Source organism: Rhodococcus sp. DMU1 (assembly GCF_012272955.1).
Lineage (GTDB): Bacteria > Actinomycetota > Actinomycetes > Mycobacteriales > Mycobacteriaceae > Rhodococcus > Rhodococcus aetherivorans.
Window position 1 is genome coordinate 345,655 of record NZ_CP050953.1, and the last position, 115,343, is coordinate 460,997.

The 115,343-nt window shown below is 66.6% G+C and carries 95 protein-coding genes, 6 pseudogenes and 1 riboswitch (2 of these 102 only partly in view); of the genes and pseudogenes, 51 read left to right on the forward strand and 50 right to left on the reverse strand.

The genetic code is table 11. The annotated features are described in order from the left end of the window. Together HFP48_RS29620 and HFP48_RS29625 are read left to right on the forward strand one after the other, a co-directional pair. Positions 1-580, forward strand: the final stretch of a protein-coding gene (locus tag HFP48_RS29620) for a class I adenylate-forming enzyme family protein (RefSeq protein WP_168580905.1). 872 nt of this gene lie to the left of the window's left edge; the window shows 580 of its 1,452 coding nt (coding positions 873-1,452); its start codon lies off the left edge, out of view; it ends in the stop codon at positions 578-580. A gap of 101 nt (positions 581-681) precedes the next feature. Further along, the gene (locus HFP48_RS29625; RefSeq protein WP_168580906.1) at positions 682-1,275 is read left to right on the forward strand and encodes a TetR family transcriptional regulator; all 594 of its coding nucleotides are present in this window, start codon (positions 682-684) and stop codon (positions 1,273-1,275) included. Between the two features lie 21 nt (positions 1,276-1,296). Here HFP48_RS29625 and HFP48_RS29630 read toward each other — a convergent pair whose 3' ends face one another. Beyond that, positions 1,297-1,515 (reverse strand): hypothetical protein, encoded by a 219-nt coding sequence (locus HFP48_RS29630; RefSeq protein WP_168580907.1) that lies wholly within the window; start codon positions 1,513-1,515, stop codon positions 1,297-1,299. Positions 1,516-1,863: 348 nt separating this feature from the next. On the opposite strand from HFP48_RS29630, the gene HFP48_RS29635 reads away from it, so the two are divergent. From HFP48_RS29635 to HFP48_RS29655, 5 genes are all read left to right on the forward strand, one after another. Continuing rightward, positions 1,864-3,072, forward strand: a complete 1,209-nt coding sequence (locus HFP48_RS29635; RefSeq protein ID WP_168580908.1) for an amidohydrolase family protein — start codon at positions 1,864-1,866, stop codon at positions 3,070-3,072. An 85-nt stretch (positions 3,073-3,157) separates the two neighbouring features. Further along, entirely contained in the window at positions 3,158-4,312 is a 1,155-nt protein-coding gene (locus HFP48_RS29640) for an acyl-CoA dehydrogenase family protein (protein ID WP_168580909.1), read from the forward strand. Continuing rightward, on the forward strand, positions 4,309-5,364 hold the full coding sequence (locus HFP48_RS29645; protein ID WP_168580910.1) for an acyl-CoA dehydrogenase family protein: 1,056 nt from the start codon (positions 4,309-4,311) through the stop codon (positions 5,362-5,364). Before HFP48_RS29640 ends, HFP48_RS29645 begins: the two co-directional genes overlap by 4 nt. A 102-nt stretch (positions 5,365-5,466) precedes the next feature. Then, complete coding sequence (locus HFP48_RS29650; protein ID WP_168580911.1) at positions 5,467-6,615, forward strand: acyl-CoA dehydrogenase family protein; 1,149 nt, start codon at positions 5,467-5,469, stop codon at positions 6,613-6,615. 131 nt (positions 6,616-6,746) lie between these two features. Continuing rightward, the gene (locus HFP48_RS29655) at positions 6,747-7,610 is read left to right on the forward strand and encodes an acyl-CoA thioesterase domain-containing protein (RefSeq protein WP_168580912.1); all 864 of its coding nucleotides are present in this window, start codon (positions 6,747-6,749) and stop codon (positions 7,608-7,610) included. A 106-nt stretch (positions 7,611-7,716) separates the two neighbouring features. Here HFP48_RS29655 and HFP48_RS29660 read toward each other — a convergent pair whose 3' ends face one another. The 9 genes and pseudogenes from HFP48_RS29660 to folE form a co-directional block, all read right to left on the reverse strand. Then, positions 7,717-8,403 carry an SDR family oxidoreductase gene (locus HFP48_RS29660; protein WP_168580913.1) on the reverse strand — a complete coding sequence of 229 codons (687 nt, stop codon included), beginning with the start codon at positions 8,401-8,403 and terminating at the stop codon, positions 7,717-7,719. Positions 8,404-8,435: 32 nt separating this feature from the next. After that, a complete protein-coding gene (locus tag HFP48_RS29665; protein ID WP_168580914.1) occupies positions 8,436-8,894 on the reverse strand; it encodes a MaoC family dehydratase in 459 nt (152 codons plus the stop codon). A gap of 5 nt (positions 8,895-8,899) precedes the next feature. Then, complete coding sequence (locus HFP48_RS29670) at positions 8,900-10,036, reverse strand: acyl-CoA dehydrogenase family protein (RefSeq protein ID WP_168580915.1); 1,137 nt, start codon at positions 10,034-10,036, stop codon at positions 8,900-8,902. A 235-nt stretch (positions 10,037-10,271) separates the two neighbouring features. Next, the gene (locus tag HFP48_RS29675) at positions 10,272-11,417 is read right to left on the reverse strand and encodes a thiolase family protein (RefSeq protein ID WP_168580916.1); all 1,146 of its coding nucleotides are present in this window, start codon (positions 11,415-11,417) and stop codon (positions 10,272-10,274) included. Further along, on the reverse strand, positions 11,417-11,809 hold the full coding sequence (locus tag HFP48_RS29680) for an OB-fold domain-containing protein (protein ID WP_168580917.1): 393 nt from the start codon (positions 11,807-11,809) through the stop codon (positions 11,417-11,419). The genes HFP48_RS29675 and HFP48_RS29680 overlap by 1 nt, the downstream gene beginning before the upstream one ends. Before the next feature lie 877 nt (positions 11,810-12,686). After that, positions 12,687-13,488 (reverse strand): annotated as a pseudogene (locus HFP48_RS29685) (IS5 family transposase). A gap of 73 nt (positions 13,489-13,561) precedes the next feature. Then, a complete protein-coding gene (locus HFP48_RS29690) occupies positions 13,562-14,734 on the reverse strand; it encodes a thiolase family protein (RefSeq protein ID WP_168580918.1) in 1,173 nt (390 codons plus the stop codon). Between the two features lie 398 nt (positions 14,735-15,132). Continuing rightward, positions 15,133-15,279: pseudogene (locus tag HFP48_RS31355) on the reverse strand (IS5/IS1182 family transposase); the annotation flags it as partial. A 224-nt stretch (positions 15,280-15,503) separates the two neighbouring features. Then, on the reverse strand, positions 15,504-16,157 hold the full coding sequence (gene folE, locus HFP48_RS29695; protein WP_168580919.1) for a GTP cyclohydrolase I FolE: 654 nt from the start codon (positions 16,155-16,157) through the stop codon (positions 15,504-15,506). A gap of 256 nt (positions 16,158-16,413) precedes the next feature. Between folE and HFP48_RS29700 the strand changes: the two genes are divergently transcribed. Next, positions 16,414-17,598 (forward strand): thiolase family protein, encoded by a 1,185-nt coding sequence (locus HFP48_RS29700; protein WP_168580920.1) that lies wholly within the window; start codon positions 16,414-16,416, stop codon positions 17,596-17,598. Positions 17,599-18,934: 1,336 nt separating this feature from the next. On the opposite strand, the gene HFP48_RS29705 is transcribed toward HFP48_RS29700, so the two are convergent. Both HFP48_RS29705 and HFP48_RS32150 read right to left on the reverse strand, forming a co-directional pair. Next, complete coding sequence (locus HFP48_RS29705) at positions 18,935-19,696, reverse strand: GntR family transcriptional regulator (protein ID WP_168580921.1); 762 nt, start codon at positions 19,694-19,696, stop codon at positions 18,935-18,937. Positions 19,697-21,009: 1,313 nt separating this feature from the next. Further along, positions 21,010-21,453 carry a PaaI family thioesterase gene (locus HFP48_RS32150; protein ID WP_282597498.1) on the reverse strand — a complete coding sequence of 148 codons (444 nt, stop codon included), beginning with the start codon at positions 21,451-21,453 and terminating at the stop codon, positions 21,010-21,012. Between the two features lie 821 nt (positions 21,454-22,274). Between HFP48_RS32150 and HFP48_RS29715 the strand changes: the two genes are divergently transcribed. Together HFP48_RS29715 and HFP48_RS29720 are read left to right on the forward strand one after the other, a co-directional pair. Next, on the forward strand, positions 22,275-23,621 hold the full coding sequence (locus HFP48_RS29715) for an acyl-CoA dehydrogenase family protein (protein ID WP_168580922.1): 1,347 nt from the start codon (positions 22,275-22,277) through the stop codon (positions 23,619-23,621). Between the two features lie 666 nt (positions 23,622-24,287). Then, on the forward strand, positions 24,288-24,803 hold the full coding sequence (locus HFP48_RS29720; RefSeq protein ID WP_210432866.1) for a DoxX family protein: 516 nt from the start codon (positions 24,288-24,290) through the stop codon (positions 24,801-24,803). A gap of 625 nt (positions 24,804-25,428) precedes the next feature. Here HFP48_RS29720 and HFP48_RS29725 read toward each other — a convergent pair. From HFP48_RS29725 to HFP48_RS31890, 6 genes are all read right to left on the reverse strand, one after another. Then, a complete protein-coding gene (locus HFP48_RS29725) occupies positions 25,429-25,812 on the reverse strand; it encodes an OB-fold domain-containing protein (RefSeq protein WP_168580924.1) in 384 nt (127 codons plus the stop codon). Then, entirely contained in the window at positions 25,809-26,669 is an 861-nt protein-coding gene (locus tag HFP48_RS29730; protein ID WP_168580925.1) for an alpha/beta hydrolase, read from the reverse strand. The genes HFP48_RS29725 and HFP48_RS29730 overlap by 4 nt, the downstream gene beginning before the upstream one ends. Before the next feature lie 293 nt (positions 26,670-26,962). Beyond that, complete coding sequence (locus HFP48_RS29735; RefSeq protein ID WP_168580926.1) at positions 26,963-30,277, reverse strand: protein kinase; 3,315 nt, start codon at positions 30,275-30,277, stop codon at positions 26,963-26,965. Positions 30,278-30,815: 538 nt separating this feature from the next. Continuing rightward, on the reverse strand, positions 30,816-31,133 hold the full coding sequence (locus HFP48_RS29740; RefSeq protein ID WP_168580927.1) for an XRE family transcriptional regulator: 318 nt from the start codon (positions 31,131-31,133) through the stop codon (positions 30,816-30,818). 385 nt (positions 31,134-31,518) lie between these two features. Next, positions 31,519-31,923 carry a prolyl oligopeptidase family serine peptidase gene (locus HFP48_RS29745; RefSeq protein WP_168580928.1) on the reverse strand — a complete coding sequence of 135 codons (405 nt, stop codon included), beginning with the start codon at positions 31,921-31,923 and terminating at the stop codon, positions 31,519-31,521. 178 nt (positions 31,924-32,101) lie between these two features. Then, on the reverse strand, positions 32,102-32,860 hold the full coding sequence (locus HFP48_RS31890) for a hypothetical protein (protein WP_246872632.1): 759 nt from the start codon (positions 32,858-32,860) through the stop codon (positions 32,102-32,104). An 870-nt stretch (positions 32,861-33,730) separates the two neighbouring features. Between HFP48_RS31890 and HFP48_RS32155 the strand changes: the two genes are divergently transcribed. Further along, positions 33,731-33,865 (forward strand): hypothetical protein, encoded by a 135-nt coding sequence (locus HFP48_RS32155; RefSeq protein WP_282597488.1) that lies wholly within the window; start codon positions 33,731-33,733, stop codon positions 33,863-33,865. 340 nt (positions 33,866-34,205) lie between these two features. Here the strand turns inward: HFP48_RS32155 and HFP48_RS31895 are convergent. The 7 genes and pseudogenes from HFP48_RS31895 to HFP48_RS29780 form a co-directional block, all read right to left on the reverse strand. After that, positions 34,206-34,436, reverse strand: a pseudogene (locus HFP48_RS31895) (SAM-dependent methyltransferase); the annotation flags it as partial. Positions 34,437-34,931: 495 nt separating this feature from the next. After that, a complete protein-coding gene (locus HFP48_RS29755; protein ID WP_246872633.1) occupies positions 34,932-35,972 on the reverse strand; it encodes a hypothetical protein in 1,041 nt (346 codons plus the stop codon). A 4-nt stretch (positions 35,973-35,976) separates the two neighbouring features. Continuing rightward, on the reverse strand, positions 35,977-37,107 hold the full coding sequence (locus HFP48_RS29760; protein ID WP_168580930.1) for an integrase: 1,131 nt from the start codon (positions 37,105-37,107) through the stop codon (positions 35,977-35,979). A 348-nt stretch (positions 37,108-37,455) separates the two neighbouring features. Next, positions 37,456-39,459, reverse strand: coding sequence for a helix-turn-helix domain-containing protein (locus HFP48_RS29765; RefSeq protein ID WP_168580931.1), 2,004 nt, complete (start codon positions 39,457-39,459; stop codon positions 37,456-37,458). 407 nt (positions 39,460-39,866) lie between these two features. Continuing rightward, positions 39,867-40,382: a serine/threonine protein kinase gene (locus tag HFP48_RS29770; protein WP_246872634.1), complete on the reverse strand. Its 516-nt coding sequence runs from the start codon at positions 40,380-40,382 to the stop codon at positions 39,867-39,869. A 940-nt stretch (positions 40,383-41,322) separates the two neighbouring features. Then, complete coding sequence (locus HFP48_RS29775; RefSeq protein WP_168580932.1) at positions 41,323-42,021, reverse strand: hypothetical protein; 699 nt, start codon at positions 42,019-42,021, stop codon at positions 41,323-41,325. Then, a complete protein-coding gene (locus HFP48_RS29780; protein ID WP_006946761.1) occupies positions 42,018-42,938 on the reverse strand; it encodes a ParA family protein in 921 nt (306 codons plus the stop codon). The genes HFP48_RS29775 and HFP48_RS29780 overlap by 4 nt, the downstream gene beginning before the upstream one ends. 2,156 nt (positions 42,939-45,094) lie before the next feature. On the opposite strand from HFP48_RS29780, the gene HFP48_RS29785 reads away from it, so the two are divergent. The 4 genes from HFP48_RS29785 (at position 45,095) to HFP48_RS29800 (ending at position 49,409) form a co-directional block, all read left to right on the forward strand. Then, complete coding sequence (locus HFP48_RS29785; protein ID WP_168580933.1) at positions 45,095-45,487, forward strand: hypothetical protein; 393 nt, start codon at positions 45,095-45,097, stop codon at positions 45,485-45,487. Between the two features lie 61 nt (positions 45,488-45,548). Continuing rightward, a complete protein-coding gene (locus tag HFP48_RS29790) occupies positions 45,549-47,381 on the forward strand; it encodes a hypothetical protein (RefSeq protein ID WP_246872636.1) in 1,833 nt (610 codons plus the stop codon). 105 nt (positions 47,382-47,486) lie between these two features. Further along, positions 47,487-48,281 (forward strand): hypothetical protein, encoded by a 795-nt coding sequence (locus tag HFP48_RS29795; protein ID WP_168580934.1) that lies wholly within the window; start codon positions 47,487-47,489, stop codon positions 48,279-48,281. Positions 48,282-48,845: 564 nt separating this feature from the next. Beyond that, positions 48,846-49,409, forward strand: a complete 564-nt coding sequence (locus HFP48_RS29800) for a dihydrofolate reductase family protein (RefSeq protein WP_006946769.1) — start codon at positions 48,846-48,848, stop codon at positions 49,407-49,409. 1,090 nt (positions 49,410-50,499) lie between these two features. Here HFP48_RS29800 and HFP48_RS29805 read toward each other — a convergent pair. Both HFP48_RS29805 and HFP48_RS29810 read right to left on the reverse strand, forming a co-directional pair. After that, entirely contained in the window at positions 50,500-51,360 is an 861-nt protein-coding gene (locus HFP48_RS29805) for a ParB N-terminal domain-containing protein (protein ID WP_168580935.1), read from the reverse strand. A gap of 3 nt (positions 51,361-51,363) precedes the next feature. Continuing rightward, on the reverse strand, positions 51,364-52,077 hold the full coding sequence (locus tag HFP48_RS29810; protein WP_168580936.1) for a ParA family protein: 714 nt from the start codon (positions 52,075-52,077) through the stop codon (positions 51,364-51,366). 628 nt (positions 52,078-52,705) lie between these two features. Between HFP48_RS29810 and HFP48_RS29815 the strand changes: the two genes are divergently transcribed. Next, positions 52,706-52,945 carry a hypothetical protein gene (locus tag HFP48_RS29815; RefSeq protein WP_006946781.1) on the forward strand — a complete coding sequence of 80 codons (240 nt, stop codon included), beginning with the start codon at positions 52,706-52,708 and terminating at the stop codon, positions 52,943-52,945. Positions 52,946-53,228: 283 nt separating this feature from the next. Here HFP48_RS29815 and HFP48_RS29820 read toward each other — a convergent pair whose 3' ends face one another. The 3 genes from HFP48_RS29820 to HFP48_RS29830 form a co-directional block, all read right to left on the reverse strand. After that, the gene (locus tag HFP48_RS29820) at positions 53,229-54,326 is read right to left on the reverse strand and encodes a PDDEXK nuclease domain-containing protein (protein ID WP_168580937.1); all 1,098 of its coding nucleotides are present in this window, start codon (positions 54,324-54,326) and stop codon (positions 53,229-53,231) included. A gap of 849 nt (positions 54,327-55,175) precedes the next feature. Further along, entirely contained in the window at positions 55,176-56,501 is a 1,326-nt protein-coding gene (locus tag HFP48_RS29825) for an LLM class flavin-dependent oxidoreductase (RefSeq protein ID WP_168580938.1), read from the reverse strand. After that, a complete protein-coding gene (locus HFP48_RS29830; protein WP_168580939.1) occupies positions 56,501-57,265 on the reverse strand; it encodes a 3-oxoacyl-ACP reductase in 765 nt (254 codons plus the stop codon). Before HFP48_RS29830 ends, HFP48_RS29825 begins: the two co-directional genes overlap by 1 nt. A gap of 55 nt (positions 57,266-57,320) precedes the next feature. Beyond that, a riboswitch (TPP riboswitch) is annotated at positions 57,321-57,412 on the reverse strand. 1,436 nt (positions 57,413-58,848) lie between these two features. On the opposite strand from HFP48_RS29830, the gene HFP48_RS29835 reads away from it, so the two are divergent. Beyond that, positions 58,849-59,358 (forward strand): SRPBCC family protein, encoded by a 510-nt coding sequence (locus HFP48_RS29835; RefSeq protein ID WP_168580940.1) that lies wholly within the window; start codon positions 58,849-58,851, stop codon positions 59,356-59,358. A 153-nt stretch (positions 59,359-59,511) separates the two neighbouring features. Here the strand turns inward: HFP48_RS29835 and HFP48_RS29840 are convergent, their stop codons facing one another. Then, positions 59,512-59,880, reverse strand: coding sequence for a cupredoxin domain-containing protein (locus HFP48_RS29840; RefSeq protein ID WP_044476548.1), 369 nt, complete (start codon positions 59,878-59,880; stop codon positions 59,512-59,514). Positions 59,881-61,459: 1,579 nt separating this feature from the next. Here HFP48_RS29840 and HFP48_RS29845 point away from each other — a divergent pair. The 4 genes from HFP48_RS29845 (at position 61,460) to HFP48_RS29860 (ending at position 65,923) form a co-directional block, all read left to right on the forward strand. Then, on the forward strand, positions 61,460-62,476 hold the full coding sequence (locus HFP48_RS29845; RefSeq protein ID WP_210432854.1) for a LysR family transcriptional regulator: 1,017 nt from the start codon (positions 61,460-61,462) through the stop codon (positions 62,474-62,476). A gap of 111 nt (positions 62,477-62,587) precedes the next feature. After that, the gene (locus HFP48_RS29850; RefSeq protein WP_168580941.1) at positions 62,588-63,382 is read left to right on the forward strand and encodes an enoyl-CoA hydratase-related protein; all 795 of its coding nucleotides are present in this window, start codon (positions 62,588-62,590) and stop codon (positions 63,380-63,382) included. Between the two features lie 641 nt (positions 63,383-64,023). Next, positions 64,024-65,172, forward strand: a complete 1,149-nt coding sequence (locus HFP48_RS29855) for an acyl-CoA dehydrogenase family protein (RefSeq protein WP_006934021.1) — start codon at positions 64,024-64,026, stop codon at positions 65,170-65,172. Positions 65,173-65,323: 151 nt separating this feature from the next. Continuing rightward, positions 65,324-65,923: a methionine biosynthesis protein MetW gene (locus tag HFP48_RS29860; RefSeq protein WP_246872638.1), complete on the forward strand. Its 600-nt coding sequence runs from the start codon at positions 65,324-65,326 to the stop codon at positions 65,921-65,923. 4 nt (positions 65,924-65,927) lie between these two features. Here the strand turns inward: HFP48_RS29860 and rffA are convergent, their stop codons facing one another. Then, entirely contained in the window at positions 65,928-67,067 is a 1,140-nt protein-coding gene (gene rffA / locus HFP48_RS29865) for a dTDP-4-amino-4,6-dideoxygalactose transaminase (protein WP_168580943.1), read from the reverse strand. Next, positions 67,057-68,169 carry a glycosyltransferase gene (locus HFP48_RS29870; RefSeq protein ID WP_246872640.1) on the reverse strand — a complete coding sequence of 371 codons (1,113 nt, stop codon included), beginning with the start codon at positions 68,167-68,169 and terminating at the stop codon, positions 67,057-67,059. The genes rffA and HFP48_RS29870 overlap by 11 nt, the downstream gene beginning before the upstream one ends. A 235-nt stretch (positions 68,170-68,404) precedes the next feature. Between HFP48_RS29870 and HFP48_RS29875 the strand changes: the two genes are divergently transcribed. Together HFP48_RS29875 and HFP48_RS29880 are read left to right on the forward strand one after the other, a co-directional pair. After that, positions 68,405-70,573 carry a YfhO family protein gene (locus HFP48_RS29875; RefSeq protein ID WP_168581158.1) on the forward strand — a complete coding sequence of 723 codons (2,169 nt, stop codon included), beginning with the start codon at positions 68,405-68,407 and terminating at the stop codon, positions 70,571-70,573. Beyond that, positions 70,570-71,046 carry a GtrA family protein gene (locus HFP48_RS29880; protein ID WP_006934031.1) on the forward strand — a complete coding sequence of 159 codons (477 nt, stop codon included), beginning with the start codon at positions 70,570-70,572 and terminating at the stop codon, positions 71,044-71,046. The genes HFP48_RS29875 and HFP48_RS29880 overlap by 4 nt, the downstream gene beginning before the upstream one ends. A 191-nt stretch (positions 71,047-71,237) precedes the next feature. Here HFP48_RS29880 and HFP48_RS29885 read toward each other — a convergent pair whose 3' ends face one another. The 4 genes from HFP48_RS29885 to HFP48_RS29900 form a co-directional block, all read right to left on the reverse strand. Then, complete coding sequence (locus HFP48_RS29885) at positions 71,238-71,609, reverse strand: serine hydrolase domain-containing protein (RefSeq protein WP_168580944.1); 372 nt, start codon at positions 71,607-71,609, stop codon at positions 71,238-71,240. A gap of 122 nt (positions 71,610-71,731) precedes the next feature. Further along, positions 71,732-72,070: an Lsr2 family protein gene (locus HFP48_RS29890; protein WP_168580945.1), complete on the reverse strand. Its 339-nt coding sequence runs from the start codon at positions 72,068-72,070 to the stop codon at positions 71,732-71,734. A 1,584-nt stretch (positions 72,071-73,654) separates the two neighbouring features. Beyond that, entirely contained in the window at positions 73,655-74,995 is a 1,341-nt protein-coding gene (locus tag HFP48_RS29895) for a TIGR03118 family protein (RefSeq protein WP_168580946.1), read from the reverse strand. A 30-nt stretch (positions 74,996-75,025) separates the two neighbouring features. Then, positions 75,026-75,763 carry a hypothetical protein gene (locus HFP48_RS29900; protein WP_168580947.1) on the reverse strand — a complete coding sequence of 246 codons (738 nt, stop codon included), beginning with the start codon at positions 75,761-75,763 and terminating at the stop codon, positions 75,026-75,028. A gap of 984 nt (positions 75,764-76,747) precedes the next feature. On the opposite strand from HFP48_RS29900, the gene HFP48_RS29905 reads away from it, so the two are divergent. The 3 genes and pseudogenes from HFP48_RS29905 (at position 76,748) to HFP48_RS29915 (ending at position 79,800) form a co-directional block, all read left to right on the forward strand. Beyond that, positions 76,748-77,467 (forward strand): ANTAR domain-containing protein, encoded by a 720-nt coding sequence (locus HFP48_RS29905; protein WP_246872642.1) that lies wholly within the window; start codon positions 76,748-76,750, stop codon positions 77,465-77,467. A gap of 378 nt (positions 77,468-77,845) precedes the next feature. Next, positions 77,846-78,487: a GAF and ANTAR domain-containing protein gene (locus HFP48_RS29910; RefSeq protein WP_246872720.1), complete on the forward strand. Its 642-nt coding sequence runs from the start codon at positions 77,846-77,848 to the stop codon at positions 78,485-78,487. 494 nt (positions 78,488-78,981) lie between these two features. Next, positions 78,982-79,800: pseudogene (locus HFP48_RS29915) on the forward strand (IS5 family transposase). Between the two features lie 428 nt (positions 79,801-80,228). Here HFP48_RS29915 and HFP48_RS29920 read toward each other — a convergent pair. The 3 genes and pseudogenes from HFP48_RS29920 to HFP48_RS29930 form a co-directional block, all read right to left on the reverse strand. Continuing rightward, the gene (locus HFP48_RS29920; RefSeq protein WP_168580949.1) at positions 80,229-81,062 is read right to left on the reverse strand and encodes an alpha/beta hydrolase; all 834 of its coding nucleotides are present in this window, start codon (positions 81,060-81,062) and stop codon (positions 80,229-80,231) included. Beyond that, positions 81,059-82,034: pseudogene (locus HFP48_RS29925) on the reverse strand (extradiol ring-cleavage dioxygenase); the annotation flags it as partial. The gene HFP48_RS29920 and the pseudogene HFP48_RS29925, both read right to left, overlap by 4 nt. 349 nt (positions 82,035-82,383) lie before the next feature. Beyond that, positions 82,384-83,034, reverse strand: coding sequence for a DUF1016 N-terminal domain-containing protein (locus tag HFP48_RS29930; protein ID WP_348983370.1), 651 nt, complete (start codon positions 83,032-83,034; stop codon positions 82,384-82,386). Between HFP48_RS29930 and HFP48_RS29935 the strand changes: the two genes are divergently transcribed. Both HFP48_RS29935 and HFP48_RS29940 read left to right on the forward strand, forming a co-directional pair. Beyond that, positions 82,963-83,205 (forward strand): YlcI/YnfO family protein, encoded by a 243-nt coding sequence (locus HFP48_RS29935; RefSeq protein ID WP_044475886.1) that lies wholly within the window; start codon positions 82,963-82,965, stop codon positions 83,203-83,205. The two genes, HFP48_RS29930 and HFP48_RS29935, sit on opposite strands and share 72 nt — an antisense overlap. After that, positions 83,205-83,504, forward strand: coding sequence for a type II toxin-antitoxin system PemK/MazF family toxin (locus HFP48_RS29940; protein ID WP_044475885.1), 300 nt, complete (start codon positions 83,205-83,207; stop codon positions 83,502-83,504). The genes HFP48_RS29935 and HFP48_RS29940 overlap by 1 nt, the downstream gene beginning before the upstream one ends. A gap of 377 nt (positions 83,505-83,881) precedes the next feature. Here HFP48_RS29940 and HFP48_RS29945 read toward each other — a convergent pair whose 3' ends face one another. The 3 genes and pseudogenes from HFP48_RS29945 to HFP48_RS29955 all read right to left on the reverse strand — a co-directional run bounded on the left by HFP48_RS29945 (position 83,882) and on the right by HFP48_RS29955 (position 86,617). Next, positions 83,882-84,526 (reverse strand): dihydrofolate reductase family protein, encoded by a 645-nt coding sequence (locus HFP48_RS29945; RefSeq protein ID WP_168580950.1) that lies wholly within the window; start codon positions 84,524-84,526, stop codon positions 83,882-83,884. A gap of 584 nt (positions 84,527-85,110) precedes the next feature. Further along, positions 85,111-86,270, reverse strand: a pseudogene (locus HFP48_RS29950) (hypothetical protein). Then, positions 86,267-86,617, reverse strand: a complete 351-nt coding sequence (locus HFP48_RS29955) for a hypothetical protein (protein WP_168580951.1) — start codon at positions 86,615-86,617, stop codon at positions 86,267-86,269. Before HFP48_RS29955 ends, HFP48_RS29950 begins: the two are co-directional and overlap by 4 nt. Before the next feature lie 598 nt (positions 86,618-87,215). On the opposite strand from HFP48_RS29955, the gene HFP48_RS29960 reads away from it, so the two are divergent. Beyond that, complete coding sequence (locus HFP48_RS29960) at positions 87,216-88,112, forward strand: alpha/beta hydrolase (protein ID WP_168580952.1); 897 nt, start codon at positions 87,216-87,218, stop codon at positions 88,110-88,112. A 508-nt stretch (positions 88,113-88,620) separates the two neighbouring features. On the opposite strand, the gene HFP48_RS29965 is transcribed toward HFP48_RS29960, so the two are convergent. Continuing rightward, positions 88,621-89,247 (reverse strand): class I SAM-dependent methyltransferase, encoded by a 627-nt coding sequence (locus HFP48_RS29965; RefSeq protein ID WP_168580953.1) that lies wholly within the window; start codon positions 89,245-89,247, stop codon positions 88,621-88,623. Positions 89,248-90,165: 918 nt separating this feature from the next. Here HFP48_RS29965 and HFP48_RS29970 point away from each other — a divergent pair. Then, positions 90,166-90,576, forward strand: coding sequence for a hypothetical protein (locus tag HFP48_RS29970; protein ID WP_168580954.1), 411 nt, complete (start codon positions 90,166-90,168; stop codon positions 90,574-90,576). Between the two features lie 478 nt (positions 90,577-91,054). Here HFP48_RS29970 and HFP48_RS29980 read toward each other — a convergent pair whose 3' ends face one another. The 4 genes from HFP48_RS29980 to HFP48_RS29995 all read right to left on the reverse strand — a co-directional run bounded on the left by HFP48_RS29980 (position 91,055) and on the right by HFP48_RS29995 (position 93,283). Then, positions 91,055-91,387 carry a hypothetical protein gene (locus HFP48_RS29980; RefSeq protein WP_210432856.1) on the reverse strand — a complete coding sequence of 111 codons (333 nt, stop codon included), beginning with the start codon at positions 91,385-91,387 and terminating at the stop codon, positions 91,055-91,057. A 462-nt stretch (positions 91,388-91,849) separates the two neighbouring features. Next, positions 91,850-92,317 (reverse strand): hypothetical protein, encoded by a 468-nt coding sequence (locus HFP48_RS29985; RefSeq protein ID WP_246872646.1) that lies wholly within the window; start codon positions 92,315-92,317, stop codon positions 91,850-91,852. 367 nt (positions 92,318-92,684) lie between these two features. Next, entirely contained in the window at positions 92,685-93,038 is a 354-nt protein-coding gene (locus HFP48_RS29990; protein WP_168580955.1) for a YtxH domain-containing protein, read from the reverse strand. Further along, complete coding sequence (locus HFP48_RS29995; RefSeq protein ID WP_168580956.1) at positions 93,035-93,283, reverse strand: hypothetical protein; 249 nt, start codon at positions 93,281-93,283, stop codon at positions 93,035-93,037. The genes HFP48_RS29990 and HFP48_RS29995 overlap by 4 nt, the downstream gene beginning before the upstream one ends. An 844-nt stretch (positions 93,284-94,127) precedes the next feature. On the opposite strand from HFP48_RS29995, the gene HFP48_RS30000 reads away from it, so the two are divergent. The 3 genes from HFP48_RS30000 (at position 94,128) to HFP48_RS31900 (ending at position 95,980) form a co-directional block, all read left to right on the forward strand. Beyond that, positions 94,128-94,331: a cold-shock protein gene (locus HFP48_RS30000; RefSeq protein ID WP_168581160.1), complete on the forward strand. Its 204-nt coding sequence runs from the start codon at positions 94,128-94,130 to the stop codon at positions 94,329-94,331. 200 nt (positions 94,332-94,531) lie between these two features. Next, positions 94,532-94,903: a hypothetical protein gene (locus HFP48_RS30005; protein WP_168580957.1), complete on the forward strand. Its 372-nt coding sequence runs from the start codon at positions 94,532-94,534 to the stop codon at positions 94,901-94,903. Between the two features lie 618 nt (positions 94,904-95,521). Further along, a complete protein-coding gene (locus tag HFP48_RS31900) occupies positions 95,522-95,980 on the forward strand; it encodes a hypothetical protein (protein ID WP_246872647.1) in 459 nt (152 codons plus the stop codon). Here the strand turns inward: HFP48_RS31900 and HFP48_RS31905 are convergent. After that, complete coding sequence (locus HFP48_RS31905) at positions 95,967-96,257, reverse strand: hypothetical protein (protein WP_072636053.1); 291 nt, start codon at positions 96,255-96,257, stop codon at positions 95,967-95,969. The genes HFP48_RS31900 and HFP48_RS31905 overlap by 14 nt on opposite strands. A gap of 35 nt (positions 96,258-96,292) precedes the next feature. On the opposite strand from HFP48_RS31905, the gene HFP48_RS30015 reads away from it, so the two are divergent. Genes HFP48_RS30015 through HFP48_RS30035 form a run of 5 tightly spaced genes read left to right on the forward strand, consistent with a single transcriptional unit; the run spans position 96,293 to position 101,287 of the window. Continuing rightward, the gene (locus HFP48_RS30015) at positions 96,293-97,150 is read left to right on the forward strand and encodes a 3-hydroxybutyryl-CoA dehydrogenase (protein ID WP_168580958.1); all 858 of its coding nucleotides are present in this window, start codon (positions 96,293-96,295) and stop codon (positions 97,148-97,150) included. A 23-nt stretch (positions 97,151-97,173) separates the two neighbouring features. Further along, positions 97,174-98,793: an AMP-binding protein gene (locus tag HFP48_RS30020; protein ID WP_168580959.1), complete on the forward strand. Its 1,620-nt coding sequence runs from the start codon at positions 97,174-97,176 to the stop codon at positions 98,791-98,793. Continuing rightward, positions 98,790-99,563: an SDR family NAD(P)-dependent oxidoreductase gene (locus HFP48_RS30025; RefSeq protein WP_065922144.1), complete on the forward strand. Its 774-nt coding sequence runs from the start codon at positions 98,790-98,792 to the stop codon at positions 99,561-99,563. The genes HFP48_RS30020 and HFP48_RS30025 overlap by 4 nt, the downstream gene beginning before the upstream one ends. A gap of 40 nt (positions 99,564-99,603) precedes the next feature. After that, positions 99,604-100,653 (forward strand): LLM class flavin-dependent oxidoreductase, encoded by a 1,050-nt coding sequence (locus HFP48_RS30030; protein WP_168580960.1) that lies wholly within the window; start codon positions 99,604-99,606, stop codon positions 100,651-100,653. 37 nt (positions 100,654-100,690) lie between these two features. Further along, positions 100,691-101,287 (forward strand): TetR/AcrR family transcriptional regulator, encoded by a 597-nt coding sequence (locus tag HFP48_RS30035; RefSeq protein ID WP_065922146.1) that lies wholly within the window; start codon positions 100,691-100,693, stop codon positions 101,285-101,287. 56 nt (positions 101,288-101,343) lie between these two features. Here the strand turns inward: HFP48_RS30035 and HFP48_RS30040 are convergent, their stop codons facing one another. Next, a complete protein-coding gene (locus tag HFP48_RS30040; RefSeq protein ID WP_065922147.1) occupies positions 101,344-102,093 on the reverse strand; it encodes an SDR family NAD(P)-dependent oxidoreductase in 750 nt (249 codons plus the stop codon). A gap of 256 nt (positions 102,094-102,349) precedes the next feature. Here HFP48_RS30040 and HFP48_RS30045 point away from each other — a divergent pair, with 256 nt between their 5' ends. From HFP48_RS30045 to HFP48_RS30105, 13 genes are all read left to right on the forward strand, one after another. Beyond that, the gene (locus tag HFP48_RS30045; protein ID WP_210432857.1) at positions 102,350-103,531 is read left to right on the forward strand and encodes a Rieske 2Fe-2S domain-containing protein; all 1,182 of its coding nucleotides are present in this window, start codon (positions 102,350-102,352) and stop codon (positions 103,529-103,531) included. After that, complete coding sequence (locus HFP48_RS30050; RefSeq protein WP_100055324.1) at positions 103,524-103,958, forward strand: nuclear transport factor 2 family protein; 435 nt, start codon at positions 103,524-103,526, stop codon at positions 103,956-103,958. Before HFP48_RS30045 ends, HFP48_RS30050 begins: the two co-directional genes overlap by 8 nt. Then, the gene (locus tag HFP48_RS30055) at positions 103,955-105,619 is read left to right on the forward strand and encodes an FAD-dependent oxidoreductase (protein ID WP_168580962.1); all 1,665 of its coding nucleotides are present in this window, start codon (positions 103,955-103,957) and stop codon (positions 105,617-105,619) included. Before HFP48_RS30050 ends, HFP48_RS30055 begins: the two co-directional genes overlap by 4 nt. Further along, the gene (gene fdxA, locus HFP48_RS30060) at positions 105,616-105,966 is read left to right on the forward strand and encodes a ferredoxin (RefSeq protein WP_065922150.1); all 351 of its coding nucleotides are present in this window, start codon (positions 105,616-105,618) and stop codon (positions 105,964-105,966) included. Before HFP48_RS30055 ends, fdxA begins: the two co-directional genes overlap by 4 nt. A 41-nt stretch (positions 105,967-106,007) precedes the next feature. Beyond that, entirely contained in the window at positions 106,008-106,715 is a 708-nt protein-coding gene (locus tag HFP48_RS30065) for a PIG-L deacetylase family protein (RefSeq protein ID WP_065922151.1), read from the forward strand. Beyond that, positions 106,715-107,416 carry a 4-carboxy-4-hydroxy-2-oxoadipate aldolase/oxaloacetate decarboxylase gene (locus HFP48_RS30070; protein ID WP_168580963.1) on the forward strand — a complete coding sequence of 234 codons (702 nt, stop codon included), beginning with the start codon at positions 106,715-106,717 and terminating at the stop codon, positions 107,414-107,416. The genes HFP48_RS30065 and HFP48_RS30070 overlap by 1 nt, the downstream gene beginning before the upstream one ends. 26 nt (positions 107,417-107,442) lie before the next feature. Continuing rightward, complete coding sequence (locus tag HFP48_RS30075; protein ID WP_168580964.1) at positions 107,443-108,348, forward strand: fumarylacetoacetate hydrolase family protein; 906 nt, start codon at positions 107,443-107,445, stop codon at positions 108,346-108,348. A gap of 51 nt (positions 108,349-108,399) precedes the next feature. Then, a complete protein-coding gene (locus HFP48_RS30080; RefSeq protein WP_168580965.1) occupies positions 108,400-109,293 on the forward strand; it encodes a hypothetical protein in 894 nt (297 codons plus the stop codon). 295 nt (positions 109,294-109,588) lie between these two features. After that, a complete protein-coding gene (locus HFP48_RS30085; RefSeq protein WP_054373365.1) occupies positions 109,589-110,380 on the forward strand; it encodes an enoyl-CoA hydratase/isomerase family protein in 792 nt (263 codons plus the stop codon). A 927-nt stretch (positions 110,381-111,307) separates the two neighbouring features. Further along, positions 111,308-112,480 (forward strand): cytochrome P450, encoded by a 1,173-nt coding sequence (locus tag HFP48_RS30090; protein WP_168580966.1) that lies wholly within the window; start codon positions 111,308-111,310, stop codon positions 112,478-112,480. Between the two features lie 61 nt (positions 112,481-112,541). Next, positions 112,542-113,630, forward strand: coding sequence for an alcohol dehydrogenase catalytic domain-containing protein (locus HFP48_RS30095; protein ID WP_168580967.1), 1,089 nt, complete (start codon positions 112,542-112,544; stop codon positions 113,628-113,630). Continuing rightward, the gene (locus HFP48_RS30100; protein WP_083662312.1) at positions 113,627-115,093 is read left to right on the forward strand and encodes an aldehyde dehydrogenase family protein; all 1,467 of its coding nucleotides are present in this window, start codon (positions 113,627-113,629) and stop codon (positions 115,091-115,093) included. The genes HFP48_RS30095 and HFP48_RS30100 overlap by 4 nt, the downstream gene beginning before the upstream one ends. Before the next feature lie 119 nt (positions 115,094-115,212). Next, positions 115,213-115,343, forward strand: the 5' portion of a protein-coding gene (locus HFP48_RS30105; RefSeq protein WP_246872649.1) for a PDR/VanB family oxidoreductase. It continues 868 nt past the right edge of the window; 131 of the gene's 999 nt are visible here — the first part of the coding sequence; the start codon lies at positions 115,213-115,215; its stop codon lies beyond the right edge, outside the window.

Here is a 115,343-nt window from a genome sequence, read left to right on the forward strand (position 1 = left end):
CTTCCTGTGCTCGTACGGGATGACCGAAGCCTTCGCTACCGCTTTCAATCCCGTGGACGATCCCACCCAGTGGCGCCTGGACTCCCCTGGCTTCGCCACCGTCGGTACCGAGATCCGACTCGGTGCCGACGACGAGATCGAGGTGCGCAGTCCCTGCGTGGCCCGCGGCTACACCACCGAGTCCGCCGAGGGCACCGATCGGCCGTTCCGTCCGGGCGGGTGGTTCCGTACGGGAGATGTCGGGCGCATCGACGCCGACGGTCGACTCTGGATCGTCGACCGCCGCAAGGACATGATCAAGGTGTCCGGCTTCCAGGTAGCGCCGGCAGAGGTCGAGTACGAGCTGATGCGCCACCCCGCGGTCACCGATGCTGCTGCGATCGGCCGTCCCGACGATCGGCGCGGCGAGCGAGTGGTTGCCTTTGTGGTCGCTTCCGCCCCGGTTTCGTCCGAGGAGGTCCTGGCGACCCTGCGCGGGCGCTTGGCCAGCTACAAGATCCCCGGCGAGATCGTCTTCGTCGACCGTCTCCCCCGCACGTCGGCGGGGAAGCTGCAGCGGGCGCTGTTGCGTCGCCAGTAGGACCGGACGCCGGTCGTCCGCGTTCTCGGCGGACGCTTCGTTGCTATCGTCGCTGTGTCCCATCGCGCGGGATCGAGCAGCCGAACAGGAGAGTGGGCACCATGACCTCGCTTCGCGAGCGGAACCGCACCCGGACGCGCCACGACATCGAGAACGCCGCTCTGGAGCTGTTCGAGAAGCAGGGATACGACGCCACCGGCGTCGACGAGATCGCGGAACTGGCGGGGGTATCGCGCGCGACCTTCTTCCGGTACTACCCGTCCAAGGAGGAGGTGCTGTTCACCAACGAGGCCGACGCCGTGGCCGAGATGGTGGCGCACATCGCCGAACGAGAGGACTCCCGTCAGGAGCTCGCCGCGCTGGCACCACCGATGGCTCGGTTCGGTCGGGGGCTGCTCGACGACGACTCCTCCGAGGGACAGCGGCTGACCCGTCTGGTCATGACCACCCGCGAGCTGGAGGCGCGCAGTATGCGGATGCGGCTGCGATGGGAACGTGGCATCGCCCGGCAGCTGGCCCGGGAGCGGGGCGAGGAGCATCCCGCCGGTTCCGACATCTTGCTGGCCAACCTGGCCGTGGCCTGCCTCGGAGCCGCACTCTGGGTATGGCAGGCCAGCCCGGAGGACACCCCCATCGAGCGCATTCTCGAGGACCAGTTCGCCGACGCTCTCCGTCTCTGCGGAGGCGCGAGCTGACGCAGGCGCTGGCCCGCCCCCCTACGGGCTCGGATAGACCGCGGCCAGCGCCCGCTGCTCACTCGCGCCGGCACCGCTGTTGCGAACACTCGTCCAGAGCGCTTCGAGGAAGCGGCGAGTGGTCATGCCGAACCGCTCGAAGATCTCCTCGGCAGGGGCACCGCCATAGGGCACCCACATCCGGGCGAACGTCACGAGTTCGTTCGCGTGCCGCTCCGGCAGGGCCTCACTGCGCGCCACTATCGAAGGTCTCGGCATCCGCCGGTCGGCCACCCGACCGAGGGCCCTGTCCTGGTTGCGAAGAAGGCATTCGCGTCCGATCCGATTCGGTTCCATGTACCCACCTCCCACTGTTCGCCGGTAACCGCGTGGGGCCCTGTTCACCCGACACGCATGAGCACAATTATATACCTCTTTGACCATTGCGCGACAAGATCTCAGACTGATACTCTGTCTCACATCGGTGGTAGCAACCACCGCATCACGGATGGACTGTCCACCGAACCCATACGTGGAACCCTCCATCAAATCCGCGGTGGACTCCCCACCCGGACCTTCCCCCGCCGAGACCACACCCGGAGGTGAGCAATGGCGCTGATCCAGAACTCTGTGGGAAAGCTCCCCTACCTGCTGACAGACTTCGACCAGCATTCCTACGAGGCGATGGACGCCTTCACCCGATTCATGCCGAAAAACAAGTTGCACACGGCTGTTCGGCCCATCGAGGCACCCGGGTTCGATCGCAAGGTTCTGCTCGCGAACGATCGGATCGTCACCGCCCTCGAGGCTGATCTCGAACAGGCGTACGTCCCCGGCTCGCTGGTCGAAATGCTCAAGCAGCGCGCTTCGGGCAACGCCACCGATGCCGAGCGCTTCTACGAACCCATCCAGCCGGAATACCGGGACCGGGACAAGCGGCTCATCCAGCTCGCCGAGCAGCAGATCGAAAAGACGGTCATGTACCCGGGCGGGTGGGGCCTGCTCGCCGAGGCCTACCTCGACGACACCGAAGTGCTCTACGACAACCTCGAGTCCTTCAACCGGTGGATCGACGAGGACTGGGGCTTCTGCTACAAGGACACCATCCACGCTCCGGCACTGCTGTCGCTGCGTGATCTCGATCAGGCCTGCGCCGAACTCGATCGAGTACTGGCAGCAGGGGCGCGGTTTGTCATGCTCCCGGCCGGCCCCGCCTACGGCCGCTCCCCGGGCGACCCCTACTTCGACCCGTTCTGGGCTCGCATAAACGAGGCAAAAGTTGTTGTCTCCTATCATATTTCCGAGTTCTACTACCAGGCCAACGTCGCCGCCGACTGGGGCTGGAAGGTCGGTCCGCCGTTCCAGTTCTCCGCATGGCAGTGGCAGAACACCTACGGCGAGCGGCCCATCACCGACACGCTCTCGGCTCTGATCTTCGACAACCTGTTCGGGCGCTTCCCGAACATCAAGGTCCTGGTCAGCGAGTTCGGTGCCGAGTGGGTGCCGCACTTCGTCCGGCACATGGACAAGAGCCGCGGCATGGCACGCAACGGCCGCTGGCTGGGCGGTCAGCTGTCGGAGCGGCCGAGCACGATCTTCAAGAACCACATCCGGGTCGTACCGTACCCGGAGGACGACACCATTGCCATGGCCGACAAGCTGGGCACGGTGGACTGCCTGGTCATGGGGTCGGACTGGCCGCACGCCGAGGGCTTGCGCGAGCCCGCGGACTTCTTCAACAAGGTCGAGGGCCTCGGGGACGATCGCCGTCGACTGTTCCTGCGCGACAACGGCTTGAGCCTGTTCACCGGCGCCTGACCGCGCACTGATCGGCGTGGCGCCGGGATCTCCTCCATATCCCCCGGTGCCGCGCCACCCCCTTCGAGCGAGAGGTGGTTCGACCATGATCGGATTGGTCCCGGATGTGGTCCCGCTCCCCGCGGAGACCAACGATCTGCGAATCGCGGTCAGAGAGTTCCTCGCCGCGGATCGCAAGCAGCACCGGTGGGAACCCCGCGTGGACTCCTGGATCTCCTCGTGGGACCCCGGGTTCAGCAGGCGACTCGCAGGCCAGGGCTGGGTCGGCATGACGATCCCGACCGAGTTCGGCGGCCCGGGACGTTCCCACCTCGAGCGCTTCGTCGTCACCGAGGAGCTTCTCGCCCAGGGCGCCCCGGTCGCCGCTCACTGGGTCGCCGACCGACAGGTCGCCCCGGCACTCGTCCGGCACGGCAACACCGAGCAACGCGAACGCTATCTGGGCCGGATCGCCGACGGCAGCTGCTACTTCGCGATCGGGATGAGCGAACCGGAAGCCGGTTCGGACCTGGCCTCGGTCCGCACCAGAGGCGTCCGTACCGAGGGCGGCTGGCACGTAAGCGGGACCAAGGTCTGGACCTCCGGCGCCCACCACAGCGAAGCCTTCTTCGTTCTCGCCCGGACCTCGGACCTCGACCCTGCCCACCGTCACGACGGACTGAGCCAGTTCCTCGTCCCCCTCGACTCGACCGGTATAGAGATCAGGCCGATCAAGCTGATGACCGGGCAGCACCACTTCAACGAGGTCGTCCTCGATCGCGTCTTCGTACCGGACGAGATGGTGGTCGGGACCGTCGGATCCGGGTGGCGCCAGGTCGGGTCGGAACTCGGCTTCGAGCGGAGCGGGCCGGAGCGATTCCTGTCGCCGCAGCCACTGCTCGATCGAGTGGCAACGCGACTGGACCCGGCGAACGCCGGGGCGATGGCAACGCTCGGCGGCCTGGTCGCCGAATTAATCGCCTTGCGTCAGTTGTCCGGATCGGTCGCCCGCGCACTCTCCGGCAACGAATCGGCCGATCTCAGCGCGGCCGTGGTCAAGGAGATCGGAACCACTTACGAGCAGCGCCTGGTGAGCGAGTGCGCCGAGCTGGTCCCCGAGATCCGCCCCGATCCCGACTCGGCGGACGACCTCTCTCGACTCCTCGCCGAGGGGCTGCTGCATGCCCCCGGTTTCACACTGCGCGGTGGCACCAGCGAAATTCTCCGCGGAGTCATCGCCCGAGGATTGGGACTTCGATGACATCGACCTTGCACGTACCGACAGCGGACGAACTCGACGCCCTTCGCGAACTGGCCGACGACATGTTCGCCTCAATCGTCGATCCCCACCTGCACAGCCCGGCTGCGGCACTGCCCTTCTCACCGGACGCCTGGCACCTGCTCGGAGAATCGGGCCTGACGCTGTTGACCACCCCGGAACCCTCGGGTGGCAGTGGCGCCGGGCTCATCGAGGCATCCGTCCTCCTCGACCGCGCTGGCTTCCACGCCCTGCCCGCTCCCCTAGGGGACACCGATCTCCTGGCCTCCTGGCTGCTCGGCCAGATCGACCGCAGCCCGTCCGGATCTCCGGCCGTCGCGGCGCCACTGGATCTGACACGTTCGCAGATCACCGACGAGATCGTGGTGCCTGCCGCGCCCTGGGCGGCCGTCGCCTCAGACATCGTCGTCGTCGGGGCCGACTTCGTCGGCGTGATCTCCCGCGAGCGAGCAACCGTCACAGCCGTCGGCGATCTCGCCGGCGAGCACAGTGCCACTGTCCGCGTGGCCGGCCACGACCTCGACGTCACACCCGTCTCGTCCGATCTTCGCGACGAATTGCGTACCCGAGGAGCGTGGGTCCGATCGGCCCAGATCTGCGGCACCCTCGAACGTTCGCTCGATCTGGCGATCTCGCATGTCTCCGAGCGGCACCAATTCGGCAGGCCCCTCGCCAGGTTCCAAGCCGTGCAAGACCTGATCTCTCGCTCGGTCGGATTGCTCACGACCGCCAAGGCGGCAACCGCACACGCCGTCACCAAAGCCGCCGAGGACGGCTTCGCAGCCGAGAGCACCGTCGTGGCGACAGCGGTCGCGAAGATCGAGGCCGGACGCGCCGCGGTGGGGGTCAGCCGCAATGTGCACCAGGCGCTCGGCGCCATAGGCTTCACCCTCGATCACCAGCTCCGGCACTTCACCACCCGCGCACTGGCCTGGAACCGTGACTTCGGAGCCCCGATCGAGTGGTCCACCGACCTCGGCCGCCGGGTACTGCACTCGGACCGGTCGGTGTGGGAGTTCGCGGTCGAGCACTGAGGCCCATCGATCATTCCCCGGCCACACAAACATACAAATTATTAAACTTATATATCAACCGTTGAGCGATTCCCGTTCCGGCACAAGATGGAGTGATAGTCGATGCGACGTAGGATCTTCGAACCCGAACACGACGAATTCCGGGCCACTGCCCGTTCCTTCTTCGAGACCCACTGCTCACCCCATTCCGTGGAGTGGGAAGAGCGCGGCTACGCCGACCGGGATGCCTGGCTCGAGGCCGGCAAGCTGGGCCTGATCGGGTGGGACATGCCGGAGGAGTTCGGCGGCGCCGGCATCGAGGACTTCCGCTTCAACGCCATCCTCAACGAGGAATACCACGCGACGGGAGCGGTCGGAATCGGCCTCGGCGTGCAGAACGACATCCTCGCACCGTACTTCCGTGACCTGACGACGGACGAGCAGAAGCAGCGATGGCTCCCCAAGTACGTCACCGGTGAGTACATCACCGCGATCGCGATGTCGGAGCCGGGAGCCGGGTCGGATCTGGCGAACGCCAAGACCTCCGCGCGTCGCGAGGGCGATCACTTCATCGTCAACGGCGCCAAGACCTTCATCTCGAACGGCATGCTCGCCGACCTGGTCGTCGTCGTCTGCCGCACCGATCCGAATGCCGGCAAACCCCATCAGGGAATCAGCCTCATCGTCGTCGAGACCGGCATGGAAGGGTTCACCCGAGGACGTAATCTCGACAAGATCGGGCAGAAGGCGGCGGACACCGCAGAACTGTTCTTCGACAACGTCAGGGTTCCTGTGGAAAACCTCCTCGGGGAGGAGAATCGGGGCTTCTACCACCTGATGCGGAATCTGCCCGCCGAGCGCCTCGCGATCGGAATCCACGCCGTTGCACAGGCCCGGCGTGCCGTCAGCCTGGCCGGTGAGTACGCGCACGAGCGCAAGGCCTTCGGCCAGGAGATCGGAAAGTTCCAGATCAATCGGCACGCGCTCGCGCAGATGAAGATCGAGATCGACGTCATGCAGACCTTTGTCGACGAGTGCATCATGCGGGTGAACTCGGGTGAGTTGACGGCCGAGGAGGCCGCGGGCGCGAAGTGGTGGACGACCGAAACCCAGTGGAAGATCGTGGACCGCTGCCTCCAGTTGCACGGCGGCTACGGATACATGAACGAGTACGAGATCGCGAGGCTCTGGCGGGACGCGCGAGTGCAGCGCATATACGGCGGCACCAACGAGATCATGCTCGATCTGGTCGGTCGCAAGCTCGGCTACTGACACCGCAGCTTCCCGAGACCCTCCCCGGCTTCCCGAGATCGCCGTATGCGCTCTCGGGAAGCCGTATCCGTCGAGCCGCACCCTAACCGAACGACACCCCTGCCGTGGACCGGCACGCCCGAGGAGCACTCATGCCCGTGACGCCCTGTGACCTGCTGGAGCTGATTGCCCTCGATCAGGTCGGCCCGACCGTCTTCGAGGGCATACCCACCCGCTACCGGCTCCCCCGGGTGTTCGGGGGACAGGTCGCCGGGATGGCGCTGGAAGCCGCCGCTCGGACTCTCACTGCACCCTGGTCGGTGCACTCTGTGCAGAGCCAGTTCCTGCGGCCGGGCGATGCGGACCGTCCGATCCGCTTCGTGGTCGAGAAATCTCGGGACGGTGGGTCGTTCGCGAGCCGCAATGTCGATGCGTACCAGGGTGAGACCCGTCTGTTCTCGGCGCGCATGTCCTTCCATCGCACGGAATCGGGGGGATTCGAACACCAGCTGCAACAGCCGGCTTTCACACCACCGGACGGCCTGCCCGCCGCCGCCGATCTAGCCCGCGAGCGACCCGACGAATGGCCGCAGTTCTACCTGGAGTGGGACCAGCTCGACATCCGCGTCGTCCCGACAGATCCGGCGAGCCCACCGATGAGCAGCACCGGGGCCGGCGCCCACTCGCAGGTCTGGATGCGCACGGTCCGGCCGCTCGACACCGGCGCCCAGAACGTACACAGTGCGCTGCTGACCTGCATCGCGGACCTGACTTTCCTCTCCACTTCCCTCGTCCCTCACCATATTCCACCCAGTCATCCCGGCATCATGATGGCCTCGCTTGATCACTGCCTGTGGTTCCACCGACCGTTCCGTGTGGACGAGTGGCTCCTCTACGATCAGGTGTCCCCCACCGCGTACGCGGGGCGGGGACTGTGCCGGGGAGAGTTCTATACCGCGGACGGCGTCCACGTGGCCTCGGTGATCCAGGAAGGTCTCATCCGCCCCCTCACCTGACGGGCCGGCAGGCGACGACTCCCCCATCGCGGCCCGACGGTCTCCCGACGTCATCGAGCTCCGATCCGTGACGGGTCGGAGCTCGATGACGTCGACTGCGTTCGTACTACCCCGAGACCGGGATGCGGGCACCGCTCACCGCACTGCCTTCATCGGAGACGAGGAACGCGATTGTCTCGGCAATCCGCTCGGGCGACACCCACCCCTGGCGAGTGGATTCCGGCTGCGCGGCACGGTTGCCGGGAGTGTCGATCACCGACGGCACGATCACATTGGCCCTGATCCCGGCGTCCCGGTACTCGACGGCGAGCACGTCGACGAACGCCGCGACGGCCGCTTTCGCGGTGATGTAGCCTGCGGCCCCGGCGAACGGAACAGTGGCGGCGCGCGCCGACACGCCGACGATCGACCCACCGCCGGCCTCGGCCAGGGTTGGCAACGCGGCTTGAGCGAGCAGGTAGAGCGGTCGCAGGTTCAACTGCAGCATCCGGTCGAACTCGTCGATCGGGGTGTCAGCCACCAGCTCACCCATTGCGAAGCCGCCGACCAGATTCACCACCGCCTTCAACGGTGCTCCAGGGAGCCGGGACGCAGTGTCCACGACTGCACGGACCTGCTCCTCCTCGAGCAGGTCCGCCCTGCACAGGGTGAGTGAATCCGACTCGGGTAACCGTCCGAGTTCGGATTCCATGATCCACGGAACTACTACACGCCATCCGTCGTCGAGGAGTTCGGTCACCACGGCGGCACCGAGGCCACCGCTGCCACCCGAGACGATCACCGTACGGTCCACGCGACTACCCCGTTCCTCGGACGCAATCGCGCTCAGAACGCAACCCTGCTCACCGTTTCCGCCCCGAGAGCCGGCTTGTCCTGGCCCTCGATCTCCATCGTCTGACCGATAATCATCTGCAGCGACCCGTCCGGCAGGGCATCGGCCGACAGCAGCTTCGCCCGAAGCCTCAGGCGTGAACCGACCGTCACCGGGTTGATGAAGCGCACCTTGTTCGATCCGTAGTTGATGCCCATCTTCGAACCGGTGATCTCGAAGATCTGCCAGCCGAGCATGGGCACCAGCGAGAGCGTCAGATAGCCGTGCGCGATCGGACCGCCGAACGGGCTTTCCGCATTCGCGCGCTCCACATCGACATGGATCCACTGGTGATCACCGGTCGCGTCGGCGAACCGGTTGATGCGGTCCTGGGTGATCTCGATCCAGTCGCTGACGCCGAGTTCCTCGCCGACCGCGTCGACGATGTCATCGAGGGAGGTGAATGTACGCATGTGAACTACCCTTTCGCGGCCATGTCCGGGACAAGGCCGATCAGTGCTTCCAGTCGTGCTCGATGGTGTGCCGGAGACCCGAAGAGCAGCTCCGAGGCCTTGGCTCGCTTGAAGTAGAGGTGGGCGTGATGTTCCCAGGTAAAGCCGATGCCACCGTGCATCTGGATGCTCTCGGCGGCGATATGATAGAACGCCTCCGAACAGTAGGTCTTGGCAATCGCCGCTGCCTGAGGGAGATCGGCGGCCTCCTCCTGGACCGCCGTGCTTGCATAGATCGCCGCGGACCTTGCCGACTCGAGTTCGACGAGCATGTCCGCGCACCGGTGCTTGAGCGCCTGGAAGGAGCCGATGGGGCGGCCGAACTGGGTGCGTACCTTCAGGTACTCGACGGTCCGTTCCAGCACCTCGGCGGCCGCGCCCACCTGCTCGCAGGCCAGCGCAACCGAAGCGATGTCGGCGACCCGGTCGAGTATCTCCGGCGCAGTTCCGGCTCTACCCAGCAAGCGTGCGGGTGCATCGTCGAACTCCATCCGAGCGAAGCTCCTCGTCGGATCCATCACCGTGAGCGGGGAGACGGCGACCTCGGCCCGGGGGAGCTCGACGACGAACAGCGACGGGCCGGACTCGGTCTGCGCCGACACGATCACGAAATTCGCGCAGACAGCATCGAGCACGTATGCCTTCGAGCCGGTCACCCGCCACCCGTCCGCATCCGGGCGGGCAGAGGTCCTGCCGGAGGGCGTGATCACCAGATCGTCGTCACTCGCGGCCAGAGTGCCGAGCTGGCCACCCTCCGCCAGAGCCGGCAGCAGGTCGTCGGCCAGGGACTCGTCCCCCGCCAGAAGCAGCGTGTAGGTTGCCAGCACACTCGACGACAGCAGTGGCGCGGCCAGCAACGACCGGCCGCTCTCCTCCAGGACGATGCCCAGCTCACCGAACCCGAATCCGGCCCCACCGAACTTCTCGGGCACCACCAGTGCCGGGGCGCCGATCTGTTCGGACAGAGCGGACCATGCCGCAGGGTCGAACGGTGCATCCGTGCCCATCAGTTCTCGGACCTGCACCTCGGACGAATGCCTCGACGTGAACGACCGCATGACCTCGCGCAGCGCCTGCTGTTCCTCGGTCACCGTGAATCCCATGTAAACCCCTTCGGCTCTCGTCGACGTGAGCGCACGGCATCCCCACCGGGTATCGGCGGCACTACCTCGGGAACATTCGCTCGGGAGTAGCGCCTTGCAGGATGTCTCACCCCGTCGACCTTTCGATACTCAATCGGCACGCCCAATCCCGCGATCTACTGGCGGGGTGCCACGACTTGATCTGGCGTCAGCCGACGACAACCGGTATCCGGCCGCACCGGACCCCGTGGCGCCCTCAGCGGACCAGGATGCTGACTGCACCTGTCCCGGGCGAGCCGTACAGATGGGTGTAACCCACCGAGGGAACCTTCTCGATCTGCCGAGCGCCGGCCTGGCCACGCATCTGCAGGACGACCTCGTGGATCTGTCGAAGGCCCGACGCTCCGATCGGTTCACCGTTCGCGATCAGTCCGCCGTCGGTATTGACCGGGAGCGCACCGGTGATCTCGGTGTGCCCCTCGGCGATGAGCTTCTCCTGATCGCCGTCAGCGCAGAATCCGTTCTCCGCGAGATGCATGATCTCGGATCCGGCGTCCGTGTCCTGCAGCTGGGCGACCCCGACATCCTCCGGACCCAGACCGGCGATCTCGAAGGCCGCGCGCGAGGCGTCGACGGTGGGACTCGGCGCTCCGGTCAGCGGCAGTGAGGTGCTTTGCATCTCGAAGGCTCCCTCCCGCCGACTGCGCAATACCGAGGCGCTCAGGGTGATGGGGGTGGAGGTGTACTTGCGGGCCAGGTCGGACCTGCACAACACGATGGCTGCTGCGCCTTCATCAGGGGCGCAGTACATGAACTGGGTCAGGGGGTAGTTCAGGTACGGGGCAGCCAAGATCGTCTCCTCGGACATCGGCTTCCGGCGCCACGCCAGTTCGTTTCGCTCACCGTTGCGCATGGCCTTGGCCGCCACCCGAGCGAGGGTCTGTGGTGTGATGCCGTGATCGCTCATATAGCGATTGATCTTCATTCCGAAGAAGTGCGTAGTAAGGAAGAGCCCGGTCTGCGCATACCAGTCCGGGAGCCCGAGCACCGACGGATCGGCGGAAAAGGCGCCCTTCGGATGCTTGTCGAATCCGACAGCGACCGCGATATCAGCCTCGCCGTGCTCGATCGCCTTGGCCGCCATCGAGAGGGAGGTGTTCGCGGTGGCGCACCCGTTGAACACGCCGTAGACCGGGATTCCGGTGAGACCCATCTTCCCGACGATCGAGTCCGGATTGGACACCTCCAGGCTGCCCGCGAAGGCCATCTGGACATCGGGCCAGGCGATCCCGGCGTCACGGAGTGCCGACTGCAGCGCCTCCGCACCCATGTCGAGGGCAGACTTGCCTGGGAACCGTCCGAAGGGGTGCATCCCCACGCCGATGATCGATACGCCGGCCATTACTGGTCTCCTTCTGCTCTGTCCGCCGGGGCGAAAGCGAAGATCTCTCCGCCCGCGAAGGGCACTAGGACCACTCGCATGCGGCCACCGATCGTCAACTCGTCGGGATTGCAGGTCGTCAGTCTTCCCTCCACGAGGAGGCCCTGTGGGAACTCCACGTAGCCGACTCCGAACGGCCGAAAATCACCGTCCGGCAGTGCCGGTGGCGACGGCGGCGGAAACTCCTGGCTGGTCCAGGTATAGAGCCGACCCTCAGGTCCGAGCTCCACGACCTCTCGCCCGGCCTCGGCAGGAAAAACCAGGTGATCGGACGTGGATGACCTCGAGGCAAGCAGATACACACTGTCACCGTCGACCCGAAACAAGTCGCTCGGCGGTACGAATGTCGTCATGACGAAAGGGTATCATCAGCTAAACTATTAATCTATACAGTTTTGGCGGGAAAGACACTGTCGATGCGACTCGAAGTGCTGGCGGGACGTCCGACCCTGACCGCGCCTGCGCCCGCAAGAAAGGCTTCTGAGATCGTTAATTCGATTGTGGCCCTGTTGAATACCTTTCGTCCCTCTCGAAGGGCGATCCACGCCGGACGACCAGTACCCATCCGATGGACACCGGGTGCACGTACTTGACCGTGAGCGTGCCCGGCACCGCAAACTCTCGGTTCATCGTCAGCGTGTGCCCGGCACGCTCGTCCATCACGGCCGAGGTCCATCCGCCGTGTGCCACCTCCGGCCCACGTGCCTGATCCGGCGGACACACCACACGACTGGTCACTACCCCGCTGTCGTCGATGCTCTCGATGCCGAACCGGCAACGGTTCAGTCACCGGCACCCCTGGCACAGGCGAATTCCACCTGGCGACTTGGGCTCGTAGAACGGCAAGGAGGGATCATCCTGACTCACCGATGCTGTCAGTTGCTCGCCTTCGTTCCTGTCGGCCGCGAACACATCGCCCCTTTCGATACCGAGGCGCCACGCCCACGGAATAAGGCGTGACCATGCGCAGAGTTGGCCTTCTTCAGAGGGCGGTAGTAGGTCACCGCAAGCGACGCAGACCTACGGCCAGCGATCGTTTCAGTCAATGTCCATTGAGGCGAGGTCCTCGAACCCGCCTCTGTCGCTACCGCAGCGGCGACGAGCGTTACCGGCCATCAAAGCGATGGTCTCAGGGAACCCGACCGGTCAATCCCAACACGGTCGGCCACGTCCAACGCCCAAGGGTGAACGGTTACGAACGCGGTGGACCGACTAGCACTGGCCTGTGAATCAATGCAGTCGGAGGACGATCGCGGCGATGAGCGACTCGGATCGGAAGTAGCCGCCCGTTTGGCGTAGCGGGTGGCCGGGTCACGGAAGTGGTCGAGTCGGTTGATGCAGCGCTCGACGACGTTGCGACCCGCGCATTCGAACCGGTCGAACGACGGTGGACGCCCACCCCGTGATCCCTTCGCCGCCCGCGTGGCCATCTGATCCGACCACTCCGGACAGGTGAACCGGATCCCGCACCCACGCAGAAGGCCGCGGGTACTCGGATGCGAACAGGCCTTGTCCACCACCAACCGCTTCGGACGCGATCGAGGGCGCCCACCACCGGGCGCCCTCGATCTGTTCGAGCAGTGGCATCAGCTGGGGATTGTCGCCGGCCTGGCCGGTGGTGAGGACCACGCTCATCGGCATCCCGCGCCCGTCGACAGCAAGGTCAACCTTGCTGCTCAGTTCTCCCGGGGAGCGTCCGAGGCATTCTCTCCCGACCGCGAGGGCCTCGACTGCTGGTGTGCCCGAACCACCATGGAGTCGACGAAGACGATCCACTCGACCTCGCCGACCGCGTCGTCTTTGACGACCGCGGCGTCGAGGATCTTCTCCCACGCGTCGTCCATGGTCCACTTGCGTAAGCGCTCGTGGGCGGTTTTCCACGGTCCGTAGCGTTCGGGCAGGTCCCGCCAGGGGCGCCGGTGGGCAGCCTCCACAAGATCGCGTTGATCACTTGCCGGAGATCGCGCCACTGGCCACCCCGTCCTGAAGCGGGCAGTAGCGGTTCGATCTGTGCCCATGCCTTGTCGGTCAGCTCACCGCATCCTTCTACCGTGAATCGATATCATGCGGACACTTCCCCGATTTGCAGGACACGCCCCAGTCGGCTATCGGAGGTTCTGATAGATGGTGGCGTTCGCGGTTCCTCCACCCTCGCACATTGTTTGGAGTCCGTATCGTCCACCGGTGTGCACGAGGTGGTTGATCAGGGTCACAGCCAGACGGGCACCCGATCCGCCGAGCGGATGCCCGAGTGCGATCGCGCCACCGAGGGGGTTCAAGGCGCTGTCGGGTGCTCCGGTCTCCGCCTGCCACGCCAACGGAACGGACGCAAAAGCCTCGTTGACCTCGAAAGCATCGATGTCGTCGATGGACAGCCCGGCGCGCTTCAACGCGAGCCGTGTCGCAGGGATGGGACCGGTGAGCATCTTGACCGGATCGTCGCCGGTGACAACAGCCGTATGGATTCGCGCCAGAGGCCGGATGCCGAGTTGTGATGCCTTTTCCGAAGTGGTGATCAGCACTGCCGCTGCACCGTCGGAGATCTGGGACGCGTTCCCGGCGGTGATCACACCCTCGGCCAGGAACGGAGTTTTGAGGGTTGCCAGCTTCTCGACCGTCGATCCGCGTCGAATTCCCTCGTCAGCGCTGACCACGTCGTCTTGAACCCGCACAGGGACGATCTCGTTGTCGAAGGCCCCCCAGCCCTGTGCCTGTGCGGCCCGTTCGTGTGAACGCACTGAGTATTCGTCGAGCTGTGTCCGGGACAGGCCCCACTCCCGAGCGATGAGCTCGGCTCCCGCGCCCTGGTTGAATCGTCCGCCGAATCCGGGCGCCGTGAGCGCGTCGGCGTACCGATCCACCGCCGGACCGCCCATCTCGCCGGTGCCTTCCACGGTGGCTGCGCCCATCGGAACACTCGACATCATCTCGACCCCGCCCGCGACGACCACGTCAGCGTGACCCGCGATCACGGTCGCGGCTGCAGTGGAGATCGCCTGCTGCGAGGAGCCGCATTGACGATCGACCGTGAACCCTGGAACGCTCTCCGGCCAGCCTGCGGCCAGTACGGCCATCCGTGCAACATTCCCGGACTGTTGGCCCACGCTGATCACGTTGCCCCAGTGCACGTCGTCGATGAGGGAAGGATCGAGTCCCGCCCGGTCGACGAGTGCGTTCAATACCTGCGCGGAGGCATCGACCGCATGCAGGGTCGACAAACCTCCTCCGCGCTTTCCGATCGGCGTCCGCGCCAGGGCAATCACGACTGCATCTCTCATGGTCTTCCCGTCCTCAGCCGATTGCCACTGCGCAACCGGGTTTAAGTTGAATTAGTTTACTATATAGGGATAGGTATGTGCGTCAACCCAGTTGGTCGCCAGGCACTGCCACAACTTGCTCGTGGGGGGAGGGAGCCATCGCGTGGGCTCGTTTCGGCGATCGCAGTCCCACCGGAGGTGCCCCTCGGACCTTGTCGGCGGCGAGCAATGATCACGAAGTGGGCCTCGATATCGGGGGTACGGCCGCCGCGGAGACGGCCCCGGTTGCACGGCCGAGCAAACCTCGGGTAGGCGGTGAAGCCAATCCGGTATGGGTTTCGCAGTGACCTCACCGATTGCGCCAAGCGAAGAGGCACGCAGCCGTAACTGTATCTGACCGGCACAAGCTTACGCCTGAGTTACCGATCGTCCCGGAATGATCTCCGAAGTCGTCTCAAACAGATGAGACTGCAGGCGAGTTCGAGTAGGCCTTGGTGGAGGCCGACCCCCGCCTCGGATCGCATGCGTAGACATTTGAACTGGTGCAGCCAGTCGAAGGTGCGTTCGGTCGCCCAACTGCCTTGGTGCCCCGCCACATCACTGGCGGTCGTGTTCGTCGACGCAGCGGAGCAGGTTGGATCCTTTGAGGACGTCTCATCGGCGAGTTCGTCCAGCAGGCGCGCGCGGCGCTAGCTGAAGGAAGTGAGCGAAGTGGTCGCCATGGTGTTCATAGCGGATCGTCACACCGACCGCTACCGTTTACATATCCCCCGCCTGCCCTGGCACGCGGTCAGCGGCGCAGGATCAGATCCAGGGCCTCGGCACGCGACGCCGAGTTGGACTGCAGCAGCCCCCGCACCGCCGAGGTGGTGGTGCTCGCCCCGGGCTTGCGGATGCCCCGCATGGCCATGCACAGATGCTCGGCCTCGACGACGACGATCACCCCGACCGGATCGAGCTTGCGCACGAGCGCATCCGCGATCTGACTGGTCAGCCGCTCCTGCACCTGCGGGCGCTTGGCGTACAGGTCCACCACCCGCGCCAGCTTCGACAACCCGGTCACCCGGCCGGTGCGGCCGGGAATGTAGCCCACGTGGGCGACCCCGTGGAACGAGACCAGGTGGTGCTCGCACGTGGAGTACATCGGGATGTCACGCACCAGGACGAGTTCCTGATGGCCCTCGTCGAAGGTCTTGTCGAGGACCGAGTCCGGATCGGTGTACAGGCCGGCGAACATCTCCCGGTACGCCCGCGCGACGCGGGCCGGGGTGTCGAGCAGACCTTCGCGCTCGGGGTCCTCCCCCACCGCGATCAACAGTTCCCGGACGGCCGCCTCCGCGCGAGCCTGATCGAAGGCCCGGACCGATTCCCGGCTGCGCAGGCGATGACCGGCGCCGCCGATCGACACGGAAACTGTGTCAGAAGTTGTGGGATCCATCGTCACTGGACCGCACCTCCACTCTCGTCGACTTGGCTATGTCCCGGACCAGGTCCACCCTCCCGACCGGCGTCGTCATCGGGCTGGGCCAGAACTTACCGTATTTATAGCTTACTGATTAAGCTATTTCATGCTAGATTAGCCGTAGTCGCGGGCTTAGCACTGTCGGTCTCGCGCCTCAGTCAGTCGGTGTACGCACCGACAGTGCCTACCACGGGGGGCGTATATGACAACCATGCCCCAAAGGGAAGTGAGGAGATAGATGAGCACTGCGGAACGGATCGTCATCGTCGACGGTGCGCGTACCCCGGTCGGCAGCTTCGGCGGCGCGTTCAAGGACGTGCCGGCCCACGAACTCGGCGCGACCGCCGCGAAGGCGGCCCTGCAGCGCGCCGGCGTGGCGGCCGAGGACATCGACGAGGTCGTCATGGGCTGCATCGGGCAGGTCGGCCCGGATGCCTACAACGCGCGTCGCGTCGCGCTGGCGGCCGGGCTGCCGGTCTCGGTGCCGGCGTACACCGTCAACCGGTTGTGCGGCTCGGGTCTGCAGGCGATCTGGTCGGCGGCGATGCAGATGCGCTGGGGCGGGGTGGATCTGGCCCTGGCCGGCGGCGACGAGAACATGTCCCGCATGCCGTTCTACGACTTCGGCGCCCGCTCCGGCTACAAGCTGGGCGACCGCACCCTCGTCGACGGCACCGTCGGGATGCTCACCGACCCGTTCCACGGCATCCACATGGGCGTCACCGCCGAGAACGTCGCCCGCGAGTACGGCATCAGCCGCGAGGCGCAGGACGAGTTCGCCGTCGAATCCCAGCGCCGCGCGGCCACCGACGCCGCCCGCGCCGCGTTCGCCGAGGAGATCACCCCCGTCGAGATCGGCGGCCGCACGCCCACCGTCGTCACCACCGACGAGCACCCCAAGCCCGACACCACCGTCGAGACCCTTGCAAAGCTGCGCCCGGCGTTCGCCGCCGGCGGCACGGTCACCGCCGGCAACGCCTCGGGCATCAACGACGGCGCCGGCGTCGTCGTCCTCGCCCGCGAGTCCGTCGCGCAGGAACGGGGCCTGGGTGGGCTCGCGGTGATCGAGTCCGTCGCCACCGCCGCGCTCGAGCCGGAGCTGATGGGCTACGCGCCGGTCCTGGCCCTGCAGAAGCTGTTCGAGCAGACCGGCACCACCCCGGCCGACATCGACACCGTCGAGCTGAACGAGGCGTTCGCCTCGCAGGCCGTCGCCGTGATCCGCGACGCCAAGCTCGACCCGGCCCGCACCAACCCGTACGGCGGGGCGATCGCCCTCGGTCACGCGGTCGGCGCGACCGGCGGCATCCTGACCCTGCGGGTGGCGAAGGACCTGGTGCGCCGCGACCTCGAACTCGGCATCGTCACCATGTGCATCGGCGGCGGCCAGGCCCTGGCCGCCCTGATCCGCCGCGTGCGCTGACCACCAGATGGAGTACCTGCGCATACCTAACCCGGGGCGCATCCCGCCCTTCACTGAATAGGAGAGTAGTTCCATGACCAACGTCCCCGTCGCAGCACCCGGACAGCGCGGATCCGATACCGCTTTTCAAAGGCTCCTGGCAACCACCTCGTCGGACGCACTCCTCGACGCCGCCGACGCACTGCGTGCATGGGGCGCCGAGAACGACTCCGAAGACATCAAATCGTGGGTTGCTAGACGGCTGACAGTCCAGTAGCAACCCCTGACCACCCGACTCGTCAATGTCAGATGTATACCGCTAGACCGACGAAGAACATGTACGAGCAGCAACGACGCCCTTGCCGACGAATCTGACACAGTGAGGTCGTCCAACCTTGGGGAGTACCCACTCTCGCCTTCAGCCGGCATCACCGATATCGACTGCTCGGATCGGTCCGATCGTGCGCATCGAGACACTGATTTGCTCAGGAAAAGATCCGATTACGCGTGTTCCCAGAACTGCCACCACTCTAACCCAATCTCCCGAAACAAGGAGGTCTGCGATGAAGAACACCATCAGCAATCTGTTCGTTGTCCCGATGTCGTGGCTGTTGGCCGTACCGATCGTGCTGCTCGACCGCCTACTTTCCCCGGATACCGCCGAATTGCCGGACTGGGACTAATCTCGCCCTGCGGGAGCGCTGCTGGGCCAGCAACACAACGAGCGCCTTACCACCGTTCTCGGTATCGCAACTCCGCAGGCGGGAGGACTCAGTCCGTAGGGAGATTCGCCCGACCCGGCCACGCCCATGGTCCTCCGCTCCGCTGCGACCTCCCCAGCACCGGACCGGCAAGCTGCAGCAGCTTGCATCCTCGTCAGTTTTCCCATTCGCCTCGACCACGTCTGCGTGCCGCTGATCACATACTGGTGCGCGGGCACGGCCGAGATCCGCTTTGCCGACCCACGTTACCGTCAGGCCGGACGGCGAAGAAGTGTTGATGATCTGCGAGTGCGTTAACGGATTTCCTTCCTGTGCTTGTTCCGCCGATAGTTCACCGCGTGGCGGGTCGGGCAGAAATCTGCTCGAAGGTGGACGCGCATCACGTCCTCCCACACTCCGCCATCCAGGTCCATGAACTCTATGCCCGGAGCTTCCCTGCGTCTCTTGAGCTTTCTGGTCATTGCATTGGTGCCGGCCATAGGTTGAGAAGGTCACCGGAACGGGTCGGGTTCACAAACCCGAGGGTTGTGCGCCGTCGGGGCGGCTTTCCGTCCGAGCGTTCATCGACCTCAGCACACGGAGCAGAAGGCAACGGGCGCATGAATACATCACGTGCCCGTCCGATCGAGAATGGGCTACGAAAGCACTTCGACCAGTGTGGTGCCAGGGTCATCGAGCATGTGAGCCTCCACCTTACCGAGATGGCGACGCCAGTGGGCCACCGCAGCGTCGATGTCCTGGGCGGACAACAGTTTGAGTAACCGCCGGTAGGAACGGTACGCGAGTTCGTCGACGGCCAACTCGTGCTCCGGACCACGGGTCCTGATGTAGAGCGCGTTGTGTGCGTCCATGATGTGCAGGAGCATCCCCGCCATGATCGACATAGTCTGAGATCGCGCGAGATCGACGATCGCTTGATGAACACGGGTATCGAGCTTCGCAAATCCGACCGGATCCCCGAGCAAGTTGCGGCCCTCTTCGACGAGCGCGGTCAACTCGTCGAGATCCGACGCCGATCCCGCCCAAGCGCGCAACGCTGCGAGCTCGATCTCGGCGCGCGCGCGGTAGACATCAGCCAGCGCCACACCCTGGTACTGAAGGAACAAGCCCATGTGGCGCGCGGCCACGGACTCATCGGGCGCAAGCACGCGCGCCCCTCCGTGAGCACCTCGGAGCACAACGATGATGGACTCCGACTCCAGGATGCGGAACGCTTCCCGCATGGTCGGTCGAGAGACGCCGTACCGTTCCATGAGTATCGACTCACCCGGAAGCGGGTCGCCTGCCTTGAGCTCCCCGGTGACGATCTGTCGTCTCAACTGTGCCGCAACAAGCTCCCCGGCCTTCGGGACGCGTACCACCAAAGATTCGGTACCGACCGACACATTGCCCTCCATTCGGCGGTAAAATAGCCTAATAGATCAACTATATCAACTCGTACCGCCTAGCGCATCGTCTGGTGCAGTGCGATACGCACCTTCCCTTTGTCACCTCCCTGAGACGCCTCGCCCCCGTCCATGGGTCTGTTCTCGGAGACCATCGATTGACAGGGAGGCTCCTCTGGACGTTCCACCACGATCGGAGACGTCCCCAATCTGGTAGACGCCAGGACAATAACGAAGTCGGTACGCATTGCATCGAGAACCTACCCCTCCAGTCTGGTCACCAACCGCTGGTTCTCGCCACGCCACGCGAACGTCTGCCCATCGGGAGCGACCAACAGGTCGGCATCACCCGCAGCAAGCGTGCCGAGCCTTGTGCTCTCGGCCATGTCGGGAAGCAGTTCGGCGCACGCATCGTCGTCCCGGACAGCATCAGCGCGTATGTCGCCAGCTCGTTCGAGGACAGCAGTGGTGCAACCGGAAAGCAGCTCGCTCTCCTTGAGGACGCCACCCAACTGCCTGCATCCGAATCCGCCACATCGAGATTTTCGGGTATAGCCAGTTCCGAAGCACCAATCTGTTCGGAAAGTGCCGACTAGGCTGCTCGACCGTGTGCCTCAGTAGTTGCCATCATTTCGAACGTGCACCCCGGACGAGGAGCTTCGTGCTGAATGCCCGCACGACCTCGCACAGTGCCTGCTGTTCCTCGACCACTGTGAATCTCACGAATATCCCTTGGTATCCGTCGACGTGTGCTCAGATGTACCTTCACCGCAGCTCTGCAAAGTACTTCATGGGCAGCTCGTGTATGCAGAGCGCCCCTCGCGTGATTGTCGAATCCTACGGCCCCCGCAATGTCGGCCTCGCTGTGTTCGATGACTTCGACTGTCATGGAAACGCACGTGTTCGTGGTCGCGCGGCCGTTGAACACGCCATATCGTGGGATCTCGATGGGCTCCACCGTGCCGACGACCGGGTCAGGGTTCGAGATCGGGAGTTGCAGGCGAGGACGATCGCAGGTTGGGTCAGGAAGCTCCAGCGTCACGCAGCGCCAAATGCAATGCCTCGGCGGCAATGTCGAGAGGAACCTTGGCAGGGAACCGTCCGCGGGAGGGTATCCCCCCGATCGTCGACACCGCCCACTGTTGCCTTTCCGATAGCATCGTCTGCTGCAGGTGCGAATGCAGAGGTCTTACCGCGTGCAAACGCGCGGCGACCAACCTCATTCGGCCCCCGCTCGTCGTTTCGTTGGGGCTGCACGTCGTCAGACTTTCCTCCACGATCATTCCCTCTGGGAGTTTCAAGTGCGAAACCGCACCGTCGATATGCTATTTGCCTATACCGCGTTGACCTTCCAGCCACTTGTAGTGCGACTCGAAGTGAGTCTCGGGTCGTTTGACCATGATCGCGTCGGCCTCCGCCACAATCGCGCCAGAATTCTCGAGTTCGAGAGTCGCGTTGACGAAGACCTTTCTGCCCTCATGCTTGGTGATCCACGCCCGACCAATCAACTGCCAGCAAAGCGGTACCGGACGAACGAACCTCACGGACAGCGTCCCCGTCACGCCGAACTCGGCGTTCATCGTAAGGGTGTGCCCCACTAGTTCATCCATGACACCTGCCGTCCATCCGCCGTGCGCAACCTTTGGTCCTCCTTCCTCCCCCGGAGGACATACCACGCGACTGATCACGACGCCGTGCTCGTCGAGCTGTTCGCTTTCAATTCCGAGTCTGCAGCGATTCCTTCGACGGCAGCCGTGGCACAAGCTCATTCCGCCTGGTGACTTGGGCGCGTAGAAAGGAGAGGAGGGATCGTCTTGACTGACCGATGCCGCCGGTTGCTCGGTTTCGTTCGGGCCGGTCGTGGACACGGTTCCCCTTTCGACGCTGAAGGCCGCGCCCACCGAGTGCAGGCGTGACGATACGGGAGAGTTGTCCGCATTCGGAAAAAATGTGTGGGACAGCGTAACCGAATCGAGCTTCGGGACGACGACGATCTCAGTCGGTAGCCACCGCGGGTACGAGTTCCTCGAACCAGCCCGGGATCACGGTGCGAAGAGTACCGAAATCGACGTTGTCGAAGATGGTACGGAGCATCTGCTGTTGCGTGTTCATCCACAGCCGCGAGATTGGGATATCCGTCGCCTCACAGGACATTGTTGTGCACCGCGGCTTCCATGACCCCTACACGCTGATACGAGGCATACCACTGCCGACGGTTTCGCCGAGCAGCATAAGGGGCCTCGACCGCACGGATATGCCGGGCGGATGGTCGCCCTTGTGCATGCGCCCACCGACCGCGGGCACTCACCCTGCACCACCTTTGGCAAGTCGGGAGGTCCGGGTAGCAGAAGTCCCTGACCGGTCCACCTGAACACCACACGGCCCAAGTTCCTCCGGGAATGTCAGGTGGTTTGACGTGGAAGACCTTGAGGCGATCAGAGGCACATAGTCACCGTCGACCTGGGGCAGGTCGGTTGGTGATATGAACGTCGGCATGGCAGAAACAGTATCATCAGCTAAACTATTAATCTACACCGTGATGCGAAGAGGTCGTCCTGTATAGACACGACACGACGGCCTGGGAGGAACGATGGAATCGACAATCGACAGCGCGGCGCTCACCGAACGGGATCGAGCAGATCTCCTCGAGAGTCTGACCGCCGAGTCTCTTTCGGCGCTGATGCGGTCGACACGGACCTGGGACGATCGCGCACTCCGGCGCCGCCTGAGCGTCCTGCTTGTCCAACTCGAGGCGGTACGCCAGCTTCGATCCGGTGACGTCGCGTGCCAACCCATGGTCATCGAGGCGGCCGAATTGCGAGGACTTGCCGAAGCCGGAGAGTTCGTCGCCGAGCTTCTCGGGCCCGGCCTGCTCGTCGAAGTAGGAAATCCGCTCCGGGTAGCACTACGACGGTTGGTTCAGGCCACCGGGACGCTCACCGCGCAGGCCGACCGCGCACTGGAATCCGTCGCCATCGACGTCGCCGGGCACGTCATCGAACGCAACGAAGCACTGACAACGGTCGTTTCCGAAGAAGATTGGCAGCGGGACGCATTTGGCGACCTCGCGGCGGGTTTGGCTCAGGTGGCGTACTCGGCAGGTTACACGTTGTCGGGAACCGACTACTTCTCTGCGGCTGGATTGGGTGCACAAGCGCTCGCTGTCGCCGGTGTGCCCACCGATGCTGACCCCGAGATGCGGCGGTCGACTCTCGCGGCAGTCGAACGGACCGGTTCGTGGGACCCGGTGATGGTCCGAACTCACGCGAAGGTGGTTGACGGCAGTTGGCGAATCAACGGCGAGAAGTGGTACGTCCCCGGCGCCGAGGCTGCCGATACGATCCTCGTGATCGCAAGGACCGTCGGCGGGCCTTCGCTGTATCGGGTCGCCCGACAAGCACCGGGTGTCACCATCGAGCCCTTGGACTCCCTCTACAAGCCCCGCGCCCTGTCGCGGATCACCTTCGCGAACGCATCCGCTGTTCTGATCGGCGAGGTGGGCGCAGGCGGCAGGATCATGAATGGCACGGTCGACAAGGCAGCCACGGTTCTTGCGGGCGAACAGATGGGAGTGATGGACCGTGCACTCAGGTGCTTGTCGGAGATTCCGCCGTCGTGCCGCGACAATGAAGCGTGGCGCCGCTACACTCGCGAGATCGCCGATCTCGAGATGCTGCGGGCCGGCGCAACTGCCCTTTGGTACCGCGCAGTGCGCACTCAGGGCAGTGACGATGTCGGCTCCGGTGCGGTTGCTGCCGCCCTGGCTCACATTGGTTGCTCGCATGCGCTCAGAACGGCGGCTCTACGCCTCGTCTCGATTGCAGAGGTCGACAGCGATACGGCCGAGTCCATCCGGGTGCGCGCTCGTGAGACCGACCTGCTGCTCGGAGGCCCGGCCGTCGCCCACGAACGACTGCTCGAGCGCCTGGGAATCTGACCGAACATCCTTGGGACCGCACCGTTGGCAAATCACGCATCAGACCGGTGATCGTCGGCGTCCCCGAACTCGCCAGATTACGACGCGCTTGCTGCCGCCGGCGTCGGAGCGGGTATCCGGAAAGGTCGACATCGCGAAAACAACGGTGCTACGGAAGAGGGGTCAGTATGTCACCGCCATCCCACCCTCCCTGCACCGGGCGTGAGGCGGACTGTTGAGCCGAGCTTCCCCCGAACCGACGCCACCGCCGTCGTCCGGGTGCACCGGGGTGGCGTCGAGATGTCCTCGTTCTTGGCCTAGTTCGATGTTCACCACTCCTGCGAGCGAGATAGTCGAGATGCTAACTCCGCGCTCGTTGAGCCACCGGCAGGAGTCGAAACGTCGGCCGGTGGGTAACCGATTCAACTCTTGACCATCACAGATGAGCGGCTCTCATGCGGCACTCCCAAGTAGCGCGGATGTGGTCCGCTCTGGCAATCACGTTGTACCGCACCATGGATGATTCACCATGGCGCCGTGCAGCGGCGTTCCACCACGCCTCAGAGCGCACGCCGGATAGTCGTGCCAGCGATGGGTCTACACGTTGACTAGCAGCCCGTTCGGCCGCATACCGAGTTACTGATCTACCCCACGGGCAGCTGCCCTGTTGACAAGGAGTGCGAAATGATCTCAGCTCTCGATACTGGACTTCTCCTGCTACGAGTAGCCACCGGCGTCACGCTGGCAGCACACGGATATGTGAAGCTCTTCCGGGGGGGACGGTTGACCGGGACTGCCCGGTGGTTCGACTCGATTGGCATGCGTCCTGGGCGAATGCAGGCACTACTTGCGGCGATCACAGAGATCGCCGGTGGCATACTGTTTGCACTCGGTTTCCTCACTCCACTTGCGGCGGCGGCCATTGTCGCTCTCATGATCGTCGCGGCATGGACATCCCACCGAGACAATGGGTTCTTCATCGTAGGAAACGGATGGGAGTACAACTTTGTTCTTGCTGTGGTGGCACTCAGCGTCGCCGCTACCGGTCCCGGCGCAATCTCGCTCGATCACGTCGCTGGTTTCGGTACGGGCACTTGGCTCGGCACGCTCGTAGCGTTGAGCGCCGGAGTTGTGGCCGGTATCGGGCAACTCGCAATGTTCTACCGGCCTCCAGCGGCGGCCACGGAAAGTACCTCTTCCTGAGAAAACTGGTTCACCGCACCCAAAACCCGACTTCGCTTGCCCTGTCCGATGGGACGATGTCGAAGGAGGGGATGTGGGCGGTGATAATCAGAGGATCAATGCCTTCGGACGGGCAGGACGAGCCGTGTATGCGACCGAGACGGGAGGTCGTCCCGTCTCGCACGATGGGGGCTATGTTCCGAATCAACCATCGTGCCGTCTGCGTTGATGCGTCACGTTCGGTCTCGGATCATCGGGTCGGCCTCGCCAATGGGATCGGGGGCGTGACCCGGGGTCCACCGGATGGTCGACGAGGGCGGCGACCGTCCGCATGGTGCGGAGCTCTTCTTTGAGCTCTTCAATGCCGCGCACAGCGCCTCGGGCTGCGCGGATGCATTCGACGCGATGCCAGGGACCTTCGGCGGGTGGATACGAACGTGCCGGGGCCAGCGGGAACACGTCGCCGGCGGGTCACTCAAATCACGAGCAACCTCAGCTGTCGACCTCTTCGGCATCTCGCCCGAGACAATTCCCACTCCGGACGCGGGTGCATCCTGTCGTCGAGTCTTCCGTGAGCTTGAAGAACAGTGCCGAGAACAGCATCGGCAGGCAGACACCGAAGAACCAACTCCTCGCCGAAGCCCGGTCACGCGGGGTCGCGTGGTTCGAAGATCGGGAATCGCTCGCCTGGCTGCGTGTGACGGAACCACACCCGCACCGGTCGATCGGAGGGCATCGGAACGTCGCCGTCGATCCAGGAATACACCCACGGGCCCTCGTCGAGTGCGACGATGGCGATGACCGACGGACACGGCGCACTGCACACCGGGTCGGGTGTGCGATCGACGACCCGGCACGAGACAATCACTCCCGCGCCGGCCGAGTCGACAGGATCGAGATTGCCGTGGTCGCACAAGGGACAAGATGTAGTCAAGGGTGCGAGCAGCGCGGCGCAGCGCCTGCATTTCCAGATGACGAGCTTCCCGAGTCGCGTGGTTTCGCGCCCGCGACTGGCGACACCGGCACTCATGGCGCGACCTCGACGGGGAGCCCGCCCAATACGGTCCGCATCGCGTTACCGAAATACTCCGGGTCGGTGATCAGCCACCCATGGCCTCCCGAGACGGTGAACACCGGTGGTCTACCCAGCGCATCACGGAGCGATTCGAGGCTCGCACGCGGTATCAGGCGGTCTCCCCGGCTCCACACCAGCGACACCGGCAGACGACGCCGCGCAAGTCCGTTCAGCTGAGCGGTCAGGTCCCCATCCTGGGGGAGGGGCTCGGTGCGCCACACCGTTCCCGGACCACCGACCCTGTCACGGAAGGCGGTGGGGGTGGTGCGGCGAGCCGTCATGGTCGAGGCAAGCATCCGGAACGACAGTGCATCCCCCAGAGCCGCAGCTCTCCGCTCCCACAGTGGTCCATCGTCGAGCGGGGGCACCACTGTACTGATGTCCGGCCACGCCCCTCCCCCCACGGAGTTGACCAGAACCAGGCGCGCTACCCGATCCGGAAGATCATGGGCGGCCCGGATCGCGATCGCTCCCCCGAACGAGTGCCCGGCCAGGGTCAGGGGACCGAGTCCGGCAGCGTCCAGAAACCGACCGAGCCAGGCGGAACACTCCGTCAGTGTCCGCTCGTCGAGGGGCCGGTCCGGCACACCCGCGAACCCCGGGATCGCCGGGGCGTAGACCAGAAAGTTCCGGGCAAGTTGAGCCAAGGCGCGGCGGTAGATCCAGGGCGTCAATCCCCATCCGGGCACGAAGACCACCGGCGATCCTCGCCCGAGGACGCCGCACATCTCCGCCCGGGCGTCGACTCGAACAGTTCTCCAGTGCATCGCGGTGGAGTGGCAGTCGGCTCGGGTGAGCGATGGGTAGTGCATCGGGTGAACCTTCGATCGAACGGGTGAGACAGGTCACACCATGCCCTCGCCTGACGCGACGAGGCGACGGCCGTAATACCCGTAGGCATACCTGTTTTCCCCGAAGGAAGAAGACTGGTCGGTACGAAGGAAGGCCAGCGACCGCATCCCGGGACCCCTCTGCACCGCCTAATTACCAGTGGACACGGCGACATCAGACGCAGCGCCCAACCATCACCGACTGCTACGGCGGGCCTGCACCGAAAACGATCATTCTCCTGCATTGTTCGGGGGCGGGGCCGTCTGCCGAGCCACTAGACCTGGTCGTGCGTCTGCTCCGCGACCCAGGCGGCGACCTGTGCCCGGGAGGTGAATCCGAGTTTCGCCAGGATATGTTCCACATGTCCTTGTGCCGTGCGAAGTGAGATCACCAAGCGATGGGCGATGGCTTGATTCGTCAGACCTTCGCCGACGAGGGCGGCGACTTGACGTTCTCTCTTGGTCAGTCGCGCCGACGCGCCGGTGCCGGACCTGGAAGCGGTCGGCGGTTGCTCGCGGAGGGTGTAGGCGATGGCCGCGTCGAAGCCGAACTGTTCACCTTGGCGGTATGCCGCGGCGAATGCCCTACCGCCGAGGTCCTGTTGGGCCTTCTGCTCGCATTCCTGATGGTAAACAACAAGATTCGCATGTATGACCGCCTCACTGCCGATCGACCGCGCCACCCCTTCTGCCGCTCCCATCAGGACTGTCGCCCGCGGCAGGTCGCCCAGGTCGCCAGTGATCCAGGCCAGCGCCTCGAGGCACAAGGTGGCCACGCGCGGGCTGTGCACCTGACGAGCGAGGCCAAGAGATTCTTCGAGAAGCCGGACCGCATGATCGGCATCGCCCTGGCGCCACACGGCAATGGCCAAGCCCCAAAGCGAAAGTGACCGAAACATCTTTTCACCGTGCTCTTCGGTCAGTGCCAGCACACGTTCGTGGTATTCCACGGCCCGTTGCGTCAAGCCGGACAGCCCGAAGGCCAACCCCAACGAATACATCGTTCCTACTTCGAGGGTGCGTTCCCCGCGTCCGCGGAACTCGGCGAGTGCGGTCTCGAGGTGAGAACATGCGTATGGAAGATCCCCGCTGTAGAGAGCCAGCATGCCATCGGCAGCGTCGACGAAAGCGCGCATCAGGGAGTCGCTGGTCTGCGCGGCCAGCCTGCGCCCCGCCTCCACGAATACGGCTGCCGCCCGGAGGTCACCTTGTACGTTGGCCATCACGGTGGCGCCGTAGAACGCCTCGACCCACTCGAGGGTAGGCGGGCCGCTCTGACGAACGAGCAGTCGGTCGTACCATCGCCGCCCCTCGCTGAACAATCCTTGGGAGGCCCAGAACACGTAGAGCGCGCCGGCGATACGCAGCCCGACAGCGGGATCGTCCTCGACGCAGAATTCGAGAGCCTCCCGCAGGTTCGGCAGTTCCCGCTTCAGGCGGGTGATCCAGTCGAGCTGGCGGGCGCTGATCCACTCGGCCTCCGCGTCGAGCGCCAACGCCTCGTACCAGTCCCGGTGGCGGCGACGCACGGCCAGGTCCTCGCCGCTCTGCTCGAGCTTCTCGTAGCCGTATGCGCGGAGCGTCTCGAGCATCCGGAACCGCACCACCGACCCGGCCTCCTCCCGGACCAGGATCGACTTCTCCACCAGGGCGGTCAGCGTGTCCAGCACCTCACCCGCGGCCATATCTGCACCGCACACGTGCTCCGCGGCGTCGAGGTCGAAGCTGCCCGCGAACACCGCCACCCGACCCCACACCCGTTGCTCGACGGCGGTGCACAACTCGAAACTCCAGTCGATACACCACCGCAGCGTCTGCTGCCGCGTCGGCGCACCCCGGCTGCCGCGGGTGAGCAGGGTGTAGCGGTCGGTGAGCCGCTCGAGGATCTGCTCGGGAGAGAGCGCCCGCAGCCGGGCCGCGGCCAGCTCGATCGGCAGCGGCAGCCCGTCGAGCCGGTGACAGATCCGCGCCACCGTCGCCGCGTTGTCCTCGGTGAGCGCGAAACCGGGAACGGCGGCCGCGGCGCGTTCGGTGAACATTTTCACCGCATCGTATCTGGGCAACGTCCGCATCGAGGGTGGCTGCTGTGGATCCGGGACCGTCAGCGGGGGGACGGCGAGCACCGCCTCCCCGCCGAGGACCAGGGGTTCGCGGCTGGTGGCCAGGATCCGCAGCCCAGGACACGTTCGCAGCAGGAGTTCGGCGAGTTCGGCAACCGCGTCGATCAGGTGCTCGCAGTTGTCGAGGACCACCAGCACCTGCCGCGGGGCGAGGAATTCGAGCAGCACTTCCTGCATCGGCCGCGCCGACTGATCCCGCAGCCCCACGGCGGCGGCTACCGCGTCGACAAGCAACGATGCATCGCGCAGCTCCCCGAGCTCGACCAGGCGCACCCCTTGGGCGTAGTCGCGCTGCACCGCCTCCGCGACCCGCACAGCCAGGCGGGTCTTGCCGACCCCGCCTATTCCGGTCAACGTCACCAGCCGGGAGCCGGTCAGGAGGTTCTTCGCCTCGGTGAGCTCGTGGCGGCGGCCGACGAAACTGGTCCGCTCCAATGGAAGACTGCCCGTCGCGCCCGGTATGGCGGGTGCCGGGATCCGTCGTCTGCCGCTCAGCACCGGCCCGGGGCCCCCGACCTCCCCGGCCTCCGCGTCCTCCCCGGCCTCGACGTCCTCGGCCTCGGCGTCGGCGTCGGCGCGCAGGGCCATCTCATCGACCGGGAGGTCGTGGTTGCGTTGCAGGGCGCGCAGTTCCTCGCCGAAGGCGGCGGCGGTGGCCGGACGCCGACCGGGCTGGCGGGCCATCGCGCGCGCGACCGTCTCGGCCACGTCGTCGGGGATCCCGTGCTCGCGCAGATCGGGCACCGGTTGCGTGGTGATCCGCAGGAACTGCGCGACCACCTGCTCCCCGCTGCGGCGTTCGAACGCGGCGTGGCCGGTCAGCGCACTGAACACGGTGGCGCCGAGTCCGTAGACGTCGGCGGCCGGACTCGGCGACTCACCGGCCAGCACCTCCGGCGCGGTGTAGGCGGGCGATCCGGTGACGGCGCCGGTGGCGGTCTCGAACCCCCCGGCGATGTGCGCGATACCGAAGTCGGCCAGTTGCGGCTCGCCGTACTCGGTGAGCAGAATGTTCGCCGGTTTGACGTCGCGATGCACGATGCCGAGCCGGTGCGCGGTCTCGAGCGCCCCGGCCATCTTCACCCCGAGCCGCAGGGCCTCCACCAGCGGCAGCGGTCCGCGGCGGCGGAGTCGCGCGTCCAGCGAATTTTGCGGGTGGTACGGCATCACCAGGTAGGGCCGGCCGCCGGCGGTGGTGCCGACCTGCAGGATGGGGACGATGTTCGGGTGCCCGGTCAGCCGCCCCATCGCCCGCTGCTCCCGGAGGAACCGTGCCCGGTTCTCCTCGTCGAGGTCGACGGTGAGTACCTTCACCGCCACCGTGCGATCCAGGTCCGCCTGGGTGCAGCGGTAGACCACGCCGAACCCGCCGCGGCCGATCTCCTGAACGTCGTCGAACCCGGCGTCGGCCAACTCCGCGGCCGGGGCCGGCGGGTACCTCTGCGTATCGCGCGGATCCCGGTCACCCATCGGTACGAGCTACTCACTCCGTCGACTCGCTACTCCCGCGCACCGGTCCCGACGGCACAACCAGCGCACGTTCCTCTATGACCCCACCTCGTGAGGCGTGGACTCAGGATATCGCCGTATACGGTCGACGTGGCCTTCCACCGCCCCGGAACGTGGGGGCAAGGTTCAGCTTGTTGTGGACACCCGATGCAGCTGCGGCAGATCATCCGCTTCGACCGACGCCATCCAAATGCACCAGGTTCTCGCCGAGGCCTTCGGTGAGCATCTCGGCGGCGGCGGTGACCTGGGCGACGGTGACCTCGAGATGCCGGCAGCCGGCGTGCCGAACCGCGTCGCGAACTGGTGGGTGCTGCCGGTATCGACCGGCTGGGCCGGCTCATCCACCGGTCACCGCTGCTGCACGGGTCCGTGCGTGCACCCTCCGGGTGCGCCCGACCGGATACGGATCGCTGCGCGCCGGCGCCTGCGACGGGGGAGACGACTCCGAACGATCGCTCCCCCGGGAGAAGGCAGGAACACCTTTCCCGGCTCTACGGTGCTACGCGATCTGGAACCGGTCGTCGCCGAGTTCGACTTCGATGCGCAGCGTGCCGCCGACCGCATCGACGTATCGGCGCAGTGTGTCGAGCTGGATACGGTCGAGCTCACCGCGCTCGATGGTCGAGACCCGGTTCTGCCCCACCTCCAGTCGCTCGGCCACCTGCTTCTGGGTCAGGTGCTGTGCCTTGCGCAACTCTTTGAGTCGGTAGGCGCGGACCTGGTCGGTGCTCGACCTGGCCGGTCTCGTCTGCCGCGGCCAGAGGTGGGTGCACTGCGCCGGCACCGTCCACGCCGTCGGGAAACGAACCCGTCGCATCTCCGCCGACCCGGATTGTCGACATATGCGGCGCGCAACGCAGCGTCGGTGGTATCGCAGCACCGCAGAAGGATGCAGCGGTACCACCGGTGGGCGCCCTGGGGACGAGTCGATGCGCGGCATTGCGGTGGGCCGCTGGGCGCGCGCACCTCGAGATTCGCGGATCGAGAGAGTACTCGGTAACGGTGAAAAACTCGAGAAGCAGAGAGCCGGCCGAGAATGTGACAGCATTCCCGGCCGAACCCCTGTCGGGGGCATGTCCCGTGACGTCCCGGTGTCAGGCACCCCGTGCCAGGACAGCCGGCCCGTTTCACCAGGACGAACCGCGTCGACCGCGACCGAGTCCGGCCCCAGGAGCGGGGGCGAAGGGGGTGGACCCTCGGGTTCACCGTCCCGCGCTTGGGCCGCTCTCGCGGGCAGGCGAATTGGTGCGGGGATGTGCCCTCGATGCGTTGACCGCGCTTTGTCCAGCTGGTTGCCGATCAGCGGCGACGCAGGCCAAAAAGCGCTCGAGATCGTACAGCGCGGCCCTGGCGGCGGGATTGGCCATCGGCGGATACATCCCGTCGAACGCATGCTCGGTCCAGGGGAACTCGACGTATACGACCGGGACGCCGGCCGTGTCGAGTGCGCGATACAACTTGCGCGCTGCCTGGAGGGGAACGACGGCATCGTGTGTGCCTTGGAACATCAGCGTGGGCGGGCAGGATGCGCGCACGTGGTGGACCGGCGAGGCGAGGTCGTACATCTCGGGGACCTCGTCGGGCAGCCCGCCCAGAAGGTTGCGCATCAATTGACGGACGGGCGGTGCCGGCGGCAACTGCACCGCCGTGAGTGGTCGACCCAACATGAGCGTGTACAGGGCGTTGGCGAGCTTGCCCGGCTCCGACCGCTGCCTCGGGGGGCGGGGGTGGCGAGGCCCCTTCCTGGGCCAACCAGCGCCGGTATGCGGACGACATCTTCGGGTATCAGCCGCGGCTCGTCCGGGGCATAGGCGGCCAGCAGCGCGATGTGGGCCCCGGAGGAGCCGCCCATGACGACCACCCGCCCGGAGTCGATCCCGTACTGCGCCGCGTTCGCCTTGATCCACGCCACCGCGCGGTGGACGTCGCCGACCATGCCGGTGACGTCCGTCTCCGGGCAGCTGCGGTGCGCGGCGTCCATGACGACATGGCCTGGCCGGCAAGCTGGCGAAACAGCGGCCGTGTCAGGACGTCCTTGTCGAAAAAGTGCCAGGAGCCGCCGTAGAGATGGACGATCGCCGTGCCGGAGGACTCGACGCCGACGGGCGGCTGCCAGATGTCGGCCAGGAGTCGACGGTTTGTGCCGGGGATGGTGCAGAACGGCACGTTGCGGGTTAGGCGCGGCTCCGGCACGCGAGGCAATCGCCATGTCAGCCGTCGTCGCAGCATGCGCTGTTCGGCTTCCGGGGGGATGCGGCGTTGCCAGTCCCGCCCGAACGCCCGCGCGAAACCGTTATGGGGCGCGACCGTGCGCTGGATGTAGGTCACGCCGATGCCGGCGCCGAGCGTCCCGGTGATTACCGCGAGCGGGGACCGCTGCTTCATGCCCAGAACGGCGGCAAGCGATCCCAGAAGGACGAGTCCAGGTGTCTGCGCCGTCGCCGTCGACTTCCACATGAACGCTTGGTAGCTGTTGACGGGACGCAGCACTATCGCGCCGAACACCGCCGAGAGCACACCGAGGAATGTGGCGAGGTTCTTCATGGGGTTGTCGTCCCCTTCTCGCGGTACGCACTATCCGACAGTCGCACTTCCGGAAGACCTCCACCAATTCACGGTAGTCCGACTCGGCGCCCTGCTGCACTGTCGAGAAGACGATGCGCTCGGGGTCCGAAAGCCACGGCCCGCGGACGCATCGGTGCGACGGAAAGGCGCCGGACCCTGTCGATTACAGGCTCCGCTGTCCGCCTCTCATGATCTCCAGTACCGGCCGGCGGCCACGAGAGGTGACGAGAGACCGCAGGAGCGAGACCCGGCGCCGCGGAGTCGGCTCGATGTTCGCGCTGGTGGTAGCTGTTCATCGGGTCCTCTTCGTGGTCGGCGCGGGGTACGGGTCAGCTCGCCTCGAGGTGGGTGCGGTCAGGATGCTGTCGTTGACCGCGCCGCCAACGTGGCCTGGTGTTCGTAGTCGTCGATCCACTCGAGCACGGCGTCCGGGCCGTCCACACCGACCCTGATCCCGATCTGGGACGGGTGTCGATGCTCAGATGCACGAACGGTGAGTCCTGCCCCGGCTGGTGGGTGGCGCGCAGGATGCGGCGCATCCTCGGGACGCCAGTCGAGTTGGTCCTCCTCGATGCGCAGCTCGAGCCCGCCCCGGGTGGGGCGAAGCCCCTCCGTGGCGGCCTTGATTTTCGGCACCGAGTGCAGTAAATCTGGTTGAAGGGTGCACGACCGTGGTTATTGCCTCGGCCGACCCAGCTGCCACGATCCGCCATCCCCCTGCCGGCGGTTCGTGGAATCCCGGGTCGACAAGCGACCCGCCCTGGACGCCCCGCCCTCCCCCAGGCGGGGTGTCCAGGACCCCCTCCACCCCCGCCCGACGGCGAAAAAAGAAAGAAGACGGTTCCTCCGATGATCTGCACTCTCGTCCTCCGCCCGGTTGCGCGCGCCCTCGCCGTCACACTGGTCCTCGCCCACACCGTCCTGGCCACCCGGATACCGGAGCTGCCCGACTGGGACAATGCCGGCAACCCAGCCCCTCACTGACACCCCACGCGGCCGGGCCAAGAGACGGCACCCTTACTTCGAACCGAGCTCGACCGACCCTTACTTCGAACCGAGCTCGACCGACCCGACGCCACCTCGCCGTACCTCGGCACTCCGGTCGGTCCTTCACCGGTACGTCATCACCAGCGTCTTTGCTCCCCCGTCGTCTTCTCTACTGTGGACAGCTCGGCGGTGCCGGGTGGGGGGCCGATATCGATCTCAGAACAGCCGTGGTGCCCCGCGCGGTCGTCGTCGACGCACCGGATGCGTCGTCTCCCGCGCCGCACGAGGTCGAGCCGAACGACGCGAACGGCTACCGCGGCGGTGAGGAACTCTCTGTTCACGCCACTCTCCCCGGTGTACATCCGGGTGCGTTCGGTGCGGATGGCTGCACGAGTTCGGCGCGGGTGCGGGCATGCCGCTGTGACCCCGTTCGGTGCATGACTGCCGGGACCTGATTGACCCCGAGCCGGTTCGCCGCAAATGCCGACGCCGCGCCGGCCATGTACAGCCGCCGTACCCGTACCCGTACCCGCCCGGCACTGCTGTGCGCCGCCGCCTCGTCCCAGTTCACCGTCAGGGTGTCGGATGCCGAGGTCCAGCTTGGCGCCGCGACACCGGCGCCCGGTGGTCACACCGTGCGGTGCACCTCGGCAAGGTGGCGCCCGACGAGAGCGGGCAACCCCCAACGATTCAGGACTTTGCCCGGGACGCGCACGAAGGTAGCGATGATGCGTCGTCAGGACACCTGGAGTGCCCGTAGACAGAATCCGTTGTAAGAGAACAATTTTCGGAAGAATATTGACGATTGGGCCGACCGAAAGATGGTTAGTCGACGGTGGACCGACTGGGTGTCATTGTCTTTCGGCCGACCCGCTCACCGCCAACAGTACAGACACTCCGCATGTCGCGCAGTGGTGCCGTCGGAGCACGCCGACTCGCCCACACCAGCGACTCACCGCACGACCGCCCAATCTCATCTGCGATTAATGACAGCCACCCTTGCGGTCTAGCGAAACATCCACCCCCTCAGCAACCGTACCCATATGGCAGCCTCTATGAGTCTCTAGCTGTAGCGCTCGAGAATCTCCAAAGTACGCTCGAGCAACTGATCGGCTTCGGTCTCCACCTCGTCGAGAAGGTCGTCGACAGTTCGCATCCGCTCGTGCGTGTGCCGGCGAGCGGCGATACCTCGTGTGTAGTAGTCGCGCTCCATCTCCATCACCACCGGGGCGGGTGAGGAGTCCGGACCGCCCTCGGCTCCGGTGCCGTCCCGTAGGTCATGTTCGAGCCGGGTGAGGCTCTTGGGCGGGAGGACGTGAAGTGACGCGGTACCGTTCAATCTGGCGCGCACGAGTTGAGCGATCGCAGCTGCAGACAGTGGTTCCGGTACCAGCGGTAGGTACCCCCACCGATCGATCGGTGTGAACAGCGGCCCATCTCGTCTGCTTCCCGGCAGGATCGGCTCACCGTTATATGTCTCTTCCCTGCCGTCGACACGGGACAGATGCCGAGCGAGCAATCTCGTGCTGGGATGGCGATCGGTGAAGTCGAGAATCTGGGCCCATTGCCCGTAAGCCCGCACCGGACACACCGACCGATCCGAACTCGGACGGAACCGGACCTGATGGGTCCCACCGATGAACAACTCACCGGCATCGACCTCGATGTCGCTGCGGCGCAGACGACCCACCGCGTCGAATGGCAACCCCGCGTACACCGTGAACACCAGCAGGGCAGCATCACGCCGCCCGAACAACCCATGCGGCCATCCCACCGTAGGAATCTGTCGCAGTACCTGCTCGGCGATGTTGCGACGATGCGCCAATCGGTCGGCGCGGCGCATGTTGAGCTGGGTCCGGAGGGCGGTGACTCGTCCGGGGGCTGCGACACCGGCCCGGTCGTGGAAGTAGTTGATCGCGGAGACACGGCAGATCTGGGTGTGGGGCGCAGCGGGATTCTCGTGCAGGAACTGGGCGAGTGCCATGGGCTCGGCCGGCAGGGATTCCAGATCAGCGGCGGCGCACCAGTCTTCGAAGAGCGACCAGTCGTACCGATAACGTGTCGGGACGTGTGCGGCGCGGCGGCCACCGTTCGACGAGGGCATCGAGTCACAGGCCGATCTCGGCGGCGACGCTGGCCGCCCCCGGCGTCCGGGCGGGGAGATAGGTGCTGAGCATAGCTGTGCTGACATGCCCTGTGTGCTGCATGATCGCGTGAACGTCGGTGCCGTTGCGCAGGGCCTGGGCGATGAATCCTGCGCGCAGGCTGTGTCCGCCGAGTTGGGCGACGATGTCGTTGTCGTAGCCGGCGTCGTGGGCGCGTCGGCGGATCATGGCATGGATTGCTGATCCGGAGAGGGCAGTGGTTGTCAGGTTGCCGTTCTTGCGGATCGGGCGGAAGAGCGGGGCGTCGGGGTGGGGTGGTTTCCGCAGCGGGCCGTGGCAGATGTGTGCGTCGAATGGTGTCGGGTGACGGAGCAGGCGGATCACTCCCGGCCGTCCTGTGGTGTCCCATGCGTTTATCACCTGGAGCCACCGTGTGTACGCGCACGGCGGACAGGTCCAGTGGCTTTGTGTGGGGGGTAGGAGCACGGTTGGTGTGCTGTCGTCGTGCGCTCCGGTCGAATGTTTGACGGGGATTCGGAGTCCGCCGGCGGGATCGGCGGTGACGTCGCCGATACGCAGGGTCTCCAGGTCGGAGCGGCGGAGGGCACCGGCAAACCCGGTCAGCAGCACCGCGCTGTCGCGGCGCTCAGCCACGTGGGAGGCCCAGCCGGTGCAGGCGTTGCGAGTGACGGCGAGGATGGTGGTGAGATCTTCTACGAGAAGAGGCGCGGTTCGGCGGGGAGGTTGGGCGGACGAGGGCGTCGGGTGGCTGCGGATGGTGGCCAAGGCGGTCTTAACGCGGGGGTCCGTTCCGGGCGGGGCGTATCCGGCGCTGCGGTGACGCTGGTTGATGGCGGCGATCCATCGGGTCAAGGTGGCGTGGGAATACGGTCGTCCTTGTCTTGTGGCGCCGTGGGTGGCCGTGTCGGCCAGGTAGGCAGCGATCGTGTCCGGCTCGGCAGGGAGGGCGCGACGGTGGTTGTGGTGGCACCATCGTTCGAATCGATCCCAGTCCGCGGAGTAGGCACGTCGGGTGTTGCTGGCCTGGGGTGCGGAGGGCGGATGAAATTCCAGCGGGCGGGTGGAGGGCGGTGTGCTGTGGTCGCCCGGCGTAGAGGATTCGAGCGAGGACATCGCAGTCTCCTCTCGGCAGATGGATCAGTTGCCGCGCGAAGACTATCGCATTCGTCTGCGACAACCATGCCCCCTCACAGCAAGTGGCGAGTCCGGCTTTGGCACCGCGGGCAAGTCCTCCCCCGGGGTCGACGCGACTGGGGAGGGGACGTCGGTGCAACCATCGCAATACGTTCAACAATCGCGGGTTCGAGAGCCCGAACCGTACAGGTGTATGCGTCGACTGGGAGACCATGCGCATTTCGGGAGCTGTCGGTTCCGGCGATCGCAGGAACCGAGGGCCACTGTCGACTCATGCCGATATGACGCCGTTGGAACACGGTGTTCGCGGTCGACAGGTCCGGCTCTCTACTGTCGTGATTTCGTAGAGAACAAGTTCATTGTCGCTGCCCAGTGCCGGTAGGCCCCGCCGGCGACACGTTCGAAAGCAGTCACCCAGTCCAGTCTGCGGTCTCCTCTCGTCGGAAACGCCCCGTACGTTCGCCTCAGAATCCATGGCGGCTTCCTGGACGCAGGTGCGCGTCTCCAGTGCAGCTCCTCCAGCCACCACCGCCAGACCACTCGTTCGTGCTGGTAGGAGGTCCACCGGTGGGCCAGGATCCCGGCTACACCCAGGATTTCCGCAGTTCGTGTAAACAGTCGCCGGGAGGCACGAGCACGGAGGCAGTCGAGCGATCCCGTCGCCAGACCCGCACGGCGGAGCCGGCGTAGGCAACGCAGGGTCTGGGTAGCTGAGGTGTGGAGCAGAGTGGCGAGGGCGGCGGCGGGGATGCCGGGGTGCAGGAGGAGTTGCAGGTGGGCCTCCCGGGTGAGGGAGCCGAGGGAGGGGGCGGACCAGAGGTCGGCCCGGGCGTGGCTGAGGCGGAGGCGGAGGAGCTCGAGTGCACGCCTGGGGCCCGAAGGGGGCGTAGTCACTTGTGTCCCAGAAATGAACTGAGGTACCGCGACACTGTAGCTTGCTGCCTTTGGCCCCGCCGCTTCCTGCACGCGAACCACCCATCCCGCGGTGACCAGCTGGGCCAGATACCGGCAGACCGTGCTCCGGTGGCTGCCGATACGGTCTGCCCACCGCCGCACATCGAGCGCCACGGTGCGGGCGCCGACATCGAACATGAGGGCAACGAGACCGTCGAAGACCAGTCGCCGGGTTGCAGCATCCGTGCCTCCGCGGAAGAACTCGGCACGATCGGCGGCCTCGACGACTTCCAGGAGCGCCCGCCGGGTGCGGGCGAAAGGCCTCTGGGCCCCTACGCTGTCCGGAGCGTGAGACGACCCCGTTTTCGAGAGGGGATGCGCGCGTACATAGTCGGCGGCATGTGCCACCTGCCGGGCGAGATAGGTGTGACGACGTGGCCGGGGCAGGAATCCGACCGGTGTGCGGACCGTTCGGAAGTGCTCGAGGCCGGGTAGCGCCTCGGTGAAGGCGGCATGTGCGATATCTGCCGACGTCCAGCCGGACCCGATCATGCCCGCAAGGATGCGCGCCGCCACAAAGCTGCGGTCTACATGAGAGGGCAGGGGCTCGGCCAATAATCGAGCGATTTGCGGGGACACCGGGCGCCTCGTCAGGGGGAGACCATCCAGTCCCCTCCCCCACAGGTCCTTTGCTACTACTGTTCCGTGGTGGAACGTCGGAGCCGTGTGCTGGATGCGTGACGGATTGAGCGGCCGCCGTCGTCTGCGCGCGGTTGCGGAAGCTTCTTCGGGAGTCGGCAACATGGCCCGCAGGTCCTCGAGCATGCGGGTCTGGTGCAAGGAAGGGATTCCCCGGTCGGCGACGCGCACCGCGGCGAGCGCATCGGCGCTGGCCAGCACGCGGGAACGGGCCTGCGTGGCCTTGCCGTGCCGAGAGCCGGGTGCGCGCACGCATCCTGTCCGGGGGTTGAGCAACGGACTGATGTCCAGCGAAGGAAACGCCGTGCGAGCACTTCGGGCGATATCGGCTACCAGGCTGGGTGACGCCGCTTTGCCGAGTCGGATCCAGATATGGCGGCCACCGTTGTCGGTTCCGGAGGAGGCGCAGACCAGGTGCGGGATACCGAGGTAGGCGAGCAAGGCGGCGAAGGCAGCGGCGTGCCCGGGGGCGTCACCGCGTGCGATATCGAAGTCGAACGCCAGGAGTCGGAACTGTCCCTGGGCGTCGGCCAGCGGCAGCGCGAACGGACACTCGGGGGCACGTTCGGAAAGAACACGTGACTCGGAGTACCGGTGAGTGCGGTCCGGATCGAGCCGGGCCGGCCCGGGGGCCCACCGCCGTACCACGGCATAAATCTGGTGGTGGAGATCGGTGTTTTCCCAGCTGGAAGCGTTGTCCGATTCCGGCGGGATGATGGTGCCGAGGGGTCTGGTCACCGGTGTGACACCGGCCGGTTCCCCATTGTTATGTGACGTACGCGCAGCGCAGGTCGACAGGACAGCGGGCATGCCTGTAACCTGGCAATCGGTTCTCAACAAACCGAAGCCTCTCTCGTGTGGTTGCGAGAGTCGGTTCGAGGGATTCGGGGTGGTACCCGAAGGGATTGTGTGAGCACGCAGTGCGCTGGACGTCAGTCCGGCAATGAGTTGCCCCACCAAGCGGATGGTGGGGCACTCGCCTTTTCTGGGGTGGTTAAGCCCAATCGGGGATGGTTAGGTCCCGATGAACTGACGACCATGTCCGGGGTGGTCTTCCCGGAGGTCGGCAACGGCGTGTGCGTTCCTCGAATGAGTCTTGCAACGGTATGAAGATGTCGTAAGGCAGGCGCAGTCCTGCCGCCGCATCAGCTCGCCATCGTCAAGCTCCTTCCCTCGGTCGTGCTCAGTGCCGCCTGACGCATGTACGTCAGCGCGGAGTCGAACTCGTCCATGTGGCCGAAACCAACGGCCGCGAGCGCGCCCAGCAAGGCAACTCGATTGGTCGAGTAATCGTCGACCAGTTGGTCGATCGTGCTGCGGTAAGCCACCGGGAGCCGGGTCCACACCTTGCGGCGCTCGGCGCCGTCCTCGATGCCCAGTTCCTCGGCCAGACCTCCCGAGGAGTCGACGATCGTGTCGAGCTCGTAGGCCTGAAAACCTGCAGGGAGCAGGTCCAGATGGCGCAGTCCGATGGTGATGGCCACCCCCAGGACGTCGCTGGCCGTCTCGTTCGTCGAGTTCTTGATGGCCGAGAGACGGTCGAGGTTGCGCTTCCACAACGTCGTCACAACCGGCTCGCGGTGACCCAAGGACGGGCGGCCGGCACCCGAGGTGCGGCGCGCGCGACGGCGGACATCGGGCATCAAGGCGGGATGTGACATGCCTACTCGCCTTTCCTTCCGGTGGAGCTACAACGGTCCGACGAGGCTGAGCGTACATCCTCTCGGAATTTCAGCAATCCCAACACGCGGATCCATCTCAGATTGCTGAAATAACCATAGGCCAACAACCGCGAGATGCACGGAGACGCGCCGAGGAGCAGATCGTAACTCGAGAACTCTCGAGAGGGACACCCGTGGCTCGAGGTGAGTCTCGAGGCGGATGGTTCGAACCCCGCTCGCCTGCCGCCCTCGGCACGCGGGCGGCGATAGCGCCCCACCCTACTGGGTGGACACCTCGAACATAAGCAAGGGCACCGGGTCGCCACCGCATCGACCCCATCCCGGAGCTCGCCGGCCGCCGCATAAGTTTGGTCTACGACATCAAATAAAGAAAACGATTATCGTTAGTGCATTGGCGTCGCACCTGGAGGGAGACCGCCATCCCCGGGCGCCGGACTGTTGAAGCCGAACGCAATTCTGTCCGCCGTTGCGCTGCGCAGTGGCTTTCGCGGGGAAGCCGAGGCCGGGACCGAAGTCCGGCCTCGCCCGAACTCGAGAGAAACTTCGCGGCCTCGAGTGGGCACTCCCCTGGTGGGCCATCCAAGGCCTGTCGAATGTGCCGGCCGACGCCCCCGCTTCGGCAACCCAGAGCCCCGGACGTTCACCTCGGCCGCGGAAGTCGCAACGCTCCATATCGTGCGGATCGACCACGATTGTCCCGGACCAAATTCACAAGCCCATCCCGGTCCCGATGTGGGACCGCACCCGGGTGCGCCACGTCGGTGGGGGGTTTCCCTCTGCGCAGATCGTCCGCGCTCCAGCGAGCGGTGCGGAGCCGGCGCAGTGCTGCTCCTGCTTCGAGGACGAAAGAGTCTGTCGCGGTGAGGTTATCGATTGTGCAGGGCACTGCGGGAATCGCTGTTACTGCGGTTGCGGGCACTCACAGACTCAAGTACAGGCGAAGCGCTTGTTCGACAAGGGCGCTGCGACTGCCGGCACCCCACTCATCTGCCAGTCGATCCAAAACCTTTGCATCCGAAGCAATTACTCCCGCCAGCGGAACTCGGGCTTGTGGCTCACTGTGTCGGCGCCGGCGCGCGCCGGCCGCCTGCTTCCGCTGGAAGAGTCCCCCGGACGATCCAGTCGCCGCACGCCAATGTGCTTCCAGCTCAACGGCATGAAGCTCGATCGCGTCGAGAACAACCTGCCCATAGGAACGCGCAGTAGTTGGGTTGCTGGCCCGCTCACGCAAGGTCAGCGCACGAAGTGCGTCGTACACGGAAGGCGACAACGAGACCTCCGGCGGCGCGGTGCGCGACACCGGCGCCGCACCACCTTCGCGAGGGCGTGAACGTTTGCGTGGCTCCGCTCCCCGCCCCTTGTCGGCGCTATGATCATCCTCCGCCGTGCGCTCGTCCTTGAGCGGCTCGGCGACTGCCTGGAGATGCCGGAACTCCTGCGCCCGCTGCTCCGGGTCAGCCTCTGCGACAGACGGCTCCATCGCCGAACGCGTCTGCTCCGGCGCCGGTTGCTGCGGAGGAGGGCTCTGCGGCTTCACCGTATTGAGCGAGGGAAGCAGGTCGTCCAGATCACCCAGGGCGGCCGGATCGAACGCCGCTCTGCGGCGTCGAGAACTCACGCCACACCACCTGCGACGCGTCCACTCTCCGCCGCCGCCAAACGACCGAGAACCTCCCGGGTCAGTGCCTGGTAGTCACCGGCCAAGCCCGACGGATCCCGGGACCACAGGCGCTCCCCCAGGTTCGCCTTCTGACGCAGCCGCTGAAGCCGGTGCTTCTGATGCGTGTCGGCAACCTCCACCAACTCGGAGGGGGTGAGATGGCGAGTGCGCAGATCGACTGCAGCCGCCCGGTCCGAGCGGATGAATGTCTCGAACGGCGAAGCACCGCTGCCCTCGAGAAGCTCCCCGACCTGCTCGAACACTTCCCGGTTTCTCGTGGTCGCGCGGGGATTGGCATCGAAGAGCACAACGCCCAAGAGTTGGATCAACGATCCGTTCTGCCGCGCGCGGAGGTACCGGGCAGCCAAGAGCTCGACGCCGGACAAACTTGCGTCGTCGTCCTTGGTCGGGACGAGGAGATAACGCGCAGTCCCGAGAAGAGCGTCGAGCAAGGGTGCATCGCCCGGACCCGAGTCGATCAGGACCAGGTCGTAGCGCTCGGTTTCACACAGGTCCCCGAGAGTGGTGATCAAGTTGGCCCGAAGATCCGTGCCCGATTGGGCGGCGGTGGCGGCGACTGCCCCGACTACGGCCAGTGCCGGTCCTCCAGCAATCAGATCCAGATTCGGACGCACGTCGCGCTGCGGTTCGAGCGGGTGGGCGTACTGCAGCGCCATGCTCAGACCTCGCCCCCGATCGCCATCGACGCCGAGATCGGACGAAGTCACGTTGGCCTGCTGGTCCGCATCCACCACAAGAACACGCCGGCCTGCCGCCGCGACCATCCCCGCGACGGCCGCGACGATCGAGCTCTTACCGACCCCGCCCTTTTGGTTGGCGACGAGGACGGTCCGAGCGGGCTGCTGCATGTTCACCCGGGTGAATGTACAGGCATCCGGCCGGACGACTGGGCATCGACACGCCCGTGAATGCGGCCGCTTGTACGGACCGTGACATGGGCGCTTGCACGACCGTGGATACCGCCGGACGTACGTCCATCAGCAAGGCCATCTATGAGGCCATAGAAATGGACAGTTCAATGCTCGGCTGTGTTGCCATACATATGGCAGTAGAGAAGGCCATCTAAAAGGCCATAAAGAAAGTCAGAAGGACGGCGACCCATACGGCCTATCGAAGGTCCATGTAGAAGGCCGGTAAGAAGACCCGTAAGAGGGGCATGCGTATGGCCGTTGCACAGCACGGACGCATGGCCATAAGTACGGACTTGTAAAGCACCATACGATAAAACATAAATAACACCATACGTACATCCATATAAGGTCCCGGTAGATACCCACATCGATAGCCATAACAAGATACATACAGAGAACCGTATTTAACCCCATACATACTCCCACATGTGTTTTCCCAGTTCACGGGCCAGATATACGTCCTGACCGAGCTGGCGAACCGAGCCAAGATGTCAACAAGATTCGAGCATCCGGCGACCGGAAGAGTGCGGGTGCGGACCCCCATGCTTGCTGCCTGGGGTGAGGTCCGAGGACACGGCCGATCGCAACCGCTAACAGGGCACGGGAAGCGGAAGAGGGAGGTTCACAACCTGCCGCGACAAGAGTCGGGATCGAATAGTCGAGCGACAGACTCGGGGGACGACTGTGGCCTCGCGGAACCCGCCCCTGCAGTCCGTTCCGACAACGCCGACGTTACGCGAGTGGACGGCTGTCGAGCGCTCTGACGGTGTCGAGGTGTTGCGGTTCGGTCGTGAACCAGGCCTTCGTGTTGTGCACTTCGGCGATCCGCAAGTGCCGCGCAAGCCGGTGACCTTCCCTTCTGCGGACACCACTCGGATCCCGGCGTAGACCCATGCGAACTTCCATACGAGGACCCATATATAGCGCCATACAGAAGGCCATAACTACGGCGCTCCACATGGCGCTGATAAGACCTGCCCTACGACCCGACCAGGGACCTCACATGCGTGGTGCGTGGCGGGAAGGCGCCCGGAGGGGAGTGCGAATGGCGACGGCCGTGGTCCCCGGCGCGCCGAGGTTGAAGCAGCGACGGCCTGTCGCGCCGAAGCGGCGCAATGGCGCTCAGATGACGGGATGCTCATTCCTGAACCGGCGCGGCTATCCCATCCGGGCTGAGCTATGGAGCGATCCCACGGCCGTCTTCCCGACCCCGACCTTCCCGCCGGGCACGACGTGAGCGGCGGGAAGCCGAACAATCAGCTGACCTGGCCGGATGCGGGGAGGGGAACCGATGGGACGCCGGAGAGTCGGCAGGGATCCGCCTGCAGCGGGAGACCCGCAGGAGGTCATCGCCCCGGAAAGGCCAACTGCGTTCGGGTTGGGTGAAGATAACACCAAGAAAAATATGTTAAAACGATGATAAGAAAATTATCACAATAAAACTCGGAAAGATGCAGTTCAACGGGTTGGTCCCCCTCCTTGGTCATCGGACCGCGCACGCCCCGTCTCGCGGTGGTGGCAGGGCTTATCATCCGGAGTAGCGCTCTGATCAATCTCTGTCTGCACCGGGAAACCCGGACCATCCTGGGCGGACAGTCGGGTTCACGCCACGTTCGAAGTAGACGATCACCATCAGCGCATGTCCTGGCTCGAATAGCCCCCCGCGTCAGGACTTGTCTCCGTAGCGCAGCGCTTTGCGCAGCGTCCGCACCGCACTCTCCGATGATCCTCAGCAGAACTTCAGCTGGAGAGGTGCCTACCTGGGCCGAGTTCGTGCCGCGCGGCACCGGAGCGATCTTCTTCGCGCTGAGCGGTGCCGTCGTTCGCGGACGATCAGGTCGATCTACCGTCTCGGCCCACCGAAAGCACACCCGAAACGAACCCTGCAGCTGAACAGCGGCACCAGCCGATCGATTGCGCGCATCCTGGGGCACATCTTCTTGGGGCAAGGGCTGCGTAAGGGACGCACGCGTCGCCCCCAGTCGAGTTCTCGCCGGTCTGCCGTTTTCGGGATCTGGGCGCATTGTCCGCGAAGCGGTATATCCTTTGCCGTGGCAAGTCGTGTGTGATTCAAGCTGGGATCCGGAGGGGTATTGATTGTGACCGCGGCGCATCTCCCCTCTGATCTGGCGGCCTACAACGACGCCGCCCGCATGAGCCAAGCCGAGCTGGTGACGGCGCTGCAACAGTTGCTCGGCGCCAAGCTGGTCGCGTACCTGGGCGGGGTCAAAGAGACCAGGGCCGTTCGGCAATGGGCAGCGGGAACCCGCACCATCGGGAACGACACCGACCTCCACCGCGTACGCCTGGCCTACCGCATCGCGCGACTGATCACCGCAGGCGACACCCCCGCCGTGGCGCAGGTCTGGTTCGAAAGCTTGAATCCCATCCTCGACGACCGCTCTCCGGCGCTTCTGCTCCGAGAAGGGGAGCTGGCCGAGATCGGCCCCCACGTGTTGTCCGCCGCCCGCGAGTTCGCCGCCGCCCGATGACTCGAGGGATTCCCGCCTCCACCTTGCCGGTAGGGACACCCACTACGAACGGTGAACAGTGATGGCATCGACCAGGAAAGGCCAGCGCATGGGTGGGGGAGAGCAGTTCGCACTGTTCGACGTGGAGCGGCCGGCCGAGCCGGAAACCAATGCCCGGGTCGAGGCCGCCTCCGTACTGCAGCCCGAGGCCTCCGCGGAGGCGGTGGACATCGTGGAGGCGGTCCCGCCGTCCGACACGCCACCTTCAGAGCCCCAGCTTGAAGCTCCGAGTACTCCGGAGCCGGGCCCGTCCGGGTGGGAGAGCCTGCCGGCCGGGGAAGACGCCGACGGACACGCCATCGTCATCACCGCCGCAGCCTCCTACACCCCGTCCGGGCGGGTGCTTACAGGATCCGTTGACTCGATCGACAAACTCGATCAGCTCGTTCGCTGGGCTGCGTTGACCCCCCTCGGCTCCCCGGCTCAGGTCTGGCTCGTCGGCGTCGACGCGTGCGCACAGCTCGGCTGGATCATCGACCCGGGCAGCGAGGACGACGTCGACGACCTCGAAGCGCTGCGCGTGCGCGCCGCCGACGAATTGCGTCAGGTCATTTCCGCCACCTTGCCGCCGTTGATCGCACAAGGCTGGGAGTTGCGGGGCGACCCTGGGCACGTGGTGCACCTGTCCCGCGCGATCGGTAAGGCCACCCAGATGGTGGACCTCGTTCTCGAGCCCTATGTATGGACCTACTGGAACAAGGACTTCGGCTGGGGTAACCGCGTCGGCGACATGGGCATTCTCGGCTCACCCACTGCCGGAACATACCTACCCGACGACGACTTGCCCGCCGCGCGCGAACTCGGTCGTCGCCTCGCGTGGTGCGCCAAGCACCTCGGTGTCCTGCCGGGCCCTACCCCGGCTCGCACCGGGGCCGCGGTCGTCGACAAGATCCGCCGCGAACGGACCCGTACGGGAAAGGGCATTCTCGTCACCACGGCCGGGCCCGTGCCACCATTGGACGGGCCGCCGCGCGGTGATCTCGAACCGGCGGCCGGTTGGGCCCGCGTCCCCGACGCCGAAGATCTGGACCATGCCCGTCGACTGGTGACGCTCGATCAGCGCGCCGCGTACCTGGCCTCTGCGGGCATGCTGAGTTTCGGGTACGGGCGACCGCGCCGCGTGGTGGGCGATGCCGCCGTGGAGGAGGCGTCTCGCACCAAGCCGGCCTTCGGGTTGTGGCGTGTGACCTTGCCCGCGGCGGGGCAGTACTCGTTGCCGGAGAAGTTGCCGCTGCCGCATCCGGTGATGCAGTTCGATGCTCCGGTACGAACCTGGGTGACCACCGTGAGCCTCGAAGGGTTGTGCGCACCGGTCGCGGACGGGGGGATGGGGGTGGACGTCGACGATCTCGAGGTCACCGAAGCGTGGATTTATCCCGAGCAGGGCAGGGCGTTGGACAAGTGGGCGTCGATCCTGCGCGCTGCTCGTGGTGTCGCGGTCGAGACCGACGATGTGGCGATGAAGCGATTCGTCGGTGCCTGCTACAAGGGGTACATCGGGCGGATGGTGAATCCGGAAATGTGGACTGCGACTCGGATGCAGCATCACCATCAGCCGTTGTGGCGAGCGGCGATCATTGCACATTGCCGTTGGCGGGGCCGTCGGGTGGCGATGCGCATCGCGCGTGAGACCGGTCGGTGGCCGATCCGCACCATGACGGATTCGTGGGTGTATCTGCTGGGGGAGGCGGACGACGTCGCGGATGACAGCCCGGCGTTGGGCAAGATGGTGGTCGAGAAGCACGCCCGGCTCTCCGACGATCTGCTTGCAGTGTTCGCGGCTGCGCAGGACACCCATGAGGTCAAGCTCGCTATCGATGCGGCCTACGGTGCCTGCGGCGAGGAGGACGCGTAGATGGATCGGTGTGGGTTGGTGTGGCGGCACGGTGTGACCGCCGTCGGGTTGTATGGGCGGCACGCCATGGCAGGTCGTCGGGTCGGTGGGGGAGGGGACGAGTAGGTGGCGCTACATCTGCCGAAAAAGCGCTCGAAGTCGGTGCCGCAGACAGCGGTGGGTCTTGACGGTATGCACGTGAAGGTGGCGGCCGCGGCGACGGCGGGTGTAGCCAAGTCGCAGCAGACCAGTCGAGGCCTGGCCGGGCTCACGACGACGGTGTCGGTGGGGCAGTTGCGTACCGAGATCGGGCGGGAGGGGTTGCGGCAGGCCGCCGTCGACGCCGGACGCAGGGCGCCGTCGGACCGCACCTTGCGCCGCTGGGTGCAGCAAGGACGCATTCCGCACGCCGATGTCGCCGAGCTGGCTCAGCGGCGCGCGGCGATCGAGCGACTCGGTGGGGTGGCGGTGGTGGCGCAGCGGATCGGCCGTACCGCGTCGGCGGTGTCGCGATACCGGTCGGGTAAGACCAATGAGCTGCGCAACGACGCAGCCAGCAAGCTGCGGGCGGTCAAGGCTCAGGACACGATGCAGCGGGCCGGGGTGCTGCGTCCGGACGGCACGCCGAAGCGGGCCACGATCCGGGTCAAGGGCCGGGTGGGGGTGCGCAACGGTTCCGAGGCCGGCTACGACTTCCGCACCCGCACGTTGGACTTTGCCAACTCCGATATCCCGTTCACGGTGGAGGAATCGCAGGCGTTGGCGGCGGCACTGGCGAATGATGATCACGGCCGGGTGGTGGCGATCCTCGAGCGTCATGCCACGCTGGAGTACCCGGAGAACAAGGGTTTCGACGTCTACAGCGACGAGTTCGGATTCCACTTCGAAGCGATCGAGGACATCCAGATCGATTGGGCGTAGAGGGGGTCTCGAGGGCGGTATCGGTCTCGGTGCGCTCACTGTTCGGCGAGTTCTCTGCGGAGGTTGGCGCATTCGAGATGCCAGCCGAGGGGAGTGCGTCGTCCTGATGCCGGTCGCTTTACCGCGGTAAAGCGCGGTGGTGGCGGCTCGAGAATTCGCTCCTCCCCGGGAGGTGGCCGTGGTGGTTGCGGTTTACCGCGGTAAACCGCAACCACGACACGGGTGTCCACGAATGAAGGGGGATCGACCGCTTGTCGGCCTATGGCGGGGCAAGGGGGTGTGCGTCACCGCTCAGACCGACGCCGTCTGCGCGGGAATGTCGGGACCCAGACCGGTCCGCAGCCGCGCCGCGGCGCAAATGATCATGACCGGACGGGCCACGCGGACGCGCGGATGGTCGCTCTCTGCAAGTCGCCACCAGGTCGACCTGCCCGGCTACGCCTTCACCGAACTCGGACAGTGAGCCCGCCGTATGCCGCGGTGAATTCGGGCGGTTCGGCCGGTCTGTATCCGTGACACCACCCCCGTCCGCACGGGTCGGGCAGAGGAGAAGCGAGGATTGTCATGGGCAAGGTCACGGTCACCGAGTTCGTCTCGGCGGACGGCGTCATGGAGAACCCCGCGTGGACGTTCCCGTACTGGAACGACACGATCGCCGCGTTCAAGGACGCCGAACTGAGCGAGGCGGACGCGTTGCTTCTCGGCCGCACCACCTACCAGGAGTTCGCCGCCGTCTGGCCCGATCACCCCGGGGAGGACGACGCCTCCAAGGCGCAGATGAACGACATCCCCAAGTTCGTGGCCACGACCTCGCTCACCGAACTGGAATGGAACGCCACCCGGATCGAGGGGGACGTCGCGCAGGGGGTTCGCGCCCTCAAGGCCGAGAAGAACCTACTGGTCATGGGAAGCGGCAGCTTTGTGGGATTCCTGCGCCGCCACTCTCTCGTCGACGAATACCGGCTTGTCGTCTACCCCGTGCTGGTCGGTTCGGGCCGGCGCCTGTTCGACCCCGCTGAGGTGCAGGCGACCCTGGACCTCCGCGACTGCAAGGTGCTCGACAACGGTGTCCTGCTGCTCGATTACACCGTGGTGTCCGACGCCGTAACCCTTCCGGACTTCGGCTGAGGCCCATCCCCGGCTCAGGCCCGGCCGACCGCCACCTCAACTCGGCGACGGTGTTCCGGAACGGTCCGTCGAGCAGCCCTGTATACGGCTGGGACGGCGAACGAACCGTCGCGTCGGTCCATGGGTTCGAGAACCATCGATGACCCCGGGGGGCCGCAGCGACGACATCGGCCGCGCACGGCTGCCCCGGGTGGGGTGAGGCGTCAGGCTCGGGGTCACCAGTCGAGTGCTGTACAGGACTCGTCTCCGACCACCCATGCGTCGTGGGCCGGTCCTACCGCGAACGGTCCTCGGGTCCGGCCTCGACCTCTGGGTCCTTCCGGCTTCGTGCTCGCATTCGGCCATTGAGCACGTAGCCGTAGTGGTGCTGCGAACCCGGCTGGTCCCGGCGCCGACGTGCGTGGACCACCGCCGGCCCGGGCGACAGACGCCATGACCGAGGGTGATCCGCTCGGGGATGTCGGGCACGGCGCGCATGCGTCCATCCGCGAAAGTCATGGTTCGCCCGGTCTGATCGCCTCGCGCGCAAGTCCGTCCCACGGCTCCGGCAGGGAAGCGATGCTAGGCAGCCTGGAGTTCGGATGTCCTTCGTCCAGGTGCGAACCCTCGGTTTCCACCCCAGGGAGGGGATGGGGCGGGGTACAGGAACTCCGGTTCGGTGAGGCCCTTTGCCGCCCGGTACGTCGTATCGACTCGGCGCGAGGTGACGACGGTTGCGGAGAGACCAGCCGCTACGGTGACGTGCCGAAACGGAACGTACCTGTGAACCGTTCGGAACGAGGGTGTTCTGGATCGGCCCGGGTTCCTCCGTCTTGTGATGGCGCGGTGGCATATAGCCTCGCGATTGACGGCAGGGAATGGACTGGAGATCAATTAGTCACGTGACAGGTCCGACCGGGCAGGGGGGAGGAATCAGGGTGCCGCTCGATGTCGCCGTCCCCTTGGCTTCGGGTGCCGATTAGCCCGTCGCAGTTCTTGCCGCTGCTCGGAAACCAGCTCACGACGAAGGGTGCTGGTTTACCGCGGTAAACCAGCACCCTTCGTGGGAATCGGTGCTCGATCGGAGGCGCCGGGAGAGCCGGCGCCGGGATTATGTGTGCGCAGTGAGTGCGCCGATCAAGGCCAGCAGTCCCTCCTCGTTGAGATAGTCACGCAGAGCATCGGCGAGAGTGGGAGGGTCGGCATCGAGTCGACGGAAGGCGCGCACCACCTTGGCGGCATCCGCCCGAGGACGTTGGTTCACCGGCGGGCTGCTGTCGTCGGCGCTGTCCTTGTCGACCGTTTCGATCTGCTGCTGAGCCTGCCAGGTATCGACCTGCTGTTCGAGGGGGACTCGCGCAAGCGATCGAGCGAGTCGGACGGCGAGTTCCCCGCGACGCAGGGCGGTTTGGAGCTCGGGAGCGAGTTTGAGCAAAGCCCGGCGTTGGGAGACCCAGCCTTCGGTCTTGCCGAGCCGGGCGGCGGCAGCATCGGCGCGGCCGCATTCGGCCACGAGCAGTTCGACGGCCTTGGCTTCCTCGATGACGTCGAAGTCGCGGCGGCCGATGTTCTCGGTCACTGCCGCCGCCAGCAGGGTGGCACGGTCGCGGGCGACCTCGTCCTTGACCACGATGTCCAGGCCGGTTCGACCGAACTTCGAGGCGGCGGCGTAGCGGCGGCAACCGTTGATCACCACCCAGCGGGCTTCGGCGAGTTCGGTCTCGTCCTGGGGGTACAGCTGCAGGTATGCCTGCCGGGTGACCACCAGCACCGGCTGCAGCTGTGTTGCGGCGATGGAGGCGAGATCGGACAGGTCCCCGAGGTCGTCGCGGGGGTTGCGCGGGTTGGCCACCAGGTCGGTCAGCGACGCGGTGGTCGGTGCGGTGCGGCCGAGGTGGTGGCGGTCGACGGGGGAGTGTTCCCCGACGGCGGCGGCCAGCGAGGCGAGAGAGGTGCGGGTTCCGCGGGCCATGGCTTATCGGCCTCCGTCGATGCGCAGCTCGAGGGCCAGGCGGTAGAAGTCCTCGCGGGCCTGCAACGCGACCCGGTTGGCCGGATATTCGGTGACCACCAGTCCGTCCGCGCTGGCTCGGGCGTGCAGCTTGTAGTGCCGGATCACTGTGTTCGCCAACGGCCACTTGTTGGCCCGGACGAAGTCCTTGGTTTCCTCGAGATCCCTTGTGCCATCGCGAGGATCCCAGTTGTTGATCACCACTGTGTGCGCGATGCCGCGGGGTTCGAGCACCTTGCGGATGGTGCGGGCGGTCGGGTCGAACGACAGCGGTTCGGTTTCCATCGGCACGATGACGTGGTCGGCCACCTCGAGCACGGCGCGCAGCGCCTCGGCGGCCGGACCCCGGCCGAGGGGATCGGAGTCGTCGTCGGCGCCGGCCAGGTCTATCCAGCCGGGGGTGTCGACGTAGACGTGCCGGATGCCGGGCAGTTCGTTCAGTCGGCGCAGGCCGGTGATGTCGTCGTGAGCTTGGACGACGTGGAACGGCAGGTCGTCGATGCGGTCGGCCCACCAGATCGCCGAGCCCTGGGGGTCGACCGAAACCGCGGCGACGGGAGAGGTGGCGTCGGGGTCGTCGCCGGTACCCAATACGTCGGCGGTGACGGCGGCAAGGTTGACGGCGATGGTGGACTTGCCGACGCCGCCCTTCTGATTGAGAACAGCATGAACTGTCATGCGCGATGCGCCTTTCCGTGTGCTTCACCCACCACGGTGGTGGGCTACTTCGGACCGAGAGCACCCTACGGCAGGCGGGCGTCCCCGGGCACAGCGACACGCGGCATCCGGTCGGCGCATCCGCTTTACCGCGGTAAAGCGGACGCAGTCCCTGGGGCCGCCGGTGCGGACGGGGCTGCCTCGCTGGTGACCGTCAAAGCCTCGCTGAGGTGGCGGTGCAGAGGGGATTACCGCGGTAAACAAAGGGCCGAGGGTTCCGGCTCCAGAAACGACCTCCGGGTTCGAACCTCACGCAAGAGTCTCTGCTGGCGTGTATGGATCCTCCGTGCTCCGTGCTCCGTGCTCCGTGCTCCGTGCTCGCCGAACCACCGTTCCTTCGGTAGCGCACGGCAGGTCCGGCTCGCGCACGTGCACCGAACCCGGGTCTCACAGCCACGACAAAGCTCCGCTGGACAGGCCCCGCGGTCACCTGCCCAGGGACGACGGCCCTCGGTGCTCGCTCCCTTGCCGGGCCGGCATCTTCCTGATTGCGGACCTCTTGCGATCCCGGAAATGCCTCGAATGCGACAAGACACCCCTGGTTGGGGGTCGTGGGCGGATAATGAGTTGGGAGTCAAGGAGTGAGGTCATGACCGGCCGGCCGCGGCGTCGCCCACGGCGACGCCAGGATGTGGAGATCCTCGCTCCAGATTTCAGTAGCGACGAGGTTGAAACCCTACTGCGGCAGGCACTGCGCAGGGCGTGGGCCGAGGGATACCACGCATCGAATGTCGATGCCTGTTTCAATGCCGAGTTCGGAACCGATCGCCGTAGCGTCAATCCCTACGACGAGCCCGCCGACCAGTCGGATCAGCGCGACACCGGCTGACGGGATGGCGGCGCAGGGCCTGGGCTGCTCGGTTGTGCAGCGGCGGGGCCAATCATCTGCTCGAACTCGACCACGATCCGATCGGCGAGGGTGCTGCTCCTCCCCAGCCAGCCCGCGCCCAGTTTCTCGGGTGACGCTTCCGGTCCGTCCCGCCCCGGGGCCAGCAACGTTCGCTTCGATCGTGCGGTACCGAACGGGATCCGAGCCGTTCTTCGAAGTGGCGGTCCGACCGTTCCACTGCCTCTCGTGCCCCGGATTCTCCGCCTGAACCCGTGTCACCTCACTACGCGGTGTCGGGGTCGCGGGGCGCACCGTCGTCGGCGCCGTCCTCGGCAGGATGCAGGGTGAGTTCGAGCAGGGTTGCATCCACTGCGGAGGCGAGTTCGTCATCGGTGGGGACGAGTGCGCGGACCGGGTCGGGCAGGGTGTCGTAGGTGTAGTTCGCCACCGCCAACGGCGCAGTGGTACCGGCGAGGGAATACCGGACGACGTTGTCGTTGCGGCCCGCACACAGCAGAATCCCGATGGTCGGGGCGTGCCGCTCCGGCATCCGCAGATTCTCGTCGATCCAGGACACGTAGAAGCCGAGCTTGCCGGCGTACTCGGGTTCGAACCGCCCGACCTTGAGCTCAACGACGACGAACCGGGACTGGGTCCAGTTGAAGAACAGCAGATCGATGTAGAAGTCGTCGCCGTCGACACTGAAGTGGTACTGGCGGCCCACGAAGGCGAAGCCGTGCCCGAGCTCGAGCAAGAACTTCTCGAGCCGGGCCATCAGCGCCGTTTCCAATTCGCGTTCGGCGGCTCGTTCGCTCAGGTCGAGGAAGTCGAAGACGTACGGGTCACGGACGAGCTGCTGCGCCAGGTCCGACTCCTGCGGGGGCAGATGATCGGGAAAGTTCGACGGCGCCGCCCCGATCCTCCGGTGCAGCTGCCCGGTGATCTGGTGAGCAAGCACGTGGCGCGACCAGCCGTGTTCGGCGGCCCGGGTGGCGTACCAGTCGCGCTCGTCCTGGTCGTCGAGCTTGTCCAGCAGCACCGTGATGTGTCCCCACGGCAATCGTCCAACAGGTTGTTGGACGATTGCGGACCGAGGCCACAGCAGGGCCATCTGCCGCATGTAGAACAGGTTGCTGCGCGAAAGGCCGCGCATCTGGGGAAAGGCCGACCGCAGGTCCGAGGCGAGGCGGTCGATGACTTTGGTTCCCCACCCTTGGGTCTGCTGTCGCTCCGCAATGGCCCGACCCAGGTCCCAATACAGCAACAGCAGTTCGGTGTTGACCACCCGGGTTGCGCGGAGCCGCGCGTGGCGCACCTGACTCTTGAGCTGATCGAGAAACTCAAGATAGTCGTCGGGTAGTGCGGCGGCAGGCTCGGTCACCGCCTCATCGTGCACCGAGCCAACGACACTGTTCCACTCGACCCACGCCCCTTGAGACCCGCGCTCAGGCGCTGTCAACGCGGAGCTCTCCGACAGACCCGTGCTACCGGGCGCAGTCCCTGCCTGCGGGTCCGCGCCGCCGCTGAGATGCTCGACGAACTGTCGGAAACGATATGGCACCGGCTCTGTCATGGCGACGACATGACGGGCCATTGTGTTCGAGACCGGGCGGGAGTAGATCTTCACAGGTCGGGACCGAACAGCAGCCGGGCGGAGATGGGGGACGAAGAGGTCTGGTGCCCACGTGCCGTGGGGGCGTCGTGGTGCAGGGGGCGGAGGTGGCGGGGGATGACCTGCGAGGGAGCGCTGGCACCGTCGATGACGGATACAGAAGAATGCGCGCAAGCCGCTGTACTCGAACCGTCAGAACAGCCTGACGAGAGGATCAGGGGGTTATTCGCTCGCTCCTTAAGGGGACTGTCGGGGGTGTCTGGCACGCGACCTCCGGAATCCGGCGGTACTACCAGGGGAGGGGGCGGGGTGCCGGCCTACGGTGCGAGAGCCGTCGGGGATGGGCGTGGTGCCGGAGTCCTCGGCCGCTCTCGTTGGGCGCAGCGCCGAGCCGATGCGGGTGCTGGCCACCGCGGCCGCGGTGGGGTTGGTAACGGCGCCGCATTCCCCGCACGCAAGGACCGCCGTGCTTGCGGCATCCCCGATCGCGTCGTCCGGTTGTCCGCCGGTCCCGAAGACACCGTGGACCTGCTCGCCGACTTCGAACAGGAACTGAGAAAGCCTTGGCAGGAAAGGAAGTCGAAGAGATGGCGCCGCTATGGCCGAGCCGACGGAACACTAGACTGTCGTAGGAGCGGTGCCCGGCACGGAAAACCCCAAAGTCTTCCGCAACGTGGTACCCGGGTATTCGGTGCGGAACAGATCGCGCTGCTGCAGTTCCGGGATGACGAGGTCGACGAAGTCGTCGAGCGACCCGGGGTAGGCCGGGCACATCAGGTTGAATCCGTCGCAGGCGCCGGCGACGAACCATTCTTCGATCCGGTCGGCGATCGCTTCGGGCGTGCCGATCATGGTGGCGTGCCCGCCGCCGGCCGCGAGGTAGCCGAGCAGATCGCGCAGGGTGGGCCGTCGGGTCTCGATGATCCGCTGCACCGTGGTGTAGCGGCCCTGGGGGCCGGTGAACTGCTCGACGGGTGGCAGGTCCGCCACTGGCGCGTCGAGGGGGTGGCGCGTGTAGTCCTGGCCGGTGAACACGCCGAGCTGGGCGAGCGCCGCGTCGGTGTCGAGTAGCGCGTCGAGTTCCGTCTTCTTCGCCCACGCTTCGTGCTCGGTGCGACCGACGTAGGTGACCAAGCCTGGCAGGATCGCCACCGAACCCGGCGCCCGTCCCACCGCGGTGATGCGGGCACGCAGGTCGGTGGCGTAGTCCAGCGCCGCGGGCAGGTCCCATGCCACCGAGTACACCGCGTCTGCATACCGGGCTGCGAGAGTGCGTCCCGTCTCGGACGCTCCCGCCTGGAACAGCACCGGCCGGCCTTGCGGGCAGCGCGGCACGGTCAGCGGCCCGTCCACCCGGAAGTGGGTGCCGCGGTGGGCGATGCGGCGAACGGCGCCGGGGTCGAGGAACCGTCCTGCTGCCCGGTCGATGGCGAGGGCGCCCTCGTCCCAGGAGTCCCACAGGGCGGTGAGGACGTCGATGAACTCTTCGGCGCGACTGTAGCGCTCGGCGTGCGGTGGCAGCCCGTCGAAGCCGTGGTTGCGGGCCTCGTCGTCGAACATCGAGGTCACGATGTTCGCTCCGACGCGTCCGCCGCTGATGTGGTCCAGCGAGGCGAGCATGCGCGCGGCGTGGAACGGCGTGTAGAAGCTCGACGATACGGTGGTGACCAGGCCGATCCGGGTGGTGGCGCGCGCCATGGCGGCCAGCGCGGTGAGCGGTTCGAGGAACCAGGTGGTTCCGGCCGTGTAGGTCGGGTTGATGCTGTGGCCGTCGGCGAAGAACACCGCGTCGAGGCATCCGCGCTCGGCGGTGCGGGCGAGTTCCTCGAAGTAGGTGATGTCGCCGATCCGTTCGGCCGGCGAGTCGGGGTGCCGCCAGGCGGCCGAGTGGTGGCCGACGCCGTAGAGGAAGGCATTGAGGTGAAGGGTGCGGGGCGCCGGCATCAGTTCATTACCAGTCCGCCGTCGACCACCAGGTTTTGTCCGGTGACGGCTCGCGACCAGTCGGCGGCGAAGAACAGGACGGCGGCGGCGAAGTCCGCGGGGGTGGTGACCGTGCGCAGCGGGGTGGAGGAGGCGATCAGGTCGAACACGGCGGTGGGGGTGGCGGCCGAGGCGTCGGTGGTGCGCAGCAGCCCACCGGAGACCATGTTGACGCGGATGCCGTCGGGCCCGAGATCTGCCGCGAAGGTGCGGGTGAGCGAGAGCAGTGCGGCCTTGGCCGCGGTGTAGTCGTGGTAGGGCACCACCGGGTTCTGGAACAGGTTGGTGCCGATGTTGATGATGCTGCCCCCGCCGGCCTTGCGCATGCCGGGCAGTGCCGCCTGGATCGTGTTGATCGCGCCGCCGACGATGCCGTCGAGTTGGGCTGCGAAGTCGCGGTAGCCGATCTCGTCGGCCTTGGCACGCGCATCGCCGTTGAAGGAGAAGTCGGGCAGCGCGTTGTTGACCACCGTGGTGATCGGCCGGCCGAAGTGCTGGCGGGCCTGGGTGACCAGTGCGTCGATCTGGGTTCGGTCGGTCACGTCGGCTTCGAGGGCGATCGCGCGGTCCGAGCCGATCTTCTCGGCGAGGGCGTGTGCGGCGTCGCGGCTGTGCCGGTAGTTGGCGACGACGGCGGCGCCTTCGTTCGCGAACGCGTGGGCGATGTGGTGGCCGAGACCGCGTCCGGCGCCCGTGACGAGCACGACCTGGTTCTGCAGTGACATCTTCTGGTGCCTTCCCTTTGTCGGGAAGGGTGCAGGGCAGCGACGGACGCGTGGTCCGTCGCCGGCTCGGCATCCCTTCGCTCGCATGATCGAGATCAGGTTCGACGGGTGTTCTCTCAGCCGTTTCCGGCACCCCGTGTCGAGTCCTTCCTCAGGCTACTGGCGTGGTGTGTCCCTCGGTACCCCGCCCCCGCAGATGGGCCGGGTGGGAGGAAGGAACGACCTGGATCATCAGCGGCGATTCTTGGCGCCGGCGAACTGGGGCCGCCCGCTGCACACCTCGGGAGCCGAAGTGCGCATTTGTGGCGGTACGGCGGAACTGGCCTGCCCGTATGGACGGAGTTCTTCGGGCACGGCGAGTGCGGGTTCGAGGTCCCCACCGGTGATGGTGCGTCCCGTCAGCTGCGCTTGGAAAGAACACCGGGAGATGATCATTGGAGGTAAGGAGGCGGTGCGAGCTCTGCCCGGGGTCGCATGAACCATCGGCACACCTCGAGGGCCGCGGCGCTGACCGCTGCGGCCCGGGCGTCGCCGCCGCGAGCGGTTCGACCGTATCCGGTTCTGTGGACGTGACCGGGCCGATTCCCCCTGCGAATCGGTCCGGTCACGTCCGCAGAACCGCTACGGCGTCGATGAGGCGTCCTGGCGAACAGTTGGGGGCGCCCGGAGCACGGGCCGGTCGGCGGGCGGATCAGCACGGTGCACGCCCAGAGTTGCAGCGGGCTGCCACGGCCGGGTCACGCCGATCTGGACAGGGACGGAAAGGCGGCGGCGAGCAGTGCTGGTGCATCGTGCACACCGACACATCGAATGCCGGCGGTGCGGAGGGCGTCCAGGGCGGCCGTATCCGCCGGGGAGCAGAGCCCAGCGAGGACCTCCTCGGTGACGATCGCGCACCAGGCCGTACCGTCGGACACGGTCCGTGTGGTCTCCCACCCGTGCTGGGCAGCCCAGCGCCGCACCGCGGCCCAGTGTCTCACCGCGGCGGCATCGGAGGGATTTCCCACCAGCACCAATTGTCCCTGCTGGGCTGTCACGTGCACCCCTGGTCTGATCGCCGCCCCGCAAGGGGTTCCCACGGGCGCGGCAGTCTATGAGATATCCGATGGCTCACGACAGCCGTTACCGCACTCGGCGCCCCGGCGCGCGCGGAGCCGTAGCTGTGCAGGCTCCGCGGGGTCGCGGTGCGGACCGTCCCGCATATTGTTCTATTCAAACGTGACACTCCTCACGGGGAGGAGTTGTATCTCATCACAAAAGGCCGCGCCACTCGAACACCCGTCCATATCGCTCAGAAGGCGTTGTGGTGCTGGGCATCGCGCACGAATCCACGACGGTGGTCTCAATCGCCGTGCATTCCGGTGCGGTCGGCGGGAGCCGGGCAGGCGGCATGTGACGACCCCAACGCCCTGCCGGCAGCGCGGCTCACGGTGCCACCGGTATCGGCACCGTCCCGGGGGCCGCGACGGCGCCCAGCCGCCTGGGCGCGCCCTACGCGACCGATGAATTCGGCCTCGCCATGCCGTCTACATGTATATCCCTTTCCGCATCTGCGGGAGGCTCGGGACGAGTCGACTAGGAGCGTGCACACCGTGGACCAGGAGAACGTGAGCGCCACCCTGACTGTCGCCGTGCCCGCCGCGAGGGTGTTCGCGGTGCTGGCCGACCCGACGACCCATTCTGCGATCGACGGGACCGGCTGGGTACAGGAAGCCGCCGACCGGGCGTCGCTGACCGAGGTGGGGCAGATCTTCCGGATGAACATGTATCACCCCAACCATCCCAACGGTGACTACCAGGTGGCCAACCAGGTTCAGGTGTTCGACCCGCCGCGCGCCATCGGCTGGCGGACGGGGCAGGAGAAGGATGAGGGTCAGCTGGAGTTCGGCGGCTGGATCTGGCGTTATGACCTGGTGCCGCTCGGTCCGTCCGAGACCGAGGTCACGCTCACCTACGACTGGTCAGCGGTGCCGCAGTTCATCCGGGAGTACATCCGGTTCCCGCCGTTCGGTCCCGAGCATCTCACCAACTCGCTGCACCATCTGGCCGAGCTTGCCGCACCGACGTCCCCGGGCTCGGCCCCTGACGGCTGACATCTGCCGGGCGGCCCCTGTAGCGGTCCACTCGGGCAAAGAAGGTGCGTCGCGGTGGGTTGAGGGTTCTGACAGGTTCGTGGGAATGAGGCTCTGGGAGCTGACCAGCAGCGCCGTACGTGCCGAAATCCGTGTCGATGGACGCGGGCGCGGTCAGGTGACGGTGAGCTGTCCGGTCATTTGGGGATGGTAAGTGCAGTAGATGTCGTAGGTACGCGTGTCCTGCGGTGCGGTGAACGTGACTGTCTCACCGGCCTCGACCTCGACGTCGAAGGTCTCGTCGCGGGCCGTGATGCTGTGTTCGACCGGGTCGTCGTTGCGAACGGTGACCGTGGTGCCCGGCCCGACCGAGCCCGGCACCTCGTACTTGTAATCCTTGATGACGATCGTCACGGCCTCGGCGCTCCCGTTTCCCGCACCCGGGGATGCGGTGACGGTGGGCGACTCGGTATCGGACCCGCATGCCGTCAGGACAAAAGCTGCAGTCAACAGTGTCACGAGGAGCAACGCTGCGCGCTTCATGAGTGCCTCCTGTTCCCGGTACCCCCCTACTGATTCAACACCCACGGGCGAGACAGGAGCCCGAGAATCAGACGAACTTCGGATCGTCCCGGCCCCGGCAGGTGGATTGATGCCCTGCGATCCTGACCGCGTCGGCGGCACGCACATGCCCGGGCGGGACAGTACGTCGGCGACTACGACGCCGGCATCGCCGATCTCGGGCGTACCAGCCGCACGGAGCGCAGGGTGTACGTCGGGCCGGGAATCCGTCCCGCACCAGGCGCGGGGGGCCGACGCCGCCATCGGTGACGTGGGGGAGCGACGCTCCCAGACCTCGTTGCTCGAGTCGAATCAGCACCTCGAGGACGTGTTCATGGTGTACGCACCGACGACATCGCCTACATCGACGCGAACCTCATGGACGACGAGGGAACCCGGCTGTCGAGTACAAAGATCTGGGCGCAGGGCGACGGGATCGTGTACTCGCTCTTGGGCGACGCACGTCGTCGGACTGCGTTTCGGACGGGCGGCGTGTCCTCGGATATCAATGCCGGAGACGAGTACGGCCAGGCTGTGGCGCACTGCATCCCGATCAGCCATCAACCCAAACGTGAGCGGCGGAAACGAGTGGGTGTGCCGGGTGGTTCGTCGGGCCGCCGGGCGGGGGGCGGTGAGATAGATCGTCGGCACCTCGCCGACAGCACCGCCCGGAGGAAGCACGTTCTCGACGAACCTGGCACCTCGTTTCCCGAGTGAAGCGTCCGTGAGCGCACGTTTCCGAGGGGCCTTCCTGAACCAGTTCGGGAGCTGCCCAGGATCCGAGCTCAATCCCGTGGGGCATCGGGTGCTGGCGTGTGCAGCGTGCACCTCGGCGACGAACAACCGGATCCTCCATGGGAGAAGAGATACGTGGTTGCTCGCGCGTAACGCCGTGGTCGTCGAGCTGTGCATCTGCCGGGGTGTGCTTGAAGATCGCGATGGGGACCAACCATCCGAGTACGGACAGCTGATGGCACCGTCAGTTCCCTGCGGACGTTGGGGCGGGTCACCTGTGCGGTCCGGGACGGATGGTGGCGTCGGGTGATCGGCTGGGCGATCGCCGAGACAATGCACACGGGCCTGGTGAAGCCGCGTTGTCGATGGCGGTGACCATGGGCGGGGAGTTGCCGGAGCAGGGGGATCTTCCATGCCGACCGCGGCACCCAGTACACCTCGGGGCAGGTGGCCCGGTTCGCACGCCGGCACGGGTTGGCGCAGTCAGGGGGACGTACGGGCGTGTACTGGGACAAATCGCAAGCCGAATCATTCTGGGCTACTTCGAAAGTCGAGTTCTAGAATAGATTCTTGTGGCCGACGAAGCGGCAGGATGGAGTCGCTGACTGGATCGAAGGGGTCTACGATCGTCGCCGGCGTCACTCGAGCCTCGGGATGATCAGCCCGGTGGAGTTCGAGCGTCGATCCACACAGACGGTAGAACCCACCTGACCCGGTGTCCACCGCATGGGAGCAATCCCAGCCGATCCGCGGGCTTCGGTGTGGGGGAGGTGACCACCTGTGGGGTAATGAGGAGCCGGTCTTCATTTCGTCTAGGTTCGGCTTCATGGACCTGCGACAAATGGAGTATTTCCTTGCGGTGGTCGACCACGGAGGTGTCAATCGCGCCGCCGCGGCGTTGCGCGTGGCTCAACCGTCGTTGTCCCAGGCGGTGCGCAAACTTGAGAAGGATCTGGGTACGGAACTCTTCCACCGGGTGGGGCGGGGTCTCGTTCTTGCTCCTGCCGGGGAAGCGTTGATAGGTCCCGCCCGGATGATCTTGAGAGAGGCGGAAGTCGCCGAGAATGCCGTGCGTACCGTCGGGCAGGGCCGGGGTGGACGCGTCGACATTGCGACCTTGTCGGATATGTCGACGGATCCTTTGTCGGTGTGGGTAGCGCAGTTTCGTGCCGAGTTCCGTGACGTGCGGTTTCGAGTCGAGGAGCGTGACGAAGCAGCGGACGTGTTGGAACTCGTCAGATCCGGATCCTGCGAGATCGGCTTCTTGGCGATGCCGATCGCCGGGGGTGAGTTGGTCAGCGAGGAACTGGTCGATCAGAAGTTCGTTCTGGTCTGTCCACCTGGTACCGAGTCCTACTGGCCGGACCCTACGCCGATCGAAGCATTAACCGAGATCCCGTTCGTCATGGGCGAACGGGGGACGGCTACACGGGACTATATCGAGTATTCGTTGCGTGAGCACGGCGCCGAACCGCGGATCGTGGTGGAAGTACCTCAACGCGGTGCGGTCCTGCCGATGGTGTTGTCCGGTGGTGGCGCAGCCATCATCCCGCTCCGAATCGCGCTCGATGCCCGCCATCGGGGCGGCGTAGTGCGCGAATTGTCTCCCGGACTGTCACGTCGTATCGGCGTGGTGCGCCGTCCGGGCCGCCTGACCCCGGCAAGCACCGAGTTCCTGAATCTCTCGAAGCGCTCTCTGCAAGCGTGGCTCAGAGGCATCGAGCGTAACGTTTCACGAGGACACGCACTGATCGAGGCCGCGTCGTTGACCGCACTGGCCGCGGATCGCCGTGTTCGTGACCGCAACCTCAGGGGCACGGAGGTGCGACCGCAGAATCAATAGGCGATTGCAGTCGATTTAGGTGGTTTTCGGTCTTTGACGCAGTCGATGCGTTTCATCTTCAATGGGTGTGTGCCAGTTCATAGGCATTCGCAGCCCATTCGAGGAGGGGACATGACCGGTCGCGTGCACTGCACCGTCGAGAACGCCATAGCCACGCTGGTGCTGGACAATCCCGGTCGCCGCAATGCGGTCAGCTACACCGTCTTCGAAGCGTTCCATGCTGCCATCTCGAAGCTGTCCGAAATGCCCGAGGTCCGTGTGGTGATCTTGTCGGGTCACGGAGCGGATTTCAGCGTGGGAGCCGACCTAGCCGCGCCAGCCGAATCGAGGACTTTACGCCGAGACTCGGTGGCCGCCGACACCGCTCGATTGCGGAAAGTCAGTACTGCCCTTCTCGATTTCCATCAGATGCCGCAGATCACGATCGCGGCGATCGACGGAGCGTGCGCCGGGGCAGGGCTGTCCCTGGCTGCTGCCGCGGACCTGCGCATCGCCACCGACCGAGCCGTGTTCAACACCGCGTTCGTCGGCGCCGGCCTGTCGGGGGATCTCGGCGGGGTCTGGCTGCTCAACAACATTGTCGGTGCCGCACGTGCACGCGAATTGTTCCTCGAATCCACTAAACTTGTTGCAGCAGAAGCACTTCGGCTCGGTCTGGTCTCTTCTGTGGTCCCCGCATCGGCGCTGCAGGACACCGCGCAGGATCTGGCCTTCCGCCTGGCACGGTCGGCTCCTCTCGCTCTGCGGTCGATGAAGGAAAACCTGCTGCAGGCTTCCCACACGTCGCTCGGCAACTACCTCCCCGCCGAAGTGGATCGGATGGTGCGCTGTTTCCACAGCGATGATGCCCGGGAGGCCGCTGCGGCCTTCCTCGACAAGCGCGCGCCCGTCTTCGTCGGCCGCTGACAGGCGCACACGACCTCCTCTCACCTCTCTTCAATGCTGCCCACGCCACCATCGTGCGCACTGTCCGTTTCGGAGGCTTTTCATGTCTGAAACTCTCGCTCCTACCAACGGGATTACGCCGGCACGGTCGAGCCGACGTGCCTAACTGATCACTGTGACGCTGTTCGGGTTCGTGATTGCTCAACTTCACCGACAAGGCGGTCCTCGGGTTTGCCGGTGTCAATTGCCCCGCGCTCCTGGCCGAGCTACGTGCCAGATTTTCGATGATGAGTAGTGACGAGGCGATGGCATTGTTGACGCCGAACGGGGTCGTGGCGGACGGATCAGCTCCTACGGCGAGGTCCGCAAGAATCCGGACGGCGAAGCCGCTGGTGCCTTCATCGACGTGACCGGCCCGGACCGGATACCCACATCATCATCGGCTCGCCGTGGCACCTGGGCAGCACCGCGTAATTCTCGCCGGTCGGTGCGTCTGGCGTGGGCCGACACACCGCCGAACTGTTCACCGAACTCGGATACGACACCGCGGCGAGCGACGACCTGACCTCAGCGGGCATCGTTCGCTGAGCCACGCTCACCAACCCTTTCTCCATCCCGCACCGTGGAGACTCTCGGTGCTCGAACAGCAAGGATGACTCGTCATGCAGCGCACACTCTTCGATTCCGATCACGATGCCTTCCGGGAGACCGTGCGGCAATTCATTGCCAAGGAGGTGACTCCGCATCTGGCGGACTGGGAAGCTGCGGGATGCGTTCCGCGGGAGCTGTTCACCAAGACCGCAGAGCTCGGCATCAACGGTCTGCAGATTCCGGAGGAGTTCGGCGGGGGCGGTCTCGACAGCTTCCTGTTCAATGCCATCGTCATCGAAGAAACCGGATACGCCGCCGCCAACCTCGGCGGACTGCAGGTCCACCTGAGCACCGTACTGCCGTACTTCTTCGAGTACGCCAACGACGAGCAGCGCGCCCGATGGTTCCCCGGCTTCGCAGACGGCAGCCTCGTTTCGTCGATCGCGATGACCGAACCCGGAACCGGATCAGATCTGGCCGGGATGGCCACCACCGCCATCCGCGACGGAGACGACTGGATCCTCAACGGCGCCAAGACCTTCATCACCGGGGGCATCAACGCCGACCTGATCGTCGTCGTCGCCCGGACGAACCGCAATGTCGACAATCGCCGAGACGGCCTCTCGCTACTTGTGGTCGAAGCCGGCATGGCCGGCTTCACCCGGGGGCGTAATCTCGACAAGCTCGGCCTCAAGTCCCAGGACACCGCCGAGTTGTTGTTCGACAACGTCCGTGTCCCGGCCGCCAACGTCCTGGGAACCGAGGACGCCGCGTTCTCGATGCTCACACACAACCTGCCGCAGGAACGGCTGACGATCGCGGTGAATGCACAAGCCACCTCCGCCGCCGCGCTGAATCTGGCCATCGACTACGTCACCGAACGTAAGGTCTTCGGTCAGCGCGTCGCCGACTTCCAGAACACCAAGTTCGTGCTCGCCGACTGCGCCACCGAACTCGAAGCCGGCCAAGCTCTCGTCGACCGTGCACTCGCGGCCCTCGACGCCGGAACTCTGACCGCCGCCGACGCAGCCAAAGCCAAATTGTTCTGCACGGAGATGCAGGCGCGAGTGATCGATCGCTGCCTGCAACTGCACGGCGGCTACGGCTACATGCGTGAATACCCGATCTCCCGTTTGTACGCCGATGCCCGCGTGTCCCGCATCTTCGGCGGTACCAGCGAAGTGATGAAGAGCGTCATCTCCCGCTCGCTGGAACTGTGAGCATGATCGATCCTGCTATCCTCCCACAACGCATCCGGCACCAACCGGGAAGACGACGCATCGACCACGACAGACATCATGCCGCGCAGACGATCCGATCCATAAGAGACCTGCTCGTAGCTTCCCCGAGGACCTGGCATAGTTGATTCTCGTGAGCGCCAGCCTCGTCTACCGCAACGCCGCCGTCTATGGGGTGTTGATGCGCGTGCTGTACGGACGTCACTACGGGGCCCGGTTTCGTGCCGTCGCGGCGGAAGTCCCGCCGGGATCGGAGGTGTTGGACGTGTGTTGTGGTCCGGCGACCCTGTACACCCGGTACCTGCGCGGTCGCGGCGTCGACTATCACGGACTCGACCTCAACGAGCGGTTCGTCGCGGACGTGATCAGCGCGGGGGGTCGTGGTGAGGTGTGGGACCTGCACGCCGACGCTCCATTACCGGCGGCGGATGTCGTGCTGATGCAGGCAAGCCTGTACCACTTCCTCCCCGATCCCGCCCCGGTCCTCGATCGGATGCTGGCCGCGGCACGTCACACGGTGATCATCGCCGAACCGATCCGCAATCTCGCCACCAGCGACAACCGGGTGCTCGCCGCTCTCGGCAAGCGGTACACCGACGCAGGGGACGGCGCCCAGGCGCACCGGTTCACCGAGCAGAGCCTCGACGAGTTGTTCGCAGCACACCGTCACAGGGTGCTCGAGCAGCGTCTGATCGCGGGCGGGCGCGAGAAGATGTTCGTTCTCGCCGCGTGACGGCTCAGATCCGGAAGGCGGTGACCGCGTCGATCACCCGCTCCACCTGGGTATCGGTCAGGTCCGGCCACAGCGGCAGCCGCAGCAGGCTTCGGGAGAACTCGTCGCTGTGCACACACGGCTGCGGTGTGCGACCAAGTTTGAGCCCGGCCGGGCTCGAGTGCAGCGGCACGTAGTGGAACGGCGCCGAGATCCCCCGTTCGGCGAGATGCCGGATCAGGTCGTCGCGGTGCTGCTCGGTCGGGGTGCGCAGGTAGTACAAGTGGGCGGTGTGCTCCCGGTCGTCGGGGACGGTCATCAGCTGCACGCCGCTTCGCTGCGCCCACTCCGGTAGCGCGGCCGCGTACGCGTTCCACACACGGTGACGGCCCGCTTGAATGAGGTCGAACTCGTCGAGTTGGGCGTCGAGGACCGCGGCGTTCAGTTCGCTGGGCAGATAGCTGGATCCGAGGTCCTGCCAGGAGTACTTGTCGACGGCGCCGCGTAGGAATCGGGCGCGGTCGGTGCCCTTCTCCCGGATGATCTCGGCCCGGTCCATCAAGAGGTCGTCGGTCAGCAGCAGGGCGCCGCCTTCACCACAGTGGATGTTCTTGGTGTCGTGGAAGCTCAGTGCGCCGAGGGTGCCGATGGTGCCGAGAGGCCGGCCGCGCCAACGCCCGCCGAGGCCGTGGGCGTTGTCTTCGATCACGGCCACAGCGTGTGCGGTCGCCAGATCGAGCAGTCCGGCCATGTCGGCGGCTACACCGCCGTAGTGGATGACCACGATGGCTCGTGTGCTCGGGGTGAGCGCTGCCGCGGCCGCCGCCGGGTCGAGGTTGCCGGTGGCGGGGTCGATGTCGGCGAATACGCAGGTGGCGCCACGCAACGCCATCGACGTTGCGGTGGAGGTGAACGCGAAGCTCGGCACGATCACCTCGTCGCCCGGGCCGAGTTCGAGCAGCAGGCCTGCCATCTCCAGCGCCGAGGTGCACGAGGTGGTGAGCAGGGCGTGCGGTGCCGTGGTGATCGCTTTGAGTTTTGCGGTCGCCGCGGCGGTGAACGGTCCGTCCCCGTGGCTGTGGTCGGAGCCGAGGACCGCCTCGAGGTTCGGCAACTCGCGGCGTGCGCGGTGCGGGCGGCTGAACAGGATGTGTTCAGTGCTCATGTTCGCGGACTTCCGTCGTGCCGGCGGCTGCTTCCGGTGCGGGCGGCCCTTGGTCCGGTCGCGGCAGCGGTGACCGGACGGTGAGGTAGAGGGGTTTGCCGACCAGTACGTGCAGGGCGACGCCGAGGTACTCGGCGATCAGACCGAGCGAGAACAGGATCGCGCCGGAACACAGCAGCATCACCACCATCAATGATGCCCACCCCTCGGGTGCCCAGTTCTCGGTCGTCAGTGCCTCGTAGACGACGACGCCCGCCATCACCGCTCCGGCTGCGGCCAGCGTGATGCCCAGCAGGCTCACCAGGCGCAGGCCCCGGGTTCCGGTGCACAGGACCATCTTCCAGAACAGGGAGAACAACCGTCGGTAGTTGTAGCCGGACTCCTCGCGGCCCTCGCTGCGCAGGATGACCGGGACCTGGGCGACCGTGCCGACCACCCAGGACAGTGCGACGTCGAGGTACGCGCCGTTCGACGCGACCTCGGCGAGCTGGCGACCGACGTCGCCGCGGATGAGGCGGAAGCTCTCGAACCGGGTCGAGTCGGGGAACGCGAACAACGTCGCCAGCACCAGCTTCGCACCGCGGGAGGTGAGATTGCGCAGCAACCGGTGGGGGCGGGTGTTCGTGGGCTTCGAGTACACCAGTTCGGCCCGTTGAGCGAGGGCGGCGTCCAGGAACGCACCGATGAAGGTCGGGTCGTGCTGGCCGTCCTCGTCCATCGTGACGATCCAGTCGCCGTGCGCGGCCGCCATCCCGGCGATCGTGGCGGCGTCCTGGCCGAAGTTGCGGCTGAGCCACACCACCCGCACCTGGGGATGGGTGCGCTCGAGTTCTTCGAGGACCGTGTCGGAGCGGTCCGGGCCGTGATCGTGCACCAACACGACCTCGTCGACGATGAACACGGCCCCGGCAGGGGAGTGCTGCGGTGATGCGAGGCGGTCGAGTTCGGCGACAAGTCCGCTGATCGTCTGCTCGCCCCGGTAGACGGGCACCACGACCGACACGGTGAGTGGGCGTGTCGACGCGTCTGTGTCGGGCTCGGGATCGAGCAGGTGGCGGCGCGCGGCCGGGTGCTCGGGAGACCGGGGCTCGGGAAGCGGCATCAGCTGTAGCGACTTTCTGCGGCGACGGCGGGTGCCGACAGCCCTGGACGAAGGCGTGGCGCGAGGGCGAATGGCCGAACACTAACACGCACCGTAGGGGGTTCCGGGGTGTGCGCGGCGTTTCGCTCGGCTGTGGCTGCCGGGCGCGCGGTAGGGTCAGGGACTCGTGACCGAGCGTGCTGTATCCGATTCCCGGCGAGACGTCGTGCGGTGGGGTCTTGCCACCGTGGTTGGGGTGGTGGCGGGCTACCTTGCGGTGGTGCTGGCCAACGCGCGGCACTACTTTACCGACGACACCGAGTCGCAGTACACCGCCCTCTGGGTCGGACTCGGTCGCTCGCTACGTGAGGGCGTGTTTCCGGTGATGGTTCCCGAGCAGTGGATGGCCGGCAACAACACGATGGATGACGCCGGCTTGTTCAATCCGCCGCAGTTGCTGATCGATGTCATTGCTCCGTCGGTCGACAACGTCGCGCTGTACGCGACCGTGGTCAAACTGGTCTTTTCGATCATCGTCGCCCTCGGCGTGTACCGGATCTGCCTGGTCTACGGGGCGCGCCCGGTGTGGTCGGCGGTTGCGGGTGTCGCGTTCCCGTTGTCGGGCTGGTTCCTGTTCTTCGACCAGGCCACTTGGATGACCGCGCTGACCGGCACGGCGTGGATCGTGCACGCCTGGGCCTCGTCGGTGCGCTACACGCGCGGTGAGGGTGGACCGATCCCGGTGTTCGTCTTTCTGTATCTGACGATCACCACGCAGTACATCTTCCCGGCCCTCGAAGCGATCCTGGTGCTGGCCGCGGTCGCGGTCGGGGAGCTGTTGTACCAACGTCGCTGGCAGCCGATCGCGCGCCTGACCGCTGTGTCCGCGTGCGCGGGCCTGGCGGGGCTGATTGCGTTCCTGCCGAGCATGCTGTCCGCGGACGTCACGTGGCGCGGTGCATGGGACGTGATCAACGATCCCTTCCTCACGGTCCCCTGGTCGGAATCGCTCAACGCCAGCCTGCCCAGCGCGCTGCCCGCGTTCACCTCGTGGTGGGGCTACGTGCAGCCGCTGCCGGTCACCTACATCGCCTGGTTCCTGGTTCCGGCCCTGGCGTTCGTCGACTGGCGGCGGGCGGCGGGTGCGTGGCGGGAGCTGTCGTCGGTGGCGCTGTTCTCACTGGTGATGCTCATGTGGGCGGCCGGGCCCGGCACCATCGGTCCGCTGCGCTGGCCGGCCCGGGTGCTGCCGATGCTCGCCCTCGGCCTCCTGGTCCTGGTGTGCGTGCTGATCGGACGATTCGGCACCGTCCAGAACCTGCGTGGCCGCATCGCCGCGGCCGGTGCTCTGATTGCGGTGTTGCTGGCACGATCGGTCTCTGCCGATCCCGCCAACGCGGGGTGGCACCTGCTCTCGGCGCTTGGTGTCGCCGCCCTCGGCGCGGCGGTGGTGTGGCTGGGCCGTACCCGGGGCACCGCATTCGCGGCCGCGCTGACGATCGTGGCGATGTTCCCGATCGCGTTTCTCCAGGTGAATGCGGCGCAGCCGACGCCGATGACGTGGAACCTGCCCGCGCACCGCTCCGACGCCCAGAACGCCTTCCCCCAATTCCCGGGTACGACACTGCAGCTCGGTGACCGTGGCTTACTCGGTCCTGATGACAAGAGCGTCGACGCCGCCTACGGCTCGCTGGTGTTCGGCAACTATGCCCGCGCGGTGGAACTGGACTACGTCAACGGCTACACACCCAGCGGCCACTACTGGTTCGGTGAACTGCTGTGCATGCGGTGGGACGGCAGCGTCTGCCCGGACGCGTACCGCCGCATCTTCACACCCGAAACCGAGACCGGCCGCACCCTCGTCGACCTGATGAACGTCGATCGGGTCGCGCTCCAGCGAGCCATGTACCCGGACGCACGCGCCCAGTCCGCCCCCGAAGGCTGGAGGTGGGTCGACTATCCGGACAACGACCGCTACATCTGGGTGCTCGAGCGCGAGGACGGGCTGGTCTCGTCTCGCAACGGCCGCATTTCCGACATTGACGGAGTCGACGCGGTGTCGCTGTCGGAGACCGACACCACCAGCCGAGTGCGCGTGAGCTCGTCCGGCGGGGGACGCGTGGTCTTCGCTCGCCTCGGCTGGCCCGGCTACCGCGCCACCCTGGGCGGCGAACCGATCCCGATCACCACGGTTGCGAAGTCCTTCGTCGCCATCGACGTCCCTGCGGGCACGCAGGATGTCGAGTTGGTGCTGACCTGGCGGCCGCCGGGCTGGAAGATCGGCATCGTCAGCGCCGCAGCCGGGCTCGCCGGGCTCGGTGTCCTGCAGTGGCTCTGGATGCGAACTCGGCGCCGCGGCACCACCGCGGCCCCCGCCACGGCGGGCGGCGAACCCGACCATGCACCGGTCGGTGTGACGCCGTGATCGATCCCGACGGCCGTCACGCCTCCGGTGAGGGGGGTTCCACCGCGCCGGCCCCAGGGTTGCTGCTGCGTGCGGTGCGCCGACAGGAGGTCGGCTTCGCTCTGATCGGCGGGTTCAACACGCTCTTCGGGATGGCGTTGACAGTGTTCTGGCTCGCCGTGCTCGGCGACCGCTGGCCAGCTGCCGTGGCGGTCGTTCTCGCCTACGCGATCGGTGTCGTCACCGCATTCGTGCTGCACCGCACCCTGGTGTTCCGGGTTCGTGGTCGGGTGCTCCGCGACTTCTTCGGATTCGTCGCGGTCAACTCCGGTGGCCTGCTGTTGAACATCGTGCTGCTCACTGTCGCTGTGGAGGCGCTGCACCTTCCCCGAATCCCGTCCGCGGTGGTGATCATGGCGGTCGTCGCGGTCGCGACCTTCTTCGGGCATCGATACATCTCGTTCCGACGGCCACCCCGGAACGGGCGACGCTGAACGGCCCTTGTCGTGATGGTCGCCCTTTGCGGGCTGTGGACTTACGTCCGAACGGCCCGCCAACAAATCCGGAGTCGGTGGATGTGAGCAGCCGCGTTAGTCGACTGCAAGAGAGGACGAGTCTCGTTTTCAGGATGTCCGGTGCGTGGTCGTGTCGGACGAGGAACCGAACACGACGCACCGGGAGGTGGTCACAGGGGATGGTGAGGCCGTCCTTGTGGCAGGCAGGGGGAGCACCGGGGTGGGGTTCGGCTTGGCAATTCCAGCCGCCGCTGGTGACGGCGCGCTGACAGTTTCGACGAGCAGCGCCAGGACTGCATAGTTCGGGTTGAAGTACCCACGGCGGCGGTGGGCCGGGCCCGACACAGATCCCGCACCCACTCTTCGAGGGAAATGTCTGCGCCGAGGGCGCGGTTGTAGCGGCGGTCGGACAGGCCGCTGGTGTGTTGCAGCAACTGGCGCACGGTGATCGCGGCCGAGGCGGTGACATTGCCGGCGGTGAACCAGGGCAGCTGGGTCCGCATCGGCGCATCGAGGGGACCTCGAATGTGGTTCGGGTGCATTGACGCTGCCGTTGGCGGGGCGGGGCGGGGCGGACGAGAGACGAACGAGGACCTCTTGTAGGGGCCGCACTCACCGGTGCGAACATGCACCGGTGGGGTGCGGATGCGGGTGGTAAGGGATCTCAGTGGGCGGCGGTGTACTCATCGACGAGTGACTGGGGCAGTCGACCGCGGGCAGGAACTTCGTAGCCGGCCTCGACGGCCCATTGTCGGATTTCTTTCGAGTTCGGCGAACCCGAGGCGGTGGGTCGGGTGGTGCCGCCTCGCCGCTTGCGTCCTCCGACGCGGGTGGCATGTTCGGTGTAGTAGTCGATCTTCTTACGGAAGTCCCGGGCGTTCTTCTTGTTCAGGTCGATGGTGTATTCGACTCCGTCGAGGGCGAAACTGATCGTCTCGCCTTCGGTCTCCAGCGGGGTTCCGTCGATGTCGTCGAATGTCTCGACGATTGTTCTGCGTGCCACGTGTGGACCTCAACTTTCGGTGCATCGAAACCAACTGAAAGTATTCTATCCAGACTGGAAGGTGACATACTGCCTGTATCACTCGGTAGGTCCACGTTGGTGAACCGTGGCGGAAGCTTGCCGCTTCCGGTTGATAGTTCCGTAGGCGCAGAAGAGCTCTACTCGAAATGTTCATGGGTCAAGCACGGGGCCGCGGCGCCGGCTTCGAGTGGATATGCGCCGCCTTCTCCTGCCTCGGACTCGGCAATTTCAGGGGCCTTTGCGCTTGGTTGTCTAGAGAAACATCCAAATGGTAATGGTAATCCCCATTGAGGGTGGACAGCGCAAACCGTCTCGATGCCGCACACGCTCGGGTGCACGAGCGGCCTTGTCCCGGAGCGCTGGATCGCAGGCTGAGTTCTGCCGTGACCTGCGCTACCGGCGAATTGCACGGACTATGGCTGATGATGAACGTCGCAACCTCTGTCGCCACATTGAAGTCAGCGACCCGTTCCGGGTCAAAGAAATCGATGCTCGACTGTGTGAGGAGAGCGGACTGTGTGAGGAGAGCGGGAGACACCCGTTGGTGAACCCGTGACGGCATCGAGAAAGCGACCCGCACGGTGCGGAGCGATTCTGCAAAGAGCAATACCAACTTGTCCGCTACCACAGCGGATCCGGCGTCGGTGCGGCATGCACCACCGGCTCGTCGAGAGGCATTCATAGGCGGACGTCGTTTGCGTCGGGGTCTGTGTGCGATATCAACCCTGCCCGAGGGCCTGAGTTACCCGTTCAGAGCCGGTCGAGATGCATCGACCCCCGGCACGAGTGCGTGTATCGGATTCGACTGTCCCCCACAGGGCGCGCAGCTCGCCGACCTTTCGTGCCTGCCCGTGAAACAGACCGTCCGGGAACAGGGTCGGCCGACCAGCACGACCGCTTGGTCGGTCGCCTCGCACCGGGAGGACACTGCAGCATGTTGACGCACGTTCGAGTTACGCGGTGTCTCGATCGCGTACCCGTCACCGGGCCGGTGCACAGTCTCTCGCGGACATGGCGCGTCCGGAACTCCTGGAACGGCGCCGTAGCGACCGTGGGCGTCAGTACTTCCAAGCGCCCGGCACGGCATCGGCGAACGTCTATTCGTACAGGTCGACGCAGGTGGATAAGCGGCATGGTGCTATGCCGCCACCACGCCGAACCATCCGGGAAGACCACGACGACCGAGACGATGTCCGCGCCACGAAGACCGCGCAACGGCGAGCACGTTCACGCGGCTCCGCGAGACGACCGGCCGCCCGGTGGCAGCTTCCTGGTCACCCAGGCCGTCCTCCACAATCAACGATGGAGCAGACCTGACCGAGTATCTCGTCACCCCTGCTCGCAGTGGCACAGTCCGTACGACTGTCACGCTGCACGGCGACATCGCCGGCCGACTCGACACGATTGCCGCGGCACACTCGTCGATGCGGGGAGTGCGGAGGCGCTACGCGGTGTGCGCGCGTGCGTACGCAGGTGGCTCGCCGCCGACCTGGCTGGAACCCCATCCCAGCCACCAAACAGCAAGTGCAGTAGATGCCGGAGCCAGTTGCCTTCAACGCCGTGTCAGTTCGCGGCGCGCAGGCGGCCGAAGACGCCGTCCTGTTCGTCGTCGGGACCGGCCGTGAAGTACAGGGAGTTGCTGTCCCCGAGACTCTCCCCGTTACCGAACAGCAGCCCCCACAGCCCCTCGATACCGACGATGGCCCCCGACTCGTCTCGAATGTAATCGACGAACGCACCGGTGGCATCGTCGAAGGCGGCAATGCGTCCGGCGCCGCCGAAGTTGCCGACGAGGATCGTGCCGCCGAGGGCGCCGAAGTCGGCGGGTGCGACGGCGACACCCCATGGCGCGTTGAGGTGCCCATTGTCGTCGAGAACACGCACCAAGGTGCCGGACTTGTCGAACTCGGCGACCTTGCCGCGATCGGGCCGGTCCCCGGAAGCGGACTCCTGCTCGGCGTCGAGTGAGTCCTCTTCGCCCGCATCGAATTCGGTACCTTCGGTGGACCCCTCGGCAGCTTGAGTGACGGCGTAGGTGACGAAGACGCGATCACCGGCGGTGACGATATTGAACGGCGCCGGGTCGCCCGGCCGGGCACGTTTGCCTCGACTCGGGTCGGCCGGGTCGATCAGGTCTCCGGTAGCGAAGGGATTCGTGAACCCTTCGGTCGCTACCGGGCGCCAGGTCTTGTCGAACTGCCGGATCTGCGGCTCGGTCCCGAAATCGGCAGCCCACAACGCGTCGTCCCGACCCGGGGCGAGGGCCAGGCCGAAAAAGCTCATCCCCAGCGGCTCGCCGTTGAACATCTCCAGCGCGGGTCCGTCGCGTCGGACGATCCCGCCGTCGGCGCTCTGCTCGGTCCAGCCCGAGATGCGGCCGGAATCGGTGGCGAACAGGAACCGCGCCGACCCGGACAACATCTGGGGGTCGCCATCCACGTCGACGGGCTGGCCGGTGACGGCGAAGCTGTCGGAGTTCAGGGGCGCGGGATTGAACACGACGCCGGTGGTCTTCCCGACACCGGTGTCGGAGGTGTCGGAGTCCGCGCCGGGGACGGTGACCTCGCGCAGCCCGTCCTGGTGCAGTATGCGCAGTGCCGGGTCGGATGCGGCTGTCACGTCGCCGACGAATTCGTACGAGGCGCCGCCGGCGCCGACCCAGAAATGCCCACCCGCACCCTGGGGGCGGATTGCGAGTCCCCAGGCGTTGACCATGTCCTCGAGCACGACAGGCGCACCGTACGAGTCGGTGTTGGCGACCAATGTCGTTGCGGTGTAGCGGTTATCGGGGACAGGATGCGCCACGTCCGTTGATTCGGCCGGGCTGCAGGCGATCGCCGATGCGATTGCCGTGCCGAGCACCGCGGCGCGGGAGAGCGCGGCGCGGAAGGGGGAGGTGCTCATCGAGTGGTGCCTTTCTCATAAGGGGGCGGATCAGTGCTCGGCGTTCCAGAAACCGATCCAGACGGCGCCCCACCAGCAGACCTGCGAGATCGTCGCGGTCGCCACGCCCCATACGGTCAGGTGCGGGGGGAGGTGCACCGCGTTGTTGTGTGCAATGCGCCGGCTCAGGATCGGGGCCTGCAGGCCGTTGACGGTCAGAACCAGGACCAGGATCAGTTTTGTCTGGGTGAGCACAGAGGTCAGGTTCGGCTCGAGAAACGCACCGCTGGCAACGAGACCGACCAATCCGGCCCAGATCGGCAGGTGCAGACGATGCGCGCATCGAATGGCATCGGCGAGCGTGGACCGGCCCGAGATCCACACCAGCACCAGATAGTCGGCGATCAGAACTCCACCGAATCCGAGCACGAGCGAGGCGAGGTGGACGAACAGCGCCGCCGTGTGCAGGTTTGGATCTACCTCTATGTGTGCCGAGACCCACACCGCCACGGCCAACGCTGCCGACGCGACTGTCGCGGCTGCGACCACGATCGCCCACGAATCATGCAGGGCGAGTGGCTTTTCCGGCTTGCGTGGGGGGATCGGCAGCAGTCGCTTTGGTGGGCGAGGGGGCGCGGCGGTTGTGTCCTCGATGGGTTGCGGCGCGCCGGGCTTTGGTCCCCATGAGATGGTTTCGGTGTGGAGCCCGCGGGAGGCGATCGCAGTGACCGGGGAGATTGGGGTGGGTGGTCCGGCCTCGGTGGCGGCGTCGGAGGGGGTGGTGTGCATGAGCGAACCGGTCCTGGGGAGAAGTTGTACAAACAACGTCCGCACCTGTCGAGGTGCGGTTGTTGGCGCACGCTGCCCCGGACGCCAATCCGTGATGGGAAGGTCTGTCAGCTTCCTGGCAGACCCTGGAAAAGTTGGAGCGCTGCGCCTTTCGAGGGGGTGAGGCTGTTAGGAGAGTGTCCGGTCGCACAGTTGTCGGTGCCGATGAAGCGGCAACCCGAAGTGATCACGAATCCTCCTCACAGCAAGTACGCAGGGTGTAGCTAAGGCTGCCCTACTTTATGGGGCGTGGTTAGTAAAATTCTTAGGCAGCCCGAAGTCAATAGTTGTGTTGCCCGTCACACCTCGGGGCGCACCGTGATCGTTTCGGCCAGAGCGAACTCGATTGGGAGTTCGGACATCACGTATCTGCGCACCGGCGAGGATTGGTTGCATCTGTGCGCGGTCCGCGTCGAGGGATCGAATGGGGATTGAGTGAGGGTGGGTACACCGATCTGATCGAGTCTGCGGTCGCGATGGCGGTGTCGATGCGCGGCGCGTTGCCCGAGCGGATGATCGTCCGTGCCGATCGGGAGGCACCCGGTCCACGGCAGGGCAGTTGGCTCGGTTCGCTCGCGCACGGGCGGGCGCAGTCGGTGGGACGGCCCGGGGTGTGCGGGGAGGACGTTCAGGCTGAAACATTCTGGGCCACATCAAAAGTAGAGATCTAAAATCGAGGCTGGTGGGCGACGAGGCATGAAGCCGGAGTCGCTGTCGGCGATTGGATCGAACGGGTATACAACCGTCACCGCCGGCCTTCGAGCCTGGGAATGATCAGCCCAGCTCAGTCCGAGAACAGATTCACGCAGACGGCAGAACCCGCCTGACCCTGTGTTCACCGGACGGAGCCAACCCCCACTGCGGCAGGGTGAGGCGGGGCGGGGGAATACACTGGTGACCACCTGACCGCGCTCCGAGCCGGCAGGTCGACGAAGGAGAGCGGTCGTGGACGAGCACGTGTCGGCGCCGGCAACGGCGGATCCTGTCACGGTGTTCACCGCCCTGGCCGAGATCCTGTATCAGAGTGATGAGCCAGCGCAGGCATATGCCGCGCTGTGTCTGGCGGCGACGATGCTCGTCCCCGGATGTGATCACGCCAGCATGATGTTGCGCGACGGCCGGGCGCACGTGACCGTGGCCGCCACCGACGACATCGCGTACCGAGTGGACAGCTTCGAACGCGCCACCGGGGAGGGGCCGTGCCTGGACGCGCTCGATGACGACTCGGCGCAGCTCGAAGCCGATTTGCGGGCCGGCAGCCGATGGCCGCGCTTGGCGGCCGCGGTGCTCGAGCACACCCCGGTGCGCGGAATGATGGGGTTCCGGTTGCTGGTCGACCAGCGCAAGGTCGGGGCCGTGAACTTGTTCTCCGACACTCCCGGGGCCTTCACCGCCGACGCTGCGGCGAGCGCGTCGGTGCTCGCGGCGTTCACCTCGGTTACGGTCACCGCTGTCACCCGCGGCGACGACATCGCCTCGCTGCGCGCGGGATTGACCAGCAACCGGGAGATCGGCAAAGCCGTCGGCCTGCTCATGGGCCTCGAGCGGCTGTCCGAGGACGAGGCATTCGATCTGCTGCGCCGCACCTCCCAGGACATGAACATCAAGGTCGCCGATCTGGCCCGCCGCATCGTCGATCCGCACCGCAACGGCCACCGCGATTGACGCCCTGCGCACCGTCTCCGCTGAGCCCTCAGGTCAGCGTGTCGGTGCGGTGACGCTGTCGCAGGCGTTCGTCCGGATTAGCGTCGGTTTCGTGGTGACGCCGGCCTGGCCGTAGGTGGACGTCTTGTCGGGGGCGGTGCCGCTGGCTGCGCTGCTGAACCGGCAGCACCTGACCGGGGCGCGCCTTCCGGAAGAATAGCCTCGGCTATCGATGGTGATACCCATTTGCCCGCGGCGGCAATCAACCGCCCTCCTGACGGGCAGCATCGATGCAACTATGGCGTCATGGCACCCGGGGAGCACAGCAATGCGGGAAGCTCGAACTCGGACTCGTTCGAGCGGCGCCTGCGCGAGGCGATCGAACACACGGCCCGCGAAATGCGCAACGAGCACGCCAGCCTCGATCACACCCTCGAGGTGATCACCCGTGCTGCGGTCGATCTGATTCCCGGCGTCGAGCACGCCGGCATCACCTTGGTCACCCGCGGCACCCATTTTCAGTCCCGGGCGGCGACCTCCGCGCTGCCGAGAAGGATCGACGAGCTGCAGCATCGGCTGCAGGACGGGCCGTGTGTGCAGTCGATCCGGGTGAAGGAAACCGTGCGGGTGGACGACATGGCACACGAGGCCCGGTGGCCGAAGTTCGCGCCGAAGGCCGCCGAGTTGGGTGCCCGTTCGATGCTGGCGTTTCGTCTCTACACCACCGAGGACACTCTCGGCGCGCTGAATCTGCACAGCTCGCACGTCGAGGCGTTCGACGCCACCAGCATCAGCGTGGGCGCGACCCTGGCCACCCACGCAGCGATCGCCGTGATCGCCGCCCAGCGGGAGGAGCAGTTCCGCGCCGCCCTGGCCTCGCGGGATGTCATCGGGCAGGCCAAGGGCATGTTGATGGAACGCTTCGGTGTCGACGCCGACCGGGCGTTCGGGTTGCTGTGCAAACTCTCGCAGGACCGCAACGAACCGCTCCATGAGATCGCGCTCAAGCTCGTCGAAGTCGACCGTCCTCCTCGCCGGTAACAGGAAAGCCCTGACTGCCCGTCGCGGAGATCGTGCTCGCCCAGTCGGCTGTCCGGTGAGCGGTGGTTTCCCTCACCGTGGGAACCCGCGGGTCGGCACACAGGACGTGCTCAACGAGACAAGTCGGACCCTGAGACCCACGTCGATTACATCTGCCGATTCGCCGCTTGATTCGTGAGGTACAGACGCGCACGGACCGCGACGTCTCTCTTTCGCTCAGGAGGGCCTCCCAGGCTGGTGCCCAGGCACTACGGGGTGTGCGAAGTCTCTGAGAGCGCCGATGAGTGCCGTCGACCCCGCGCGCACCGCGACTGCGGGACAGCCCATTTCGACGAGAACACTGACAGGAGAGGACGAGAGAGTGGCGTGCGGGCAAGAGCACGTGCTTGTCGAGGGGCAGGGATGGCGCATCCCTCCCGCTCGGCGGTGCACTTGGGGGCACCATCAGCCGCTTACAGCGTGTCTCTTATGGATCGGATCGTCTGTGCGGCATGATGCATGTCGTGGTCGATGCGTTGTCTTCACGGTTGGTGCCGGATGAGTTGTGGGAGATCGTCGAACCGCTGCTGCCCGGATTCCGGGCCCGGCCGCAGGGCGGCGGTCGGGCAGCACTCGACGATCGGGCGGTGTTCACCGCGATCGTCTACGTGCTCACCAGCGGCTGCGCCTGGCGGCACCTGCCGCCGTCGTTCGGGGTCAGCGTCCCGACCGCGCACCGCCGCTTCGCCGCGTGGGTCAACGCCGGGGTGTTCGACGGGCTGCACCGCCAGGTCCAGGGCCGACTCGGCGCCGGCGGGGACCTGGACTGGTCTGCCGCGATCCTGGACGCAGCGCACGTCCGGGCGAAAAGGGGGGCTCTCTGACCGGCCCCAATCCGGTCGACCGCGGCAAGAACGGCTCGAAGATCCACATCCTCTCCGACGCCGACGGCATCCCGCTCGTCACCGCGGTGACCTCGGCGAACACCCACGACAGCGTCATGCTGCAGCCCATGGTCGCCGCCATCCCGGCGGTGCGCTCGCGTCACGGGCCGCGGCGCCGCCGACCCGGCCGGCTGCGGTCCGGCAAAGGGCTACGACTACCCCGCCCACCGCCGGTGACTGCGCGCACGGGGCATCGCCCCGCGGATCGCGCGCCGGGGCGTCGACAGCAGCGAGCGCCTGGGCCGGTATCGATGGAAGATCGAACGTACCCTGGCCTGGTTGACCGGCTACCGGCGACTGACGATCCGCTACGAACGCCACGGTGAGCACTTCGCCGGCTTCCCGCAACTCGCTGCAGCGCTGACGTGCTGGAAAAAGATCGCCAAATGAGATGTCCTCTTAGGGAGCCGTTCATCTCGCCTTCGCCGATGACACACTGCGACTGGCAGGGGACCGGTGCGAGATCGTCGCGGAGCACGAGAACCTGCTCCACGTCGGCCACACTATAGCGTCTGGTCGGGCCGGGTGATGCTGACTTTGTGCGCGGGATCAATGGCGAGTGCCGGGCTGAATGCGACCATCTCCGTCACTTCCGAGTATGCGGGCTGGCGGGCGATCCTCGCCGCGCGACTCGAGGCCCGTACGGGTGCACTGGTTCGACGATCGCGCCGCGATACTGCCGGACGGACATTGCTTCAGCCTCCTTCGACCAACACTGGCGTAGCCAAGTCCGTGCAGCTCATCCTGGATGCAGTGAACCGCTGCCAACGAACGCCGTCGGCAAACAGGTAAAGCCTTTGCAGGAATGGCGGCTGGGATCAGCCCCGCAGGAAGTCGACGACGAGTTCGTTGAACTCCGCGGCCCGCTCGATCTGCGTCCAGTGCCCGCAACGAGCGAAGACGTGCAGGTCCGCGTCCTGCAGCAGGTGCACCATGGTCCACGAGACCTCCGGCGGCACGACCTTGTCCTCCCGTCCGTGAATCAGGAGCGAGGGCGTGCGGATCGACCGCACTTGCTCCTCGGTGATACCGAGCTCGTTGCCTTTGTGTCGGGGGTCGAGGAACATCGCGCGGTAGGCGTCGAAGGTTTCCAGGCTCGCCTCGTAGCGAATGCGGACCAGCTCGTCGGTGATGATGGACGGGTTCACCGCAAAGTAGTCGAGCAGCAGTGCCCGCATGTTCTCCAGGGAGGGTTCGTAGGCGCGCAGGGCCTTCAGCCCGTCGGTCACGGTCATGCCGACGCCGGGCGAGCCCATGAGGACCATTCGGGAGATCCGTTCCGGATGGCGTTCGGCGAGGTCGAGCGCCATCCGTCCGCCCAGCGAGTTGCCGACCAGCGACACCCGATCGAGCTCCAGCACGTCGAGCAGGCCGAGGATGTGGTCGCTCCAGGTGCGAAGTGAGTAGACGATGTCCCCGGGACGCGAGGTGGCCCCGTATCCCACGGTGTCCGGTGCGATCACTCGGAAGTGCTCGGCAAGCCCGGGAATGGTATGTTGCCAGTTCGCCCAGCCCGACACTCCGGGGCCGGATCCATGAAGCAGCACAACGGGATCGCCGCTGCCGGCCTCGAGGTAGAACGTGTCGATCGGTCCGGCGGTGACACCGGGCACGGCGACTCGGCGGCCCTGGGCGATGTCGGTGGTGGTCATCGTGGTTCCTGTCCCGCCCGGCCACCGGCACCGCCGGCGTAGGCTTCGTCGGGCTTGCCGGAGAACACGGCGAAGCACTTGTTGGAGTTGAATACGTCGGTGGTGACGAGTGTCGACCAGGTCAGTGGCAGCCCGAGTTCGTGCATCGCGCCGAGCAGGCAGTACCAGTTGAGCATCTCGTGTTGGCCGGACTCGACGATCTCGGCGCCGCTCACGGCACGCCAGGTGTCGACGTCCCCGTGCACGAAAGCGTCGTAGAGCCGCTCGTCGACCGGGGTGTCCGGACGGAGATGCCAGAGCTTGTCGGTGAGGAAGGCATGCGACCAGCTCGACGAGGCCACCAGGGCGACCCGCTTGTCGGTCGCGGCGAACGCGCGCGCTACGGCGGCGCCGAGGTCGAAGCAACGGTTCGGGGTCGGGCCGACCGGGTCGAGCTGTTCGTCGGCGATGTCGGCGAATCGAGCGAGGCCGCCCTTGCGGGCAATCGCATGCTGGCCATAGCAATTGACGGTGATCGGCACGATCGGATAGGGGAGCTTCGATCCCGCGTTCTCGTAGTCGAGAAAGATCTGTGTGTTGAGGATGGCGTGCGGGAAGTGGGCCTCGGCGCGCTTGCGATACGAGTATGCCATGTCGAAGCCGTTCTCGATCAAGGCATTTGCCAGGCTCCGTGCGGCGTTCGGGTCGCCGTGCAGGGGTGAGCGTGAAGTCGTCGGGTAGTCCCCAGGCATTGGGGCTGCCGCGCTCGTTCATCACCTCGAACGCCGGGACCTCGAGGTCGTCGTAGGCCAGCACGCAGAACGGCGGCAGGACCTCTTCGCGGAAGTTCTCGTACTGGTCGTCACCCCATACCACCACGAGGTCCGGTTCGAACTCGTCGAGTGCGGCCCTGCAGCGGGCGAGGTGCTCGACCAACTCGGCGCGATGCGCGGCTGCGGCGGCCGTGCCGCCGTCGTCGTCCCATTCGGCAACCCGACGGACCACGACCGCCGGAGCCTTCTCTGTTGCCCCCTCACCACCGCATCTTCGTGTCAGGCAATAGGTACCGCCCGCCCTGGAGAATGCGGGCAGCGCCAGATCCCAGAGGTTGCGGAGGGCATCCTCGCAAGATTCCTCATGTCCGGGCCCTCGGTGGACCTCTTGTTGGGTGCGTCCTTGGCCGTACGCATCGAAGACCCCCGCCCGTGGCTCCACGTCGGAGCCGCGCTGGGCAGTGCCAAACCCACCACTCGCGGAACGCCTACCAGAACGGGGGGGGGGTCATCGAGAGCCTCCACTGAAGTCGGGGCGCAACAGTGTCTGCCCTGCCCAGGATGACGGGTCAATCCGCGGAGGAATACTGGGTGCCTGGTCGGCGCGCTGGACCCGAATCGACGTGCCAGGCCGGCCTGGCACGTCGATTCGGAACGCTCGCATGCTCAACAAAATGTCGTCGGGGTGCCTGACACGACGATCTGGGGCTTCCCCCCCCCGAGACAAAGCTGCACTCGTGGGGGACGATTGCGGACCGAGGCCCCAGCAGGGCCATCTGGCACATATAGAACAGGTGGCTGCGCGACAGGCCGCGCATCTGGGGAAATGCCACCCGTAGGTCCGAGGCGAGGCGGTCGACGAGCTTGGTTCCCCACGTTTGGGTCTGCTGTCGCTCCGCAATGGTCCGACCCAGGTCCCAGTACAGCAACAACAGCTTGGTGTTGACGACCTGGGTGGCGCGAAGCCGGGGCCGCCGGAAGGCGAAGAGCGGGCGGGAAGATTCGGCAACCCGCCGGCCCAGGGCGCGGTGGACGTCGTCCGGAAACGCCTCGCCTTGCACGACTGCGCTCACCGTGGAGGCAAGAGTGGCGCCCCACTCGAGGAGCTCAGTGGTACCACATCGGTACCGAAGTGGTAGCATTTGGGTATGAGTACGCAGATTGCGGTGCGCTTGCCGGATGAGATTGTGGCTTTCGTCGATGAGGAGGTGCGGGAGCATCGGGCTCCCAGTCGTGCGGCGCTGGTGTTGCGGGCGCTCGAACGGGAGCGGCGTCGGCGGATCGCCGCCCGCGATGTCGAGATTCTGTCCCGGGCTCGCGGTGAAGCGGATCCGGACGAGTTCGATGGGCTCGCACGATATGCCGCAGGCCTGTCGAGCGATCTCGACTGATGCGGCCGATTCACGCCGCGAAGCTGGACAAGACGCGGCCGGTGTTGGTGTTGACCCGCGAGTTGGTGCGTCCGCACCTGGGCAGGGTGACGGTGGCGCCGATCACCGGCACCGTGCGGGGGTTGTCGACAGAGGTGCCGGTGGGCCCGGCGAACGGATTGAAGAAGGATTCGGTGGTCAGTTGCGACAACATCGTCACCATTCCGGTGTCGGCGTTGGGGCGCAGTCTCGGGTTTTTCTTTCCGGCGCAGGAAGCGGCGCTGTCCGAGGCGATTCGGGCCGCGTTCGACCTCGAATGAACAGCCCCCTGCCGGACCACCGGCGGGACGGCGTTGCCGTCCTCGATACCGTGCCGCGGGCACGCGACCGCTCGATGCCGGGGAGGTGCAGGGGCTCGGCGAGGGCGGCGTACGACCGGCTCGGCTTCGACGGGGTGGGGGCGAGGTGTTCTTGTCACCGCTGGCGTGCGGCGCGGCGCGACAATGGTGGGTGATCGAGATGGGGTGCGGATTCTGGGTGGGTGAGCGTCTCGAGCACGTTGGCAGGAGGCGGCGACTGAGCCGGGTCGGGATTCGGGCACAGGCGCCGGCGCCTCGACCTGCCGACGCCGTGACAGAAATAGCCGACCTGACGAAAGGCACCGCGAGGACACGGACCCGTCTGGTGCGGAGCGGATTCAGGTGTCGTGTCCGGCGCCGCGGTCGGGGGCGCTCATGTCCCCGGTGCCGGGTATGCCGTGGGCCCGCGCGTAGCGCAGGTACACGGTGCCCGTCGGGCCGGCGACCGGCGGTGCGAGGAGGGTGAGGTTGGTGGGCACCGTGCCGGCGGCGAACACCTTCTTCCCGACGCCGAGCACGATCGGGTGCACCCAGAGGTCGAGCCGGTCGAAGAGTTTCTCGCGCAGCAGGGTCTGGACCAGGTTCAGGCTCCCGACGACCTTGACGTGCTGGTGCCGGTCCCGGATTTCGCGCACCGCGCCGGCCAGATCCGGGCCGAGCTGCGTGGAGCCGGACCAGGAGAGGTCGGGCCGGCCGCGGGAGGCCACGTACTTGGGGACGCTGTTGAAGAGCGTGGCGATCTCGTGGTCCTCGCCGCCGTCCTGGTACGGCCAGTAGGCGGCGAAGATGTCGTAGGTCCGGCGGCCGAGCAGCAGGGCGTCGGTGCCTTCGTAGGCGGCCCCGATCTGCGCGCCGGTGACCTCGTCGAGCAGGGGTGCCTGCCAGCCGCCGAACGGGAACCCTTCCGGGTCTTCGTCGGGGCCGCCGGGTGCCTGTCCGACGAGGTCGAGGGTGGTGAACAGTTCGATGTCGATCAGGCCCATGGCTCGGCTCCCGGTGAAGTGATGTGTCTCGGTTGCAAAGGTAGACCTGCGGGCGTCGGCGGACTCCATTGCTGTGAGGGCATCGGACTTCGTCCTCCTCGACCGGCCTCGCGCGGTGCATCGGTCGCCACCGGTTCTGCGGTGGGCGTCCGTGCGTTGCTCGGCAGTCCGGACCCGGCGGGCGGAGGGGAAAGTACGGACTCGTCCAGCCGGCCGTGCCGAAAGGCTCTGACCGTGACCAAAGCGTGTCGCGCCCACCTGCGTGCGGCGCGCGATGCTCCGGCACGCTACCGCGCTGGGTGACCGCTGTCTCGACCGTTCCGACGGCATACGGCGCCTCCGTCTTCCTCGGTGCCGTCGGGTAAGCCTGACAAGTCCGGATCCCGAAGGCCCGAGAGCCCTTGGTAGGAATGGACTTGCGAAGATCGGATCCGAACCAGAGGCGATCCACGTGATCGCCTGTCACGTCATGCTCGACGTCGCTCGACCCTGTACCTGGGCCGACGGTGTATGTGGGCGCCAGCGCGGGCCGCCGGTGAACAGGGCATCCCGACGGTGCGCATCACACCGGTCATCGGCGGGGATTACACACCCGCCCGGTCGAGACGTTCGATTAGGCGTGATTTGCGCGCATGTCTGTGACGTAGTGTCAGGATGCGCTGGGTGAGGGCGTCACTTCGGCCCTCGCGTTCGGCGAGTGCCTGCATATCGGTGAGCAGCGTGACGGCAGCCTCGTATTCGCTGGGTTTCGGGTGGCGATCATCGCGTCGATACGCGACCACGCGGCTTCCTCGTCGCGGACCGGTTTATCCAACCGTCTTTCGCGAGCGAGTGCGCGGTCTTTGTCGCGGCCGGCTTCGTCCTCGGCACGTCGGGCGGCCGCCCGGCGTATACGGTCGCCGCGACGACGCGCCGCGGCGTCGAGGAGCTCGGCCACGGTCCGAGGGGGTGAAGCTGGAATGTGCGGGGTGTGCTCGTCATGGAAGCGGCGCAGCATCTCCGTCCGGACCGCTGCGGGGTGATCGTTTACCACGCGCATCAGGAGTTGGTTCTTCTCAGCGAGGGGCAGTGTTGTCACCCAGGCTGCGAGTGCGTCGGAGATGCCGGTGGTCTCCTCGAGCGGTGGGCTGGTCCGGGCTGCGACGGCGAGTAGGTCGTCGTCGAGGCGGAGGAAGTCGGCCAGCGCTCGCTGGGCGGCGGTGAGCGTGGCCAATCCGGGCGGCACGGGTGGCTCGAGGTCGGCGTCGGGGTTGCGGCCCCAGGAGTAATCGTCTGCTTCTGCGGTGTTGTGGCCGGCGAGCCAGGCGAGGTAGAGCGGGCGGAGGTCGCCCGTGGCGAGTTCGGAGCGGATCCCGACGATGGCCGACAACGGTATGACGGCGTCAGGATCCCACTCGCCGCCTTCGTCCTCGCTGGTCAGGTCGAGCACGAGGAATTTGCCTGTGGTCCAGGCGGTTACCAGGTCTCCGGCGCAATAGCCGCGGGCGACGTCGAGGTCGAGCAGGCTGCGCGGGAGGCGCAGCATGATCCGGTGTGTTCCCCAGTTCGCCAGATAGAGGTGCGCGTCGTAGTAGCGCTCCATCATCTGCTTCGGATCGCCCCGGAAGTTGCCCCAGTGGTACTCGTTGACGAAGCTGGTGGCCGTAACGCTCGCCCGGGTGGACAGCGAGCGAACCTCGGCCAGCTGAAGATCGTTCAACGGCCGGTCGACGGCGAGGAACTCGTAGTACTGGTATTCGCTCATCGCCTACCCTTGCCGGGGGCAGGGACAATGGGGTCTGCCCGGAAACCCGAGTCGTCTCCCATGTGGAAGAACAGGTGCCCGGCGAGCGTGGCGTCCTCGCGCAGAGCTGCCCAGCCGCGCCCGCTGACCTCGTCCCCTTCGTCGTCGCCGATCCAGCTGAACTCCACTACCGGGTGGCCGTTGCGTTCGGTGGTCCGGCAGTCCATCGAGCCGCGGACGGCGACGAAGCCAAACTGCCCGGTCCCGTCGCGGGTGAACTCGATGAAACCGGGTTCGACGAGATCGATGGCGTCGCGGTCCCACAGGTCCATCTCCACGATCCGCCATCGGCCGGTCAGGCGCCTCACCGGTAGGTCCTCCCTTGTTTGTCACGAGGTGCGGTGGTGAGGGTAGCCGCCTCGGAGGCCGGTGGGTCGAGTCGGCCTCGGGCCGGGTGCTCCGTCCGGCTTTACGAATGTGGCCCGGTCCTGGGCCTCGATAAGTGGGTTCGATCGCTGGCTGTGGATGGGCACGGGCTGGCGCGGTACCAGCGCGGGTCGTTCACATTCACGACCAGTCTCTTGCGAACGGTGGACCTCATTGTGGAACGCGCCGCGTCGAGAGAGCGTCGAGGGTGGTGTCTGCGCATATTCTTCGTTCGGCGCACCTGCGTGCTTTCGCCGGTGCGGGCACCGCGATCTTGGCGGGCACAGATTTCGTCTGTCGAAGGTTTGGTGTCCCGTGCTGTCCGCGGCGAGCGTCTGCGACCGGCTGCGGATGCGTCCTGGTTCGCTTGCGCGGCGGTTTCCTCGGGTCGCGTGTCGGTGAGCAGGGCCCTGGGATGGTAAGGGAAGTCCATCGGACCTCCGTGGATCGGTCAGGAAATGGGTGCGGGTGAATCAGTGTTCACCTCGTGGTGCACCATGAAGGAGAATGCTCAACTCGATAAGGTTGGTGAGGTACTTCATGGATCCAGTAGTTACACGGTGCGAATTTCACGGTGACGGGGTCACCCTTGCCGCCGACCGGTGGGATCCACCGCAGGGTGCCGGCGGGGCGGGCGTCGACAGGAAAGGCGTGGTGCTGTTGCTGCACGGCGGCGGGCAGACCCGGCATTCCTGGCGGAACACCGGTCGCAGCCTCGCGGCGGACGGCTGGTCCGCCGTCGCGGTGGATGCACGGGGGCACGGCGACAGTCAGTGGGCGCCGGACGGGGACTACGGCATCGATGCGTTGGTCGCCGACCTGACCTCGATCGTCGGCGCGCTGGGGGAGAAGCCGGTCTTGGTCGGTGCGTCGATGGGCGGGATGACGTCGTTGATCGGGCAGGGGGAGAATCCCGCACTGGCGCGCGCTCTGGTCCTGGTCGATATCGCACCGAGGGTCGAGACCGCCGGCACCGCGGAGATCATGGCGTTCATGCGCAGTGGTCTCGAGGGTTTCGCGAGTCTGGACGATGCGGCGGCGGCGGTCGCGGCGTACACCCCGAACCGGGTGCGCACGCCGAATCCGGACGGGTTGCGCAAGAACCTGCGCCTGCGTGAGGGGCGCTGGTACTGGCATTGGGATCCGGCGTTTCTGCGCCAGGGTGACGAGCCCACGCGTCAGGCCGACTCGATCGTGCATTACGAGCGTGCCCGGAGGGCTGCGGCCGCGATCACCGTTCCGACGATGCTCGTGCGGGGCGCGCAGTCCCATGTGGTCAGCGAGGCAGGTGCCCAGGAACTGCGCGAGCTGATCCCGACGGCCACCGTGATCGATGTGCCCGGGGCCGGCCATATGGTCGCCGGTGACGACAATGATGTCTTCAGTGGGGGATTGAAGGGTTTTCTCGACGACGACGTTCTCGCCGCGCGTCGCTGACGCCCTCGCAGGTAGCCGGCCGGGAGGCTTGTCTCGGGTCTGCCTCGGTGCCGCGGGTGGGCTCGGGGGGTCCGGTGCGCCCGCGAGAGCGGTCGTCGTCCGACCGGGAAGACCGGCGCGACCCGTCCGATGGTGCCCGCACGCTACGTGCGCGGAGTCGAAGCGCAGGCCTCGAGCGTCCCCCGGTGGTCGACGAGGGAAACATCGTTGTGCAGTAATGACGATCGGCGATCTTGCGTGGCCGGTTGATGGACGTTCCCTCGAGGGGCTCGCCTTTTCCGGTCGCCGGGTGGGGGAGAGGGGCGCTGGGGTCGGCGATGATGCGGCCACCGGGTCCCGGCCGGGACCATGGTCGAACCGGCCGGAGTTCCTCGTGCTGGTGCCCCCGCGGTTCGGAGCAGCGCCCGTGGGGTTCGACCCAGGACCGCGGAGTCGGGTCGCCGAATACATGACTGGTTCGATCACCGCCGCGCCACGGCGATCTCGGGATATTGCCCCGTCGAACCCGTCACCGGGTGCTGAGTCGGCGTGCGGTGAGTGCGCCGTGGGGTCGGTGGTCCCTTTTCGTTCGGGTGTGGGTCTCGAGCACCTCGAAGCCGGCCGTGGCCAATTCCTGGCCGAGTTCGACCACGGGCCACCGATAGGCAGGGGTGACGGCATGGTCGAAAGCTTCTACGGTTGCTCCTTCGACGAAGCCCACCAGCAACCCTCCGCCGGGCCGAATCACCCGCGCGAATTCGGCGAGCGGGGTGCGGATGTCCTGCGGCCTGTGGTGGATGAGCGAGTACCAGGACAGCACACCACCGAGTGATCCTGTCGCGGCGTCGAGCGTGTCGAAGTCGCCGACGTCGAAACGGAGGTGGGAGTACTGCCTACGAGCTTGTTCGACGAACTCGGGAACCAGATCGATCCCGGTCACCGCGAGGCCGCACGCGGCGAGGAAGTCGGTCCACTGTCCCGGACCGCATCCCGCGTCGAGCACGGGACCGGTCAAGGTGGCGGCCCAGCTGCCCACCAAGGCCCGGTCCGAGGGATGTGTCGAGGTCATGGAGCCGAACAGGGCCGCGTACTCCTCGGCTCTGGCCGAGTATGCCGTTCGGACGGTCTCGCCTGGTGAGGCGCTCGTGTTCTCCATGCCGTCGCATGATTCCAGGATCCGGCCCCACTGTGCACAGGGTGTGCGGAACATCCCGAACCCTCTCCCGAGGGGTGCGAGCGACGACTGCGGACGAAACGACGGTTGTCGATCCTGCCGACCCGACTACGCGCCGGGATCTCCGTGGCGGCGACACGTGTCGTCGCCACGGTGTGTGTCCCGCCGATCTTCTTGTGATGGTCGCTGCCGAGGGCGTGGGCGCGCTGGAGCCTCGGTCGTCCACACGCTCGAGTTGTCGTCGTGCTGGGAGGCGAACTCGATCCCGTCGACGAGCCGGCCGTCGTGGATGAGGGTGTCGATCTCCGCCCAGGTCGCTCGGGTCGGTTCGCGGGGCAGGTTGTCGCATCGGCGAACCGGTACGCCGCCGCGATCACCTGCGGACCGACGCGGGCGAGCTCGCCGACGCGCATCAGCCGCGTCGGAGCCTGGTCGTCGAGGGCCGGCGTCAGCCCTGGAATTGCGCCTGGGCTGCCGTGGGGCGTGTGTGCGATTGCAGGGGTGATGTACGGATCCTGGGCCGCACAGGGCGTAGGTTCGCAGGTGGAGCCGCCGGCCGGAGGAAGGGGCTGCCGTGACTGGGACGGAAGCTGCGCATGCGCGCGGGCGAGGTGGGTGTCTCCGACGCTCCGGTGCGGGCCGCGGACGGGGTGCGGGCGGCCGAGTCGACGGGCGATGCCGGGTTCACCGACGAGAAGCGTGCGGCCGGGGACAGCTGCTCGCCATCGCCACCACCGGCGAGGTTGGCGCGTTGCTCGGTGCGTTGCCGCTGCCCGTGCGTCGGAGCTGGCGCGTGGTGGACCGTCGTCGAGACCCTCGGCTCCTGGTCTCAGGATCGGTCCGATGATCTTCCGGGGGCGGCCTGCGATCCGTTTTCGTTGCGCAGCCCCGCAAGTCGACATGTCCCACCCCGGCACGCTGGCCAGATCCGCCGCCGTCCTGGCGTGGTCCTCGGGGATCGGTTTCGGACTGCCGGGGCTCTATGCGATCGCGCACCTGGTCCGGCACGGCGAGATCGCCACGTTCCTGGGCTATCCGACCTACGGGCACGGCGTGTTCGAGAACCGGTGCGGGATCCGCACCACGGTTCCGTTGCTGTCGGCGTTCGTGGTGGTCTGCGCCGCCGAGTGTGGTGCCGGAGCGCTGCTGTGGCAGCGGCGCCGGGCCGGTGGGACCCTCGCGTTGGTGCTCCTGCCCGTCGAAACCGTCTTCTGGGTCGGGTTCTCCCTGCCCTACGGACCGGTCGCCGCGGCGGCGCGAACGGCCCTGGTGCTGCGGTATCTGCGGCGGGTGCCCGGCCGGGGCCGATAGCCGGCCTGGCGCGCAGCCGGACCGGTGTCGGCACCCGTCTCGGCGGGGATAGGCATCGCCCGCGCGGGGGCGCGACTCCGGCGACACGGTCACTGCCGTCGTCGCCGCGGTCGCGCTGGGGGCGGTGGGGACGCTCCTGGCCGGCATCGCGCGCCGGTTGCGCGCATTGGTCCCGCGTTGAGCCCAGCCCACCTGGGCGGGGCGCCGCCCGGATGGGTCCTCACGTCGTCCCCGGCGGTCAGCCCCCACCCCCGCCATGGGCGATGTGGGGTCGACCGCCGGGGCAGCCGCGATCCGGCGATGCCCGGGATCGGTCTATCGGTCCATGGGACCGAAGGTCGTCGTCGGAGTCAGCGGCGTGGATCAGCCCCGAAGCACTAGGAGGCGCAGATGACCTCCGACGTGCTCTAGCGTTCCCGGCCGCCGCTCGCATGCACACCTCGAGGCCTCTCGCCTTCGGTTCGCTTGCGGGACAGCGTCAGTCGAGGAGGTCGAGCACTTGGGCGGCCAGGCGCCCTTCGATCACCAGGGACCGCGCGACGACCATGTGCTCCTGCCGGTGGACGAACGCCCCTTCGCCGTCGCGGGCACGCAGCCGTTTGAGCAGTCGGCGTTGCGACCGGATGAACAGCCGGTAGTCCGCCTCGTAGGTCTCGGCGTCCGTCCGGCTGCGGTGGCGCGTGACGCTCGAGGTGTGCCGTTCGAAGATCTCGTGCAGCATGCCCGCGATCAGCGCGAGCGTCGCGTTACCCGACAGCTGCACCATTCTCAGGTGGAACAACGCCGCGGCCACACCGAGGTTGCCGGCCACATAGACAGCGGGGTCTTGATGGGCGAAACACACCTGGGGCAGGAGGTGGTGGGAGCCGCGACAATCCAGAAGTGCTCATTTCAGTAGCGAGGCGTCTGCTGTCCCTGCCGTGCCGGCTGGATTGCCGTCGACGTCGCGTGTCGGCGGTCATGTAACTCCGAACCTCACGCCTGACGTCGTCCCGTTGGCGGGGATGTGCGGCCCGTCCCCCACCCGGCGGGTGCCCTCCGGTCCAGACGTCGACATCGCCAACTACTGGATGGCCTTCATTGCCGGCCAGTAGCGGGAGTCTGCGCCGATCGAGTTGAAATCCTTCACCTCGGCAATCGATTCCGATACCGACCAGCTTTCGGCGTTGTTTCGGTCGGCGGTGACTGTTTACCCATAGTCCGGCGCGTGGGCGTGATCCGGCGCAAACGTGCCCGGCCCCTGGACGGCTGTGGTTGTTTGTCGTCCTCGCCCCTATTCGCGTTGTGCGGTATCTCCTCGTGTCGTACGTCCGTCCTCGTCTTTTCCGTGGTCCAGTTCCTCGTCGACGGTGGAGTCCTCGGCGTCCTGCGGGTGGGTGTGCCCGCGACGGCCGATCCTCTTCACCCCCGCGACCAGGTGCCCGCCACCGGCGGCGACGTTCGCGCCGCGCGACCGGAGGCGGTCGCGGAACGAATCGACGTGCTCGCTGGTGGCCTCGACCGTGGCGGCCGCCGTGTCGAGTAGCTCGTCCCGAACCGAGTCACCGAGTTCCGCGATCTCCGGTGACGAGGCGAGGAACTGGGATCCCTGTGCGAGCAGATCCTGAGGTCCACTGGGGGACCGCCCGCCCGCTCTGGCGATCTTCACGGCCAGCTTCAACTGGTGTGTGCGCCCCAGCAGGTATCCGGCGCCGACCGCTGCGGCGACCTCAACCTTGGTCTTGGTTCTCGAAATTTTCATGATCGAACTCACTTGCTGTGTGTCGTCGCCACGCACTGCGTCGGGCGTCGGGAGCATGTGGAACTATGACGCGTCGGTGCGCAGGGTGTATCCCGTGACTACCCCGCGGCCCCGGTCCCCAATCACAAACTCCATCGGAGGCCCCGCCATGCGGAGGTGCCACCGCGCGGCGGCGAAGGTTTCGCATCGCTGCCGCGGCCCGGCGGTGCTGGTCAATACGCTCGCCTACCGTCCTCGTCTTCCTTCTTCCCTGAAGCCTTCCGGAGCGGGACGCCCCGCGAAAGTCGTTGCCCCCGGTCGAAGCGCCGGGCCCGCACCGGACCGTTTGGGACGGAGCCTGCCGGCGCAATCCGGGCCCGGGTTCGGTTCATGTGCCCGAGCCGGACCTGCCGTCCGTCGTCGGAGGAACGGTGGGTTCTGTGACCGCCGGTGCGGCGGGCACGGCCTCGGTCGGCGATATTCCGGGGGCAGTGCCGGGCTCTGAACCCGTGCCGGGGCTGCGGTGGGTGGCCTTCTTCGTCAGCGCCGCGACCTGGTGCCGCACCTGCGGGGCCTTGTCCTTGACTGTCTGCGTCGCCCCAGCGACCTTGTCCTGCACGGCCGGGTGCTGCCAGAGGCCGAGGGACTGCTCTTTTATCTTCTGGTATGTCTGGCGGCCTGAACGGGTGCCGGCCACGAAACCTGCGGCCGCCCCGGCGGCGAAGATCAGTGCTCCTATCATGATGTTCTCCCTCGCTCGACGAACTCCGGTGCACCGGCCGCCGACGCCCGCACCGCCGTGACGACTTCCGCGGGGCGCGGCCCGGGCCCAGGGCGCCTGCGCGGACTGCGGCCGACGGCGTGAGTGCCGGCGCAGACCAGCACCATGAGTACCGCCCACAGCAGCGAACCGAACACCCACACCCCGACGACCGTGGCGCTGCCCACCCACACCCCGTCGAGTACCGCGACCGCCGACGGCTGCAATACCTATGCGTCCTCGCTTCCGGCCTCCGTTGCCTGCATCCGGCCGCTCCTTGCCTGTCCCCTCGCGAACTGCGAGCCTCTCGGCGAATTCCCTTCCGACCCCCAGCACCGTGCACCGCAGCCGGCCCGCCGGACTACCCCGGTGGCGGATTCCTCGGCAGGTCCTCTCGCCGATCACCCGCAGCATCGCGTCCGCGGTGGTCGCCGACCAGTTCGACGGCCCGGCCCACATCCACGTAGCAGGGAAGAATCCGATCGATTCCGGTGACCTGCAATGCGTGCCGGACCTCTCCGACGGCGACGGCAGCGATCGCGGGTCCCCCGCGACCGGCGTCCACGCCGCCGACTCGAGCACCGTCAATCCCGCGCAGCCGAGAAAGTCGACCCGGAGCAGATCCACGACCACACCCCATTCCGAAAATCGTTGCCGAAGAACGCAGCTCAGCACAGGCGAGGTGGAGATGTCGACGTCGCCGCAGACGCGGACCACCACCGGTCCTGCGGCCCGCCGATCGACCGAGATCTCGAACATCGTGGGCTCGGGAACGGAGAACTCCACCACGGACACCCGAGCGTCACCGTCTGTGTGCGAATACAGCAACACCATGGCGTCCCTTCGGTCTGGGCTTCCCGCCGGGCGCACCCAGGATTACCCAGCTCTGCGACACACCCGGAAGGCGGCCACCGCCCACCCTTTGTCACTCGTCACAACGGTAGAGCAGACCGAACACCGGGCGCAGGCGAATGTCGTGGCGTTTTCGCGGGACACCCCCTTCCGCAGAGCCGAAGGATGACAAAATTCGATGGGGCATCAGGGGGGCGACCCGGGAAGGACGTGATGGCTGTGGTGCACGGCGTGGTGAGGTGGTTCGACGGGGAGAAGGGCTTCGGCTTCATCGCCCCCGACGACGGCGGTGCCGACCTGTTCGTCGAGTACACCGACATCGAATGCCGCGGCTACCGGGCCCTGCGGGACGGCCAGGAGGTCGAGTTCGAAGTCGGCCTGGGACGAAGGGGCCGCCACGCCCAGAAGGCACGCGGCCTCTGAGTGACCCCGAACCGGCACCGCCCCCGGGTGCCGACGGGGGTTCTGCCCGGTTCGTCGAGCAGCACGCTCGACGACGTGGGCACTGGGCGCCCAGCGAGAGCGACTCGGTAAGAGAGCGTGCCGAGTCGCAGCCATCGTCGTACCGCAGTCGATCGACGAACCGCTATCCGGCCCCGTCCGGGGATGACACTCCCTTGGCGGTGGATTTGCTGGTGCCGCTGATGGCGATCGTGCACGAGCGCAAGCCGCGACTGCCGGGGTGGAAGCTCGGTACCGCCCGGAGCGGAACACGTGGGGATGCTGCGCGGGCGTTGTACGTCTTGGTGGCGATGATCGATCGACAGCAGAGGATCGAGGGGCTGACCACGCCGGTCAGGGCATGCCTCGCGAGGCGCAGCGCACGATGTCACCAGCAGAAGATCAATTCGACGAGAACACGTGACCAGGAACAAGATCCTTCCACGCCACGCCACGCCACGCCACGCCACGCCACGGGATGGTATGGCTACCTGGGGGCGGGCGATGCTGTGGCCACGCCCGTGAGCTGGTTTACCGCGTCCGGGCGGATCTGACCCAGCGCTGGGCGCCGGCGCGCTCGCCGCCCTGGACGTTTCGGAGCTGCGCGACGGCGAACCGCCCGCACAGAACCCGCCACCGACGGCACAGCTCGCACTCGCCGCAGAGCGGTGATCTCGCTGCCGCAGCCGCGGCACGGCGTCGACCTCAGTCCACAATCGTAAGGGGACTTCGTCTAGTTGGCTCGATGGCCGTCACGTACGGCGATGCGGTACGCCGACCTACCTGGACGCGAAAGTGCGAGGGCACAAGAGCATGTCAGGGAAATGATGTCAGCCAGGGAAAACAAACTATTGACCTTCCGATCGGAAGGGATTAAATTCATCGGTCAAGCGGATCCGAGTCCGTGATCGGGCCCCACGCCCGCGGCGCCTCGCCGCGTGTCGTTGTCGGCAACTCGGTGCGAGGAGTGTGCCCCATATGGCTGTCAATTCCACTGGTAGCAAACGGTTATCGAGCAGGAACATCCGAGTGGCCGGCGACTCGACGAGGGTATGCAGCTGTCGAGGGGCAAATTCACCTGAGAGCCGGCCCTCCGGGGTAACGACCTGGTTCCACTGCAGGACTCTCCTGTCGAGATATATCCTCCGGCAAAAGCTCTCGCCCGAGTTTCCTTGTTTGAGCTGCAGTTCGCGGGCCATCGGATCGGCACGGCGGGCAACTGGCCGGACGTGCTGGTCGCGACCAAGACGACCGAGCAATACCTGCGTTGTCGATTCGCGGAGCGGGCGGAAATCGCCGAGGCGAACGTCACCGCATTTCACGCCGACTACGCGTTCGAGGACACCACCGAGTCCTGCGCATCGCGATATGAGGTCGCGACGGCGAATCTGCCGGAGGGGCGGAACCGTACAGTCTCCGAGAACCTTGCGCTTGCCTACGGACTGCTGATCGGAGCCCGCAGCGCGGGCAGGCCGCTGTTCCTCTGCGTGACCGGGTCATGCCCGCGTTGGACCTGCGGCAGGGACTTGCGCGCCACAAGTCCCACGGAGCGCGGACCTTCCAAGCCGAGGACGAAAGTGCGGCGATCGTTGCCGCGGTGGGTGCCTCCTTCGGAGGTCACTTGGTTGTGACCTCGTGCCGCTGGACGGCGTGGACGCTGGTTCTCTGGTGGTCCACGACGCTCACGACGAGGATCCGTCGATCGCATTCATGCTCGCGCGTCTGCCGGACCGGCAGGGGCGAGTCGTCCCGGTCGGCAGCTTCTGCGACGTGGCCCGGCCCGCGTCCGACGATCTGGTCAAACGAGCAGATCGCGCAGGCCTGCACCGGGACCGCGTCGGACCTGGCCGCGGTCATCAGCGGCGGCGACAGCTGGGTGGTGGGTTCGGGCGTACGGCGGTGACCCATCTCCCATCCGGAACGACCACACGAAGGAGTAGGAAGTGATCATCGATCAAGTAGGCGTCGTGGGTGGTGGCCTCATGGGGACGGGCATCGCGCGTGTCTGTGCGCTTGCCGGCGCCGATGTCGCGGTCTGCGAGGTGGACGCCGAGCGGGCGGAGGCGGCGCGGGCACGCACCGAACGTTCGCTGCGGCGCGCCGCGGCGGCGGGCAAGATCACCGACGCAGACTGCAACGGTGCGTTGGGGCGGCTGCACTACACCGCCTCGCTCGAAGACCTCGCTGAACGCGAGCTGGTCATCGAAGCCATCGTCGAGGACGAGCGGGCCAAGACGGACCTGTTCGCCGCGCTCGACAAGGTGGTCGTCAGCCCGTCCGCCGTGCTTGCCTCGAACACCTCTTCCATCTCGATTACCAAGCTGGCCGCCGCAACCACGCGCCCGGAACGGGTTGTCGGTCTGCATTTCTTCAATCCCGTACCTGCGCTGCGCCTGGTGGAGCTGGTGCCGACGCTGCACACCCAGGCGGCGACGATCGACCGAGTCGAGCGGTTCGCCAGCGATGACCTCCGGAAGCTGGTGATTCGATCGCAGGACCGCGCGGGGTTCGTGGTGAACGCGCTGCTGACCCCGTACCTGCTGTCCGCGGTGCGCATGCTCGAGGCGGGATCCGCGGCGGCCGAGGACATCGACCGCGGCATGGTCGAGGGCTGCGCGCACCCGGTCGGCCCGCTGTCGCTGGCGGACTTCGTCGGACTGGATATCCTCCTCGCTGCCTCGACCTCGATGTACGAGGAGTTCCGGGATCCGGGTTTCGCACCGCCGCCGTTGCTGCTGCGCATGGTCGAATCCGGATTCCTCGGTGAGAAGACCGGCCGCGGCTTCTTCACCTACTCGTGATGCCCAGTTTCGAAGGAGCTTCCATGCCCTCAGCCAACTCCTACGCAGGATTCACCGTGTCCCCGAAGACGACGTGGTCGCTGACCGGTGCGTCCGGTACAGGCGGTGATGCCACCGCGCCGAGCACCCTGATCTGGCCGCTGCGCCGGGCCGCTCGACTGCATGGCGACTCGATTGCGATAGTCGATGGACCGACGCGACTGAGTTATGCGCAGTTGTGGTCCTGGTGCGACCGGCTGGCCGCGGGTTTGGCGGGGCGTGGGGCGGTTCGGGGTGACCGGATCGGCATCCTTGGAGCCAACAGTGCCGAGTATCTCGCCGCCTACTTCGGGGTACCGGCTGCGGGTTACGTGCTGGTCCCCCTGAATGCGCGTCTCGCCGACGCCGAGATGATTGCGATCATCAATGACTGCGAGCCGGTGATCGTGGTGGCGGACGAGGCTCATCTCGCCCGCGCCGAGTCGCTGTCGGTATCGACCGAGGCCACCGTCGTGGACTTCGGACGGTTGCTCGGCGAACCGATCGAGTGCACCGCCTCGGACGGTGGGAGCGAGGTCGGTGCCCAGGATCTCGCGGCAATTTTCTATACCGGCGGTACGACGGGACGGGCGAAGGGAGCGATGCTTACCCACGGCAATCTCACCGCGAACGCACTGCACATGATCGCGGGACTCGGCTATCGCTCCGATGACGTCTATCTGCACTGTTCACCGATGTTCCATCTCGGCGACGGGATGTCGACCTATCCGATGACCTGGGTGGGCGGACGACACGTCGTAATTCCGCGTTTCGAGCCCGAGGCCGTGGTCGATGCGATCGAGACGGAGGGGGTGACCTGTACCTTCCTGGTGCCGACGATGCTCACGCTGCTTCTCGAGTACCTGGACGGGACGGACCGAGACCCGGACCTGTCGTCCCTGCGTGTCGTGGTGCACGGCGGTGCGCCGATCGCGCCGATGCTGCTGAACAGGGCGATGGAACGGCTGGGATGCTCCTTCACGCAGTCGTATGGCATGACCGAGGCCGGGCCGATCCTGAGCTTCCTCCCCGACGAGGGCCTGCTGCTCGGCAGCCGGATCCTGAATTCCGCCGGGCGTCCGGTGGTCGGGGTCGAGGTGCGGGTGGTGCGGCCGGACGGAACGGACTGTGAGGTCGGCGAGACCGGCGAGATCATCGGTCGGGGACCGAACTTCGCGGTCGGGTACTGGCGGCAGCCGGAGGTGACCCGGGAGCGGTTCCGCGACGGCTGGTACTGGACGGGGGACTTGGCCTATCGCGATGAGGATTTCTACCTCTACATCGTCGGTCGGGCCGGTGATGCGATCATCAGCGGTGGTGAGAACGTCTATGCCGCAGAGGTAGAAGCCGTACTTGCTCAGCATCCGGACCTGGTCGAAGCCGCGGTGATCGCGGTGCCGTCCTCTCAGTGGGGTGAGCAGGTCCACGCCGCCGTCGTGATCCGGCCGAGAGCGGCGACGACCGAGGCGGATCTCGATCGGCATTGTCGCGCACTGATAGCCGGCTACAAGATCCCGCGCTCGTACGAGTTCCATACTCAGCTTCCGCGCACCGGGCCTGGAAAGATCGACAAATTGGCATTGCGGCGTCCGCATTGGACGGCGCATGGAAGGGACGTGTCATGATCACATCGGATGGTGGGGAGAACAGGGTCGCGCTCGTGACCGGTGCCTCTCGTGGAATCGGAGCGGCCTGTGCTTTGCGTCTTGCGGCGCAGGGGTACGCAGTCGCGGTGAACTTCGCGCGGTCCGGCCATGAGGCGGAGTCGGTTGTGAAGCAGATCCGTGCCGACGGCGGGCGGGCCGTGGCGATTCGGGCGGACGTAGGGGCGGAGGGGGCGGGCGAGGAGCTCGTGGGTGAGACGGTGCGTCGGCTCGGGCCACCGCTGGTGGTGGTCAACAATGCCGGGGTTCAGCGGTCCCGGGCGATGATCCGTCAGACGCGTGACGAATTCGACCAGATGCTCGACATCAATGTCCGTGGGGCCTGGTCGGTGACCCGCGCCGCGCTGCCGCACATGTACGACGCGGGCTGGGGACGCGTGGTGTTCGTCAGCTCGGTTCTGGGTGCCACCGGTGGGCCCGGCGACACCGGGTACGGCGCTTCGAAGGGGGCGTTGCTGGCGATGTCGAAGAGCCTGGCGCTCGAGGTCTCCCGACGCAATATCACCGCCAACGCGGTGCTGCCGGGAACGATCCTTACCGACATTGTCACCGATGTCGATCCGGCGGTGCTCGAAGCCAATATCGCGGCGATCGCCGCGCGGCGCGGGGGTGAGCCCGAGGAGGTGGCGGCCGTCGTCGCTTTCCTGTGCTCTCAGGACGCCTCCTATGTCAGTGGTGCGGAGGTCGTGGTGCACGGCGGTGGGTGGCTCACGCTTCCGCCGTCGAAATAGCACCGGTGGCATCGGATTCGAAACACGGAGGTAAGGACGAGTGCAGTACGGAATCGGCTTGTACACCGGGCAGGTACCTCCGGGCGAGGACCTCGGGTTCCACGACGAGTACGCCCGGATTATCGAGCAGGCGACTCTGGCCGAAGAGGCGGGCCTGGACTCGATCTGGTTGAGCGAACACCACGGGGCGACGGACGGATATCTTCCCTCGTTGTTGCCGATCGCGGCGGCGATCCTCGGTGCGACGACCCGGTTGGTGGTGGGGACGGCGGTGCTGCTGGCACCTTTCCACAATCCGCTTCGGCTGGCGGAGGACGTTGCGGTCCTCGACCAGATGTCGGGGGGCCGTTTCATCCTTGGGATGGGAACTGGGTGGCGGCGCGGCGAGTTCCGGTCTTTCGGGGTGAACATGGCGACCCGCGGACGGGCACTGGAGGAGACCGTCGAGATCCTCCGGCGGGCGTGGCAGGGGGGCCGATTCGGGTTCGAGGGGCGGGTGCACCGGATCGACAGCGCGATCGTCAGGCCCGAGCCCTTCACGCCCGGCGGGCCGCCGATCTGGCTCGGCGGCACGGGGCCGCGGGCACTGGATCGGGCCGGCCGCCTGGGGGACGGATTCTTCGGGGTCTGTACCCCGTTCGACCCCGCCATGGCGACCTTCTCCCAGGTTCTCGAGTCTGTGCCGGAGCACCGGCGAGCGGGTTTCTCGTTCGGCCAGCTGAGGTCCGGTTTCATCGCGGACGATCCCGAACTCGGTTGGAAGCTCACCGGGCGCGGTATGACCTACACGATGGATGTGCACGCTCGGTGGGCTGCGGAGGAAGCCGGCAATGCGGTCGAGGGGGAGACGATGCTCACGCCGGAGGAGGTTGTGCGGCAGTACAACCTGATCGGCACACCCGATGAGGTCACCGCGGCGTTGCGGCCGTACGAGCAGCGCTTCGCGGCGCGCACCGATTCTCATCTCTGTTTCCGGCTCTATCATCCCTACATGCCGCAGGACGCGGTGCTGGACGCGGTCGGTACGTTCGGTAGGGTGGTGGTTCCCGCCCTGCGCACCTCGGCCGGCGGTGGGCCGCAGCCGGGGTGATTGCGGGGCACGCGCCGCACCTACTGGAGGAAAGCCCGTGCCACCCAAGCGCTCCGCCGAGCGGCATGCCGAGGTCCTCGACGCCGCCATTGAGCTGATCCGCCAGAAGGGCATCGACGGGACGAGCCTGCAGGACATCGCCGATGCGGTCGGTATCAAGAAGGGCAGCCTGAACACCTACTTCTCCTCCAAGGAGGAGCTGGTCGAGCTGATCCAGGCCAGATTCACCGAGGTGGCGGAGCGGGAGCTGCGCATCATCGGGGAGCGCACCGACCTGACACCCGATCAGCGGCTGCGTGAACTGCTCTATTTCCATGCCGAGCACTGCACCCTGCGGGTCTCCTCGCCGGTGCTGGTCGGCTTCATGCAGCTGTGGACCTCGTCCTCGTCGCCGGGTGGACGTCACCAGCCGTCTGTGGTGCGCGAGTACCAGCGCGTCTTCGAGGACGCCGTCGCGCAGTGTGCGCGTAAGCGCATCTTCCGGAAGATCGATCCCGTGCTCACCGTGAACGGGCTCATGGGCAGCATGAGCTGGTGTGCATTCTGGTACAACGAGGACGAGCACGGACCGTTGCGGCCGCTTGTGGACGAGATCATCGATATGGCCTTCGACGGCCTGCGCGCGAAGGGCTGACGCGCCGCGGGCACGGGCGGTAGCCGACCGCCTGCGCCCGTGGCGTGTGCTGGCGGTCAGCGCTGCGCGAGGCGGGCGCCCGCGTCGAGTCGGATGACCTCGCCGTTGAGCATCTCGTTGGTGATCACCGCACAGGCCAGGTCGGCGAACTCGTCCGGGCGGCCCAGGCGTCGCGGGTGGGCGACCGCGGCCGTCAGCTGGTCCTGCAGGTCGGTTGGCAGGTCCGTGGTCAGTGTGGTCTCGAATGCGCCGGGGGCAATTGTGGCGCAGCGGATTCCGTACTGGGCGAGTTCGCGGGCGGCGGGGAGGGTCATGCCTGTGACGCCGGCTTTGGATGCCGAGTACGCCAGCTGGCCCTGCTGACCTTCGAACGCGGCGATGCTCGCGGTGGTGACGATCACGCCGTTTTCCGTGTCGGCCCGCTGGTTCTTGCTCATGTGCCAGGCGGCGGCGCGCAGGACGTGAAACGTTCCCCGCAGGTTGACGTCGATCACGTGGTTGAACCGTTCGGGGGCGACCGGTCCTTGCTTGCCGATGAGTCGGAATCCTCCGGCGACGCCCGCGCAATGCACGACGATGTCGACCCGGCCGAAGGTGCGAACCGTGGTGTCGAATGCGGCGTCGACCTCGTCGGGGGAGATCACGTTCGCGGCGAGGGGGAGCCAGGTTTCGCTCGGGGTGCCGGGTGGGGCGGACAGGTCCAGCGCGGCGATCCGGGCGCCGCGTTGGGCGAGCATCTGCGCGGTGGCCTCTCCTAGTCCCGCCGCGGCTCCGGTGACCACGGCAACTGCTCCGGCGATCTGCATGTCATCCTCCTGTGTGATCCAAGCCTCAATCCGATCGGAATGTGATCTACGTCTTGTCCCGAGCGAGAATCGGCGTTACCCTTCCATTCGACAGGATAACAGCCGGTGCCTCGGAGGCGAGGCTCTCGATACCTGAAATCTATTGGCCTAGAGGTCAATCCAGTCCGTCACGGCGTGGCGTCGACAATGATGGAGGATCCGCATGCTGTCGCATGAAGACAATGAACTCCTGACCCGGGTAGACGGGGAAGCGCCGATGGGGGCGTACCTCCGCGAATACTGGACACCCGCAGTCCGCTCCCAGCGGTTGATCGCCGACGGCGCTCCCGTGCAGGTCCGACTCTTCGGCGAGGACTTCGTGGCCTTTCGCGCCACGGACGGCAGGGTCGGCTTCCTGGACGAGTCGTGCCCGCACCGGGGGGCCTCGCTCGCGCTGGCCCGGAACGAGGACTGTGCACTGCGGTGCATCTACCACGGCTGGAAGATCGACGTGTCGGGCACCGTTGTCGAGGTGCCGTCCGAGCCCGCCGATCGACTGGCGGACATGGCCGACAAGATCACGATCGGCAAATACCCCACCCGGGAGGCCGGCGGCGTGGTCTGGGTGTACCTCGGGGTGCACGACGACCCGCCCGCGTTCCCCCGGTTCCCGTTCGACAAGGTACCGGCCGACCACGTGCGTGCCCTGGTCGCCGAGACGCACTGCAACTGGCTGCAGGCAGTGGAGGGGACCCTGGACTCCTCACACGTGTCGATCCTGCACCAGGCCTGGTTGGGGCAGAGTACCGGCAGCCTGGGCAAGGCGGCGGAAGACTCCGCACCACGCTACGAATCCGACGAGACGGGTTACGGCATCCGCTTCGCCGCGATCCGGTACTCCGGCGACGACCAGCATGTGCGGGTGACCGAGTTCGTGATGCCCTGGATGGCCTACATCCCGACCGGCGACGAAGATCGGGTCGCCATCATCGGAACCCCCATCGACGACGAACACTCCCGCCAGTGGTTCATTCGGTGGAACGACGACCATCCGCTCACCGAGGACACCGACACCCATTTCTGGTACCGGGACCTGACGGGGGCGCCGGACGACTTCACCGAGCTGGTCCGGGGCAGGGGCAGCTGGGGGCAGGACCGCTCGCTCATGTCCGACGGACACTTCTCCGGCTTCACCAATCTCATTCTCGAAGATGTCGCGATCCAGGAGAGCCAGGGGCCGATCGTCGATCGCTCCAAGGAGAAGTTGGGCACCAGCGACATCGCGGTCGTGAAGACGCGCCGTCTGATGCTGGATTCCGTTCGAGCACACCAAGAGGACGGGACAGTGTTCGGTCGGAAGGATCCGCTCGCCCGGCCCGGCACCGCCGGCGTGGCGATCACGATCGAGACCACCGGCGACTGGCGTACCGCCGCGGCCGGCGAGGCCCGGTATGTCTAGCCCCGGCCGTGCCGGCTTCGCGGACTGGCAGGCGATCCGCGCCCTCACCGCAACCTACAACCGCTGTTTCGACAGGTCGGACGCGCAGGGTTGGGCGTCGACGTTCATCCCGTCCGGCCGCCTCGAGGTCGCCGGCGAGGGGGTCGCCTACGCGGGGCACGACGAACTCCGCGACTTCTGCTCGTCCCGGGGATGGGGGATCCTGCACATGACCCTCGACCCCGAGGTCACCGTCGACGGTGACCTCGGCGAGCAGCGCTGCAATCTCGTGATGTTCCGGCGGTACGAAAACCGGGAGCGGCCGACGCTGCTGGCGACGGGGCGGTACACGGACACCCTGATCCGCACCCCCGAAGGGTGGCGCTTCGAGTGCCGGGTCGTCGAGTTGGACAATCGGCTGGGCTACACACCGGAAGGGTCGAAATGACATACATACCGGGTCCTCACGGAAACTCCAGCCCCGACGGTGCGGCGTCACCGGTCGACGTCGTGGTGTTCGGCTCCGGCGCAGCGGGATTCGCAGCCGCGCTGGCCGCGGCCGAGGAAGGCGCCACCGTGCAGCTGTACGAAAAGTCGGAGGTGCTCGGCGGAACCACCGCGAAATCGGGCGGCGTCTACTGGATTCCCGACAACCACCTCATGCGAGAGCACGGCATCGAGGATCTCCAGGACCGCGCGGTCAGGTACATGGCACGGGTGAGCGCTCCCGACCGCTACCGCGCCGACGACGCGCTGCTGGGGTTGTCCCACTGGGAATACGATCTGCTCACCGGCTACTACCGGATCGCCTCCGAGGCGGTGGAATTCCTCGACGGCATCGGGGCACTGCGGTCGACGATCGAGACGGCACTTCGGTTTCCCGACTACCACATGAACCTGCCCGAGCAAGGGGGCGTGTTCGGGCGGGCGCTGTGTCCCGCCGACGAACACGGACGCCCGGCGGGCGGCGACGAACTCATCGCCCAGTTGGCGGCGGCCGCCGCGCGCAGCGGTGTCCGGGTCGCCACCCGGCACGCCTTCGTGGGACTGGAGATCGACGACGGCCGGGTGGTCGGTGCGGTGGTGCGCGACCTCGAGGCCGAGCGTGACAGCACCATCCGTGCGGAACTGGGCGTCGTGCTCGCCGTCGGGGGCTTCACGCACGACGCCGAGCGCCGAGCCCGTCACCTACCCGCTCGGGTGTGGGGCGGATGCGCCGCGGGCACGAACACCGGGGATGCGCTCCCGGCGTTCGAGGCCCTGGGCGTGCCCCTGCACAACATGGACCGCGCCTGGTGGGACCAGGTCGCGATCGAGCACACCCGGGTGGGGGCGACCGAGACCCGCGCAGGAATGTGGGTCGCCCCGGGGGACTCGTCCCTGATCGTGGATCTCGACGGGCGACGGATCGTCAACGAGAAACAGTTCTACAGCGACCGGGCCAAGGTGCACCTCGGGCCCGACGCGCCGGAGCTGCTCGTGCTGGTCTTCGACGGCCGGACCGAGGAGCTGTTCTCGAGGGAGCCGTTCGCCTATCCGTTGGCGCTGCCTGGCGAGCCGCGGTCGCACCTCGTTTCGGGCGAGAGCTGGCAGGAGTTGACCGAGAATCTCGCCGACCGGCTGCACTCGCTCGCGGCGGTGACCGGCGGCGCCCGGCTCGGCGCCGACTTCGGGGCGAACCTGGTCGACACGGTTGCCCGTTTCAACGAGCTGGCGCGCGCGGGCGTCGATTCCGACCACGGCCGCGGGAGTGAACCGATCGAGGCGTTCTTCACCGGCGAACCGCGCGCCGGTGGCGGCCCGAATCCGGTGATGGCGCCGCTGCGCGGGCGAGGGCCGTACTTCGCGGTGCTGATCGGACTCGGGACGCTCGACACCAAGGGCGGCCCGCGTACGACTACCGACGGCCAGGTGCTCGGCGGTGACGGCGTCCCGGTGGAGGGCCTCTACGCCGCGGGGAACTGTGCGGCGTCGCCGTCGAACGACGGTTACTGGGCGGCCGGGGCGACGATCGGCCCGGCGTTGGCGTTCGGGTACAGCGCGGGGCGGCACCTGGCCTCCCGACGGGCCGTGGAGACCGACTCCCGGATGCGGGAAGTGTCGAGATGACCTTCATCATCGGAGCGGCGTGCATCGATGTCATGGACCGGTCCTGCCTGCAGGAGTGTCCGGTCGACAGCATCTACGAGGGCGCCCGCAAGCTGTACATCCACCCCGTCGAGTGCGTGGACTGCGGTGCCTGCGAGCCGGCCTGCCCGGTGGAGGCGATCGCCTCCGATCGCGACGAGGACGAGGACTTCGCACCGTTCGTCGCCGACGCCGTCGAGTTCTTCCAATCCGTGCTGCCGGGCCGGGTGAACCCGATCGGGTCGCCGGGCGGCGCGCGAAGCACCGGGCCGGTCGGAGTGGACAGCCGCTATGTGCGCGAGCTGCCCCCGGCCGGTTCCTTTACCTAGCCGCGGCGCGGAAGCCGCGGACCACCAGAAGGAGAGACAGCATGACCAAGGTGACAGTTGTCAGTGCGCACGGGCTGGACTGGGTGTGGCGGACCGGCGGAACGATTCTCAAGTACGTCCAGGCCGGGGCGGAGGTGACCGTCGTCTGCCTGTCGATGGGCGAGCGGGGCGAGTCGGCGTCGGCGTGGGCGGAGCCGAACCAGTCCGCGGAGCGGGTGCGGGCGATGCGGCTGGCCGAGGCGGAGAAGGCCGCGGCGGTGGCGGGGGTCGAACTGCGCACCTACGACTGGGGCGACTACCCGATGATCATCGATGACGAGCGGCGCCTGGAGATGGTGCGGCTGCTGCGCGAGCTCCGTCCGGATGTCGTGCTCACGCACGGTCGCCGCGACCCCAACAATCCGGATCACGTGGCCACCGCCCGCGTGGTCGAGGACGCCGCGATCTGGGCCCGGGCCCACGGTCGCCTGCCGGAGTCGGAGCGGTTCGTCGTTCGGCAGATCCACGGTTACGAACCGGAGTTCCCGGAGTTCTGCGACTTCCAGCCGGACACCTACATCGATATCAGCGATGTCGCCGAGCAGAAGCTCGAGATGATGCAGTGCTCGCAGGTACAGCAGTTCATGATCGAGGTCTACGAGCAGCGGGCGCGTTATCGGGCGATCATGGCCGGGCTGCTGCTCGATCGCAAGGTCACCCACGCCGAGGCCTTCGAACGTTTCCTGCCCGCCGCGGGAGGGCTGTTCTGATGGACAACTTGCCCGTCAGCCCGTCGATCGTCGACCGTGTGGACCGGCGCGTCGGCGCGCACGCGGCGGAGTTCGCCGAGCTCGGCGTCGCGACGGTGCACGAATCACAGGGGCGCAGCGGGCTCATGGATCCCGCGATCAAGCCGCTTGTGGCTGGCTCCCGCGTCGCGGGACCCGCGGTGACGTGCCTGAACCATCCCGGGGACAACCTGATGTTGTTGGCCGCGCTCGACCTGTGCCGGGAGGGGGATGTCCTGGTCGTCGGGAACCTGGCGCCGTCCACCGCCGGCATGGTCGGTGAGATCATCGGCAGCATCCTGGTGGCCCGTGGGGCCGCGGGTCTGGTGGTGGACGGGGGCGTGCGCGACATCTGTGAGCTCCGCCGGCTGCCGTTGCCGGTGTGGACCAGGACCGTGTCGGCGATGGGGACCACCAAGGGCGGCCCGGGGTGGGTCAACACCCCGGTCGTCGCCGGCGGGACAACTGTGCGGCCGGGGGACCTGGTGGTCGCCGACGACGACGGTGTCGTGGTGGTTCCCCGCGAGTCGGCCGACGAGGTCTTGGCCCGTGCCCGGGACCGGGCCGAGCGGGAGTCGCTGCTGCTCAAGGATATTGCGGCCGGTCGGTGGCCCGGGTTGTCGCCGGAGTTGCGCGAGCAGCTGCGCCGGCTCGGCGTCACGCGGATCCCCGGCCCGCACTAGGACAATCTCTCCCGAGAGGGGTACTCATGCGTTTGTGTTCGTTTCTGTCCGGGGAGGTCGCGCATGCCGGTGTCGCCGGCGTCGATGATTCCGTCCTCGACGTGACCTGGATCGTCGAGGCCCGAGGTGACGATCTCCCGCGGACGGTGGCGGGGTGGGTCGAGCTCGGCTCCGCCGGGATCGACCGGCTGCGTCGGCTGTGTGCGGAGTCGTCTTCGGAGCATGTCGTCGGCGACGTCGGTGATCTCACGCTGCTGGCGCCGATGGGGCGACTGGCGCGCAACGTGATCTGTGTCGGTGCCAACTATCGGGAGCACATCGAGGAGTCCGTGCGCGCGGTGGGAGAGATCGACGTGCCGGACGCGCCCGTGTATTTCACGAAGGACGTGCGCAGCGTGTGCGGCCCGTTCGAGGACATCAGCTGGGATCCGGCGGTGAGCGCGCAGCTCGACTGGGAGGTGGAGCTGGCCGTCGTGATCGGGCGCGCAGGCCGCAACATCCGGCCGGCGGACGCGCTCGGGCACGTCTTCGGTTACGCCGTGTTCAACGATGTCAGCGCCCGGGACGTCCAGCTTTCCCGGAATCAGTGGTGGAAGGGCAAGAGCATCGAGGGCTCGTCACCGCTCGGCCCGTTCTTGGTGACGAGCGACGAGATCGCCGATCCGCAGGATCTCGAGCTCACGTGCTGGGTCGACGGCGTGGAGATGCAGCGTTCCACGACCAAGCTGATGATCCACGATGTCGCGGCCCTGATTGCGGATCTGAGCCGGACGTTGACGCTCGAGCCCGGGGACGTCATCAGTACCGGGACCCCGGCCGGCGTCGGGTTGGCCCGTACCCCGCCGCAGTGGCTTGTACCCGGATCCGTTCTCGAGAGTGAGATCACCGGGCTGGGCCGACAGTGCAACCGCGTCGTCGAAGCTGGAGTGTGAACTCTCATGGCAAATCTCGTCGGTGTTTTCGGTACCTCTCACAGTCCCGCGTTGATCACTCCGGTGTCCGACTGGCCGGCTCTGGAGCCGAACATCGCGCGCCCGGGGCTGGACCGCCTCGTCGGTGACGTGCGGGACCTCTGGGACGCGCACGAGGCGCGCTTCGACGCCGCCACGGCGACGCTGCGCGCGGCTGTTCTCGCGGTGGAGCCGGATGTGCTCCTGATCGTAGGCAGTGACCAGGGCGAGAACTTCGGTCCGCGGTCCGCGCCCGTGTTCGAGATGTATCTCGCCGAGCATCTCGACGCGAGCGCGGCGAACCGGCGCGACGAGGGACCCGAGCAGTTTCGGATCTCCGTTCCGATCGCTCGGGATCTCGGGATCGATGTTCTGAAGTACTTGTGTCACAATGGTTTCGACATCGCTCACACCTCGGAGACGGTCGACGAGTACGGTATCGGGCATGCGGTGACCTGGCCGATGCGCTTTCTCGATCTGGTCGATTCCGGGCTCGCATTGCTGCCGGTGGTGACCAACGTGTGGAATCCGCCGAACGTACCGAGTGTGGAGCGGTGCGTGGCCTTCGGTCAGGCACTGCGCGCGGCGATCGAGGCGGCCCCCGCGCAAACCCGGGTCGCGGTGCTCGCCTCCGGTGGGCTGAGCCACCTCGTGCTCGACGAGGAGCTGGATGCTCGGGTCCTGGCCGTGCTGCGCTCGGACGACGTCGGCCTGTGGGGGAGCATCGGGGACGACGAGCTCCGACTTGCCCACGACAAGCACGGCCTGCCACTGCGCCTCAACGGCACGGCGGAGATCACCGACTGGATCATCGCCGACGCCTGCGCGCAGGCCCCCGCCGACATCATCGACTACGTGCCGGCGTACCGCACCCGATCCGGCTACGGGGTCGGCATGTGCTTTGCCCAGTGGAACCTGCCGACCTGATCCGCACTCCGGCGTAATCCTTCGGCGGACTCCATGCTCGCAGCCTCGGCCGAGGAAGACGTCGGGCTCCGGTCGCCGGTGCGGCACTGTTCCCGGATCGTCGTCGAGCCGCCGACGAACATCGAGATGCGCACCGAGTACCCGAAGAACACTTTCAACGCTCTGCTCGCCGAGGTCGTCGTCGCACGCACCTGGGACGGGACCAGGGCACGCCCTTGCACCACACCAGCCGTCATACGTCGAGGCGGGCGTCGCCCGCCTGAACACCAACTGTCACATCAGAAAGGACTCACCCATGTCCCTGAACGGATACCACGGCTCCGAAAACGACATCCTCATCGAGATCGAGAACCGCATCGCGTGGATCACCTTCAACCGGCCGGAGGCGTTGAACGCGTTCGGACCGGCCCAATTCCACCGTCTCGCCGACCTGCTCGACGGCGTCTCGGTGAACCCCGATGTCGGCGTCGTGGTGCTGACCGGCAACGGGCGCGCCTTCTCGGCCGGTGGCGACGTGCGGGAGTTCACCAAGAAGGGCCTCGTCGACACCGGGGTGTATGCCCTGCGCGCGATGACCTCCATTCGATCCTGCCGCAAGCCGGTGATCGCGATGGTCAACGGGATCGCGGTCGGCGGCGGTAACGAGCTGGTCATCGCGGCCGACCTCGCCATCGCGGCGCGCAGTGCTCGGCTGGGTCAGGCCGGCACGATGATCGGCGCGTGTCCCGTGCTGGGCGGGACGAACGTCCTGCCCCTCCAGATCGGCGAGAAGCGCGCGAAGCAGATCGTCTTCTTCAGCGAGAAAGTCCCGGCCGAGCAGGCGTTCGAATGGGGTTGGGTCAACGCGGTCGTCGACGACGCCGACCTGAAGTCGACGACCCGCGAGTGGGCCGAGCGGTTGCTCGCGCTGCATCCGCAGTCGCTCCAGATCGCGAAGGCGGGCAGCAACGTGTGGTGGAATTACTCCTACGACACGATGGTCAATGGCCTGGACATGATTGCGATGGGTGTGCCGGCCGAATCCGTCGACGAGGGACGAGACGCCTTCCTGGCCAAGCGTCCGGCGGACTACTCACCCTGGCACTGATCTCCCGCCTTCTCCCGTCGTTACACCCCGTCGCACGGAAATGGGTACGGTGCATGACCGGTATGCGATCTCGATGCTGATCCAGGCGCTGCCGGCGGCCGTGCACTCCCTTGCTCCCGCGGTCTTTCCGGCCGGACTGCGGGGCATCGGGAACAGTGCGGGGCAACCGCATCGGCTGAATCGCCGGAATAGCTGGAGGACATCGCTGCCGACGTCGAGCAGGGAGGCCGGTTCGCTGACAAGTGCGACGTGGTGCGCGGGATTGTCACGATGGCGGTGGCCGGCGCCGAGTGGACCGGACGCCGGAGGATGCGGGTGGGCCTCGGATTCGACGACGTCACATCGATCGGATCGGCCGACGCTACGTCGTGCCGGCCTCCGGTCGGGGCATCGGCTATCCGGAGTCGTTCGATCCGAGCCTCGTCCGGACGCGGTGTTGCCCCGTGGACCAGGCGGTCCTGCGCACCTACACGATCCGTTCCGTCCACCCGCGTCCACGCGTCCTGGCTGTCGGGTGCGGCTGCGGCGCGGCACCGAACCGGGTGACCAGGGCGGGCATCTTCGCAATCTCGCTGTGCGAACTGATCACTCGGATCAACGGTGCTGTCGGCCGGTCGGGTGGGCCTGACCGCGCCGGCGCTCGGGCGCGCACTGACCGACACCGGTTCGCCGAGAGTAGGCCTGACGGCGGGCGCTGTCGGCGCCGAAGCCGGGTGCGGGGAGGCAAGAGTGCGCCTCGAGTCTTGCTCGGCATCGTGCCGCTGGTGCGGTGGTCCGTGGTCGACTCGGTTCCCGCCCGCCGAATTGGTGAGGCAGCTCACATTTTTTCATTGACCTTCCGATCGGAAGGCCTTAATCTCGGATCCATCGCCCGAATCCGGGGCACACCATTCACCGGCTACCGGCCCTACCCAATTTGGGGGAGCAGTGGACACAAGCAACAGCGATTACAACAACCGCTATGTCGCCACCCTTCATGATCCCGACACGATTCACCGCGAGATGCGGGCCAGGTGTCCCGTCCAGCACAGCGAGACCCACGGCGGATTCTGGGCGTTGACCCGCTACCAGGAGGTCGACGCGGCCACCCGGGACACCGAGCGGTTCTCCTCCCTGCCGACCATCACGTTGCCGTCCGTCGGCGCGCCCCGACCGTTCATTCCGATGGAGTCCGATCCGCCGCAACACTCGAAGTACCGCTCACTTCTCAACGTTGTCTTCAATGCCCGCCGGTTCGCAGAGCTCGAGGGCGAAATCCGCAAGCACGCCGTCGAGCTGATCGAACGCTTCACCGCCGCCGGTGAAGCCGACCTGGCGCGGGACCTGGCGTTCCCGCTGACGACGCGGGTGATCACCTGGCTGCTGGGTATCCCCGACGAGGACGTCTCCCGGTTCAGTGACTGGTCTCTCGGGCTGGTCTCCGTCGCCTCGCCGGAGGAGGGCCTTGCACTGCAGATGGAGATCCGCGACTACTACGTCCGCCACATCGCCGCCCGTCGAGAGAATCCGACCACAGACCTTGCCAGCCATCTGCTTTCGTCGACCATCGACGACCGTGCGGTCACCGAGGAGGAAGTTCTCGACATCTACCTCTCCCTGACCGGGGCCGGCGGCGAAACTACCGCAGCGGCCGCCAACCACATCTTCACCCTGATCGATCGGCACCCCGAGCTCCGCTCACAACTGCAGGCCCACCCCGAGATGCTGACCTCGGCAGTCGAGGAGTTCCTGCGCTACATCACCCCGGTTCCCGGCTTCGCGCGCACGACCACGTGCCCGGTCGAGGTTGCCGGGACGGTAATCCCGGAGGGTGAACGCGTGTGGTTGTCGTGGCTGTCCGCCAATCACGACGAGGCGGCCTTCGACGAGCCGGCCCAGATCCTCCTGGATCGAAGGCCGAACCGGCATCTCGCATTCGGAGCGGGCGTGCACCGGTGCCCGGGCGCGCCGCTGGCCCGGATCGAACTGCGCATCATGGTCGAGGAAATCCTTGCCCGCATTCCGGACTACCGGCTGGCGGATCCGAGCGCCGTTCAGATATCGGAGGGGCAGACGCGGATCATCCGCTCCCTGCCGATCGTCTTCACGCCGCAGCGCTGACCCCCACCGGTGCACGTCGCCGGGCGCCCGGCATCCATCCCACCACGCTCAGGAGGTTCATGTGAGAGCCGCAGTCAGCCGCAGAGTCGGCCAGATCGAGATCGAGGAGCTGCCGGATCCCCGGCCCCGGGCCGGGGAGGTGCGCGTTCGCCTGGTGAGTTCGGGCATCTGCCACACCGACGTCTCGGTCCTGGCCGGGCATCTGCCGTCACCGCGCCCGATCGTCCTCGGCCACGAGGGAGCGGGCATCGTCGACGAGGTCGGACCGGGCGTCGAGCAACTCGCGGTCGGAGACCACGTGCTCTGCTCGATCATCACCTCATGCCACGCGTGCTACCAGTGTCTGCGAGGCGAGTACGCGCTCTGCGAACGCGCCGTCGGCTTCTCCGGCACCATGCTCGACGGCACCACCAGGTTGCGATCGCGCGATGAGGACGTGCACACCCTCTTCTGCCAGGGTTCGTTCGCCGAGTATGCGGTGGTACCGGTATCGGCGGCGGTGAAGATCCGACCCGACGCTCCGCTCGAGAAGCTCGCCGGCCTGGGCTGCGCGTGGTCGACGGGCCTGGGGGCGGCGATCGTCCGCGCGGAAGTGCGACCCGGCAGCAACGTCGTCGTGATAGGCGCCGGCGGCGTCGGCCTCGCCGCGATGATGGGTGCGCGGGCGATGGGTGCGACCTCTGTCATCGCCGTGGATCTCGCCGAGCACAAGCTCGCGCGGGCTCGCGAACTCGGTCTCGCCTCGCACACGATCTCCGTATCGGGACCGGAGGCCGTGGTAGCCATCCGCGACCTCACCGACGGCAGGGGCGCGGATTACGGATTCGACGCGGTGGGCGCGCAGGGCACGCTGGAGACGGCGCTGCAGGGCATCCGGCCCGGCGGGCTCGCAGTGGCCATCGGTGTCATGGATGCGTCGGTGACCGTCACGTCCGACCTGTTCGCGTTCCTGATGCAGAAGCAACTGACGGGTACGTACGCAGGATCGATCATTCCGCAGCGCGACATCCCCGCGTTCGTCGACCTCTACATGGACGGCCGACTGCCGTTGGACTCGGTCATCGACGCGACCTACGGGCTCGACGACGTCCCCAAGGCCCTCGGCCAACTGGCCGCCAACGAGATCACGAAGGGCGTGGTGTTGCTGTGAACGGACTCGACATGCAGATGTACGTCGACGGCCGGTGGCGCGACGCGACGTCCGGCGGACGGATCGACGTGGTCAACCCCGCCCGCGTCACGGAACTCGCGGGGTCGATCCCCGACGGGGCACCTGCCGACGTCGACCTCGCCGTCGCCGCCGCGAAAGCGGCGCAGCGCGACTGGGCGCGGCTACCGCTCGTCGAGCGGGCCGCCATGGTGGCCGACGCCGGTGCGCGACTGACGGCGATCGATCCCTCGGGCCCGGAGGTCCTGACCCGCGAGATGGGCAAGATCCTGGCGGAATCGATCATGGACTTCCAGTCCCCGCCATGGGGGTGGAAGCACTATCTCGACAACCTCGACGATCTGGCCGCGATCTTGACGGACAGCCGCGTCGACGACACCGGGCGGCTCGAGGTCAGGCGCCGACCGGTCGGGGTCGTGGGGACGATCGTCCCGTGGAACTGGCCGATCGCGCTGCTCGGCGTCAAACTCGGTCCGGCTCTGCTCGCGGGTAACACGATCGTCGCCGTACCGTCCCCGTTCGCCTCGCTGGGGGTTCTCAAGGCGATCGAGGCGATCGGTGCGGCGCTGCCCGCCGGCGTGGTGAACGTCGTCACCGGGACCGGCGACCGGGTGGGGGCCGCGTTGAGTGCGCATTCCGACGTCGACATGATCGCGTTCACCGGTGGGCCCGAGGCCGGCCGGGCGGTCGCCCAGGCCCTCGGATCGCGGCTGCGCCGGGGCGTGTTCGAGTTGGGTGGCAACGATCCTGCCGTGCTGCTCGACGACGTGGTCGTCGACGACGAGCTGATCCGGAAGCTGGTTTCGGCTTTCACCGTCACCTCCGGGCAGGTCTGCTTCGCAGTCAAGCGGCTGTACGTGCACGAGACGCTGCTCGAGGAGGTGACCTCCCGTCTCGGCGAGGCACTGCAGGAGTTCGTGGTCGGTGACGGGCTGGATCCTGAGGTGACGATGGGTCCGCTCGCCAACGAGCGACAGTTCAAGCGGTTCACCGCTCTGCTCGCGGAGGCGGAATCCTCTGGTGCCCAAGTGAAGTCCTTTGGCCGTGCGCGCGACACGGCGTCGTGGGAGGGCGGGTACTTCCACCTGCCGACACTGGTGACGGGCGTCGCGGCGCAGGAGCGCATCGTCACCGAGGAACAATTCGGACCTGCGCTGCCGATCCTCGGTTTCCGAACCGAGAGCGAGGCGATCTCGCTCGTGAACTCGACCCCGTACGGTCTGACCTCCAGCATCTGGACGGCGGATCCGAGCCGCGCCTGGAACATGGCCGGCGAGATCGATGCAGGCGTGACCTTCATCAACAAGCACGGCATGGCAGCGTTCGATCCGGGCGCGCCGTTCGGCGGGGTGAAGGCCAGTGGCTACGGGCGCGAGATGGGCATGGACGGCCTGCTGGAGTTCACCTGGACCCAGCAGATCAGCGATCGACAGATCCTCGGATAGACCCGCGCCCGGACGGGCACGGCGGCGCCGAGGCGTTCGGTCCGGCGCCGCCGCAACCGACCCGATCCTGGCGGCTTTCGGATTATGAATGACGAACACATTCGAACGGATGACATGGCATGGCACACTCTGACCTCGACGCTGATCCGCAACGGATGTACGAGCTGTTGGTGCAGCAGGTGACGTGGGAGGCGGACGGCGTCGTCTCGATCCGGCTGATCGATACGAACGGCTCCGAGCTGCCGACGTG

Bases quoted from the DNA above. Each gene is read 5' to 3' on its own strand.
- HFP48_RS31890 (WP_246872632.1), bottom strand. From the start codon at position 32,860: ATGAAGAACCTCGCCACATTCCTCGGTGTGCTCTCGGCGGTGTTCGGC.
- HFP48_RS29655 (WP_168580912.1), top strand. From the start codon at position 6,747: ATGCCCGTGACGCCCTGTGACCTGCTGGAGCTGATTGCCCTCGATCAG.
- HFP48_RS30020 (WP_168580959.1), top strand. From the start codon at position 97,174: ATGCCCTCAGCCAACTCCTACGCAGGATTCACCGTGTCCCCGAAGACG.
- HFP48_RS29675 (WP_168580916.1), bottom strand. From the start codon at position 11,417: ATGGCCGGCGTATCGATCATCGGCGTGGGGATGCACCCCTTCGGACGG.
- HFP48_RS29800 (WP_006946769.1), top strand. From the start codon at position 48,846: ATGGGCAAGGTCACGGTCACCGAGTTCGTCTCGGCGGACGGCGTCATG.
- HFP48_RS29745 (WP_168580928.1), bottom strand. From the start codon at position 31,923: ATGCGCAACCTTCTGGGCGGGCTGCCCGACGAGGTCCCCGAGATGTAC.
- HFP48_RS29625 (WP_168580906.1), top strand. From the start codon at position 682: ATGACCTCGCTTCGCGAGCGGAACCGCACCCGGACGCGCCACGACATC.
- HFP48_RS29960 (WP_168580952.1), top strand. From the start codon at position 87,216: ATGGATCCAGTAGTTACACGGTGCGAATTTCACGGTGACGGGGTCACC.
- HFP48_RS29900 (WP_168580947.1), bottom strand. From the start codon at position 75,763: ATGCACACCACCCCCTCCGACGCCGCCACCGAGGCCGGACCACCCACC.
- HFP48_RS29770 (WP_246872634.1), bottom strand. From the start codon at position 40,382: ATGTCACATCCCGCCTTGATGCCCGATGTCCGCCGTCGCGCGCGCCGC.
- HFP48_RS29665 (WP_168580914.1), bottom strand. From the start codon at position 8,894: ATGCGTACATTCACCTCCCTCGATGACATCGTCGACGCGGTCGGCGAG.
- HFP48_RS30050 (WP_100055324.1), top strand. From the start codon at position 103,524: ATGTCTAGCCCCGGCCGTGCCGGCTTCGCGGACTGGCAGGCGATCCGC.
- HFP48_RS29920 (WP_168580949.1), bottom strand. From the start codon at position 81,062: ATGACCACCACCGACATCGCCCAGGGCCGCCGAGTCGCCGTGCCCGGT.
- HFP48_RS29725 (WP_168580924.1), bottom strand. From the start codon at position 25,812: ATGAGTGCCGGTGTCGCCAGTCGCGGGCGCGAAACCACGCGACTCGGG.
- HFP48_RS32155 (WP_282597488.1), top strand. From the start codon at position 33,731: ATGATCTGCACTCTCGTCCTCCGCCCGGTTGCGCGCGCCCTCGCCGTC.
- HFP48_RS29810 (WP_168580936.1), bottom strand. From the start codon at position 52,077: ATGACAGTTCATGCTGTTCTCAATCAGAAGGGCGGCGTCGGCAAGTCC.
- HFP48_RS29805 (WP_168580935.1), bottom strand. From the start codon at position 51,360: ATGGCCCGCGGAACCCGCACCTCTCTCGCCTCGCTGGCCGCCGCCGTC.
- HFP48_RS29965 (WP_168580953.1), bottom strand. From the start codon at position 89,247: ATGGAGAACACGAGCGCCTCACCAGGCGAGACCGTCCGAACGGCATAC.
- HFP48_RS29640 (WP_168580909.1), top strand. From the start codon at position 3,158: ATGATCGGATTGGTCCCGGATGTGGTCCCGCTCCCCGCGGAGACCAAC.
- HFP48_RS29755 (WP_246872633.1), bottom strand. From the start codon at position 35,972: ATGCCCTCGTCGAACGGTGGCCGCCGCGCCGCACACGTCCCGACACGT.
- HFP48_RS29830 (WP_168580939.1), bottom strand. From the start codon at position 57,265: ATGTCACTGCAGAACCAGGTCGTGCTCGTCACGGGCGCCGGACGCGGT.
- HFP48_RS29650 (WP_168580911.1), top strand. From the start codon at position 5,467: ATGCGACGTAGGATCTTCGAACCCGAACACGACGAATTCCGGGCCACT.
- HFP48_RS29700 (WP_168580920.1), top strand. From the start codon at position 16,414: ATGAGCACTGCGGAACGGATCGTCATCGTCGACGGTGCGCGTACCCCG.
- HFP48_RS30045 (WP_210432857.1), top strand. From the start codon at position 102,350: ATGGGGGCGTACCTCCGCGAATACTGGACACCCGCAGTCCGCTCCCAG.
- HFP48_RS29935 (WP_044475886.1), top strand. From the start codon at position 82,963: ATGAGTACGCAGATTGCGGTGCGCTTGCCGGATGAGATTGTGGCTTTC.
- HFP48_RS29790 (WP_246872636.1), top strand. From the start codon at position 45,549: ATGGCATCGACCAGGAAAGGCCAGCGCATGGGTGGGGGAGAGCAGTTC.
- HFP48_RS29930 (WP_348983370.1), bottom strand. From the start codon at position 83,034: ATGCTCCCGCACCTCCTCATCGACGAAAGCCACAATCTCATCCGGCAA.
- HFP48_RS32150 (WP_282597498.1), bottom strand. From the start codon at position 21,453: ATGAGCTTGTGCCACGGCTGCCGTCGAAGGAATCGCTGCAGACTCGGA.
- HFP48_RS29635 (WP_168580908.1), top strand. From the start codon at position 1,864: ATGGCGCTGATCCAGAACTCTGTGGGAAAGCTCCCCTACCTGCTGACA.
- HFP48_RS29985 (WP_246872646.1), bottom strand. From the start codon at position 92,317: ATGAAAATTTCGAGAACCAAGACCAAGGTTGAGGTCGCCGCAGCGGTC.
- HFP48_RS30025 (WP_065922144.1), top strand. From the start codon at position 98,790: ATGATCACATCGGATGGTGGGGAGAACAGGGTCGCGCTCGTGACCGGT.
- HFP48_RS29850 (WP_168580941.1), top strand. From the start codon at position 62,588: ATGACCGGTCGCGTGCACTGCACCGTCGAGAACGCCATAGCCACGCTG.
- HFP48_RS29855 (WP_006934021.1), top strand. From the start codon at position 64,024: ATGCAGCGCACACTCTTCGATTCCGATCACGATGCCTTCCGGGAGACC.
- HFP48_RS29910 (WP_246872720.1), top strand. From the start codon at position 77,846: ATGCGCAACGAGCACGCCAGCCTCGATCACACCCTCGAGGTGATCACC.
- HFP48_RS29730 (WP_168580925.1), bottom strand. From the start codon at position 26,669: ATGCACTACCCATCGCTCACCCGAGCCGACTGCCACTCCACCGCGATG.
- fdxA (WP_065922150.1), top strand. From the start codon at position 105,616: ATGACCTTCATCATCGGAGCGGCGTGCATCGATGTCATGGACCGGTCC.
- HFP48_RS29895 (WP_168580946.1), bottom strand. From the start codon at position 74,995: ATGAGCACCTCCCCCTTCCGCGCCGCGCTCTCCCGCGCCGCGGTGCTC.
- HFP48_RS29940 (WP_044475885.1), top strand. From the start codon at position 83,205: ATGCGGCCGATTCACGCCGCGAAGCTGGACAAGACGCGGCCGGTGTTG.
- HFP48_RS29945 (WP_168580950.1), bottom strand. From the start codon at position 84,526: ATGGGCCTGATCGACATCGAACTGTTCACCACCCTCGACCTCGTCGGA.
- HFP48_RS30055 (WP_168580962.1), top strand. From the start codon at position 103,955: ATGACATACATACCGGGTCCTCACGGAAACTCCAGCCCCGACGGTGCG.
- HFP48_RS30085 (WP_054373365.1), top strand. From the start codon at position 109,589: ATGTCCCTGAACGGATACCACGGCTCCGAAAACGACATCCTCATCGAG.
- HFP48_RS29840 (WP_044476548.1), bottom strand. From the start codon at position 59,880: ATGAAGCGCGCAGCGTTGCTCCTCGTGACACTGTTGACTGCAGCTTTT.
- HFP48_RS29885 (WP_168580944.1), bottom strand. From the start codon at position 71,609: ATGCACCCGAACCACATTCGAGGTCCCCTCGATGCGCCGATGCGGACC.
- HFP48_RS29680 (WP_168580917.1), bottom strand. From the start codon at position 11,809: ATGACGACATTCGTACCGCCGAGCGACTTGTTTCGGGTCGACGGTGAC.
- HFP48_RS30070 (WP_168580963.1), top strand. From the start codon at position 106,715: ATGGACAACTTGCCCGTCAGCCCGTCGATCGTCGACCGTGTGGACCGG.
- HFP48_RS29845 (WP_210432854.1), top strand. From the start codon at position 61,460: ATGGACCTGCGACAAATGGAGTATTTCCTTGCGGTGGTCGACCACGGA.
- HFP48_RS30065 (WP_065922151.1), top strand. From the start codon at position 106,008: ATGACCAAGGTGACAGTTGTCAGTGCGCACGGGCTGGACTGGGTGTGG.
- HFP48_RS30075 (WP_168580964.1), top strand. From the start codon at position 107,443: ATGCGTTTGTGTTCGTTTCTGTCCGGGGAGGTCGCGCATGCCGGTGTC.
- HFP48_RS29870 (WP_246872640.1), bottom strand. From the start codon at position 68,169: ATGCCGCTTCCCGAGCCCCGGTCTCCCGAGCACCCGGCCGCGCGCCGC.
- HFP48_RS29715 (WP_168580922.1), top strand. From the start codon at position 22,275: ATGGAATCGACAATCGACAGCGCGGCGCTCACCGAACGGGATCGAGCA.
- HFP48_RS29990 (WP_168580955.1), bottom strand. From the start codon at position 93,038: ATGATAGGAGCACTGATCTTCGCCGCCGGGGCGGCCGCAGGTTTCGTG.
- HFP48_RS29705 (WP_168580921.1), bottom strand. From the start codon at position 19,696: ATGGAGGGCAATGTGTCGGTCGGTACCGAATCTTTGGTGGTACGCGTC.
- HFP48_RS31905 (WP_072636053.1), bottom strand. From the start codon at position 96,257: ATGGGTCACCGCCGTACGCCCGAACCCACCACCCAGCTGTCGCCGCCG.
- HFP48_RS29670 (WP_168580915.1), bottom strand. From the start codon at position 10,036: ATGGGATTCACGGTGACCGAGGAACAGCAGGCGCTGCGCGAGGTCATG.
- HFP48_RS29735 (WP_168580926.1), bottom strand. From the start codon at position 30,277: ATGGGTGACCGGGATCCGCGCGATACGCAGAGGTACCCGCCGGCCCCG.
- HFP48_RS29690 (WP_168580918.1), bottom strand. From the start codon at position 14,734: ATGAGAGATGCAGTCGTGATTGCCCTGGCGCGGACGCCGATCGGAAAG.
- HFP48_RS29740 (WP_168580927.1), bottom strand. From the start codon at position 31,133: ATGCGACGGGTTCGTTTCCCGACGGCGTGGACGGTGCCGGCGCAGTGC.
- HFP48_RS29970 (WP_168580954.1), top strand. From the start codon at position 90,166: ATGTCCCACCCCGGCACGCTGGCCAGATCCGCCGCCGTCCTGGCGTGG.
- HFP48_RS29760 (WP_168580930.1), bottom strand. From the start codon at position 37,107: ATGTCCTCGCTCGAATCCTCTACGCCGGGCGACCACAGCACACCGCCC.
- HFP48_RS29825 (WP_168580938.1), bottom strand. From the start codon at position 56,501: ATGCCGGCGCCCCGCACCCTTCACCTCAATGCCTTCCTCTACGGCGTC.
- HFP48_RS30040 (WP_065922147.1), bottom strand. From the start codon at position 102,093: ATGCAGATCGCCGGAGCAGTTGCCGTGGTCACCGGAGCCGCGGCGGGA.
- rffA (WP_168580943.1), bottom strand. From the start codon at position 67,067: ATGAGCACTGAACACATCCTGTTCAGCCGCCCGCACCGCGCACGCCGC.
- HFP48_RS29815 (WP_006946781.1), top strand. From the start codon at position 52,706: ATGACCGGCCGGCCGCGGCGTCGCCCACGGCGACGCCAGGATGTGGAG.
- HFP48_RS29645 (WP_168580910.1), top strand. From the start codon at position 4,309: ATGACATCGACCTTGCACGTACCGACAGCGGACGAACTCGACGCCCTT.